101 protein-coding genes, 3 tRNA genes and 2 riboswitches (2 of these 106 running past the window's edge) are annotated in these 115,343 nt (G+C 66.1%); of the genes, 38 read left to right on the top strand and 66 right to left on the bottom strand.

Annotated features, from left to right (window positions below):
- The 5 genes from RCP38_RS03205 to RCP38_RS03185 form a co-directional block, all read right to left on the bottom strand.
- Positions 1–682: the 5' portion of a crotonase/enoyl-CoA hydratase family protein gene (locus RCP38_RS03205; RefSeq protein WP_308475580.1), read on the bottom strand. Its footprint begins 254 nt before the window's first position; only the first 682 of its 936 coding nucleotides appear in the window; the start codon lies at positions 680–682; its stop codon lies beyond the left edge, outside the window.
- Positions 683–723: 41 nt separating this feature from the next.
- Positions 724–2,364, bottom strand: a complete 1,641-nt coding sequence (locus tag RCP38_RS03200) for an acyl-CoA dehydrogenase family protein (RefSeq protein WP_308475579.1) — start codon at positions 2,362–2,364, stop codon at positions 724–726.
- Between the two features lie 399 nt (positions 2,365–2,763).
- On the bottom strand, positions 2,764–3,522 hold the full coding sequence (locus tag RCP38_RS03195; protein WP_308475578.1) for a deoxyribonuclease IV: 759 nt from the start codon (positions 3,520–3,522) through the stop codon (positions 2,764–2,766).
- Between the two features lie 39 nt (positions 3,523–3,561).
- Complete coding sequence (locus tag RCP38_RS03190; protein ID WP_308475577.1) at positions 3,562–5,313, bottom strand: molybdopterin-dependent oxidoreductase; 1,752 nt, start codon at positions 5,311–5,313, stop codon at positions 3,562–3,564.
- Positions 5,314–5,315: 2 nt separating this feature from the next.
- Positions 5,316–6,620, bottom strand: a complete 1,305-nt coding sequence (locus RCP38_RS03185; RefSeq protein WP_308475576.1) for an NAD(P)/FAD-dependent oxidoreductase — start codon at positions 6,618–6,620, stop codon at positions 5,316–5,318.
- Between the two features lie 86 nt (positions 6,621–6,706).
- On the opposite strand from RCP38_RS03185, the gene RCP38_RS03180 reads away from it, so the two are divergent.
- Positions 6,707–7,564: a 3-hydroxyacyl-CoA dehydrogenase gene (locus tag RCP38_RS03180; RefSeq protein WP_308475575.1), complete on the top strand. Its 858-nt coding sequence runs from the start codon at positions 6,707–6,709 to the stop codon at positions 7,562–7,564.
- A gap of 50 nt (positions 7,565–7,614) precedes the next feature.
- Entirely contained in the window at positions 7,615–9,393 is a 1,779-nt protein-coding gene (locus RCP38_RS03175) for an oleate hydratase (protein WP_308475574.1), read from the top strand.
- Between the two features lie 93 nt (positions 9,394–9,486).
- Here RCP38_RS03175 and RCP38_RS03170 read toward each other — a convergent pair whose 3' ends face one another.
- From RCP38_RS03170 to RCP38_RS03155, 4 genes are all read right to left on the bottom strand, one after another.
- Complete coding sequence (locus RCP38_RS03170; RefSeq protein WP_308475573.1) at positions 9,487–13,437, bottom strand: DNA-directed RNA polymerase subunit beta'; 3,951 nt, start codon at positions 13,435–13,437, stop codon at positions 9,487–9,489.
- A gap of 58 nt (positions 13,438–13,495) precedes the next feature.
- The gene (gene rpoB, locus RCP38_RS03165) at positions 13,496–17,026 is read right to left on the bottom strand and encodes a DNA-directed RNA polymerase subunit beta (RefSeq protein ID WP_308475572.1); all 3,531 of its coding nucleotides are present in this window, start codon (positions 17,024–17,026) and stop codon (positions 13,496–13,498) included.
- A gap of 383 nt (positions 17,027–17,409) precedes the next feature.
- Positions 17,410–18,462, bottom strand: coding sequence for an ABC transporter ATP-binding protein (locus tag RCP38_RS03160; protein WP_308475571.1), 1,053 nt, complete (start codon positions 18,460–18,462; stop codon positions 17,410–17,412).
- Between the two features lie 95 nt (positions 18,463–18,557).
- Positions 18,558–20,078 (bottom strand): carotenoid oxygenase family protein, encoded by a 1,521-nt coding sequence (locus RCP38_RS03155; RefSeq protein WP_373692428.1) that lies wholly within the window; start codon positions 20,076–20,078, stop codon positions 18,558–18,560.
- 61 nt (positions 20,079–20,139) lie between these two features.
- On the opposite strand from RCP38_RS03155, the gene RCP38_RS03150 reads away from it, so the two are divergent.
- Positions 20,140–20,841 (top strand): TetR/AcrR family transcriptional regulator, encoded by a 702-nt coding sequence (locus RCP38_RS03150; RefSeq protein WP_308475570.1) that lies wholly within the window; start codon positions 20,140–20,142, stop codon positions 20,839–20,841.
- 50 nt (positions 20,842–20,891) lie between these two features.
- Here the strand turns inward: RCP38_RS03150 and rplL are convergent, their stop codons facing one another.
- The 3 genes from rplL to RCP38_RS03135 all read right to left on the bottom strand — a co-directional run bounded on the left by rplL (position 20,892) and on the right by RCP38_RS03135 (position 22,618).
- The gene (gene rplL / locus RCP38_RS03145; protein WP_308475569.1) at positions 20,892–21,281 is read right to left on the bottom strand and encodes a 50S ribosomal protein L7/L12; all 390 of its coding nucleotides are present in this window, start codon (positions 21,279–21,281) and stop codon (positions 20,892–20,894) included.
- Between the two features lie 55 nt (positions 21,282–21,336).
- Positions 21,337–21,951, bottom strand: a complete 615-nt coding sequence (rplJ, locus tag RCP38_RS03140; protein ID WP_308475568.1) for a 50S ribosomal protein L10 — start codon at positions 21,949–21,951, stop codon at positions 21,337–21,339.
- A gap of 244 nt (positions 21,952–22,195) precedes the next feature.
- Positions 22,196–22,618: an anthrone oxygenase family protein gene (locus RCP38_RS03135; protein WP_308475567.1), complete on the bottom strand. Its 423-nt coding sequence runs from the start codon at positions 22,616–22,618 to the stop codon at positions 22,196–22,198.
- A gap of 80 nt (positions 22,619–22,698) precedes the next feature.
- Between RCP38_RS03135 and RCP38_RS03130 the strand changes: the two genes are divergently transcribed.
- Together RCP38_RS03130 and RCP38_RS03125 are read left to right on the top strand one after the other, a co-directional pair.
- Positions 22,699–23,022, top strand: coding sequence for a winged helix-turn-helix transcriptional regulator (locus RCP38_RS03130; protein WP_308475566.1), 324 nt, complete (start codon positions 22,699–22,701; stop codon positions 23,020–23,022).
- Positions 23,023–23,087: 65 nt separating this feature from the next.
- On the top strand, positions 23,088–24,176 hold the full coding sequence (locus RCP38_RS03125) for an NAD(P)H-dependent amine dehydrogenase family protein (protein WP_308475565.1): 1,089 nt from the start codon (positions 23,088–23,090) through the stop codon (positions 24,174–24,176).
- Positions 24,177–24,223: 47 nt separating this feature from the next.
- Here RCP38_RS03125 and RCP38_RS03120 read toward each other — a convergent pair whose 3' ends face one another.
- Complete coding sequence (locus tag RCP38_RS03120) at positions 24,224–25,138, bottom strand: ROK family protein (RefSeq protein ID WP_308475564.1); 915 nt, start codon at positions 25,136–25,138, stop codon at positions 24,224–24,226.
- Complete coding sequence (locus RCP38_RS03115) at positions 25,138–29,319, bottom strand: glycoside hydrolase family 38 N-terminal domain-containing protein (protein ID WP_308477036.1); 4,182 nt, start codon at positions 29,317–29,319, stop codon at positions 25,138–25,140. Before RCP38_RS03115 ends, RCP38_RS03120 begins: the two co-directional genes overlap by 1 nt.
- Before the next feature lie 137 nt (positions 29,320–29,456).
- On the opposite strand from RCP38_RS03115, the gene RCP38_RS03110 reads away from it, so the two are divergent.
- The 4 genes from RCP38_RS03110 to RCP38_RS03095 all read left to right on the top strand — a co-directional run bounded on the left by RCP38_RS03110 (position 29,457) and on the right by RCP38_RS03095 (position 33,757).
- The gene (locus RCP38_RS03110; RefSeq protein WP_308475563.1) at positions 29,457–30,821 is read left to right on the top strand and encodes an ABC1 kinase family protein; all 1,365 of its coding nucleotides are present in this window, start codon (positions 29,457–29,459) and stop codon (positions 30,819–30,821) included.
- Between the two features lie 2 nt (positions 30,822–30,823).
- The gene (locus RCP38_RS03105; RefSeq protein ID WP_308475562.1) at positions 30,824–31,729 is read left to right on the top strand and encodes an alpha/beta fold hydrolase; all 906 of its coding nucleotides are present in this window, start codon (positions 30,824–30,826) and stop codon (positions 31,727–31,729) included.
- 117 nt (positions 31,730–31,846) lie between these two features.
- Positions 31,847–32,710: a cyclopropane mycolic acid synthase family methyltransferase gene (locus RCP38_RS03100; protein WP_308475560.1), complete on the top strand. Its 864-nt coding sequence runs from the start codon at positions 31,847–31,849 to the stop codon at positions 32,708–32,710.
- 156 nt (positions 32,711–32,866) lie between these two features.
- Complete coding sequence (locus RCP38_RS03095) at positions 32,867–33,757, top strand: cyclopropane mycolic acid synthase family methyltransferase (protein WP_308475558.1); 891 nt, start codon at positions 32,867–32,869, stop codon at positions 33,755–33,757.
- Positions 33,758–33,895: 138 nt separating this feature from the next.
- Here the strand turns inward: RCP38_RS03095 and rplA are convergent, their stop codons facing one another.
- The 11 genes from rplA to RCP38_RS03040 form a co-directional block, all read right to left on the bottom strand.
- Complete coding sequence (gene rplA / locus RCP38_RS03090; RefSeq protein ID WP_308475556.1) at positions 33,896–34,603, bottom strand: 50S ribosomal protein L1; 708 nt, start codon at positions 34,601–34,603, stop codon at positions 33,896–33,898.
- Positions 34,604–34,740: 137 nt separating this feature from the next.
- Positions 34,741–35,169, bottom strand: coding sequence for a 50S ribosomal protein L11 (rplK, locus tag RCP38_RS03085; protein WP_308475554.1), 429 nt, complete (start codon positions 35,167–35,169; stop codon positions 34,741–34,743).
- 25 nt (positions 35,170–35,194) lie between these two features.
- On the bottom strand, positions 35,195–35,896 hold the full coding sequence (gene nusG / locus RCP38_RS03080) for a transcription termination/antitermination protein NusG (RefSeq protein ID WP_373692494.1): 702 nt from the start codon (positions 35,894–35,896) through the stop codon (positions 35,195–35,197).
- A gap of 107 nt (positions 35,897–36,003) precedes the next feature.
- Positions 36,004–36,450, bottom strand: coding sequence for a preprotein translocase subunit SecE (secE, locus tag RCP38_RS03075; RefSeq protein ID WP_308475550.1), 447 nt, complete (start codon positions 36,448–36,450; stop codon positions 36,004–36,006).
- 77 nt (positions 36,451–36,527) lie between these two features.
- Positions 36,528–36,600, bottom strand: a tRNA-Trp gene (locus RCP38_RS03070).
- A 160-nt stretch (positions 36,601–36,760) separates the two neighbouring features.
- On the bottom strand, positions 36,761–37,261 hold the full coding sequence (gene hadC, locus RCP38_RS03065) for a (3R)-hydroxyacyl-ACP dehydratase subunit HadC (RefSeq protein WP_308475547.1): 501 nt from the start codon (positions 37,259–37,261) through the stop codon (positions 36,761–36,763).
- 9 nt (positions 37,262–37,270) lie between these two features.
- On the bottom strand, positions 37,271–37,699 hold the full coding sequence (gene hadB / locus RCP38_RS03060; protein WP_308475545.1) for a (3R)-hydroxyacyl-ACP dehydratase subunit HadB: 429 nt from the start codon (positions 37,697–37,699) through the stop codon (positions 37,271–37,273).
- Positions 37,686–38,162, bottom strand: coding sequence for a (3R)-hydroxyacyl-ACP dehydratase subunit HadA (gene hadA, locus RCP38_RS03055; RefSeq protein WP_308475543.1), 477 nt, complete (start codon positions 38,160–38,162; stop codon positions 37,686–37,688). The genes hadB and hadA overlap by 14 nt, the downstream gene beginning before the upstream one ends.
- 13 nt (positions 38,163–38,175) lie before the next feature.
- On the bottom strand, positions 38,176–38,343 hold the full coding sequence (gene rpmG / locus RCP38_RS03050; protein ID WP_024440978.1) for a 50S ribosomal protein L33: 168 nt from the start codon (positions 38,341–38,343) through the stop codon (positions 38,176–38,178).
- A gap of 37 nt (positions 38,344–38,380) precedes the next feature.
- A tRNA-Met gene (locus RCP38_RS03045) sits at positions 38,381–38,454 on the bottom strand.
- Between the two features lie 39 nt (positions 38,455–38,493).
- Positions 38,494–38,566, bottom strand: a tRNA-Thr gene (locus RCP38_RS03040).
- 120 nt (positions 38,567–38,686) lie between these two features.
- Here RCP38_RS03040 and RCP38_RS03035 point away from each other — a divergent pair.
- Complete coding sequence (locus tag RCP38_RS03035; protein ID WP_308475539.1) at positions 38,687–39,403, top strand: MBL fold metallo-hydrolase; 717 nt, start codon at positions 38,687–38,689, stop codon at positions 39,401–39,403.
- A gap of 11 nt (positions 39,404–39,414) precedes the next feature.
- Complete coding sequence (locus tag RCP38_RS03030; RefSeq protein ID WP_308475538.1) at positions 39,415–40,248, top strand: hypothetical protein; 834 nt, start codon at positions 39,415–39,417, stop codon at positions 40,246–40,248.
- Positions 40,249–40,254: 6 nt separating this feature from the next.
- Here RCP38_RS03030 and RCP38_RS03025 read toward each other — a convergent pair whose 3' ends face one another.
- Genes RCP38_RS03025 through RCP38_RS03015 form a run of 3 tightly spaced genes read right to left on the bottom strand, consistent with a single transcriptional unit; the run spans position 40,255 to position 42,231 of the window.
- The gene (locus RCP38_RS03025; RefSeq protein WP_308475537.1) at positions 40,255–41,310 is read right to left on the bottom strand and encodes a patatin-like phospholipase family protein; all 1,056 of its coding nucleotides are present in this window, start codon (positions 41,308–41,310) and stop codon (positions 40,255–40,257) included.
- Positions 41,311–41,320: 10 nt separating this feature from the next.
- Positions 41,321–41,770, bottom strand: a complete 450-nt coding sequence (cynS, locus tag RCP38_RS03020) for a cyanase (RefSeq protein WP_465270695.1) — start codon at positions 41,768–41,770, stop codon at positions 41,321–41,323.
- Positions 41,771–41,793: 23 nt separating this feature from the next.
- The gene (locus RCP38_RS03015; protein WP_308475535.1) at positions 41,794–42,231 is read right to left on the bottom strand and encodes an SRPBCC family protein; all 438 of its coding nucleotides are present in this window, start codon (positions 42,229–42,231) and stop codon (positions 41,794–41,796) included.
- Between the two features lie 34 nt (positions 42,232–42,265).
- Between RCP38_RS03015 and RCP38_RS03010 the strand changes: the two genes are divergently transcribed.
- The 4 genes from RCP38_RS03010 to RCP38_RS02995 are packed head-to-tail and all read left to right on the top strand — an operon-like array spanning position 42,266 to position 44,807.
- On the top strand, positions 42,266–42,778 hold the full coding sequence (locus RCP38_RS03010) for a redoxin domain-containing protein (RefSeq protein WP_308475533.1): 513 nt from the start codon (positions 42,266–42,268) through the stop codon (positions 42,776–42,778).
- On the top strand, positions 42,775–43,629 hold the full coding sequence (locus tag RCP38_RS03005) for a cytochrome c biogenesis CcdA family protein (RefSeq protein WP_308475532.1): 855 nt from the start codon (positions 42,775–42,777) through the stop codon (positions 43,627–43,629). The genes RCP38_RS03010 and RCP38_RS03005 overlap by 4 nt, the downstream gene beginning before the upstream one ends.
- Positions 43,630–43,681: 52 nt before the next feature.
- Entirely contained in the window at positions 43,682–44,197 is a 516-nt protein-coding gene (locus RCP38_RS03000; protein WP_308475530.1) for a hypothetical protein, read from the top strand.
- Complete coding sequence (locus RCP38_RS02995) at positions 44,190–44,807, top strand: RES family NAD+ phosphorylase (protein ID WP_308475528.1); 618 nt, start codon at positions 44,190–44,192, stop codon at positions 44,805–44,807. Before RCP38_RS03000 ends, RCP38_RS02995 begins: the two co-directional genes overlap by 8 nt.
- 89 nt (positions 44,808–44,896) lie before the next feature.
- Here RCP38_RS02995 and RCP38_RS02990 read toward each other — a convergent pair whose 3' ends face one another.
- Both RCP38_RS02990 and RCP38_RS02985 read right to left on the bottom strand, forming a co-directional pair.
- Positions 44,897–46,006, bottom strand: coding sequence for a 6-phosphofructokinase (locus RCP38_RS02990; protein WP_308475526.1), 1,110 nt, complete (start codon positions 46,004–46,006; stop codon positions 44,897–44,899).
- Positions 46,003–47,169, bottom strand: a complete 1,167-nt coding sequence (locus tag RCP38_RS02985) for a zinc-binding dehydrogenase (protein WP_308475525.1) — start codon at positions 47,167–47,169, stop codon at positions 46,003–46,005. Before RCP38_RS02985 ends, RCP38_RS02990 begins: the two co-directional genes overlap by 4 nt.
- A 53-nt stretch (positions 47,170–47,222) precedes the next feature.
- Between RCP38_RS02985 and recC the strand changes: the two genes are divergently transcribed.
- The 7 genes from recC to RCP38_RS02950 are packed head-to-tail and all read left to right on the top strand — an operon-like array spanning position 47,223 to position 57,533.
- Positions 47,223–50,507 carry an exodeoxyribonuclease V subunit gamma gene (gene recC, locus RCP38_RS02980; protein ID WP_308475523.1) on the top strand — a complete coding sequence of 1,095 codons (3,285 nt, stop codon included), beginning with the start codon at positions 47,223–47,225 and terminating at the stop codon, positions 50,505–50,507.
- Positions 50,504–53,806 carry an exodeoxyribonuclease V subunit beta gene (recB, locus tag RCP38_RS02975; RefSeq protein WP_308475521.1) on the top strand — a complete coding sequence of 1,101 codons (3,303 nt, stop codon included), beginning with the start codon at positions 50,504–50,506 and terminating at the stop codon, positions 53,804–53,806. The genes recC and recB overlap by 4 nt, the downstream gene beginning before the upstream one ends.
- A complete protein-coding gene (gene recD, locus RCP38_RS02970) occupies positions 53,803–55,551 on the top strand; it encodes an exodeoxyribonuclease V subunit alpha (protein ID WP_308475519.1) in 1,749 nt (582 codons plus the stop codon). The genes recB and recD overlap by 4 nt, the downstream gene beginning before the upstream one ends.
- A 51-nt stretch (positions 55,552–55,602) precedes the next feature.
- On the top strand, positions 55,603–55,875 hold the full coding sequence (locus RCP38_RS02965; RefSeq protein WP_308475518.1) for a type II toxin-antitoxin system Phd/YefM family antitoxin: 273 nt from the start codon (positions 55,603–55,605) through the stop codon (positions 55,873–55,875).
- A complete protein-coding gene (locus RCP38_RS02960; protein WP_308475517.1) occupies positions 55,875–56,273 on the top strand; it encodes a type II toxin-antitoxin system VapC family toxin in 399 nt (132 codons plus the stop codon). The genes RCP38_RS02965 and RCP38_RS02960 overlap by 1 nt, the downstream gene beginning before the upstream one ends.
- 38 nt (positions 56,274–56,311) lie before the next feature.
- On the top strand, positions 56,312–56,620 hold the full coding sequence (locus RCP38_RS02955) for a hypothetical protein (RefSeq protein WP_308475515.1): 309 nt from the start codon (positions 56,312–56,314) through the stop codon (positions 56,618–56,620).
- A 46-nt stretch (positions 56,621–56,666) separates the two neighbouring features.
- Positions 56,667–57,533: an NYN domain-containing protein gene (locus tag RCP38_RS02950; RefSeq protein WP_308475513.1), complete on the top strand. Its 867-nt coding sequence runs from the start codon at positions 56,667–56,669 to the stop codon at positions 57,531–57,533.
- On the opposite strand, the gene RCP38_RS02945 is transcribed toward RCP38_RS02950, so the two are convergent.
- Positions 57,530–59,170 (bottom strand): peptide chain release factor 3, encoded by a 1,641-nt coding sequence (locus tag RCP38_RS02945; protein ID WP_308475512.1) that lies wholly within the window; start codon positions 59,168–59,170, stop codon positions 57,530–57,532. The two genes, RCP38_RS02950 and RCP38_RS02945, sit on opposite strands and share 4 nt — an antisense overlap.
- 71 nt (positions 59,171–59,241) lie before the next feature.
- Between RCP38_RS02945 and RCP38_RS02940 the strand changes: the two genes are divergently transcribed.
- Complete coding sequence (locus RCP38_RS02940; RefSeq protein ID WP_308475511.1) at positions 59,242–60,660, top strand: SDR family NAD(P)-dependent oxidoreductase; 1,419 nt, start codon at positions 59,242–59,244, stop codon at positions 60,658–60,660.
- A gap of 12 nt (positions 60,661–60,672) precedes the next feature.
- Here the strand turns inward: RCP38_RS02940 and RCP38_RS02935 are convergent, their stop codons facing one another.
- From RCP38_RS02935 to RCP38_RS02920, 4 genes are read right to left on the bottom strand one after another with little or no spacing between them, the layout of a single operon-like run.
- The gene (locus tag RCP38_RS02935) at positions 60,673–61,509 is read right to left on the bottom strand and encodes an SDR family oxidoreductase (RefSeq protein WP_308475510.1); all 837 of its coding nucleotides are present in this window, start codon (positions 61,507–61,509) and stop codon (positions 60,673–60,675) included.
- On the bottom strand, positions 61,506–61,994 hold the full coding sequence (locus RCP38_RS02930) for a nuclear transport factor 2 family protein (RefSeq protein ID WP_308475509.1): 489 nt from the start codon (positions 61,992–61,994) through the stop codon (positions 61,506–61,508). Before RCP38_RS02930 ends, RCP38_RS02935 begins: the two co-directional genes overlap by 4 nt.
- 55 nt (positions 61,995–62,049) lie before the next feature.
- Complete coding sequence (locus RCP38_RS02925; RefSeq protein ID WP_308475507.1) at positions 62,050–63,693, bottom strand: nuclease-related domain-containing DEAD/DEAH box helicase; 1,644 nt, start codon at positions 63,691–63,693, stop codon at positions 62,050–62,052.
- Positions 63,694–63,744: 51 nt separating this feature from the next.
- Complete coding sequence (locus tag RCP38_RS02920) at positions 63,745–63,879, bottom strand: hypothetical protein (protein WP_308475506.1); 135 nt, start codon at positions 63,877–63,879, stop codon at positions 63,745–63,747.
- 331 nt (positions 63,880–64,210) lie between these two features.
- Here RCP38_RS02920 and RCP38_RS02915 point away from each other — a divergent pair, with 331 nt between their 5' ends.
- From RCP38_RS02915 to RCP38_RS02895, 5 genes are all read left to right on the top strand, one after another.
- Positions 64,211–64,984, top strand: coding sequence for a chymotrypsin family serine protease (locus tag RCP38_RS02915; protein WP_308475505.1), 774 nt, complete (start codon positions 64,211–64,213; stop codon positions 64,982–64,984).
- 117 nt (positions 64,985–65,101) lie between these two features.
- A complete protein-coding gene (locus RCP38_RS02910; protein WP_308475504.1) occupies positions 65,102–65,371 on the top strand; it encodes a sigma factor-like helix-turn-helix DNA-binding protein in 270 nt (89 codons plus the stop codon).
- Positions 65,368–67,008 carry a carotenoid oxygenase family protein gene (locus RCP38_RS02905; RefSeq protein WP_308475502.1) on the top strand — a complete coding sequence of 547 codons (1,641 nt, stop codon included), beginning with the start codon at positions 65,368–65,370 and terminating at the stop codon, positions 67,006–67,008. Before RCP38_RS02910 ends, RCP38_RS02905 begins: the two co-directional genes overlap by 4 nt.
- A gap of 118 nt (positions 67,009–67,126) precedes the next feature.
- A complete protein-coding gene (locus RCP38_RS02900) occupies positions 67,127–67,618 on the top strand; it encodes a sigma-70 family RNA polymerase sigma factor (RefSeq protein ID WP_308477035.1) in 492 nt (163 codons plus the stop codon).
- Positions 67,615–68,328, top strand: coding sequence for an anti-sigma factor family protein (locus tag RCP38_RS02895; RefSeq protein ID WP_308475500.1), 714 nt, complete (start codon positions 67,615–67,617; stop codon positions 68,326–68,328). Before RCP38_RS02900 ends, RCP38_RS02895 begins: the two co-directional genes overlap by 4 nt.
- 4 nt (positions 68,329–68,332) lie before the next feature.
- Here the strand turns inward: RCP38_RS02895 and RCP38_RS02890 are convergent, their stop codons facing one another.
- Together RCP38_RS02890 and RCP38_RS02885 are read right to left on the bottom strand one after the other, a co-directional pair.
- Positions 68,333–69,352, bottom strand: coding sequence for an NAD(P)/FAD-dependent oxidoreductase (locus RCP38_RS02890; RefSeq protein ID WP_308475498.1), 1,020 nt, complete (start codon positions 69,350–69,352; stop codon positions 68,333–68,335).
- Entirely contained in the window at positions 69,349–69,849 is a 501-nt protein-coding gene (locus RCP38_RS02885) for an isoprenylcysteine carboxyl methyltransferase family protein (protein ID WP_308477034.1), read from the bottom strand. Before RCP38_RS02885 ends, RCP38_RS02890 begins: the two co-directional genes overlap by 4 nt.
- Positions 69,850–70,058: 209 nt before the next feature.
- Here RCP38_RS02885 and RCP38_RS02880 point away from each other — a divergent pair, with 209 nt between their 5' ends.
- Entirely contained in the window at positions 70,059–72,395 is a 2,337-nt protein-coding gene (locus RCP38_RS02880) for an MMPL family transporter (RefSeq protein ID WP_308475497.1), read from the top strand.
- A 64-nt stretch (positions 72,396–72,459) separates the two neighbouring features.
- Here the strand turns inward: RCP38_RS02880 and RCP38_RS02875 are convergent, their stop codons facing one another.
- The 3 genes from RCP38_RS02875 to RCP38_RS02865 form a co-directional block, all read right to left on the bottom strand.
- Positions 72,460–72,894, bottom strand: a complete 435-nt coding sequence (locus RCP38_RS02875) for a type II toxin-antitoxin system VapC family toxin (protein ID WP_308475495.1) — start codon at positions 72,892–72,894, stop codon at positions 72,460–72,462.
- Positions 72,891–73,187: a FitA-like ribbon-helix-helix domain-containing protein gene (locus RCP38_RS02870; protein WP_308475494.1), complete on the bottom strand. Its 297-nt coding sequence runs from the start codon at positions 73,185–73,187 to the stop codon at positions 72,891–72,893. The genes RCP38_RS02875 and RCP38_RS02870 overlap by 4 nt, the downstream gene beginning before the upstream one ends.
- Positions 73,188–73,324: 137 nt before the next feature.
- Positions 73,325–73,570: a type II toxin-antitoxin system VapB family antitoxin gene (locus tag RCP38_RS02865; protein ID WP_308475492.1), complete on the bottom strand. Its 246-nt coding sequence runs from the start codon at positions 73,568–73,570 to the stop codon at positions 73,325–73,327.
- Between the two features lie 18 nt (positions 73,571–73,588).
- Between RCP38_RS02865 and RCP38_RS02860 the strand changes: the two genes are divergently transcribed.
- Entirely contained in the window at positions 73,589–73,798 is a 210-nt protein-coding gene (locus RCP38_RS02860; protein ID WP_308475491.1) for a hypothetical protein, read from the top strand.
- 9 nt (positions 73,799–73,807) lie between these two features.
- Here RCP38_RS02860 and RCP38_RS02855 read toward each other — a convergent pair whose 3' ends face one another.
- The 9 genes from RCP38_RS02855 to RCP38_RS02815 form a co-directional block, all read right to left on the bottom strand.
- The gene (locus RCP38_RS02855; protein WP_308475490.1) at positions 73,808–74,698 is read right to left on the bottom strand and encodes a hypothetical protein; all 891 of its coding nucleotides are present in this window, start codon (positions 74,696–74,698) and stop codon (positions 73,808–73,810) included.
- Positions 74,699–74,746: 48 nt separating this feature from the next.
- Entirely contained in the window at positions 74,747–75,400 is a 654-nt protein-coding gene (locus RCP38_RS02850) for a vWA domain-containing protein (RefSeq protein ID WP_308475489.1), read from the bottom strand.
- A 20-nt stretch (positions 75,401–75,420) separates the two neighbouring features.
- Positions 75,421–75,801, bottom strand: coding sequence for a hypothetical protein (locus RCP38_RS02845; protein WP_308475487.1), 381 nt, complete (start codon positions 75,799–75,801; stop codon positions 75,421–75,423).
- A gap of 55 nt (positions 75,802–75,856) precedes the next feature.
- Entirely contained in the window at positions 75,857–77,284 is a 1,428-nt protein-coding gene (locus RCP38_RS02840; RefSeq protein WP_308475486.1) for a protein adenylyltransferase SelO, read from the bottom strand.
- A 20-nt stretch (positions 77,285–77,304) separates the two neighbouring features.
- Entirely contained in the window at positions 77,305–77,736 is a 432-nt protein-coding gene (locus RCP38_RS02835; protein ID WP_308475485.1) for a type II toxin-antitoxin system VapC family toxin, read from the bottom strand.
- Entirely contained in the window at positions 77,733–77,984 is a 252-nt protein-coding gene (locus RCP38_RS02830; protein ID WP_308475483.1) for a ribbon-helix-helix domain-containing protein, read from the bottom strand. Before RCP38_RS02830 ends, RCP38_RS02835 begins: the two co-directional genes overlap by 4 nt.
- 129 nt (positions 77,985–78,113) lie before the next feature.
- Positions 78,114–79,127, bottom strand: coding sequence for a metallophosphoesterase (locus RCP38_RS02825; protein ID WP_308475481.1), 1,014 nt, complete (start codon positions 79,125–79,127; stop codon positions 78,114–78,116).
- A 34-nt stretch (positions 79,128–79,161) separates the two neighbouring features.
- Positions 79,162–79,572: a hypothetical protein gene (locus RCP38_RS02820; protein ID WP_308475479.1), complete on the bottom strand. Its 411-nt coding sequence runs from the start codon at positions 79,570–79,572 to the stop codon at positions 79,162–79,164.
- Complete coding sequence (locus RCP38_RS02815; RefSeq protein ID WP_308475478.1) at positions 79,569–80,870, bottom strand: ADP-ribosylglycohydrolase family protein; 1,302 nt, start codon at positions 80,868–80,870, stop codon at positions 79,569–79,571. The genes RCP38_RS02820 and RCP38_RS02815 overlap by 4 nt, the downstream gene beginning before the upstream one ends.
- Positions 80,871–80,903: 33 nt before the next feature.
- Positions 80,904–81,016: riboswitch (SAM riboswitch) on the bottom strand.
- A 116-nt stretch (positions 81,017–81,132) separates the two neighbouring features.
- A riboswitch (SAM riboswitch) is annotated at positions 81,133–81,247 on the top strand.
- 143 nt (positions 81,248–81,390) lie between these two features.
- Here RCP38_RS02815 and RCP38_RS02810 point away from each other — a divergent pair.
- The 6 genes from RCP38_RS02810 to RCP38_RS02785 all read left to right on the top strand — a co-directional run bounded on the left by RCP38_RS02810 (position 81,391) and on the right by RCP38_RS02785 (position 84,373).
- The gene (locus RCP38_RS02810; RefSeq protein WP_308475476.1) at positions 81,391–81,594 is read left to right on the top strand and encodes a hypothetical protein; all 204 of its coding nucleotides are present in this window, start codon (positions 81,391–81,393) and stop codon (positions 81,592–81,594) included.
- Between the two features lie 22 nt (positions 81,595–81,616).
- A complete protein-coding gene (locus tag RCP38_RS02805; RefSeq protein ID WP_308475475.1) occupies positions 81,617–82,411 on the top strand; it encodes a chymotrypsin family serine protease in 795 nt (264 codons plus the stop codon).
- Between the two features lie 77 nt (positions 82,412–82,488).
- Positions 82,489–82,929: a hypothetical protein gene (locus RCP38_RS02800; protein ID WP_308475473.1), complete on the top strand. Its 441-nt coding sequence runs from the start codon at positions 82,489–82,491 to the stop codon at positions 82,927–82,929.
- 37 nt (positions 82,930–82,966) lie between these two features.
- Positions 82,967–84,001 carry a tetratricopeptide repeat protein gene (locus RCP38_RS02795; RefSeq protein WP_308475472.1) on the top strand — a complete coding sequence of 345 codons (1,035 nt, stop codon included), beginning with the start codon at positions 82,967–82,969 and terminating at the stop codon, positions 83,999–84,001.
- Entirely contained in the window at positions 83,998–84,216 is a 219-nt protein-coding gene (locus RCP38_RS02790) for an IS1096 element passenger TnpR family protein (RefSeq protein ID WP_308475470.1), read from the top strand. Before RCP38_RS02795 ends, RCP38_RS02790 begins: the two co-directional genes overlap by 4 nt.
- Complete coding sequence (locus RCP38_RS02785) at positions 84,209–84,373, top strand: hypothetical protein (RefSeq protein WP_308475469.1); 165 nt, start codon at positions 84,209–84,211, stop codon at positions 84,371–84,373. The genes RCP38_RS02790 and RCP38_RS02785 overlap by 8 nt, the downstream gene beginning before the upstream one ends.
- Positions 84,374–85,589: 1,216 nt before the next feature.
- On the opposite strand, the gene istB is transcribed toward RCP38_RS02785, so the two are convergent.
- Both istB and istA read right to left on the bottom strand, forming a co-directional pair.
- Complete coding sequence (gene istB / locus RCP38_RS02780; RefSeq protein ID WP_308475468.1) at positions 85,590–86,387, bottom strand: IS21-like element helper ATPase IstB; 798 nt, start codon at positions 86,385–86,387, stop codon at positions 85,590–85,592.
- Positions 86,387–87,622, bottom strand: coding sequence for an IS21 family transposase (istA, locus tag RCP38_RS02775; RefSeq protein ID WP_308475466.1), 1,236 nt, complete (start codon positions 87,620–87,622; stop codon positions 86,387–86,389). The genes istB and istA overlap by 1 nt, the downstream gene beginning before the upstream one ends.
- 297 nt (positions 87,623–87,919) lie before the next feature.
- Here istA and RCP38_RS02770 point away from each other — a divergent pair, with 297 nt between their 5' ends.
- Entirely contained in the window at positions 87,920–88,870 is a 951-nt protein-coding gene (locus RCP38_RS02770) for a hypothetical protein (protein ID WP_308475465.1), read from the top strand.
- A gap of 37 nt (positions 88,871–88,907) precedes the next feature.
- Here the strand turns inward: RCP38_RS02770 and RCP38_RS02765 are convergent, their stop codons facing one another.
- The 10 genes from RCP38_RS02765 to RCP38_RS02720 form a co-directional block, all read right to left on the bottom strand.
- The gene (locus RCP38_RS02765; protein WP_308475464.1) at positions 88,908–90,332 is read right to left on the bottom strand and encodes a DNA phosphorothioation-associated putative methyltransferase; all 1,425 of its coding nucleotides are present in this window, start codon (positions 90,330–90,332) and stop codon (positions 88,908–88,910) included.
- 20 nt (positions 90,333–90,352) lie between these two features.
- The gene (locus RCP38_RS02760) at positions 90,353–90,772 is read right to left on the bottom strand and encodes a T3SS (YopN, CesT) and YbjN peptide-binding chaperone 1 (protein WP_308475462.1); all 420 of its coding nucleotides are present in this window, start codon (positions 90,770–90,772) and stop codon (positions 90,353–90,355) included.
- Complete coding sequence (locus RCP38_RS02755) at positions 90,769–91,677, bottom strand: phospholipase D-like domain-containing protein (protein WP_308475460.1); 909 nt, start codon at positions 91,675–91,677, stop codon at positions 90,769–90,771. The genes RCP38_RS02760 and RCP38_RS02755 overlap by 4 nt, the downstream gene beginning before the upstream one ends.
- Positions 91,678–92,260: 583 nt before the next feature.
- A complete protein-coding gene (locus tag RCP38_RS02750; protein ID WP_308475459.1) occupies positions 92,261–94,090 on the bottom strand; it encodes an ATP-binding protein in 1,830 nt (609 codons plus the stop codon).
- Positions 94,087–95,685, bottom strand: a complete 1,599-nt coding sequence (locus RCP38_RS02745; RefSeq protein WP_308475457.1) for a DEAD/DEAH box helicase — start codon at positions 95,683–95,685, stop codon at positions 94,087–94,089. The genes RCP38_RS02750 and RCP38_RS02745 overlap by 4 nt, the downstream gene beginning before the upstream one ends.
- An 88-nt stretch (positions 95,686–95,773) precedes the next feature.
- Positions 95,774–96,622 carry a phosphoadenosine phosphosulfate reductase family protein gene (locus RCP38_RS02740; protein WP_308475455.1) on the bottom strand — a complete coding sequence of 283 codons (849 nt, stop codon included), beginning with the start codon at positions 96,620–96,622 and terminating at the stop codon, positions 95,774–95,776.
- Positions 96,615–99,851: a hypothetical protein gene (locus RCP38_RS02735; RefSeq protein ID WP_308475453.1), complete on the bottom strand. Its 3,237-nt coding sequence runs from the start codon at positions 99,849–99,851 to the stop codon at positions 96,615–96,617. The genes RCP38_RS02740 and RCP38_RS02735 overlap by 8 nt, the downstream gene beginning before the upstream one ends.
- Positions 99,852–100,060: 209 nt before the next feature.
- The gene (locus RCP38_RS02730) at positions 100,061–101,134 is read right to left on the bottom strand and encodes a DUF4007 family protein (RefSeq protein WP_308475452.1); all 1,074 of its coding nucleotides are present in this window, start codon (positions 101,132–101,134) and stop codon (positions 100,061–100,063) included.
- A gap of 10 nt (positions 101,135–101,144) precedes the next feature.
- The gene (locus tag RCP38_RS02725) at positions 101,145–102,290 is read right to left on the bottom strand and encodes a cysteine desulfurase family protein (protein ID WP_308475450.1); all 1,146 of its coding nucleotides are present in this window, start codon (positions 102,288–102,290) and stop codon (positions 101,145–101,147) included.
- Between the two features lie 185 nt (positions 102,291–102,475).
- A complete protein-coding gene (locus RCP38_RS02720) occupies positions 102,476–104,521 on the bottom strand; it encodes a DUF262 domain-containing protein (protein WP_308475449.1) in 2,046 nt (681 codons plus the stop codon).
- Positions 104,522–104,679: 158 nt separating this feature from the next.
- Between RCP38_RS02720 and RCP38_RS02715 the strand changes: the two genes are divergently transcribed.
- Complete coding sequence (locus RCP38_RS02715; RefSeq protein WP_308474565.1) at positions 104,680–105,918, top strand: IS256 family transposase; 1,239 nt, start codon at positions 104,680–104,682, stop codon at positions 105,916–105,918.
- 1,136 nt (positions 105,919–107,054) lie between these two features.
- Here the strand turns inward: RCP38_RS02715 and drmB are convergent.
- The 5 genes from drmB to RCP38_RS02690 form a co-directional block, all read right to left on the bottom strand.
- Complete coding sequence (gene drmB / locus RCP38_RS02710; protein ID WP_308475447.1) at positions 107,055–108,788, bottom strand: DUF1998 domain-containing protein; 1,734 nt, start codon at positions 108,786–108,788, stop codon at positions 107,055–107,057.
- Positions 108,785–111,982 (bottom strand): helicase-related protein, encoded by a 3,198-nt coding sequence (locus tag RCP38_RS02705; protein ID WP_308475446.1) that lies wholly within the window; start codon positions 111,980–111,982, stop codon positions 108,785–108,787. Before RCP38_RS02705 ends, drmB begins: the two co-directional genes overlap by 4 nt.
- Positions 111,982–113,793 (bottom strand): UvrD-helicase domain-containing protein, encoded by a 1,812-nt coding sequence (locus RCP38_RS02700; protein WP_373692493.1) that lies wholly within the window; start codon positions 113,791–113,793, stop codon positions 111,982–111,984. Before RCP38_RS02700 ends, RCP38_RS02705 begins: the two co-directional genes overlap by 1 nt.
- Positions 113,794–114,148: 355 nt before the next feature.
- Positions 114,149–115,291 carry a NaeI family type II restriction endonuclease gene (locus RCP38_RS02695; protein ID WP_308475444.1) on the bottom strand — a complete coding sequence of 381 codons (1,143 nt, stop codon included), beginning with the start codon at positions 115,289–115,291 and terminating at the stop codon, positions 114,149–114,151.
- Positions 115,288–115,343, bottom strand: the end of a protein-coding gene (locus tag RCP38_RS02690; RefSeq protein ID WP_308475442.1) for a DNA cytosine methyltransferase. It continues 1,033 nt past the right edge of the window; only the last 56 of its 1,089 coding nucleotides appear in the window; its start codon lies beyond the right edge, outside the window; its stop codon occupies positions 115,288–115,290. The genes RCP38_RS02695 and RCP38_RS02690 overlap by 4 nt, the downstream gene beginning before the upstream one ends.

Genomic DNA, 115,343 nt, shown 5'->3' with positions numbered 1-115,343 from the left:
CGGTGCGTTCGTCGAGTTCGGCCGGGTCGGGCGCCTCGATCGCCAGGCCCCATTCGGCGGCCTGGGCACCGGTGATGCAGTCCCCGGTGAGCAGCAGTCGCTTGGCGCGCTGGTCGCCGAGCCGGTGCGCCCACAGCCCGGCCGCCGGGATACCCCACACCCGGGTCGGCGGGTAGCCGATCTTGGCATCCGAGGCGGCGATCACCTGGTCGGCGTGCAAGGCGATGTCGGTACCGCCGGCCACGCAGTAGCCGTGGATCTTGACCACCGTCGGTTTGTCGGCGTGCATCAGCGAGGCGAAGCCGCGCACGAAGCGGCTCATCATCTGATAGTCGATCATCGGGTCCCACGGCTGGTCGGGGCGGTGGTTGGCGGCCTGGGTGTTGCCGTCGAGCACGCTGCCGCGGTAGTTCTCTGCGCCCGCGGACGACGAGCCTTCGGCGTATGCGCCCAGGTCGAAGCCGGCGCAGAATCCGGCGCCCCGGCCGGACACCAGGATCACGTGCACGTTCGGGTCCAGATCGGCCCGCTCCACCAGCGCCGACAGCTCCAGGGGCGTGTCGGCGGTGATCGCGTTGCCGTGCTCGGGGCGGTTGAAGGTGATTCGGGCGACCCGGTCGGCGACCTCGTAGGTCATCGTCCGGAGATTGTCGAATTCAACCGGGGCGATGTGGTGTCGCAACGTCTCCCCTACCTTTCGGTCGGCTCCGATAGGCCCGCGGCTCAGCCCTTGACCAGGGCCCGTTCGATGATCGGCCCGAGATCCAGTCCGGCGGGCATGGTGCCGAACGCGCCGCCCCAGCGGCCGCCGAACCGGGTCGCCAGGAACGCCTCGGCGACGGCCGGGTGACCGTGGCGCACCAGCAGGGCGCCCTGCAGCGCCAGGCAGATGTCCTCGGCGATCTTGCGGGCCAGGTAGGGCGCGCCGGCGGCGTCGTCGCCGAGGCCGGCGAGTTGACTCTTCAACGAGGTGACGTGCTGCTCGAGCCGGCGGTCCTGACCGGCCGGGCCGGCCAGCTCGTCGAAGAGCACGGCCACCGAGGCGGGCTGGGTAGCCAGGGCACGCAACGTGTCCAGGGCGCTGACGTTGCCCGAGCCTTCCCAGATGCCCATCAGCGGAGCTTCGCGGTACAGCCGCGGCATCAGGGTGTCCTCGATGTAGCCGTTGCCGCCCAGGCATTCCATCGCCTCGGCCGCGTGTGGGGTCGCCCGCTTGCACACCCAGTACTTGGTGGCGGCCAGGCCGATCCGGCGCAGTAGTCCCTCGCGTTCGTCGCCGCGGACGGCCTTGTCGGTGGCACCGGCCATCCGCATCGTGACCATGGTGGCCGCTTCGGCCTCCACCGCCAGGTCCGCCAGCACGTTGCGCATCAACGGCTGGTCGATCAGGTAGGCGCCGAACGCCTTTCGATGCTGGGCGTGATAGGTGGCGCGGGCTAGGCCCATCCGCATACTGGTGGCGCTACCCAGTGCGCAGTCCAGCCGGGTCAGGTTGACCATCTCGATGATCACCGAGACGCCGCGGCCCTCCTCGCCGACCAGCCATGCCGTCGCGCCGTCGTATTCGACTTCACTGGAGGCGTTGGCGTGGTTGCCGAGCTTGTCCTTGAGACGCTGCAACCGCATCCGGTTGCGGGTGCCGTCCGGCAGCACCCGAGGCAGGAAGAAGCAACTCAGGCCGCCGGGCGCCTGCGCCAGCACCAGGAACACGTCGCTCATCGGCGCGGAGGTGAACCATTTGTGCCCGGTCAGGGTGTAGCTGCCGTCGGCGTTGCGCACCGCCTGGGTGGTGCCGGCGCGCACGTCGGAGCCGCCCTGCTTCTCGGTCATCGACATGCCCGCGGTGATGCCGGCCTTGGCGGTCGGCACGTTGAGCACCGGGTCGTAGACTCGGCTGGTGAGCAGCGGCTCGTAGGTCTCGGCGAGTTCGTCGTTGTAGCGCAGTGCGGGCACGACGGCGTAGGTCATGGAGATCGGGCAGACGTGTCCCGGTTCGGCGGTCCACACCCCGGTGCCGGCGGCGCGCACCACGTGCGCGCCGGGTCGGGGATCGGCCCACGGCGCGGCGTGTAGGCCGTGGGCGATCGCGGCACGCATCAGCTCGTGGTAGGACGGGTCGTACTCGACTTCGTCGATCCGGTTGCCGACGACGTCGTGGGTATGCAGGACCGGCCGGTTCCGATTGGCCAGATCGCCCCAGCGTTGCACCTGTGGCGAACCGGAGAGCGCACCGAGGTCGGTGACCTCGTCGACGCCCCATTCGCCGCCTTCACGAACGAGGGCCTCCATGAGCACCGGCGACGACGCGGGGTTATAGCCTTCCAGGGGAAGTACCTGATTGGTGACGATGTGCGTGTCGGCCATAATCCGACTATTACAGATCATCCACGTATGCACAATGCGTGTAACCGAGGTGTGTCCGGACAGTCAGAAACGGCGGTTACGGCCCGGGGTCGGGAGGTTCCGGGTCGTAACCGCCGTCGTCTGTTCGGCGCCGGCCTAAAGGCTGCTCACTCCCGCCGGGCCACGACGGTTTCGTTCAGAATTGTCGCCCCTCCGACCCCTGAACGTGTGGGCGGCCTCCGCGGTCGCGGCGCCTGAACAAATAGTGCCACAGAACCAACCGATTGTCACCCATTAACTCCAAAAACAGACATAACGAATGTTTCAGGGTCGGTGGCGCGGACACCGGTAGCAGAATCGACGGCCCAGGTCGTTAACTCGGAACGGCTTCACCGCGATGCCGGACGACGGTCGTCTCGGTCAGCCCACCCGCTCCTTCAGGAACGCGATGTCGTCTTTGCGCCCCTCCTCGGAGGTCTCGCAGATCACCGGTGCACCGGCCGCCTTGACCACGGCGACCAGCAGGTCGGGGTCGATCTGTCCGGTGCCGAAGTTGGCGTGACGGTCCCGCCCCGAGCCCGGGGCGTCCTTGGAGTCGTTGCAGTGCACCAGATCGATGCGCCCGGTGATCGCCTTGATCCGCTCGACGGCGTCGGGCAGGGACTCGCCGGCCGCCCAGGTGTGGCAGGTGTCCAGGCAGAACCCGACGCCGGTGTCGCCGATGTGGTCCCACAATCGGGCGATGGTGTCGAAGTGCCGGGCCATCGCGTGGGAGCCGCCGGCGGTGTTCTCCAGATACACCGGCACCGTCGTCTCCAGTCGGTCCAGCGCCTTGCGCCACCGCACGAAGCCCGCCTGCGGGTCGTCGTCATCGGCGGTGACGTGTCCGCCGTGCACGATCACCGCCACCGCGCCGATATCGGCGGCGGCGTCGCAGGTCTGCTGCAGGTTGGTGCGCGACGGGATACGCACCTTGTTGTTGGGCGAGGCGACGTTGATCAGGTACGGCGCGTGGACGTAGATCGGCAGTGTCGCCGCCCGCAGCACTGCGGCGTCCTCACGCGGTTTCGGCGGCTTCCAGCTCTGCGGGTTGCCGAGGAATATCTGTACCGTGTCGGCACCCTCGGCTTCGGCCGCGGCCAACGGATTCTGCGGGCGCACATGGGATCCGATCAACACGGCGGCCAGCCTATCGTCCGCGCACAGCGTGGCGGACGGTCAGATCGGCATCCGATAGCCGAAGAACTCCTGATCCTCGTTGTAGCCGCCGTGGCCCTGACCTATGTGCGCGAATGTCTCCACGAACTCGATCTCGCCGACCCATTTGACCTGTTTGAAACCGAGCTCCACCTCGTTGCGCAATCGCAGTGGGGCGCCGTGGGTCTCGGTCAGCGGTTCACCGTTCATCTCGTAGGCGAGCAACGCCATCGGGTCACGCATGTGTTCGATCCGATGGCAATCGTAGTAGCGACCTTTGCCCGCCTCCGCGCCGTCGGCCAGCGAGTAGAAGACCACCCAGCGCGCCGACGGCAGCGGTCGCACGATATCGAGCAGATCCGACATCCGCACCCCACCCCATTTGGCGATGCCCGACCAGCCCTGGATGCAGTAGTGCTGGGTGATCTGCTCATGCTTGTCCATCGCGAGCAGCTCGGCAAAGCTCAGTTCGATCGGGTTCTCGACCAAACCACCGATCCGCAGGGTGTAATCGCGCCAACCACCGTCCCGCAGCCGGCGGTACTCCGGAGAGGTCGGCAACGCGCCGTTGGTCCAGAAGTACGGCGAGATGTCCTGCTCGGTGTAGGTCGCCCGGGGGTGGATCCATTCCATGAGGCCCTTGATCCACCCAACGGCGCGCCGCCCGACACGCTGCACGAGCCGCGGGTGGCGCAGGGTGAACGGCGAAGCCACCAACCACAGCATGACGATCACCGCCATGACGACGAGATAGATCACCAGCGCCCGGTTGGATTCGGTGTCGGTGCCGAACACGATGTGGTTCAGATTGCCGACGAAGCCGGTGGCATAGACCATCACGGTGTGCATCAGGATGAAGACGATCATCCAGACCAGGACCAGAAAGTGCAGCGACCGCGCGACCTGCCGGTTGGCCGGCCCGCTCGCCAATCCGAACCGCGCCGCGACCGCCGGGGCCTGCAGCATGCCGGTGATGAATGCCAGCGGAGCGAAGACGAACACCGTGAGGAAGTAGGCGATCAGCTGCAGACTGTTGTAGGCCTGGAAGCCGTCGTTGACGGGAAAATCCAGGGAAAGATACTGCACCGCGGTGGACAGCGCATGGGGGATCACGTCCCACGTCTGCGGGACGATGCGGCGCCACTGGCCGGTGGCGAACAACATGATGTAGAAGAACGCCCCGTTGAGCAGCCACAGTCCATCGAAGGTGAAGTGCCACCAGCGGGCCAAACCGATGGTGTGCCGGACACCGGGCAGTCCCACCCAGCCTGGCAGCGACACCGAATCGTCCTTGGCAGTCCACTCTTTCGTCGGATCGGTGGCGTGTAGTCGATCCGGCGGGATGGGGCCGCGCAACCGCAGCCAGGCGGTTCCCGGTGTGCTGCCGGGGTTCAGGTACAGCCGCGGATGATCCGCCAATATCTGCAGGCCGGCCCGAATGATGAACATCATGAAAACGAGGTTGAAAAGATGACTCCAGCGCAGCCAGGCCGGCAGTCCCGGTTCTATCTGCCCGCGGGGAGCCACCGTGCCCGGATAGCGCAGGATGAACTCCTGCATCCAGCCGTACTGCCGCAGATGATGCGCAATGGCAACGCCGAGGACCAGCGTCACCACGGTCAACGGCAGCAGCCACAGCGTGCTGAACCAGCGCCGTCCGATGCGCACCGACGGAACGCTGGCGGGCTGGTCGGGAATGCCGCCGGCCCAGTCACCTATCCGGATGCGTTCGCCCACGACCCATCTCCTATCACGCTGATCGCCACTCGGCATCCCTAGCGATCCGAAACCCCTTGCCCTGACTCACCGGTGCCGACCATGAAAGCCGACCGACTGTTGGTGAGGTAGTCGCGCGACCAGTTGGCAACCGCGTCGGTGCGCTGCGCCCACCTGGGCAACAGGGCGTCGTGGACGGCGAGCCAGCTCGCGAAAGCCAGTGGGCCGTCCAGTTGCTTTCGGCCCGTGCCGAGTTCGGCGACTGCCGCCCCGCGGCCGATCATCGCCATGAATCCTTTGTCGACGTAGTTGAAGGGCGTGCGAGGTTGGCCGTTGAGGTCGGCGACGATGTTCTTGCCCGCCCACTTGCCGGCCTGCATGGCAACCGCGCCGAGCTGTGGCAAGCTCTGCCCGTTTCCGTCGGGGATGTTGGCGGAGTCCCCCAGTGCATAGACACCCTCAGCGTTGGGGACGGTCAGGTCGGGGCTCACATCGAGGCGTCCGCCGCGGCCGGTAGGAAGCCCGGCGGTGCCGATGACCGACTGCGCCTTCAGTCCGCCCGCCCAGATGACGGTATCTGCCATCAGCGTTGATCCATCCGAGAGCACCACATGGTCCTCATGGATCTCGTTGACTCCCGTCTTGAGGTGGAACCGGACACCGAGCTGGTCCAGTTTCTCGTGCGCGTAGGCCTGCGACTTCGCCGAGAACGGCGCCAGCACGGTCGGTCCGAGGTCGACGAGGTGGACCGAGAACTGTTGAGCCACCTGGTCGGAAAAGTAATGCGGTACAACCCTCTTGAGCGCTTCGGCGATGGCGCCCGCAGTCTCGACGCCGGTCGGACCCCCGCCGACCACGACCACGCTGCGGGGCTCGGTGGTCGTGCCGTCGGCGAGTGCAGCGTCTCGATCGTCGAGCTCGGCAACGAGGGCGGACCCCAGCCTGGTGGCGTCATCGAGGGAGTACAGCGGGTAGCTGTATTCGGCGGCGCCCGGCGTGCCGAAGAAGTTGACTTCAGCGCCGGTGGCAAGCACCAGAATCCGGGACGAATAGGCGGTCCCGTCCGCGAGCGTCACCGAGCGATCACGTGCATTCACCGCCGTCACCTCGGCGGTGAGCACACGGACGCTCTTGTGCCGACGGAACAAGGTGCGCAACGGCGCCGCGACGTCGGTGCCCGGAAGTTGCGCCGTGGCAACTTGATACAGCAGCGGCTGGAACTGCTGATAGTTGTTCCGGTCGATCAGCAATGTCCGCACGCCTGCTTTGCCAAGGAATTTCGTGGCGGCCACGCCGGCGAATCCGCCGCCGACGACGATCACATCATAGGTAGTCGATTCGTTTGAGGTTGTTCTGGCCGACACCTAGGACCCCTTTTTGTTGTGCCGGAAAACCGTTTTCGTTGTACCGGACGGTTTGCGGACGCTCCTGTGATTGGATCATCTCTACCATGACGAACGTTAAACACCTCACAGTTCTCGGCACCGGTGTCCTCGGATCGCAGATCGCCTTCCAATCCGCCTACCACGGCAAGACCGTCACCGCCTACGACATCAACGACGATATTCTGGTCAAGGCGAAGGAACGTGCCGCGGAACTGGCGAAGACCTATCTCGCCGAAATTCCCGGCGCCACACAGGAGTCGGTCGACGCCGCGCTCGGCAGGCTGTCGTTCACCTCCGATCTGGCGGTGGCAGCGGGTGAAGCCGACCTGGTCATCGAAGCCGTTCCCGAGGTTGCCAAGATCAAGGAAGACACCTTCGCCAGGCTGAACGACGTAGCACCGTCGGCCACCATCTTCGCCACCAACTCCTCCACGTTGTTGCCCAGTCAGATCGCCCCGTCGAGCGGGCGAGAAGACCGTTTCCTGGCGATGCACTTCGCCAACCGGGTCTGGCAGTTCAACACCTGCGAGATCATGGGCACGCCGAACACCAGCAAGGAAACGTTCGACACCGCGGTGCAGACGGCCACCGAGATCGGCATGGTGCCGATTCCGATGCACAAGGAGAAGGCCGGCTACCTGCTCAACTCGATCCTGGTGCCCTGGTTGGCGGCGGCCGCAGAGCTCGCCGCCGGCGACTATGCCGACCCCCAGGCCGTCGACCAGGTGTGGAAGATCGCGACCGGTTCGCCGCTCGGGCCGTTCCAGATCTACGACATCATCGGGCTCAACACCCCGTACAACATCATGATGTCCGGCGACGCCGACCAGCAGAAGCTCGGGGCGTGGCTCAAGGAGAACTACATCGACAAGGGTCGCCTCGGTCAGTCCAGCGGCCACGGCTTCTACGACTACACGTCGTAGACAGCGCCAGCACGTCCCGAAATATCACCGAACCTCATTTAAGGGGATACATGCGTCACGATGCCGGTAACTACGAAGCATTCGCACGGCCGCGCAAACCAGCCGGGGTCGATGACAAGACCGCATGGTTCGTCGGATCGGGCCTCGCGTCACTGGCCGGGGCTGCCTTCCTGATCCGCGACGGCCAGATGGCCGGCGACAAGATCACGATCTTCGAAGAGCTCGACCTTCCGGGCGGTGCACTCGACGGCATAAAAGAGCCGAAAAAGGGCTTCGTGATCCGCGGTGGGCGCGAGATGGAGAACCACTTCGAGTGTCTCTGGGACCTGTTCCGGTCGATCCCGTCACTGGAGGTCGAGGGGGCGAGCGTCCTCGATGAGTTCTACTGGCTCAACAAAGACGACCCGAACTTCTCGCTGTGCCGCGTCACGGAAAAGCAGGGCCGGGACGCCCACACCGACGGCAAGTTCGATATGGACGACGCCTCGCAGAAAGACCTGGTCAGAGCTTTCCTTGCCACCCGCGAGGAGATGGAGAACGTCAAGATCAACGAGTTCTTCAGCAAAGAGTTCCTGGCGAGCAATTTCTGGCTGTACTGGCGCACCATGTTCGCCTTCGAAGAGTGGCACAGCGCGCTGGAGATGAAGCTGTACCTGCACCGCTTCATCCACCACATCAAAGGCCTGCCCGACCTGTCGACACTGAAGTTCACCAAGTACAACCAATACGAGTCACTGGTGCTGCCGCTCTACACCTGGCTGCTCGACCAGGGCGTGAACTTCCGATTCTCGACGACCGTCACCGACGTTGACTTCGACATCGACGGCACCCGCAAGCGGGCCACCGCCATCCACTGGGTCAGCAACGGCGAGCGGGGGTCCACCCCGCTGTCCGACGACGACCTGCTGTTCATCACGATCGGATCACTCACCGAGAACTCCGACGAGGGCGACCATCACACTCCGGCCAAGACCAACCGCGGGCCCGCCCCGGCCTGGGATCTGTGGCGCACCATCGCCGCGAAGGATCCGGCCTTCGGGCGTCCCGACGTGTTCGCCGGTGACATCGACGCCACCAAGTGGGAGTCGTGCACCGTCACCACCTTGGACGAACGCATCCCGGAGTACATCCGCAAGATCTGCAAGCGCGATCCGTTCAGCGGCAAGGTGGTAACCGGCGGCATCGTCACCGCGCGGGATTCGAGTTGGTTGATGAGTTGGACCGTCAACCGGCAACCGCACTTCAAGCAGCAGCCGAAGGAGCACATCGTCGTCTGGGTGTACGCGCTGATCTCCGATGTTCCCGGTGACTACGTCAAAAAGTCGATCTCCGAGTGCACCGGTGAGGAGATCACCCGCGAGTGGCTGTACCACATGGGCGTACCACCGAATCAGATCGACGAGCTCGCCGCCACCGGCGCCAAGGCGGTCCCGTGCATGATGCCCTACGTCACGGCGTTCTTCATGCCGCGGCAGGCCGGCGATCGTCCCGACGTGGTGCCCGCCGGTTCCGTCAACTTCGCCTTCATCGGCCAGTTCGCCGAAAGTCCCACGCGCGACTGCATCTTCACCACCGAGTACTCGGTGCGCACCCCGATGGAGGCGGTGTACACGCTGCTCGACATCGAGCGCGCCGTCCCCGAGGTGTTCGGTTCGACCTACGACGTCCGGCACCTGCTCAATGCGACATCGCGGCTGCGGGACGGCGCCGAGATCGACTTGCCCGGCCCGCACTTCCTGCGCGAACGCCTGTACAACAAGTTTCAGGACAACGAGGTCGGCAAGCTGCTCGTCGACTACCACCTGATCGGACAACCGACGAAGAAGTAGACCACAGCCACCGACAACAAGTCTCCGCCTCCCGGCGGGAGGCGGAGACGAGAAAAGCCCCGGGGCACACCCCGGGGCTTCTCTCGTCTGTGACTAGCGGTAGTCGCTGTACCCGTAGTCGTCCAGCGGCACCGCGGCACCGGTGGCGGCACCGAAGTCCGGGCTGTAGTACTGATCCTCGTAGGACGGGATCGTGTACGCAGCGGCCCGGGCCTCCTCGGTGGGCTGCACCGCGATGTTGCGGTACCGGTTGATTCCGGTGCCGGCCGGGATCAGCTTGCCGATGATCACGTTCTCCTTCAGGCCCTGCAGCTTGTCGCTGCGGCAGTTGATCGCCGCATCGGTCAGCACGCGGGTGGTCTCCTGGAAGGAGGCCGCCGACAACCACGAGTCGGTGGCCAGCGACGCCTTGGTGATACCCATCAGCACCGGACGGCCCGCCGCGGGCTCGCCGCCCTCGGCGACGACCCGACGGTTCTCGGTCTCGAACTCGGCCCGCTCGGTCAGCGAACCGGGCAGGAACTCCGTGGCACCCGAGTCGATGATGGTCACCCTGCGCAGCATCTGCCGGACGATCACCTCGATGTGCTTGTCGTGGATCGACACACCCTGGGCCCGGTAGACCTGCTGGACCTCGTTGACCAGGTGGATCTGCACCTCGCGGGGGCCCTGCACACGCAGCACCTCGTGCGGGTCCGCCGAGCCCTCCATGAGCTGTTGGCCGACCTCGACGTGGTCACCGTCGGCCAGCAACCGCTCCGAGCCGTCCTCGTGCTTGAACACCCGCAGGCGCTGACGCTTGGGGAGCTTGTCGTAGACCACTTCCTCGCCACCGTCGTCCGGCACGATCGTGATCTTGTAGAACTTCTCGCCCTCTTCGAGCTGCACCCGTCCGGCGACGTCGGCGATCGGCGCCTTGCCGCGCGGGATACGCGCCTCGAACAGCTCCTGCACACGCGGCAGACCGCCGGTGATGTCGTCACCGACACCACCCTGGTGGAAGGTACGCATGGTCAGCTGGGTACCGGGCTCACCGATGGACTGCGCGGCGACGATGCCGACGGCCTCACCGATATCGACCAGCTTGCCGGTGGCCATCGAGCGGCCGTAGCAGGTGGCACACACGCCGGTACCGGTGGCGCAGGTCAGCACCGAACGCACCTTGACCTGCGAGATACCGGCCGCCAGCGCCGCTTCGATCGCCGGGTCGCCCAGGTCGTGGCCACGCTCGACCACGACGTTGCCCTTGGCGTCCGCCGCGTCGACCGCCAACGTACGGGCGTACGCCGAGGTCTCGATGAACGGGTTGCGGATCAGCGATCCGTCGGCCTGGACCTCCGCCAGCTCGACCATGATGCCCCGCTCGGTGCCGCAGTCGTGCTCGCGCACGATCACGTCCTGGCTGACGTCGACCAGACGACGCGTCAGGTAACCCGAGTCAGCGGTACGAAGAGCGGTGTCCGCCAAGCCCTTACGGGCACCGTGGGTGTTGATGAAGTACTCCAGCACGGTCAGGCCCTCACGGAACGAGGACTTGATCGGACGCGGGATGAACTCACCCTTGGGGTTGGTCACCAGACCCTTCATGCCGGCCAGCGTCCGGGTCTGGGTGAAGTTACCCGTCGCACCGGAGTCGACGATCGTGATGATCGGGTTGTCGCTCGGGTAGTGGTCACGCAGCGCCTGACCCACTTCCTCGGTGGCTTCCTTCCAGATCTCCACCAGCGCCTCGTTGCGCTCTTCGCGGTTGAGGGCACCACGCTGGAACTGCTTCTCCAGCTTGTCGGCACGCTCCTCGTAGGAGTCGAGGATCTCCTTCTTGCGCGGCGGCACCAGCACGTCGGCCATCGAGACCGTGACACCCGAACGCGTGGCCCAGTAGAAGCCGGCGTCCTTGAGCTTGTCGACGGTCTGGGCGACCACGATCATCGGGTAGCGCTCGGCCAGGTCGTTGATGATGACGGCCTGAACCTTCTTGTGCATCTGCTTGTTCACGAACGGGTACCCGGTGGGCAGCAGTTCGTTGAACATCACCCGGCCCAGCGTGGTCTCGGCGGTCCAGGCGTTGCCCGGGCGCCAACCGTTCTCGCCGAACAGCTCGGTCTCCAGCTCGGCCGGCGGCCGCAGCTGGTCGACACGCACCTTGATCCGGGCCCGCACACTCAGCGAACCGCGGTCGACGGCCATGATCGCCTCGGCCGGCGAGGAGTACACACCGGTCTCCGCGGAGTCCTTGGTGGCCGGGGTGAACTCGCCTGTGTCACCTTCGATCTCGGTGGTCAGGTAGTACAGACCGGTCACCATGTCCAGACGCGGCATGGCCAGCGGCCGACCCGAAGCCGGCGACAGGATGTTGTTACTCGACAGCATCAGGATGCGGGCCTCGGCCTGCGCCTCGGCGCTCAGCGGTAGGTGCACGGCCATCTGGTCACCGTCGAAGTCGGCGTTGAAGGCCTCACACACCAGCGGGTGCAGCTGAATAGCCTTGCCCTCCACCAGCTGCGGCTCGAAGGCCTGGATACCCAGGCGGTGCAGGGTGGGTGCACGGTTGAGCAGCACCGGGTGCTCGGAGATGACCTCTTCGAGGACGTCCCACACCTGCGGACGCTGCCGCTCCACCATCCGCTTGGCGCTCTTGATGTTCTGCGCGTGGTTCAGGTCGACCAGACGCTTCATCACGAACGGCTTGAACAGCTCCAGCGCCATCAGCTTCGGCAGACCGCACTGGTGCAGCTTGAGCTGCGGGCCGACCACGATGACCGAACGGCCCGAGTAGTCGACACGCTTGCCGAGCAGGTTCTGCCGGAACCGGCCCTGCTTGCCCTTGAGCAGATCCGACAGCGACTTCAGCGGACGGTTGCCCGGACCGGTGACCGGCCGGCCACGACGACCGTTGTCGAACAGCGCGTCGACGGACTCCTGCAGCATCCGCTTCTCGTTGTTGACGATGATCTCGGGGGCGCCGAGGTCGATCAGTCGCTTGAGGCGGTTGTTGCGGTTGATGACCCGGCGGTACAGGTCGTTGAGGTCGCTGGTGGCGAACCGGCCACCGTCGAGCTGCACCATCGGCCGCAGCTCCGGCGGGATCACCGGCACGGCGTCGAGCACCATGCCCATCGGGGAGTTGCCCGACTGCTGGAATGCGGCGACCACCTTGAGACGCTTGAGGGCGCGAAGCTTCTTCTGCCCCTTGCCGTTCTTGATGATGTCGCGCAGCGACTCCGCCTCGGCGTCGATGTCGAAGGTCTCGATCAGCTTCTGGATCGACTCGGCACCCATCGCACCGGTGAAGTACTCGCCGTAGCGGTCCACCAGCTCGCGGTAGACGGTCTCGTCGACGATCAGCTGCTTGGGAGCCAACTTGACGAAGGTGTCCCAGATGTTCTCCAGGCGGTCCAGCTCACGCTGGGCACGGTCACGCAGCTGACGCATCTCGCGCTCGCCGCCGTCGCGAACCTTGCGGCGCACATCGGCTTTCGCACCTTCGGCCTCCAGCTCGGCCAGGTCGGCCTCGAGCTTCTGGGCGCGGGCTTCCAGGTCGGCGTCGCGCTGGTCCTCGACGGCCTTCTTCTCGACGACCATCTCGGCTTCCAGCGTGGACAGCTCGTTGTGGCGCATCTCGGTGTCGACGCTGGTGATCACGTAGGCCGCGAAGTAGATGATCTTCTCGAGGTCCTTGGGCGCCAGGTCGAGCAGGTAGCCCAACCGCGACGGCACACCCTTGAAGTACCAGATGTGCGTGACCGGGGCGGCCAGTTCGATGTGGCCCATCCGCTCACGACGCACCTTGGCCCGGGTCACCTCGACGCCACAGCGCTCACAGATGATGCCCTTGAAGCGCACGCGCTTGTACTTGCCGCAGTAGCACTCCCAGTCGCGAGTCGGTCCGAAGATCTTCTCGCAGAACAGGCCGTCCTTTTCCGGCTTGAGCGTGCGGTAGTTGATGGTTTCCGGCTTCTTGACCTCACCGTAGGACCATTGCCGGATGTCTTCCGCGGTCGCCAGGCCGATGCGGAGCTCATCGAAGAAGTTGACGTCGAGCACGTAACTCCCTTTCCCCTTGCGGGTTTAGTAGCCAATAACTAGTCGAGGGTCAGGACAACTACGCGAGATCCTCGACCGAAGCGGATTCGTTGCGGGACAGGTTGATTCCCAGGTTCGCGGCAGCCCGCTCCAGGTCCTCGTCCTCACCTTCGCGCAGCTCGATCGCCGCACCGTCCTTCGCCAGCACCTCGACGTTGAGGCAGAGCGACTGGAGCTCCTTGAGCAACACCTTGAACGACTCGGGAATACCCGGCTCGGGGATGTTCTCGCCCTTGACGATGGCCTCGTAGACCTTGACGCGCCCGACGGTGTCGTCGGATTTGATCGTCAACAGCTCCTGCAGCGTGTACGCCGCACCGTAGGCCTGCATAGCCCAGCACTCCATCTCACCGAAGCGCTGGCCACCGAACTGCGCCTTACCACCGAGCGGCTGCTGGGTGATCATCGAGTACGGGCCGGTGGAGCGGGCGTGGATCTTGTCGTCCACCAAGTGGTGCAGCTTCAGGATGTACATGTAGCCGACGGTCACCGGGTACGGGAACGGCTCACCGGAGCGACCGTCGAACAGCATCGCCTTGCCGTCGCCGTTGACCATGACCTCGCCGTCGCGGTTGGCCAGCGTCGAGGACAGCAGCCCCTGCAGCTCCTCTTCCTGCGCGCCGTCGAACACCGGGGTCGCGGTGCGGGTGTCCGGGCCGGCCGAGTACAGCTCCTCGGGGAGCTTCTCGGCCCAGTCCGGCACGCCGGCCGCCACATCGATGTTCCAGCCGGTCTTGGCGATCCAGCCCAGGTGGGTCTCCAGGATCTGACCGATGTTCATACGACGCGGCACACCGTGGGTGTTCAAGATGATGTCGACCGGGGTGCCGTCCGGCAGGAACGGCATGTCCTCGACCGGCAGGATCTTGCCGATAACACCCTTGTTGCCGTGCCGGCCGGCCAGCTTGTCACCGTCGGAGATCTTGCGCTTCTGCGCGACGTAGACGCGCACCAGCTCGTTGACCCCGGCGGGCAGCTCGTCGTCGTCTTCGCGGGAGAACACCCGGATGCCGATGACCTTGCCGGACTCGCCGTGCGGCACCTTCAGCGAGGTGTCGCGGACCTCGCGGGCCTTCTCACCGAAGATCGCCCGCAGCAGCCGCTCCTCGGGGGTCAGCTCGGTCTCACCCTTGGGGGTCACCTTGCCGACCAGGATGTCACCGTCGCGGACCTCGGCGCCGATGCGGACGATGCCGCGCTCATCAAGATCGGCGAGGACTTCGTCCGAGACGTTCGGGATGTCCCGGGTGATCTCCTCGGCGCCCAGCTTGGTGTCGCGGGCGTCGATCTCGTGCTCCTCGATGTGGATCGAGGTCAGCACGTCCTCCTCGACCAGCCTGTTGGACAGGATGATCGCGTCCTCGTAGTTGTGACCCTCCCACGGCATGATCGCCACGAGCAGGTTCTTGCCCAGGGCCATCTCACCGTTGTCGGTGCACGGACCGTCGGCGATCACCTGGCCGGCCTCGACACGCTGCCCGGCGTCGACGATCGGACGCTGGTTGGCGCAGGTGCCGTGGTTGGACCGGTTGAACTTGCGCATCCGGTAGGTCTGCCGGGTGCCGTCGTCGGCCATCACCGTGACGTAGTCGGCGGACACCTCTTCGATGACACCGGTCTTGTCGGCGACGATCACGTCGCCGGCGTCGATCGCGGCACGCAGTTCCATGCCGGTACCCACCAGCGGCGCCTCGCTGCGCACCAGCGGAACCGCCTGACGCTGCATGTTGGCACCCATCAGGGCACGGTTGGCGTCGTCGTGCTCGAGGAACGGGATCATGGCCGTGGCCACCGACACCATCTGGCGCGGCGAGACGTCCATGTAGTCGACCTCGGACGACGACACGTACTCGACCTCGCCGCCCTTACGGCGGACCAGCACGCGCTCCTCGGTGAAGCGGCCGTCGGCCTCCAGCGGCGAGTTGGCCTGCGCCACGATGTGGCGGTCCTCCTCGTCGGCGGTCAGGTACTCGATGTCGTCGCTGACCACACCGTCGTTGACCTTGCGGTACGGCGTCTCGATGAACCCGAACGGGTTGACCCGCGCATACACCGACAGCGACCCGATCAGACCGATGTTCGGGCCTTCCGGGGTCTCGATCGGACACATCCGGCCGTAGTGGCTCGGGTGCACGTCACGGACTTCCAGGCCGGCCCGCTCGCGGGACAGACCACCGGGCCCCAGCGCCGACAGACGACGCTTGTGGGTCAGACCCGACAGCGGGTTGTTCTGGTCCATGAACTGGGAGAGCTGGCTGGTGCCGAAGAACTCCTTGATGGCGGCGACCACCGGGCGGATGTTGATCAGGGTCTGCGGCGTGATGGCCTCGACGTCCTGGGTGGTCATCCGCTCGCGGACCACGCGCTCCATCCGGGACAGACCGACCCGGATCTGGTTCTGGATCAGCTCGCCGACGGTACGCAGCCGGCGGTTACCGAAGTGGTCGATGTCGTCGACCTCGACGGGAACCTCGACGCCGCCGGGCACCGTCATGGTGACCGAGACGCCGTCCTGAGCGGCCTGGTGCAGACGCACCAGGTACTCGATGGTGGCCACGATGTCCTCTTCGGTCAGCGTGGTCGGCTGCGACTCACCCGGGTTGGCGGTCAGGCCCAGCTTCTTGTTGATCTTGTAGCGGCCGACCCGCGCCAGGTCGTAGCGCTTCTCCTTGAAGAACAGGTTCTCCAGCAGTGCCTGCGCGGACTCCTTGGTGGGGGGCTCGCCCGGACGCAGCTTGCGGTAGATGTCCAGCAGCGCTTCGTCGGGGCTGGCGGCGTTGTCCTTCTCCAGCGTCGACATCATGATCTCGGAGAAGCCGAACCGCTCGCGGATCTGCTCGGAGGTCCAGCCCAGCGCCTTGAGCAGGATGGTGACCGGCTGGCGGCGCTTACGGTCGATCCGGACGCCGACCAGGTCGCGCTTGTCGACGTCGAACTCCAGCCAGGCACCGCGGCCGGGGATCACCTTGACCGAGTGCAGCGTCTTCTCGGTCGACTTGTCGATGTTGGCGTCGAAGTACACGCCCGGCGAACGCACCAGCTGGGAGACGACGACACGCTCGGTGCCGTTGATGATGAAGGTGCCCTTCTCGGTCATCATCGGGAAGTCACCCATGAACACCGTCTGGCTCTTGATCTCGCCGGTGTTGTTGTTGATGAATTCCGCGGTGACGAACAGCGGCGCCGCATACGTCATGTCCTTGTCGCGGCATTCCTCCACCGCGGCCTTGACGTCGTCGAACCGGGGGTCGGAGAACGACAGCGACATCGAGCCGGAGAAGTCCTCGATCGGGGAGAGCTCCTCGAGCACCTCCTCGAGACCACCCTTGGGCGCGGCACCGGTCTGCTGCGTCATCTTCTCGCGCCATTCCGGCGCCCCGATCAGCCACTGGAACGAGTCGGTCTGCACGTCGAGCAGACCCGGAACCTCGAGGGGTTCACGCAGCTTGGCGAAGGAGACCCGGTTCGGGGCCCCGGGGACGGAACTATTGGGAGAATTCTGGTTCGTCTTGCTCTGGCGGGAGACTGCCAAGATGCGTCCTTCCAGCACCTAATGCGGCCAGCGGATTCCGGTTCTCACCGGGCCCCGTTCGCTGCGAATATCGACCGTTGGTTCGGCTGGCGAACGCTCTGTCCGGTCTCACGCACAGCCAAAACACGGCGTCACAAGCCTGAAACGAGCCAACAAACGCGACTCAAGCTGGTACTGCGGTGTCAGATGCGGGTAAGGGATGGGCAGGAGGAAGCCAGCGCAACGTCCAACAATAGCGCAGGCTCACGCAATCCTCAACTGCCGCGACCGGGGGCCCCTGTCCGATGCCGACCCGGCCTCCGCCGGACTCCCCGCACGTGTGCTGCTGAACAGATTGGACCGTTTACGTCCGTCCGTCAAGAGCTGACACGGCTTGGAACCGGCATCGTCGAGGCGCGGGCTCAGCCCTGGGACGTCGGGAGGGACGCGGTGGGAGCCTCTTCGTCCGCGGGGAACTCGTGCACCGCGTACTTGTGGGTGCCCTCCAGCTCGTCGCGGATGGCGGCCTGGGCGTTGGGCGGCAGGGTGTGCAGGATCTCGCGCACCCGGGCCTGACGCCGACCGACGGCCTTGCGCTCCGGCAGGCCGGGGGTCGCGCTCAGCTGCGGCGGCACGCCCTCGATCTCCTCGACGCCGCCGTCGCTCTGGCCGGCCGCGATCATCGCTTCCTCGGCCGCGGCGGTCGCCTGGTCCTTCTCCTCGGACATGCCGATCGGGCCGATCCGGCGCCCGTTGAGGAACTGGCGCACCACCGGCTCGTCGGAGGTCAGCAGCACCTCGCGCGGCCCGAACATCACCAGCTCCTTGCGGAACAGCATGCCGATGTTGTCCGGCACGGTGCGGGCGATGTTGATGTTGTGCGTCACGATCAGGATGGTGGCGTCGATCTGCGCGTTGATGTCGATCAGCAGCTGGCTCAGGTACGCGGTACGGACCGGGTCCAGACCGGAGTCCGGCTCGTCGCAGAGGATGATCTGCGGGTCGAGGACCAGGGCGCGGGCCAGGCCGGCACGCTTGCGCATACCGCCGGAGATCTCGCCGGGGAACTTGTAGCCGTCGTTGGGCATACCGACCATCTCGAGCTTCTCCATGACGATGTCACGGATTTCCTTCTCGGACTTCTTGGTGTGCTCACGCAGCGGGAAGGCGGTGTTGTCGTAGATGTTCATCGACCCGAACAGGGCGCCGTCCTGGAACAGCACACCGAACAGGGTGCGGATCTCGTAGAGCTCCTTGGCGGAGCACTGCAGGATGTCGGTGCCGTCGATGGTGATCGAGCCGCGCTCGGGGCGCAGCAGGCCGATCAACGACTTCAGGAACACGGATTTACCGGTACCGGAGGGTCCCAGCAGAACGCTGACCTCGCCCTTGGGAATGGTCATGGTGACGTCTTCCCAAATTCGGGCCGCTCCGAACGACTTGGTAAGCCCCTGTACCTCGATGGCGACACCCATTAGTGAGGTCCTTCCGCAACGTCTGGTGATGCCACGACTGGCTTGTGGCTTGGGCCACTGTAGCGCACAGGTGCGATGTGTATCGTCGGTCCGCCTCAGTCGACAGGTGTCCAATTGCCGTGGAAGCCCATCGGAACCCGTTGCGGCAGGTGCACGGTGGCCACCGCCTCACAGGTGGCGGCGTCCAGGATGACCAATTGGCCCTCGTCGTCGCCGCGGTGGTAACCCATCCCGATCAGGATGCCGTCGTCCTCGGCCGGGTCCTCGGTCGGGCCCCCCGGCCTGGGCACGAACGACATCTCCCCCAGCACCAATCGGGGATCCAGCGGTGCGGTGATGCTGGTACCGGTCCGGTAGTCGTGTTTGTAGAGCGCGGTCGACATCGGCGTCCGGTCCCCGCCGACGAAGCCGCCGTTGATGCCGACGGCGTAGCCGAAGCGGTGTTTGGCCCCCAGCAGCGATTCGTTGATCCGGGGGAACTCCTGCGGCCGGTCGTCGCGGCCCTCGGTGCTGACCGCGCCGGTGTCGAGGTTGATCGTCCAGCGGTGCAGTGCCGGCGGGGCGTCGCCGGGACCGCGGCGGTCGGCGTCGAACACCTTGTCGTAACGCACCACGTCGAGTATCAGCAGTTCCTGACCGGTGGGCGAGACCTCGGAGTAGGCGTTGAGCGGATGGAAGACGTAGCAGGGCTCCACGTCGAACCACCGGACCTTCGGCTCCCCTTCCCGCGGCAGCACCCCGATCCGGGCCGGGTAGCCGGGGTTCCAGGCGTAGGGCAGCCCAGCGGCGGGCCGATCGTCGCGGTTGACCATCGCGACGACCGGGTCGGGCACCCGCACCCGTCCCACCAGCCTGCTCAGCACCCGTCCGGCCGGGGCCTTGAGCCAGCGCGGCATGCTCGCCGGCAGGACCTGTGCCGAATCGAAGGTGACCGGCAGGTCGTAGACCACCACGTACTTCTCCGTCAGCGAGAAGTCGTGCATCATCGGCGAGCCGGTGACCTCGATGTCGACGGTGCGCCGGGCCCGCCCGGCGGTGTCGATCACCGAGTACTGCACGGTGTTGCCGCGGGCGAAGGAGTAGGACACCGCGTGCAGCTCGCCGGTGGCGGGGTCGCGGTGCGGGTGCGCGGTGTAGCCGCCGGCCAGGGTGCCGTCGAAGTCGCAGGTACCGACCGTGTCGAGGTCCTCGGTGAGTTCGTAGTTGGCCACCCCGCCCTCGACCAGGGCGAGCGTCTTCCCGGCGTGGCCGAGCACGTTGGTGTTGGGGCCGACGGACTGCATTCCGGCGCGGATGTCGATGCGCTCCGGCCGTGGTTCGCCCAGTGCCGCGCAGACCGCGGGGGTGCGCACCCACCGGTTGCGGTACCAGTGCGCCCGGCCCTGCCCCAGCGCCACGCCGTGCACCATCGGGTCACCGGTGAACCAGTGATAGGTGGCGGGATCGACCGCGGCGACCGGGTTGGGCCCGTTGCGCAGGTAGCGGCCGTCGAGGTAGTCCGGGATCGTGCCGGTGACGCGCAGTTCGGTGACGGTCACCTCGGCGCCGACGGGGGCGAGGACGTCTTCGAGGTACGGGTTCCCCGGCGACGACGCGCGGGTGGTCTCGATGGTCATGCGAACCTCCCATAACGTTGTTATTTCATCGTTATGAGGACAGTACGCCGACTGTGCGACGATGGCAACCGTGACGTCGCAACCCGCGCGGACGGTTCGCGATGATCTGCTGGCCGCGGCACTGGACCTGCTCGACGAGCACGGGCCCGACGCCCTGCAGACCCGCAAGATCGCCGCCGCCGCGAACACCTCGACCATGGCCGTCTACACGCATTTCGGCGGAATGCCGCAGCTGATCGCGGCGGTCACCGACGAGGGCCTGCGGCAGTTCGAGGTGGCGCTGACGCTGACGCCCACCGAGGACCCGGTGGCGGATCTGCTGGCCACCGGGATCGCCTACCGCGATTTCGCGATCAGCCGACCGCACCTGTACCGATTGATGTTCGGCAGCACCAGCGCGCACGGCATCAACGCCCCGGCCCACAACATGCTCACCCTCGGTACCGCCCAGATCGACCTCGAGGTGCCCAGCTTCGCCCACGTGGTGCGCGGCGTACAGCGCGCGATGGCGGCCGGCCGACTCACGGTGACCGACGACGCCGGCGTGGTGGCCGCCGCGGCGCAGTTCTGGACGGTCATGCACGGCTTCATGATGTTGGAGCTGGCCGGGTTCTTCGGCGACGACACCGACAGCCTCACCGCGGCGGCACACGTGCTGAGCCCGATGACCCTGAGCCTGTTGGCCGCACTCGGCGACACCCCGGAGCGGGCCGCGCAGTCGCTGGCCGCGGCGGGCGCCCGGGCCCTACCCGCCCCCGAATAGCAGAAACCCCCGGAACCTCGCGGTTCCGGGGGTTTCGACCGTAAAACGAATTACTTGACGGTGACCGTGGCGCCGGCAGCCTCGAGCTTGGCCTTGGCGTCCTCGGCGGCCTCCTTGGCGACCTTCTCCAGCAGCGGCTTGGGGGCGCTGTCGACCAGGTCCTTGGCTTCCTTGAGGCCCAGGCCGGAGACGATCTCGCGGACCACCTTGATCACGCCGATCTTCTTCTCGCCGGCCGACTCCAGAATGACGTCGAACTCGGACTGCTCCTCGCCGGCCTCAGCGGCGGCGGGGGCGGCACCACCGGCGGCGGCGACGGCGACCGGAGCCGCAGCGGTGACGTCGAAGGTCTCTTCGAACTGCTTCACGAACTCCGAGAGCTCCAGCAGGGTCATCTCTTTGAAGACGTCGAGCAGCTCTTCGGTGGAAATTTTGGCCATGATTTCGGTCCTTTCTGATTCCGGTTAGGGAAGTTGGGTTTGGGGTTGTGCCGGATTATTCGGCGGCGTCGGCCGGAGCTTCGGCAGCTTCGGTCTCGGCGGGAGCCTCGGCCGCGGCCTCGGCGGGAGCTTCGGCCGCGGGGGCCGGTGCGGCCTCGGCGGGCTTCTTCTCCTGCAGGGCAGCCGCCAGGCGAGCCATCTGCGACGCCGGAGCGGCGAACAGACCGGCGGCCTTGGACAGGTTGCCCTTCATGGCACCGGCCAGCTTGGCCAGCAGCACCTCGCGCGACTCCAGGTCGGCGATGCGCTCGACTTCGGCGACGGACAGCGCGCGGCCGTCCATGTAGCCGCCCTTGACGATCAGCGCCTTGTTGTCCTTGGCGAACTTCTTGATGGCCTTGGCCGCGTCGACCGGTTCACCCTTGATGAACGCGATCGCGGTCGGGCCGGCGAAGAGCTCGTCGAGCCCCTCCATGCCGGCTTCCGCAGCCGCCAGTTTGACCAGGGTGTTCTTCGCCACCGCGTAGGTTGCCGAGTCGCCGAGCGAGCGCCGAAGCTCCGCCAGGTTCGCAACCGTCAGACCGCGGTACTCGGTGATCACGGTGGCGGTCGAGCCGTTGAACTGCTCGACGATCTCCGCGACGGCGGCGGTCTTGTCAGCCCGCGCCATGCATACCTCCTCGGTGTGGCTAGTACTTGTCTCAAGCGAGCCACCCGGGAAAAACGAACGCCCCGACGCAGGATGCGGTCGGGGCGGATATGCCGGCTGGGCCGGCGCCTCGTCCTCCTGCGTGGGCCGCCGGGATGTTTCCCGGACCTTCAGCCGATTACTCGGCAACCGACGGTCTTCGGTGGATCGTCACACACCATAGCCCGGCGAGGGCCGATCAGCCAAAACGCGCACCCGCCCCAATTCACCCCATGGCCAGCAGCACCCAGATCACCACCAGCACCGCGGCCCGCAATGCGTGCAGGCGATCCCAGCGTGCCGCGAGGTCCCGGGAGACGTCGCCGGGAGCCGACCATGCCGCGATGCGGTTGTTGATCGGCACCAGCACCGCGACGGTAGTCACGATCACCACCACCAGCAATGCCGCGGCAGCCCCGATGAGCCGACTGCGCGTCGTCACGCCCGCGGCCACCAGCAGCACGAAAGACGCGATGTACCAGAACGGCATCACCTTGCCCAGCAGTCGCGCACTTTCGCTTCGCACGGACCGAAAGCCGTCGTCGGGAAGGCGACCCGTGATCGGGTGCAGCACCGCGGCTACCGCGAACTCCACCCCCACCATCGGGCCCAGGACTGCCATGGCCATCGCCGCGAGATTCGTCACCATGGCGCCACCCTCCGCGCTATGCTGACAAAAAACAAGGTACTGACAACTTTGTCAGCGTACCTGCGGGGCTGGGAGCTGCGATGACGGTGGCAAAAAATGTGGCGAGTGCCTGCCCGATAGATGCCGCGCTCTCGGTGGTCGACGGACGCTGGAAGGGAACGATCCTGTGGCGGCTGAGCGATGGGCCGATGCGCACGGCGGAGCTGCGGCGCAGCATCCCGGGGATCAGTGAGCGGATGCTGATCCGCCATCTGCGCGAGTTGGTCGACGACGGGATCATCGACCGGCACGATGCCGGCACCGTGCCGCCGTGCGTGCACTATTCGATCTCGGCCTACGGCGCGACGCTCGGGCCGGTGCTGCAGGCACTGTGCGACTGGGGCCGCATCCACCTGTCCCGTTGACCGCACACCCCGGGCGGGTCCCTTCAGCTCCCGTGAGCCAACCAATCGCTTGCTAGGCTGCTGTGATGAACGCCACTATTCCGACCCTGGTCTGGGGTACCGGGAACGTCGGACGGCTGGCCATCCGCGCCGTCGCCGCCCATCCCGCACTCGAACTCGCCCACGTCGTCGTCCACGACCCGGCCAAGGTGGGCCGCGATGCCGGCGACCTCGGCGGACTCGGGCGCACAGTCGGAGTGACGGCGACCGACGACGCCGAAGCCGCCCTCGCCGCGGGACCCCGCGCTGTCGTCTATGCCGCCTCCGGCGACATCCGTCCCGACGACGCGCTGGCCGACGTCTGCCGCGCGATCCGCGCCGGCGCCGCCGTCGTCACACCGTCGCTCTACGCCCTCTACGACTACCGCAGCGCCCCACCCGAAATACGCACCCCGGTCGAGCAGGCCATCGCCGACGGCGGCGGGTCGTTGTTCGTCTCCGGCATCGACCCCGGCTGGGGCAACGACATCCTGCCGCTGCTCGTCAGCGGACTGGTCGCCCGCGTCGACGGGATCCGCTGCCAAGAGATCTTCGATTACACGACCTACGACCAGCCGGACTCCGTCCGCCACCTGGTCGGCATGGGACATCCGCTGGATTACCAGCCGCCGATGCTGATGGCGACCGTCCCCGCGATGGTGTGGGGAGGCCAGGTCCGGCTGATCGCCCGCGCGCTGGGCGTCGAACTGGACGACGTACGCGAGCACGTCGAACGCCGCGCCCTCGACACCACCGTCACGACCGCCGCGATGGGCGATTTCGAGGCGGGAACCCAAGGCGCCGTCCGATTCGAGGTCCAGGGCATCGTCGACGGTGAGCCGCGCATCGTCATCGAACACGTCACCCGCATTCACCCGTCCTGCGCGCCCGACTGGCCGCAACCGCCGGCCGGCGACGACGGCGCCCACCGCGTCATCATCGAAGGCAGCCCCCGGTTGCAGGTGACCGTCGAGGCCACCGAGAACGGCAACCGCTCCGAGGGCGGCAACGCCACCGCCGTGGGACGCATCGTCGGCGCCCTCGATTGGCTCGTCGATGCCGATCCCGGCCTGTACGACGCCCTCGACGTCCCGCTGCGCTGGATACCCGGCCGGACCTTCGGGGCCGCGCAGTGAACATCGACATCCCCGGTCGCCCGACGACACCGACCTACTAACCGGCCTCAGCCCAGGGTGGCCAGCACCGCGGCACCCACCAGGCCGGCCTCGCCACCCAACGCGGCGGGCTCCACCCGCAGCCCGGTTAGGAAGTCGATCCGGGCACGTTCGGCCAGCGCGGACCGCAGCGGGGCGAACAGCAGCTCTCCGGACTTCGCAACTCCCCCGCCGATCACCACCCGTTCCAGGTCGCAGACCGCGGCCACCGAGGCGATCATCACCGCCAGTGCGTCGGTGCCCCGGCGAAAGGCCTGCAGCGCCACCGGGTCGCCGGCTTCGGCGGCCTCGGCGAGCAGCTTGGCGTCGGCGTTCGCCCCGGCGGGCGCCCAGCCGTTGGCCAGCGCCCAGCGCACCATCGCCGGGCCGGAGGCGATGGTCTCCACACAACCGCGGCCACCGCATTTGCACCGCTGGCCGTCGGGATCGACGACGACGTGCCCGACGTGGCCGGCGTTGCCGGTGCGGCCGTGCAACGGCTCCCCGTCGAACACCAGTCCCCCGCCGACCCCGGTCGAGACCACCATGCCCAGCATGGCGCGCGTGCCGCGCCCGGCTCCGTACCGGTGTTCCCCGAGTGCCATGCAGACGCCGTCGCCGCCGAGGCGGACCGGTACCCCCGGCACCGCGGCGGCCACCCGCTCGCGCAGCGCGAAACCGCGCCAGCCGGGGATGTTGATCGGGCTGACCGTGCCGGCGTCGACGTCGACGGGCCCCGCCGAGCCGATCCCGACGGCGTCCACCGGGCCGTCGGCGCGCGCCAGCACCTCGTCGATCAACCCGGCCACCACCGCCCACACCACCTCGGCGTCTTGATCACCCCGGGTGGGCCTGGCGGTGGCGTGGCGCAGCGCGCCGTCGGCGTCGACCAGACCGGCGGCGATCTTGGTGCCACCGACATCGAGTGCGAGAACGACCGCCATCAGTCGAGCCCCTCCGTGCCGGGCGCGCGCACCGCCATGCGCACCGCCGTCGAATAGGCCAGCGCGCCGGCCCCACCGACCCGCACCAACGCCCACCAGGTGCCGGGCCGCGCCCACACCGGCGGGGCGATCTCGAAGCTCACCGGGACCCGGCCGCGGGCCGGCACCACCGCGCCCACCGCCGGCGGCCCGGCCCACTCCCAGGTGCCCCACGGGCTGACCAGGTGCGCCTCGACCGCCAGGTCGGCGTGCGCGTCGGTGCCGACGGTGACCGTCAGCCGCGCCGAGCGGCCCGCGGTCACCTCGACCGCCGACGGGTCGTCGAGGTAGAGCAGCCGGTCGTCACCGGGGTCGCCGACGCGCACCACGGCGACGTCTTCGACCGGTTGGCGCCAGGACGGCGGCAGGTCGCCGGTGAGGTCGAGCCGGGCGCGCAGCGGATACAGTCCCGGCGCGGTGCCGGCGGGCACCGTCACCGCCACCGGAACACTCCAGTGATCGCCGGCCGCCAGGCGCACCGGCTGCCGCCCCGGCGTCACCGCCCAGCCGGGCGGGCAGTGCCACGTCACCTCGCCGCACAGTTCGGCGTCGACAGCCGAGCCGGCCACCCCGAGCTGCAGGCTCAGCGACTCGCCCGGTGTGGCGTCGACCCGATGCGGCTGCAGTGTCGGGGTCACCGGCATTCCGCCCAGCGGCGCGGGCCCGCGGTTGTGCAGCCAGTAGCGGGCGTACAGCGGCTGGGCGGCCTCGGCTTCCGGGGCCAGCCCGGCTACCGGGCCGCCGGGCACCACCGGCTCGATGTCCAGCCGCGCGGTGACGGTGGCGACCTCGTAGCCGTGCAGCCGGCCCGGCTGCGGATGCGCCACCGGCTGCTCGAGCAGGTCGGCGCGGCCCGTCACGCGCACCCGGCCCAGGTCGCTGCGCAGGGTGACGGCGGTGTCGGCGCCGTCGGTCTCCACCAGCCGCAGCGTCGCGGTGGTGGGATCGACGGGGGCGGCACTGCCGCTCAGCAACGGGTTACCGGTCGGCTTGAGTGCCCCCAGCCCGACCCCGCCGGCGCTGTCGACCCGCAGCAGCGAACCGCGCGGCGGCAACGGCCCGGCGCCGCCGGTGACCGGGACGGCCCGCAGCGGGTCGGCGAATTCGGCGCTGCGGGCCGGCACGCCCGTCGCGCGCCAGTCGCCGTCGCCGGCCACCAGCGCGTAGTCGAAGGTGTGCGTCCAGTGCATCAGCTGGAAGGCGCTGCCGTCGGGCGCGGTGCGGCGCGGCTGGTCTTCCCAGGCCGCCGAAGGCCAGCTGGTGCAGGACCGCAGCAGCGCGGTGTGCAGTGTGCCCGCGGAATCCACCGCGAAGCTGGGGACGCCGCGGTTGAGCACCGCGACGGTGCGGGCTTCGAACGGCTGCATGCCCGCGGGGGCCTCTTGGTCCACGGTGATCTGCGCGTCGGCCAAATCGTCGACGAGCCGGGCGATCGCGGCGGCCAGTCCGTCGTCGTCGCGGGCGGCGATCACCAGCACCGGCAGGGCGCGCGGCCCGGTCAGGTCCGCGCCGGGAACCCAGACCCGGGTCAGCGGTTGCTCCGCGGGCACCCACAGTCGGGCGTGGCCGTCCCGGTCGATCCGCCGTTGCAGCTCGGCGGCATAGGCGGGATCCGCGGCCGCCAGCACCGCGCGGGTGAAGGCGTTGCGTTCGGGGCCGCCCAGGGTGATGCGGGTGTCGGGCAGGTTGGAGTCGACGGTGAGGTCGCCATAGCGGGGCCCGTCGTCGTGCGTGCAGGTGGCGGTCACGCCGGCACGCACCAACGCGACCATCAACTCGCGCGGCGCGGCCGGCCCGCCGGGGGCGACCACCTCGGCCACCGACATCGCCCGGACACCGTCGCCGACGTCGATCCTCGCGGTCGCGGACAGGCCGAACCAGCGGTGCGCGGGGGTGTCGAGGGTCCACGGATGCTGCGCGGTGTCCACCGATCGGCCGCTGGGCTCGTGCAGCAACGCGAAGCCGCGGCCGATCACGGCGTCGGCGACCTCGGCCACCGGCATGGCGCCGGGTATCGGGCACGGCCAGCGCAGCCGCAGCAGGTGGTCGGCTCCGGTGAACTCGTCGATGACGGTGGAGCAGTCCACCCGGTCCACGCCGTGCCACAGCGTCAGCGTCTGGGTGTAGGCCAGTACGCCGCGGATCCGCCCGGAGACCACCAGTCGCTCACCCAGCGGACCCCGGTAGGCCTGCACGGTCACGCCGGTGGCGACCTCGGAGGTGAACAGGTTGCCGCTGGGCACCAGATGCCACGGCCCTTCGCCGGACTGCGGGTGTTTGGGGTATTCGTCGTAGACGGCCAGCTGGTTGCCCAGGCCGCCGTCGACGATCATCTCCCGCCCGTCGTGCCGCCACGAGGTGATGCCGCCGCCGCGGGCCGGGTCGGCGGTCAACCGATGGTGTTCGTTGCCGATCACGGTGCCCGGTATCGGTTGCCAGCCCGACGCCTCGTCGGTGGGGATCAGCCGGTAGCTCGCCCAGCCCAGGGCGGGTACCCGGGCCGGCCAGCTGACCGTGTGGCCGCCGTGCTCGACGTGGGCGGGCAGTGCGGTGCCGTCGTCGGCCACCACCCGCACCCCGCCCGGCAGCGGCGTGCGCAGCCGCATCGTGACGACGTCGGCGCGGTCGTGGGCCACCGGGTTCCACACCACCGCGCGCGACCCGTCGGCGTCGCCTCCCACCAGTCCCGACAGCACCGTCAGCGCGGTGTCGCGGGCATCGGCGCCCAACTGCCAGGCGTCGCGCCAGCCGGTCAGCAGATCCAGGTAGACCTGATCGGCCTCCGATCCGGTGATGGCGTCGTGGTGGGCGCCGTAGGACAGTTGCGTCCACGCCTTGGCCAGTGCGGCCTGCGGGTAGGCCGCCCCGGTGAGCGCGGCGGCGAACAGCGCGAACCGCTCGGCGCCCAGGACCGCCTGTTCGGCCGCCCGGTTGGCCTGCTTGGTGTCGACGTAGGAGACGTGGCAGCCGGTGTAGATCGGGTTCATGTCGCGGGTCTGCGGCGACGGTGTCGCGCCGCGCCGGTCCAGTTCGGCACGCACCGCGGCGAAGAACTCACTCGGCACCGCGCAGACGAACCGCGGCCAGGTGTAGCGGGCGTTCCAGTCCCGGTGGATCGCGACGATCCACCGGTTCGGCGGGGTGAAGTCGGTGCCCACCGGCAGCAGCACGTTGCGGGTGGCGGCGACCTTCTTCAGGTCGGTGAACAGCCGGTAGACGTCGTCTTCTGCGTCGGCCAGCGTTTCTCGGGCGTCCATCCACCAGCCCGCCGCGTAGTGCGCCGGCATGTAGTGGGTCAGCAGGCCCCGGCCCGACGGCGCGATCCATTCGAACTCCGAGGCGAACTGCATGCGCGTGGGGTCGCCGCCGTCGGCCATCGGCCCCCACTGGTGGAACGGTCCCCGCGCCCAGGCGCTGGCGGACAGTCCGGCGTCGGCGGCCAGCCCGGGGAACTGCGGGTCGTGACCGAAGACGTCGAGCTGCCAGGCCGTCGCCGGATCGGCGCCCATGATGTCGCGCTGGAATCCGATCCCGGCCACCAGGTTGCGGATGGTGGTCTCGGCGTCGGTGAGGTTGGTCTGCGGTTCGTTGTAGCTGCCGCCCATCACCTCGACCCGGCCCTGGGCCATCAGCGCGCGCAGTTCGGCGCGATCGGCCGGATGGGTGTCCCAGTACGGCTTGAGGTAGTCGACCTCGGCGAGGACGAATTTGTACTCGGGGTGCTCGCGGGCCCAGTCCAGGTGGTCGCGCACCAGGTTGAAGCCGTTGGTCTGCCGGCACGCGCCGAGCGGGTTCTCGGTCCACACGCTGGTGTAGTTGGCCTGGGTGTTCCACCAGACCGGGTCGTAATGGAAGTGGCCGATCATGAACATCGTCCAGCCGGGTTCGGCCACGGTGAAGGTGAAGTCGGTGCCGTTGACCCGCGCGGCCCGCTGCGCACCGGGGACCGGGTCGGCGACGGTCACCGGGACCTCGACGGTGCCGCTGCCCGGTGCGGCGAGCACCTCCCCGGCCAGCCCGTCGCCGTCGATGCGGATCGGGGTCGGTTCGGCCGCGTCCCGGTAGGTCACCCGGGCCAGTTGCACGGGCGCATCGGCGGGCCCGACGAACTTCTCGGTCGATTCGGCCTCGAGGATTCGCATGGCGCCACCGTTCATGTCACCAACCTCCCAAACCTCCCCTGGCGAGCGGGCGTGTTTGCTCAGAGACACGCCGCCCCCGGCGTACAACCGCGCACACTCGCGACGAACTTCTGGCACCGATTTGGCAGACTGCAGCCATGAGTTCGACCCCACCCCGCCAGGTGGCCCGGCTCGACCGGGTGCCGTTGCCGGTCGAAGCCGCACGCATCGGCGCCACCGGTTGGCAGCTCACCCGCGCCGTCACCCGGGTCTTCACCCGACTGCTCGGGCCCGGCCAGATCCAGCAGAAGGTGATCCGCGAACTGCCGCAGACCTTCGCCGACCTGGGCCCCACCTACGTCAAGTTCGGCCAGATCATCGCCTCGAGTCCCGGCGCGTTCGGCGAACCGCTGTCCCGGGAGTTCCGCGGACTGCTGGACGCGGTGCCCCCCGCCGACGCCGACGAGGTGCACCAACTGTTCATCGAGGAGCTCGGCGCCGAACCGCAGGAGCTGTTCGCCGAATTCGACGAGACCCCGATCGCGTCGGCCTCGATCGCCCAGGTGCACTTCGCGACGCTGCACAGCGGCGAGGAGGTCGTCGTCAAGATCCAGCGGCCGGGGATCCGCCGCCGGGTCGCCGCCGACCTGCAGATCCTCAAACGGTTCGCGCAGTTGATCGAACTGGCCAAGCTGGGCCGCCGGCTGTCGGCGAGCGACGTGGTCGCCGACTTCGCCGACAACCTGGCCGAGGAGTTGGACTTCCGCATCGAGGCGCAGTCGATGCAGACCTGGGTGTCGCACCTGCACGCCTCCCCGCTGGGACGCAACATCAAGGTCGCCGACGTGCACTGGGACTACACCAGCGAGCGGGTGCTGACCATGGAGCGGGTCTCCGGGGTGCGCATCGACGACGCGCCGGCCATCCGCAAGGCCGGATTCGACGGCACCGAACTGGTCAAGGCGCTGTTGTTCGCCACCTTCGAGGGCGGGCTGCGGCACGGCCTGTTCCACGGCGACCTGCACGCCGGCAACCTGCTCGTCGACGAGCAGGGCCGGGTGGTGTTCCTGGACTTCGGGATCATGGGCCGGATCGACCCGCGGACCCGCTGGCTGCTGCGCGAGCTGGTCTACGCCCTGCTGGTCAAGAAGGACCACGCCGCCGCCGGCAAGATCGTGGTGTTGATGGGCGCGGTGGGCACGGTCAAGCCGGAAGGGCAGGCCGCCAAGGACTTGGAGGCGTTCGCCACCCCGCTGACCATGAAGTCGCTGGGCGACATGTCCTATGCCGAGATCGGCAAGCAGCTCGGGGCGCTGGCCGATGCCTACGACGTCAAGCTCCCCCGTGAGCTGGTGCTGATCGGCAAGCAGTTCCTGTACGTGGAGCGCTACATGAAGCTGCTGGCGCCGAAGTGGCAGATGATGTCCGATCCCGCGCTCACCGGCTACTTCGCCAACTTCATGGTCGACGTCAGCCGTGAGCACAAAGAGCACAACGATCACAACGACGAGCCGGAGGCCTAGCCGTGGACGTGCGCAGCGGTGTCGCCCGCTCGGGAGACCTCGACATCTACTACGAGGACATGGGTGACCCCGCAGATCCTCCGGTGCTGCTGGTGATGGGCCTGGGCGCGCAGCTGCTGCTGTGGCGCACCGGCTTCTGCGAGAAGCTGGTGGAGCAGGGCCTGCGGGTGATCCGCTACGACAACCGCGACGTCGGCCTGTCCAGCAAGCTGGGCCGCGCCCAGGCCGGCGGTGCACTGATTCCCCGGATGGCACGATTCTGGCTGGGCAAGCCCAGCCCGGGCGTCTACACCCTGGAAGACATGGCCGACGACGCCGCCGCCCTGCTGGACCACCTGGATATCGAGCAGACGCACGTGGTGGGTGCCTCGATGGGCGGCATGATCGCGCAGGTGTTCGCGGCACGGTTCGCACCGCGGACACGTTCGCTGGCGGTGATCTTCTCCAGCAACAACCGGCGTTTCCTGCCCCCGCCGTCGCCGCGCGCACTGCTGGCGCTGCTGACCGGGCCGTCGCCGGACTCCCCGCCCGAGGTGATCATCAACAACTCGATGCGGGCCAGCAGGATCATCGGCAGCCCCCGATACCCCACGCCGGAGGACCGGCTGCGGGCCAACATCACCGAGGCCTACGAGCGCAGCTACTACCCGTGGGGCGTCGCCCGGCAGTTCGGCGCGATCCTGGCCAGCGGCAGCCTGGCCGCCTATGACCGGCTGATCACCGCCCCGACCGTGGTCATCCACGGCCTGGCCGACAAATTGATGCGCCCCTCCGGTGGTCGGGCCGTCGCCGACGCCATCGATCGGGCCCGGCTGGTGTTGTTCGAGGGCATGGGCCATGACCTGCCCGAAGAACTTTGGGATCCGCTGATCAGCGAGCTGACCACAACATTTGCCGTCGCCCGGTAGCCCGCCGCGGACGCGAAGGTGTCCCACGCCACACCGTGTTTCTGATATCAGATCCAGCAACGGTAGTCTGAGCACGCCCTCCCCTCATTGAGAACAGATCGCGAGTGAATCAACGCCATGCCCAAACTGGAACCGAAGTACGAAGAACTGCAGTCGATCTACGACATCTCCAACGAGTTCTACGAGCTGTTTCTTGGTCCGACGATGGGCTACACCTGCGGGTTCTACCCCAGCAAGGACACCACCTGCGACGAGGCTCAGATCGCCAAGTTCGACCTGGCGCTCGGCAAACTGGGCTTGGAGCCCGGCATGACCCTGCTCGACGTCGGCTGCGGCTGGGGGGCCTGCATGCAGCGCGCGGTGGAGAAGTACGACGTCAACGTCATCGGCCTGACCCTCAGTGGTGAGCAGCGTCAGTACGCCATCGACAAGCTCGCGAAGGTGGAGACCAACCGCAGCATCGAGGTGCGGCTGCAGGGCTGGGAGGAGTTCACCGACAAGGTCGACCGGATCGTGTCGATCGGCGCGTTCGAGCACTTCGGCCGGGACCGTTGGGCCGACTTCTTCGAGATCACCTACAACGCGCTGCCCGACGACGGCCGGATGCTGCTGCACACCATCACCGCGGTCAGCGGACAGGACGAGGCGCAGGCCAAGGGCATTCCGATGACGATGAGCCTGGCCAAGTTCACCCTGTTCATCATGCGGGAGATCTTCCCCGGCGGGCAGTTGCCGTCGGCGTGGCTGCCCCGCCAGTACGCCGCCCAGGCCGGTTTCACCGTGACCCGCGACGACGAGATCGGGCCGCACTACGCGCGCACCCTGCAGGACTGGGCCGCGATGCTGGCGGCCAACAAGGACCGGGCGATCGAGGTGCAGGGGCAGGAGGCCTACGACCGCTTCGACAAGTACCTGAACGGCTGCGTTGAGCTGTTCGTGAACGGAAACACCAGCGTCCACCAGTACACCTTGCAGAAGTAACCGGGATCGGCCTGCCGTGGGTTCCGGCTGGGCTACATTTCCCGTCAACCGATTCATCTCCGAACCGCTAAGCTGCAACAGTTGACCGGCGTGTCTAAACCCCCGAATAACGTCCGGTCACGCAGCGGGTTTCATCAGGAAGGCAATCAGTCACACATGGTGGACAAAGCGACACGGACCGAAGACATGCGTCCGAAGTTTGAGAACATCCAGGCCCACTACGACCTGTCGGATGATTTCTTCGCGCTGTTCCAAGACCCCACTCGTATGTACAGCTGCGCGTACTTCGAGCCGGCGGGCGTGTCTTTGGAAGAGGCTCAGATCGCCAAGATCGATCTGAACCTGGACAAGCTGGACCTGCGCCCCGGCATGACGCTGCTGGACATCGGCTGCGGCTGGGGCGCGACCATGAAGCGGGCCGTGGAGAAGTACGACGTCAACGTCATCGGCCTGACCCTGTCGAAGAACCAGCACGCCTACTCGCAGAACCTGCTGGACGCCATCGACACCGACCGGTCGCGGCGGGTGCTGCTGCAGGGCTGGGAGCAGTTCCACGAGCCGGTGGACCGGATCGTCTCGATCGAGGCGTTCGAGCACTTCGGTTTCGAGAACTACGACGCCTTCTTCAAGAACTCCTACGACATCATGCCGGCCGACGGCCGGATGGCCATCCAGAGCAGCGTGAGCTACCACCCCTACGAGCTCAACGCCCGCGGCAAGAAGCTGACCTTCGAGACCGCACGCTTCATCAAGTTCATCCTCACCGAGATCTTCCCGGGCGGTCGGCTGCCTTCCACCCAGATGATGGTGGACCACGGCGAGAAGGCCGGATTCACTGTGCCCGAAGCGCTTTCGCTGCGGCCGCACTACATCAAGACGCTCCGGATCTGGGGTGACGCGCTGGAGGCCCACCACGCCGACGCGGTGGCGATCCAGTCCGAAGAGGTCTACGAGCGCTACATGAAGTACCTGCGCGGCTGCGAGTACTACTTCACCGACGAGGTGCTGGACGTCAGCCTGGTGAGCTACGTCAAGCAGGGCGGCTGAGCCTCCCCCTCCCCGCGACTGTGCGGTTTCGTCCGCAACACGCCGCCGGTCGGCGTATGAGACCGCACAGTCGAGGCACCGGACAGCTAGCAGAAAGCCCCCGTCACGCTCAGCGTGACGGGGGCTTTTTGCGGTGTCTTATTCAGCTGTGAAGTTACGGGTGACCGTCGGGTCCACCGGGATGCCGGGGCCGGTGGTGGTCGACACGGTGATCTTCTTCAGGTAGCGGCCCTTCGACGAGGACGGCTTGAGCCGCAGCACCTCGTCGAGCGCGGCGCCGTAGTTCTCCGCCAGCTTGGTCTCTTCGAAGGACGCCTTGCCGATGACGAAGTGCAGGTTGGCCTGCTTGTCGACGCGGAAGTTGATCTTGCCGCCCTTGATGTCGGCGACGGCCTTGGCCACGTCGGGGGTGACGGTGCCGGTCTTCGGGTTGGGCATCAGGCCACGCGGGCCCAGCACGCGGGCGATACGACCCACCTTGGCCATCTGGTCCGGGGTGGCGATCGCGGCGTCGAAGTCGAGGAACCCGCCCTGGATCTTCTCGATCAGGTCGTCGCTGCCGACCACGTCGGCGCCGGCGGCGATGGCGGCTTCGGCCTTCTCACCGACGGCGAACACCGCGACGCGGGCGGTCTTACCGGTGCCGTGCGGCAGGTTGACGGTGCCGCGGACCATCTGGTCGGCCTTACGCGGGTCCACACCGAGCCGGATGGCGACCTCGACGGTTGCGTCCTGCTTGGTCGAGGAGGTCTCCTTGGCCAGCTTGGCGGCCTGCATCGGGCTGTAGAGGTTGTCGCGGTCCACCTTCTCGGCGGCGGCGCGGTAGGCCTTGCTGTTCTTGCTCATTGTGTATCCAATCTCTGATGGTTGGTTGTGGTTTACGGGCCGAAGCCAGCCCTCCCACGGGTTCCTCGCGTTGAGTCTGCGCTCACGGCGGTGCTTACTCGCACTTTTGCGCCGTCAGTGCAGGATCAACGGGGGTCTTACTCGACGGTGATGCCCATGGAGCGGGCGGTACCGGCGATGATCTTGGCGCCGGCCTCGATGTCGTTGGCGTTGAGGTCGGCCTTCTTGGTCTCGGCGATCTCGCGCACCTGGTCCCAGCTCACCTTGGCGACCTTGGTCTTGTGCGGCTCGGCCGAACCCTTGGCGATACCGGCGGCCTTGAGCAGCAGCCGCGCCGCGGGCGGGGTCTTGAGCGCGAAGGTGAAGCTGCGGTCCTCGTAGACGGTGATCTCCACGGGGACGACGTTGCCGCGCTGGCTCTCCGTCGCGGCGTTGTACGCCTTGCAGAACTCCATGATGTTGACGCCGTGCTGACCGAGCGCGGGGCCGACGGGCGGCGCGGGGTTGGCCTGGCCGGCTTCGATCTGAAGCTTGATCAGACCGGCGACCTTCTTCTTCGGGGCCATGAGAGGGTGTTTCCTTTCCTACGTACTAAATCTTGGAGACCTGGGTAAAGGCCAGTTCCACCGGTGTCTCGCGACCGAAGATCGACACCAGCACCTTGAGCTTCTGCTGCTCGGCGTTGACCTCGCTGATCGAGGCGGGCAGCGTGGCGAACGGACCGTCCATGACGGTGACCGACTCGCCGACCTCGTAGTCGACCTCGATGACCGGCCGCTCCAGCCCGCCGTCGTGGGCGGCCGCCGCGGTGGCCGCAGCGCCCTTGGCCTGCTTCTTGGCCGCGCCCTGCGGCAGCAGGAACTTGACCACGTCGTCCAGCGGCAGCGAGGTGGGCCGCGAGGTGGCGCCGACGAACCCGGTCACGCCGGGGGTGTTGCGCACCGCCGACCAGGAGTCGTCGGTGAGGTCCATCCGCACCAGGATGTAGCCCGGCAGCACCTTGCGGTTGACCTGCTTGCGCTGGCCGTTCTTGATCTCGGTGACCTCTTCGGTGGGGACTTCCACCTGGAAGATGTAGTCGCCGACGTCGAGGTTCTGCACGCGGGTCTCGAGGTTGGCTTTCACCTTGTTCTCGTACCCGGCGTAGGAGTGGATGACGTACCAGTCGCCCGGCTTGGAGCGCAGTTCCGCTTTGAGTGCGACCGCGGGGTCGAGCTCCTCCTCGGGTTCTGCCGCGGCCGGCTCAGCGGCCTCCGGAGCCTCAGCGGCGTCGGCGGATTCGGCGGCCTCCACCGCGGAGTCCTCAGCGGAAACGTCGGTGGTGTCCGTCGCGTCGACCGGCTCGCCCGCGGGCGTGTCGCCGTCGAAGGTAGTCACGGTTGTCAGTCCTTCCTATAACTTCACTCGCCGAACACCAGCAGGATCAGCTTGGCGAACCCGAAGTCTGCTCCGGCGACCAAGGCCACCATGAAGACCAGGAACGCCAGCACCACCGCGGTGTAGGTGACCATCTGCTTGCGGTTCGGCCAGATCACCTTGCGAAGTTCGCCGACGACCTGCTTGAGGTAGTTGAGAACGAAGACGAAGGGGTTGCGCGACGGCCCCTCGGACGCCTTCTTGGCCTTCTTCTTGGCCTTGGCGCCGTCTTCGGCGTCCAGTTCGATGGCCGTGGTCTCCACGTCATCGCCGTCGCCGCCTGCACCACGCCGCCTGGAGCGCTTGCCGGTGGGGCGCAGCGGGTCGCCGTCTTGCCGGCTCACCACCGCCGTACGACCAGCGGCACCGGTGGATTCGGCATCGCTGTCGCCGTCGGCTGCGGCGTCGGGACGGTCGAGCTCGTCGGTCACCGCATGCTCCTTCGTTCTTCGCGCTTACCTCGTTGCCGTACCGCGCATGATGTCCAGTGTCCACCATGGCACGTCAGCAGGGGCGACAGGACTTGAACCTGCAACCTGCGGTTTTGGAGACCGCTGCTCTGCCAGTTGAGCTACGCCCCTTCGCGGTTGGCGGAACCAACCGACCGGGTTCGAGTGTTTCACCTGTGTGCCGTCTCCGGCTCACACAATTTGCGCGCCCCCCGTTCGCTCACGGAAAGCGCGCTAATGCTGGGAAAACCCCGAGGTCCGAGTGTACCTCGCCACGACGGCCAGTTACTAATCAGGCTGTTCGGACGACCTGACCGGACTCCGCGTCCCAGCGCAGATTGACCGAATCGTCGCCGTCGTGACCCATCATCGTGGTGAACGCTTCCAGCACGACGTCGCCGTCCTGATTGGTCAAAATGTTGCGGGTCGTGACGATGTCGGCACCGAACCGCTCGTTGACCGAGGCGATCTCCATCCGGGCGTACAGCCGGTCGCCGGCCTTGATCGGCTTGCGGTAGGTGAAGCCCTGGTCCACCTGGACCATCTGCATGGTGGTGTAGCCGGTGTCGACGTGGCGGAAGAAGTCCGACTGCACCAGCTTGGCCAGAATCGCGACGAACGTCGGCGGCGCCAGCAGCGCGTCGTGGCCCAGTTTCGCGGCCTCGGCCTCGTCGTAGTAGGCGGGGTCCTCGGCCTTGATCGACCGGGCGAACTCGCGGATCTTCTCGCGGCCCACCACGAAGGACTCGGGGTAGCGCCAGATCATGCCCCGAATATCGGTTTTGATCGCCATTCCGCGCGCCTAGGCCAGCTTGGCGGACGCGACCGCCCGCCCGAAGATCTTCTTGCCACCGGTGGTGGCGGTGAGCGCGATCGTCACCGTCTTCGTCTCGGCGTCGACGGACTTCACCCGGCCGGTGAAGGTGATCTCGGCGCCCTTGCCGTCGTTGGGCACCGGCACCACCGAGGTGAAACGCACGTTGTACTCGGTTACCGCGCCCGGGTCGCCCACCCAGGAGGTGACGTATCCGCCACCGATCCCCATGGTCAGCATGCCGTGGGCGATGGCGGTGTCCAGACCCACCTGCTGGGCGATCTCGTCGTCCCAGTGGATCGGGTTCAGGTCGCCGGAGACCCCGGCGTAGTTGACCAGGTCCTGACGCGACAGCGGAATGACCCGCTCGGGCAGCTGATCGCCGACCTTGACCGAACTGAACTCACGCAACGCCATCGGTGAAACCCTTGTCTCCCTCGCCGGCGCGGCCCGCCAGCGTCGTGTACGTCCTCTGCACGATGTCACCGGCGTGGTTGGTGACTACCTGCTTGGTCATGATGATGTCGGTGCCGTGCGCACGACGGATCGATTCGACCTCGATGTCGCAGTACAGCCGGTCGCCTTCTTTGATCGGCTGGAGGAACTCCAGTTTCTGATCGACCTGGACGATCTGCGCGTCATCCACCGTGACGCCGCAGTGCTCGAAGAAGCCGGAGATCGCCATGTGCCCGAAGATCGAGATATAGGTCAGCGGGGCCACCAGGCCGTCGTAACCGAGGTCGGCTGCCGCGCGCAGGTCCAGACTGGCCGGATCGACCGCTTTGACCGCGCGCGCGTACTCGCGGATCTTTTCCCGGTCTACCTCGTAGAAGTCGGGATAGCGGTATTTGGCCCCGGCCAGACGATCTGCCAACGACACGGCACGCCCCTGCTTAGCGAGATTCGCGGTGCGACTCGTGCTTGCCGCAGTTGGGGCAGAATTTCTTCAGCTCCAGCCGGTCGGGGTCGTTACGGCGGTTCTTCTTGGTGATGTAGTTGCGGTGCTTGCACACCTCGCAGGCCAAGGTGATCTTGGGCCGCACATCAGTACTGGAGGCCACGTCAGTCGTCCTTCTTCACGTGTCGTATTGCTTGCAGTAGCGGTGGGGAGGCTCGATCTCCCGACCTCACGATTATGAGTCGTGCGCTCTAACCAGCTGAGCTACACCGCCCCGATCGGCGCTAGTCGGCGCACCGACTGGCGTCCACCGAGCCCCCTAACGGAATCGAACCGTTGACCTTTTCCTTACCATGGAAACGCTCTGCCGACTGAGCTAAGGGGGCCTGCGCCTACCGCGACCTTGCCGGTCGCTGTAAGCCTGTAGAAGGTTACAACCTCGCCCGCGTGGTCTCCAAACCGCAATGACAAAGGCCGTCCGAAGTAACTGCTTTAGGCTGGGGGGCGTGCCCGAATCCGATCGGCTGTATTTCCGTCAACTGCTGTCCGGACGCGATTTCGCGACCGGTGACCCGATGGCCGCCCAGATGCGCAATTTCGCCTATCTGATCGGCGACCGCCAGACCGGCGACGCCGTGGTGGTCGACCCGGCCTACGCCGCCGGCGACCTACTCGACGTGCTCGAGGCCGACGGCATGCACCTGTCCGGCGTGCTGGTCACCCATCACCACCCCGACCACGTGGGCGGCAAGATGATGGGCTTCGAGCTCAAAGGCCTGGCCGAGCTACTGGAGCGGACCAGTGTGCCGGTTCACGTGAACACCCATGAAGCGCAATGGGTTTCACGGGTCACGGAGATCCCGATGACGGATCTGACCGCGCACGATCACGGTGATCGCGTCAGCGTCGGCGCCATCGACATCGAGCTGCTGCACACTCCCGGACACACGCCGGGCAGTCAGTGCTTCCTGCTCGACGGCCGGTTGGTCGCCGGCGACACCCTGTTCCTGGAGGGCTGCGGGCGTACCGATTTCCCCGGCGGCGACTCCGACGAGATGTACCGCAGTCTGCAACAGCTCGCCGCCCTGCCCGGTGACCCGACGGTCTTTCCCGGCCACTGGTATTCGGCCGATCCCAGCGCCGCGCTCTCCGAGGTCAAACGGTCCAACTATGTATTCAGCGCCACAAGCCTGGACCGGTGGCGCATGCTGATGGGCGGATGAGGGGATTGCCGATGAGATCAGTGCAGGACCGCTTCTACGACATCACCCACGCCGGGGCGGACGCGTGGCTGGCGTGGGCCGCGTGGCTGGCCATCGTCATCACCGTGCTGGCGCTGATCTACCTGAACCGGCAGCTGCAGCGCGGCCGCCGGGCCGCCGCCGAACAGACCCGCCCGCATGTGGCGATGTTCATGGAGCCGCACGCCGCCGACTGGCACGTCATCGAACTGGTGGTGCGCAACTTCGGTAAGACCGCCGCCTACGACATCCGGTTCGCGTTCACCCAGCCCCCCACCGTCGCCCGCTACGAGACCGCCTCGGACGGCTACGCCGACGTGGTCGCCCTGCAGTTGCCCGAGGAATTGACGGTGCTGGCGCCGAACCAGGAGTGGCGCACGGTGTGGGACTCGGCGATCGACCGGGCCGAACTCGGCGAGGGCATCGAATCGCGGTTCACCGGCACCGTCAGCTACGCCGACAGCCCCGAGCCGCCCAAGGGCTGGTTCGGACGGCGCGGCAAGCAACACCGCTACGAGAACAAGGTGACCCTGGACTGGGGTGACCTGCCGCCGGTCCGGCGCGTGGAGCTGATGACCACCCACGACCTGGCCCGGCGGGAGAAGCAGAAGCTGGAGCTGTTGCGCAGCCTGCTGAGCTATTTCCACTACGCCAGCAAGGAGACCCGCCCGGACGTGTTCCGCGGCGAGATCGAGCGGATCAACAGCGCCGCCCGCGAGATCCAGGACCGGTTGCGCGGCCGCGAACAACTCGACGGCGCCGGCAACACCGACATCACGGTGCGCCTCGGCGACGCCGGCGCCGAACTGGGCAAGCACCGCAGCTGAGCCGGATCAGTCGGTGGCGGGGTCGACGCCCGGGTAGTGCGAGGCGCGGAAATCTTGCAGGTAGGCCGGCCAGTCCCAGGTCTGCAGGAACTCGGTGGCGGCGCGGTAGCCGTTGTCGTAGAGCTCTTCGAGCCGGGCCCGGGAGACCCCGAAGTCGAGCACCCCGACGTCGGTGGGACAGACCTTGATGGCGCGCACCCCGACCCACGGCTGGTTGAGGTAGGTCTGGTCGTGGCCGACCAGCAAGGTGCTGATCAGGTCTTCCAGCAGTCGCGATTGCCCGAACAGGCGTAGCGGCCCCAGCCCCGGGATCATGGCGCCGGCGTCGGCGTCGGACAGTTCCGGCACCACGGTGATCCCGAACGTGGGCCACAGCGGGGCGCGGCCGTCCGGCCGGTCGAAGGTGTCGATCGGGAAGTTCGACAGCACCCCGCCGTCGACCAGGGTGGAGCGCAGGCCGGTGGCGCTGGTCAGCGTCATCGGCCGGTAGAAGAACGGCACCGACATCGACGCCCGCACCGCGTCGGCCACCGACTGTTCGTCGGGGTCCAAACCGTAGACCCTGCGGTAGTCCCAGGGCAGCCGGACCAGTTGCCCGGTGGTCACGTCGGTCACGCTGACCACCGCCCGGTAGCGGCGTTCCGCCAGCAGGTTGTCGCCGTGATAGGCCAGGTCACCCCAGGTCCGGACGCCCAGGTTGCGCAGTTCGCCGCGAATCCAGTCGTGCGCGACGTCACCGCGGTACAGGCCGCTGTCGCGCAGGAATCCCCAGGCCGGACCCACCAGCGGCAGCGGCACCGCGGCGTCGCGCCAGCGGGCCAGCGGCACCGACAGCGCCAGTTCGGCGACCTGCGCCCCGGTCAGCTGGTCGCCCTGGGCGGCGGCCGCCAGGATCGAGCCCACCACCGAACCGCCGGACACCCCGGAGATGCGCTGCATCGAGTAGCCGGCGTCCATCAGCGCGACCACCGCACCCACCAGCCCGATGAATCGGACGCCCCCGCCCGACAGCACCAGATCGGCGGTCGGCGGCTGGGGGTCCGCACCCCGCTCGGCGGTCACCGGATACCGCCTAGTCCGCGGAGTTCCATTCGTAGGGAAGGAATTTCCCGTCGAGGGTGATCACCACGCGGTCACCGCCCGGGTGTGCTTTGCGTTGGAGGTCGACGCTGAAGTTGATCGCGCTCATGATGCCGTCGCCGAACTGCTCGTGGATCAGTTCTTTGAGCGCCGGGCCGTAGACGCCGACCGCTTCGTAGAGCCGGTAGATGGTCGGGTCGGTGGGCGGGGTGGCCGCCGCGCCGCGCATCGGCACCGCCGCCAGCACCGGGACCACCGCCGGGTCCAGGCCCAGCAGGCCGGCCAGGGTCTGGCCCAGTTCGGCGGGAATGGGTTGCTGGCCCAGCAGCGCCGACGTGGTCCACACCACCGGTTTGCCGATCGCGTCGGCCAGTTCCTGCCAGCTCAGGCCCTTGGCGAGGCGGGCGGCGATGATCTGTTCGGTGATCTGGTTGCGGTCCATGCTCTCCAGCATGCCCGCCCGGTTCAGCCGGCGAAATAGCGTTGCAGGTTCTCCCACATCGCGGCGTGTGAGCTGCCGCCGTCGCGCAGCACGGTCTTCATCAACAGTCGCGGGGCGCGGATGTCGACGTGCTCGTGCAGTCGGGTGCCGCCGTCGTGCGGGCGGATCGTCAGGGTGGACCACATCTCGATGCCGGGCCGCTGCAGTGTGTGGGTGCGGATCTCGTCGGGCGCCGGGGTGCTCAGGTCGACCCGGCAGGTGAAGCGGATCGGGATGCCGTACAGCCGCATCCGGTGCGGGGCCAGATAGCGGGTGGCCCCGTCGCGGCCGCCGGGGACGCGGCGCACGTCCACCAGCATGGGGTGCAGGGCTTCGTAGTTGGCCAGGTCGCTCAGCAGTGCCGCGACGGCGTCCGGCGCGGCGGCGATGTCGGCGGTGTGCTCCAGTCGTCCGCGGGCCATAGAGGGACCTTAGCTCGATGGCATACTCCCGGGTATGCCCCATGACTCGACCTCCGGCCGCGGCCGATCGGTCCTGCTGTTCGTGGTGGCGACGGTGCTGATCGGACTGATCTTCGGCTGCGGTTCACCGACCCGGGCCGAGGACGCCCAGCTCGATTTCACCGCGCAGACCCTCGACGGACGGCCGTTCTCCGGGACGAGCCTGCACGGCAGGCCGGCGGTGCTGTGGTTCTGGGCGCCGTTCTGCCCGCTGTGTCAGAAGGATGCGCCGATGGTCGCCCGGCTGGCCGAGACGCACCCGAACGTGACGTTCGTCGGTGTCGGCGCCCAGGATCGGCTCGAGGCGTTGCGCGCCTTTGTCACCCGCTACGGCGTCGACGGGTTCACCGAGTTGGCCGACACCGATGCCGCGGTCTGGGCGAAGTTCGGGGTGACCCGCCAGCCGGCGTACGCCTTCATCAGCCCGGACGGCCGGGTCGAGGTGGTGACGGGCTCGCTGGCCGAAGCCGAACTGAACCGGCGACTGGCCGCACTGCCGGATTCGTGATCGATACCGCCGCACTGGGCTTCGCTCTGGGAGCAGGGCTGGTGGCGGCGTTGAACCCGTGCGGCTTCGCGTTTCTGCCCGGGTATCTGGGGCTGGTGATCGCCGAGAGCAGGGACACGTCACGTCCAGTCGCCCTGGCCCGGGCGGCCGCGGCCACCGTGGTGATGTCGGCCGGATTCCTGACGGTGTTCGGGATCTTCGGGTTGGCCGTCTCCCCGCTGATCGCCTCGGCGCAGCGGTATCTGCCGTTCGGCACCGTGGCGGTCGGGGTGCTGTTGGTGGCGATGGGCCTTTGGCTGTTGTCCGGCCGCGATATCCCGGTGCTGCTGCCGACCGCGGCGAGCGGGACGCCGACGGCACGTCTCGGCTCGATGTACGGGTACGGCGTCGGCTACGCGGTGGCGTCGTTGTCCTGCACGATCGCACCGTTTCTGGCGGTGATCAGCACCACCTTCCGGCAGGGGTCGACGGTGACCGGTGTGCTGGCGTTCGTCGCCTATGCCGCGGGGATGAGCATCACGGTGGGGGCCGCGGCGTCGGCGGTGGCCTTGGCGGGCGCTTCGGCCTCCGCCGCGCTGCGCCGGGTGCTGCCGTATGTGGGCCGCATCGCGGGGCTGATCGTGCTGGTGACCGGGTTGTACGTCGGCTATTACGGGGTCTACGAGATCCGGCTGTACTTCGCCGGGGCCGACCCGCACGATCCGGTGGTCGAGGCCGCCGGGGCGGTGCAGTCGTGGCTGGCCGACGGCGTCGACGCGCTGGGCGCCGGTCCGCTGGCGGGTGCGATCGCGGTGGCCGCGGCGGTCACGGTGGGGTGGCGGGTGCTGGCGCGCCGGCGTGACCGCCCCTGAAATATCTGTTTCGATTGTTTCAACCCGGCGCAACGGCGAGTAACATGGTGCCATGCCCACCGCTGTCGCACCGATCGCCCGCCAGGTCGCCGAACGCGCCCGTGCCGACGCCGGATTCGCCCAGGTCCTCGATGCGCTGCTGGAGGCGCCCACCGCACCGCAGGGCACGTTGGAGCGCATCGCCTCCCACGCACTCAACGATCAGCGCCGCGCCGCGATCATCGACGACTTCGTCGCCGGCGCACTGCCCACCCCGCGGGTGCAGTCCCTGCTGCGGCTCGGCACCCCGCAGGCGGTGCATCGGCTGCGCAGCCGCGGCAAGCTCGTCGGCGCGGCCGTGGGCAATCAGACCTGGTTCCCGGCCTGGCAATTCGACGACGCCCGGGTGCGCGCCGATCTGCCCGAGATCCTGGAACTGCTGGGCCGGTTCACCGGCGACCCGCTGGCCGCCGACCGCATCATGCGGCTCACCCATGACGAGTTGGGTGGCGTCTCGATCGCCGAGGGGCTGCGCCGACCCGAGACCGCACCGGCCGCGCGTCGCCTGCTCGCCGCACTCGGTGCCTGAACTACCGGCCGGCTACCGGGCCGCACTGCCGTCGGCCCGGCCCACCGGACTGCGTCGCCGCCGGGTGACCGCGGGGACGCGTTTGTGGCGGCTGGACGCCGAGCACCCGCGGCAGTGGACCTGGGCCGGGTTCGCCGAACCGCGTTACCGTTTCGATCCGCCGTCGGGGGCGTTCCGGACCCGTTACGCGGCAACCGATCCGGTGGGGGCCTTCCGGGAGCGCTATCGACTGACCGGGCTGATGATCCCGGCCGATCACGCCGGCCACCTGCTGGTGTCGCTGACCGCCGCGCGGCATCTGCGGGTGCTCGACCTGCGCACCGAGCGCAATCTGGACGCCCTGGCCGTCGACGACCAGATCAGCACCGGCCAGCACGACCAGGTGTGGGCGACCTGCCAGCAGTTGGCCGATGCGGTGCACCGTTGGTGGCCCGAGGCCGACGAATGCCCGGATGCGATCGTCTACCGTTCCCGCACCACCCCGGAGAACTCGGCCAACTACGCGTTCTTCGGCATCGACGCGTTCGAGGTGGAGTCCTCGCCGCTGGCCGAGCGCGCCGACGTCACCTCGGATCTGGTGCTGCGCCACGGATTCACGCTGGGGTACTGAGAACTGGCCTCCAACAATCCCGCCAACCCCGTCCGCCCCATCCGGGCATAGGGGTGTGTGCCCGCCGGTTACCCCCGGGGCACCAGCGATCAGCACTCGTCGCCGAACCGGATCCCCACGTCACGGGCGGTCTGGATCGAATCGCAGTCCAGCGGAACGGTTTTCTGCCGCCGGGTGGCGTCGGCCAACGGCACGTAGTCCACCGTCGGCGGGTTGAGCGCCACCATCACCCCCGTGCGCCCTTCACTCAACGCCCGCACCGCGGCCGCACCGAACCGCAGGCCCAGCAACCGGTCCGTCGCCGTCGGCGAACCACCCCGCAACAGGTGCCCGAGCGCCAGCGAACGCGACTCCCGCCCGGTCAGCGCCTCGAGTTCGGCGGCGACCTTGGCCCCCACCCCGCCCAATCGCTCGGCCTGCCCCACCGATTTGCCCGCCACGGTGCGTTCGCCGCCGACCGGCCGGGCGCCCTCGGCGACACAGACGATCGAGTACGTCGAACCGCGTTGTGCGCGTTCGGCGATCAGCTCGGCCACCGGTTCCAGGCGATACGGGATCTCCGGCAGCAGGATGGCGTGCACCCCGGAAGCCATCCCGGCGTGCAGGGCGATCCACCCGGCGTAGCGGCCCATCACCTCCACCACCATGATCCGGCTGTGCGAGGTGGCGGTGGAGAACAGCCGGTCGATGCACTCCGAGGCGAAGTCGACCGCACTGGCGAACCCGAAGGTCGCCACGGTGCATTCCAGATCGTTGTCGATGGTCTTGGGCACCCCGACCAACCGCAGACCGGCTTCGTGCAGATGGTTGCCGATCGTCAGGGAGCCGTCCCCGCCGATGGTGATCAGCGCATCGATGCCGTGCTCGGCGAACCGCTCCAGCAGCTCACCGGTGCGGTCCTGTTCGATCCAGCTGCCGTCGGCCTGCTGTACCGGGTAGGCGATCGGGTTACCGCGGTTGGTGCTGCCCAAGATGGTGCCGCCCTGGTGGATGATCCCGCGGACCCGGTTGCGGGTCAGCTCGATCAGCCCACCGTCGGGATAGTCCCCGCCCCGCAGCAGGCCGTTGTAGCCGTCCCGGATCCCGACGACCTCCCAGCCGCGCTGCTGCGCGGCCAGCGTGGCGGCGTAGATGACGGCATTGAGGCCGGGCGCATCTCCCCCGCCGGTGCTGATCGCGATGCGTTTGATGTCGGTCATCCCTGCACCTCCTGCAGTGGGCTGCGGGGATCGATCAGGATCTTGGCGTGCCTGCCCGCCTCCGCCAGTTCGTCGAAGGCGCCGGCCACCCCGCCCAGGCCGACGCCACCGGTGATCAACGGCGTCACATCGACCTTTCCCTCGGCGATCATGTGCAGGGTGTCGCGGAATTCCATCGGCGTGTAACCCAGGACGAATCGCAGGTCGATCTCCTTGTTGATGGCCATCGCCGGCCGGATCGCGTCGGTGGCCATGCAGACCCCGACCACCACCACCCGGGAGAACAGCGGCGCCCCGGCGACGATCCCGTCGATGATGCCGGGCACCCCGACGCACTCGAAGATCACCGGGTGTTTCGGGGTGGTGGCGCCGGCGGCTTCGGCGGCCCGCCAGACGTGCCACCAGGGCAGCCGCGCCCGGTAGAGCTTCTCCACGGTGCCCACCGCCAGCCCCAGGGCGTCGGACGCCCTCTTGAGGTGGCCGTGTCCGGCGGCCGTGTCGTAGGGCGATTCGACCGCCGGGTCCACCACCACGTCGGCGCCGCAGCGCTGCGCCAGCGCCCGTCGTCCGGCCGAGAAGTCGGCGGCGATCACGGCGCGCACCCCGCGGGCTTTGAGCATGCACACCACCGCCAGGCCGATCGGCCCGCAGCCGATCACGATCGCCACGTCGCGGCGGCCCACCTCGCCGCGGCGCACCGCATGCCAGGCGACCGCCATCGGCTCGGTGAGCGCCGCCGCGTCCGCCGACAGCCCGTTGGGGACCGGCAGCGTCAACGCCTGCTCGACGATCATCTGTTCGGCGTAGCCGCCCGGCGCCGCTTCCGACAGCCCGATGGTGTGCACGTCGTCGCCGCGGCGCAGCAGCGGCACCGCGACCACCCGGGTGCCGGGGCGCGGCGCGTTGCGGGTGCGGGGGCCGTGGTCGAGGACCTCGCCACAGAATTCGTGCCCGAAGATCACCTGTTGATCCGAGCGCATGAAGCCGTCGTATCCGGTGGCCGCGGCGACGTCGGCGGCTTCGTCGCAGTGTTGGCGGGCGTGCAGGTCCGATCCGCAGATCCCGCAGCGCAGCACCTCGATGAGCAGTTGGCCTCGGGCCGGGACCGGGCTGGGCAGGTCGACGACCTCGAGTCGGGCATTACTACAGCTGACCGCTTTCACATCGGCCAGCCTACGAGTCCGCGTTGTCGGTACCGCGGTTTATGGTGAGCCCGATGGGCCTTCACCTGCACCGCGCCGAACGCACCGACACCCTGGTCGCCGGGCTCGGCGCACTGTTGGCCACCCCGCCCGCGGATCCGTTCGACCGGGAGCTGGTGCTGGTTCCGGCCCGCGGGGTGGAGCGCTGGCTGTCGCAGCGCCTGTCGCACGTATTGGGTGCCGGCGCCGGCGGCGACGGGGTGTGCGCCGGGGTGCTGTTCCGTAGCCCGGGGTCGCTGATCGCCGAGATCGCCGGCACCGCGCAGGCCGACCCGTGGTCACCGGACGCCATGGTCTGGCCGCTGCTGGCGGTCATCGACGCCGGCCTCGACGAGCCGTGGTGCGCCACGCTGGCACGGCATCTGGGCCACTTCCACACCGACGACGAGGCGGAGCTGCGCCGCGGCCGCAGGTATGCGGTCGCGCATCGGCTCGCGCGGTTGTTCGCCTCCTACGCGCGGGAGCGGCCCGAGATGCTGGCGGACTGGCTCAACGGCGAGACCGGCGATCTGGACGCCGACCTGTCCTGGCAGCCGCCGTTGTGGCGGGCACTGGTGGCCGCGGCCGGTATCGATCCCCCGCATGTGCGCCACCGCGACACCCTCGCCCGGCTGCGGACCGCCCCCACCGCGACACTGCCGGCGCGGTTGAGCCTGTTCGGGCATACCCGCCTGGCCCGCACCGACATCGAGCTGCTCGGGGCGCTGGGCGTGCACCACGACCTGCACCTGTGGCTGCCGCACCCCTCCGATGCGCTCTGGCAGGCGCTGCGCGGTGTGCACGGCCCGGTCCCGCGCGCCGACGACACCGGCCGCACCGCCGCTCGCCACCCGCTGCTGCACACCCTGGGGCGTGATCTGCGCGAACTGCAGCGCGGCCTGCCCGCCGATCCGGATTCCGACGAATACCTTTCCGCCGCAACGGCTCCGGACACCCTGCTGGGCTGGCTGCAATCGGATATCGCCGCCGACGAGGTGCGCCCGGCCGGGCGGGTACTGGCCGCCGCCGACCGCTCGGTGCAGGTGCACTCCTGCTACGGCCCGGCCCGCCAGGTCGACGTGCTGCGCGAGGTGCTGCTGGGTCTGCTCGCCGACGACCCGACCCTGCAGCCCCGCGACATCCTGGTGATGTGCCCGGATATCGAGGCCTACGCGCCGCTGATCACCGCCGGCTTCGGGCTGGGTGAGCTGGCCGGGGAGAACCACCCGGCGCATCTGCTGCGGGTGCAGTTGGCCGACCGGGCCACCGTCCAGACCAATCCGCTGCTGGGGGTGGCCGCCGCCCTGCTGGACATCGCCGAGAGCCGGGCGACCGCCACCACGGTGCTCGACCTGGCCCAGGCCGTGCCGGTGCGGGCCCGGTTCGCCTTCACCGACGACGACCTGGAGGTCGTCACCGGCTGGGTGCGCGACGCCAACATCCGGTGGAGTTTCGACGCCGAGCATCGGGAGCCCTACGGGCTGGACCGGATTCAGCACAACACCTGGCGGTTCGGCCTGGACCGGATCCTGACCGGGGTGGCGATGTCCGATGATTCCCGGGCCTGGCTGGGCACCGCGCTGCCGCTCGACGACGTCGGCAGCAATCAGGTGGAGTTGGCCGGGCGGCTGGCGGAGTTCGTGGACCGGTTGCAGACCGCCGCGGACCGGCTCACCGGGACACGGCCGCTGTCGGAGTGGTCGGCGGCGCTGCTCGACGGGGTGGCCGCGCTGACCCGGGTCGGCGCCGACGACGGCTGGCAGGCCGGTCAGCTGGAGCGTGAACTCACCGAGGTGCTCGCGCAGGCGGGCGCGCACGCCGATACCGCGCTGCGCTTGTCCGACGTGCGGGCCCTGTTGTCCGGGGATCTGGCCGGCCGGCCCACCCGGGCGAACTTCCGCACCGGCGGTTTGACGGTCTGCACGCTGGTGCCGATGCGTTCGGTGCCGCACCGGGTGATCTGCCTGGTCGGCCTGGACGACGGGGTGTTCCCGCGGACCGACCACGTCAACGGCGACGACGCCCTGGCCCGCCGCCCGCACACCGGGGAACGCGACGTGCGTGCCGAGGACCGTCAACTGCTCCTCGATGCGGTCTGCGCGGCCACCGAGACCCTGGTGATCACGTTCACCGGCTGCGACGAGCTCACCGGCAAGCAGCAGCCGCCGGCGGTGCCGCTGGCCGAGCTGATCGACGCCCTGGACGCCACCGCGGCCACCGCCACCGGCGCACCGGTGCGGGATCACGTCGTGATCGATCATCCGTTGCAGCCGTTCGATATTCGCAATGTGACGCCGGGCGCGCTGGGGACGCCGGGACCGTTCAGCTTCGATCCGACCGCGCAGACCGCGGCCGAGGCCGCCGCCGGGACCCGGCACGCCCCGCCGGCGATGTTCGCCGCCCTGCTGGACCCGCCGACCGGCGACGTGGAACTGATGGACCTGTTGGCCTTCTTCAAGGATCCGATCAAGGGGTTCTTCCGCGCCCTGGATTACACGTTGCCGTGGGACGTCGAGGGTGTCGAGGACGCCATGCCGGTGGAGATCGACGCCCTGCAGACCTGGTCGGTCGGCGACCGGATGCTCACCGACATGCTCGGCGGCATGCACCCCGACGACGCCGCGAACGCCGAGTGGCGCCGCGGCGCACTGCCGCCCGCCCGGCTGGGCATGCGGGCCGCCTGCGAGATCCGCGATCAGGCCCGGGCGCTGGCCGAAGCCGCGATCCCGCACCGCACGGGCGATCCGGCCGCCTACGACATCGACCTGCAACTGGGCGACGGCCGGCGCCTGACCGGCACCGTCTCCGGCGTCTACGGGACCCGTACCGTCTCGGTCACCTATTCCAAGCTGGCCCCCAAACATGTTCTGCAGGACTGGATCACCCTGCTGGCGTTGGCCGCGCAGCATCCCGGGCGGGGCTGGTCGGCGCTGTCCATCGGCAAGGGCGCCCGCAGCCCCATCAGCCAGCGGCTGTTCGCCGCCGACGCCGACCCGGCGGCGGCACTGCGCCAGCTGGTGGCGATCTACGACGCGGGCCGGCGTGAACCGCTGCCGCTGCCGTTGAAGACCAGCTACGCCTGGGCCGACGCCCGCCGCTCCGGTGACGACCCGCTGTGGAAGACCCGCTACGTCTGGACGGGCAGGTTCGGGGAGAACACCGACAAGGCGGTCTGCAAGGTGTGGGGGCCCGACGCCCCACTCGATCGACTGCTGGGCACTCCCCGCGCCGGGGAGGAGATCACCGGGGAGAGCACCCGGTTGGGGGCGCTCGCCCGGCGAGTGTGGTCCCCGCTGCTGGCCGGGGAGGGCACACTGTGACGCAGCCTTTCGACCTGCTCGGGCCGCTGCCCGCCGCCGGGTCCACCACGGTGCTGGAGGCCAGCGCCGGCACCGGCAAGACGTTCACCCTGGCCGCGCTGGCCACCCGCTACCTGGCCGAGGGCCGGGCCCGCCCGGACCAGTTGCTGCTGGTCACGTTCGGCCGGTTGGCCAGCCGGGAACTGCGTGATCGGGTGCGCGCCCAGGTGGCCGGTGCGGCCGCAGCACTGTCGGGGCAGCGTCCGCCGGACAACGACGTGGAGCGGCACCTGTGTGACGGGTCCGCCGACGTCCTGCGGCAGCGCGCGGCCCGGCTTCGCGACGCGCTGGCCGATTTCGATGCCGCGACCATCGTCACCATTCACCAGTTCTGCGCCCTGGTCCTGAAATCCCTCGGGGTGGCCGGCGACACCGACGAGACGCTGACCCTGGTGGAGAGCCTGGCCGACCTGGTCGGCGAGATCGTCGACGACCGTTACCTGCAGCGCTTCGGCCATGACGAGACCCCGCCCCCGTTCAGCCGGGAGGAGGCGCTCAAGCTGGCCAACCGGGTGGTGGAGGAGCCCGCCGCGCAGTTGCGTCCGCTCGACCCGGAGCCGGGCACCGAGGCCGCGGTCCGGCTGGAGTTCGCCGGCGAGGTGCTGGCCGAGTTGGCGCACCGGAAACGCCGCCAGGGCATCCTCGGCTACACCGATCTGTTGACCCTGCTGCGGGATGCTTTGCGGCGCAGCGGCTCCGATGCCGCCGAACGGATGCGCCGGCGCTGGCCGGTGGTGATGGTCGACGAATTCCAGGACACCGACCCGGTGCAGTGGGAGGTCATCGACAGCGCCTTCCGCGGGCATTGCACGCTGGTGCTGATCGGCGACCCCAAGCAGGCCATCTACGGATTCCGCGGCGGCGACATCTACACCTATCTGGCCGCGGCCCGCACCGCCGATGACCGGCGCACCCTGGACACCAACTGGCGCAGCGATTCCGACCTGGTCGACTGCCTGCAGGTGGTGATGGGCGACACCCGGTTGGGCCACCGCGAGATCGTGGTTCCGCAGGTGCAGGCCCATCACCGCGGGCAGCGCCTGGCCGGCGCACCGCACAACGCGCCGTTCCGGCTGCGGGTGGTGGACCGGCCCACGCTGGGCTGCTCGGCGGCCAAAGAGATCCTGATCGATCCGCTGCGCACGCACATCGCCGCCGACCTGGCCGCCGATATCGCCGCCCTGCTCGGTTCCGGCGCCAGCTACGACGGCCGGCCGATCACCGCCGGTGACATCGCGATCCTGGTCGACCGTCACCCCGACGCCCGACTGTGCCGGGATGCGTTGAGCGCACTGGATATTCCGGTGGTCTACACCGGCGACGCCAACGTGTTCGCGACCGGTGCGGCCGCGGACTGGCTGTGTCTGCTGGAGGCGTTCGACGCCCCGCACCGCAGCGGGCTGGTGCGTGCGGCGGCCTGCACCATGTTCTTCGGTGAGACCGCCGAAACACTGGCCGCCGGCGGCGACGCCCTCACCGACCGGGTGGCCCAGACCTTGCGGGAGTGGACCGATCACGCCCGCCAGCACGGCATCGCAGCGGTGTTCGAGGCCGCCAAGCTGGCCGGGATGGGCCGTCGGGTGCTGAGCGGGCGCGGCGGCGAACGGCAGCTGACCGACTGCGCGCATATCGGCCAGCTGCTCAACCGGGCCGCCCACGATGAGCGGCTCGGGCTGCCGGGCCTGCGTGATTGGCTGCGCAAACAGTGCGAGGACCAGACCAGCCGCGCCACCGAGCGCACCCGCCGACTCGACAGCGATACCGGTGCGGTGCAGTTGATGACGGTGTTCATGGCCAAGGGTCTGCAGTTCCCGGTGGTGTATCTGCCGTTTCTGTTCAACCGCAACATCGGCGACCGGGGCGACCTGCTCTATCACGAGCCCGGCGCGGACGGCACCGAGACGCGCTGCCTGTACATCGGCGGCGCTGCGGGCCCGGATCGGGGCCGCGCCAAACAGTTCCACCACGTCGAGGAGACCCTGGATCACCTGCGGATCACCTACGTCGCACTGACCCGGGCGCAGTCGCAGGTGGTGGCCTGGTGGGGTCCGAGCAAAGACGAGGTCAACAGCGGGCTGTCGCGGCTGCTGCGCGGCCGGTCGCACGGCAGTGTCGAGGTGCCGACCAGTTGCCTGCCCAAGCCCAGCGACGACGAGGCGTGGGCGCACTTCGAGGCCTGGCAGGACGTCGGCGGCCCGGTGGTGGAGCACTCGCAGGTGATCGCCCCGACCCCGGTGCCCCGGCCGTCGTCGCCGACGGATCTGGCGGTGCGGCACTTTCACCGCCGGATCGACACCGACTGGCGGCGCACCTCGTATTCGGCGTTGGTCCGGCACGCCCAGGAGGGCACCCCGGCGGGGGTGGGCAGTGAGCCCGAGTCGCACGCCCGCGACGACGAGTCGCAGGACATCACCGTCAGCCAGGCCGCCGTCGGCGTCGGCACGGATCTGCGTTCCCCGATGGCCGATCTGCCCGCCGGCGCGGCCTTCGGCTCGCTGGTGCATGCGGTGCTGGAGACCGCCGATCCGTTCGCCGCGGACCTGGCCGCGGAGTTGGCCGCCCAGGTCCGCGTGCACGAGCCGTGGTGGCCGATCGGCGTCGACGCCGACGTGCTGGCGGCCGCCCTGGTGCCGATGCACGACACACCGTTGGGGCCGTTGGCCGGCGATGTGACGTTGCGTCGGGTCGGGATCGCGGATCGGTTGCGGGAGTTGGATTTCGAGATTCCGCTGGCCGGCGGCGACGGCCCGGACACCGGGCCGCCGGTGCGGGTGGCCGACGTCGGCGCGCTGCTGCGCGCGCACCTCGACGCCGCCGACCCGTTCGCGCCGTATGCTGACCGGCTGCTCTCCGAGGCGCTGGGCGGCCAGCCGTTGCGCGGCTATCTGTCCGGTTCCCTGGATGTGGTGTTGCGACTGCCCGATCGGCGCTATCTGGTGGTCGACTACAAGACGAACAATCTCGGCGAGACGGCGGCCGATTACGGTCCGTCACGGATGGCCGAGGCCATGCTGCATTCGGACTATCCGCTGCAGGCGCTGCTCTACACCGCGGTGCTGCACCGGTTCCTGCGATGGCGCCAGCCCAATTACGACCCGGATCGGCATCTGGGCGGGGTGCTGTATCTGTTCGTGCGCGGCATGTGCGGGCCGGCGACCCCGACGGTCGACGGCACGCCCACCGGGGTGTTCAGCTGGCGGCCGCCGACGGCCCTGGTGGTGGCGTTGTCGGATCTGTTGCATCAGGGGGCGGGCGTATGAGCACCGACGTCATCGATCCGCTGTCGTGCCGGGTGGCACACCGGGCCACCGGCCTGCTGCGGCAGTTCAACGAGGCCGGGGTGCTCGAGTCCGCGGATGTGCATACCGCACAACGGCTCTGCACGCTGGGCGGCGAATCCGACGAGACGGTGGCGCTGGCGGTGGCGTTGACGGTACGCGCGCTGCGCACCGGATCGGTCTGCCTGGAGTTGGCGACGGTGGCCGCCGGCACCGAGCTGCCGGAGTTGCCGTGGCCGGAGCCGACGGCGTGGCTGGCGACGGTGCGCGCGAGTTCCCTGGTGGCCAGGCAGGTGCTGCGCTTCTACGCGGATCGACTGCTCTACCTGGACCGTTATTGGCGGGAGGAGGAGCAGGTCTGCGCCGACCTGCTGGCACTGTCCACCCCGCACGCCGGGCCGGCCGGGCTGGCCGCGGTGGAGCGGCTGTTCCCGCCGGAGTATCACGAACAGCGGGCGGCCGCCGAGATCGCGCTGACACAGGCCGTCACGGTGTTGACCGGTGGTCCGGGCACCGGCAAGACCACCACGGTGGCCCGACTGCTGGCGCTGCTGGCCGACCGGTCCGAGGGGGCCGGACGCCCGCGGCTGCGGATCGCGCTGGCCGCCCCCACCGGCAAGGCCGCGGCACGGCTGACCGAGGCTGTGGCCGGTGAGGTCGGCAGGCTCGACCCGATCGATCAGGCCCGGCTGGCCGGGTTGCAGGCCAGCACCCTGCACACGCTGTTGGGTTCGCGGCCCGGGAATTCGTCGCGGTTCAAGCACAATCGGGCCAATCGGCTGCCGCACGACGTGATCGTCGTCGACGAGACGTCGATGGTGCCGCTGACCATGATGGCCCGGCTGCTGGAGGCGGTCCGGCCGACCGCCCGGCTGATCCTGGTGGGTGACCCCGACCAGTTGGCGTCGGTGGAGGCCGGGGCGGTGCTGGCCGACCTGGTGGAGGGTCTGGCGGCCCGGCCCGGTACCCGGGTGGCGACGCTGTCGACCGCGCACCGCTACAAGAAGTCGATCGGCGAGTTGGCCGCAGCCATCCGGGCCGGGGACGGCGACACCGTCATCGACCTGCTGCGCTCCGGCGACGAACACCGGGAGTGGATCGACGTGACGGGCCCGGCCGCACTGGCCGGGAAGCTGGCCGAGATCGCGGTGCCGCACGCGTTGCGGGTCCGGCAGGCGGCGGTGCTCGGTGATGCCGGCGAGGCGCTGCGCAATCTCGACGAGCACCGGTTGTTGTGTGCGCACCGCGACGGCCAGCACGGGGCGAATCACTGGAACCGTCAGGTGCGCCGCTGGGTGTCCGATCAGACCGGGGATCCGCTGTGGTCGGAGTGGTATGCCGGACGTCCACTGCTGGTCACCGCCAACGATTACGGACTGGGTGTGCGCAACGGCGACACCGGTGTGGTGGTGGCCGACGACGAGGGCCTGCGGGCGGTGATCGCGACCGCGTCGGGCCCGGTGGATTTCGCCACCGGCCGGCTCTCCGACGTCGACAGCATGTACGCGATGACCATCCACAAGAGTCAGGGCAGCGAAGCCGACGTGGTGACGGTGCTGATGCCGCCGGTCGAGTCGCGGTTGCTGACCCGGGAGCTGTTCTACACCGCGGTGACCCGCGCCAAGCATCAGGTGCGGGTGGTCGGCTCCGAGCAGGAGATCCGCGCCGCACTGGATCGGCGGGTGGTGCGGGCCTCGGGGTTGGCGTTGCGACTGCAGGAGGCGTGAGGCCGCGAGCAGCGGACGCTTTGTAGTACAAAACGGTAGTACACTTCAGGGATGGCCGAGGTGCCGATCCGCGAGCTCAATCAGAACACCGCCGGCGTCCTGGCACGCGTCAAGCGGGGAGAAGCCCTCGACATCACCGAGCGGGGAACGGTGATCGCCCGCCTTGTCCCCGCCCAAGACAGTCCACTAACCGAGATGATCACGGCTGGGCTGCTTCATCCGGCGACCGTCAGCGGGCCGGTGCCTCGCCCAACGGGCCCGATTCGCACTGACCACGAGGCAGGGGAACTACTCCGCGAGATGCGGGATGACGAGCGCTACTGATGCTGTATCTGGACACGTCGGCGCTGGTGAAGCTCATCCGGCGTGAGCCGGAAAGTGATTCGCTCGTCGATTGGCTCGCCACACGGGAGCCAACGCCCTGGGTGTCCTCAGCGCTCATCGAGGTCGAACTGCCTCGCGCTATCCGACGGGCGGAACCATCGTTGCTCGTCGACGTCCCGGCAATGCTGGCACGAGTCTCCCGATACGAGGTGAACGAGGTAGTTCGGGCCGCTGCGGCGGCATATCCCGACCCGATGCTGCGTTCACTCCACGCAATCCACCTAGCTACCGCCCGCACGATGTTCGGTGCCGATCTGACCGCGTTTGTCGCCTACGACACCCGACTGCTCGCCGCCGCCGCCGAACTCGGACTGTCGGTCATCGCCCCGGGCCGCTGACGACCGGGCCTGTCAGACCCCCGTCCTACCGTGAGGTCATGAGCAAGAGCAGAGGGTCCCAGGGCGACGGTGCGCTTTTCGCGCTGCTGGTGGTGCTGGCACTGCTGTGGTGGCTGCGCTACCTGATCCTGGCCGCCGCGGCGGTCGCCGCGCTGGTGTTCGCGATCCGCTGGCTCATCCAGGCTTACGCGGCGCATCGTGCCGCCGAACAGGAACGCCACGATGCCCTGCGGCTGCGCGCCGAGGTGCAGAACGCCCAAGTGCTGCGCGGGGATCCGCACGGCTTCTACGGCCAGTACCCGCTGCCGGATCCGGAGTTGATCCCCCGCTGGTACCGGGCCGGGTGAATCCCCCACCCTGTCGCCGCGCCGCCCGGTCGGCCACACTGGACCCATGACGGAATCCGGCGACACCCGCGTCGCGGTCTACCTCGACTTCGACAACATCGTGATCTCCCGCTATGACCAGGTCAACGGCCGCAACTCCTTTCAGAAGGACAAGTCCAAGGGCCTGGCGAAGCAGCCGGAACGCCTGGCCCGGGCCACCGTGGACGTCGGGGCGATCATCGATTTCGCGTCGTCGTTCGGCACCCTGGTCCTCACCCGCGCCTACGCCGATTGGTCGGCGGAGGTCAACACCGGCTACCGCGCGCAACTGGTGGGACGCGCGGTCGACCTGGTGCAGTTGTTCCCGGCGGCCGCCTACGGCAAGAACGGCGCCGATATCCGGCTGGCCGTCGACGCGGTCGAGGACATGTTCCGGCTGCCGGATCTGACCCACGTGGTGATCGTGGCCGGTGACTCCGACTACATCGCCCTGGCCCAACGCTGTAAACGCTTGGGCCGCTACGTCGTCGGGATCGGGGTGGCCGGCTCCACCAGTCGCGCCCTGGCCGCGGCCTGCGACGACTTCGTCAGCTACGACGCGCTGCCCGGGGTGCCGGCCGTCGAGCCCGCCCCGGCCGAAGCCGAACCCAAGCAGCGCAGCCGCCAGGCCAAGGCCGAACCCGAGGAGCCGCAACCGGATCCGCTGGACACCGCGACCGGACTACTCACCCGCGCCCTGCGGATCGGGATGGAGAAGGACGACGGCGAGTGGCTGCACAATTCGGCGGTCAAGGCCCAGATGAAGCGGATGGATCCGTCGTTCAGCGAGAAAGCGCTGGGCTACAAGTCGTTCAGCGATTTCCTGCGGTCGTATTCCGACCTGGTGGAGTTGGACGAGAGTTCGACGACGCGGCTGGTGCGGCTGCGCGGTTAGCCTTCGGCGGCCACCAGGGAGCGCAGCTTCACCTCGGGGTGGTCGCGCACAAAGCCCTGCAGCAGCCATTTGGTGTTGAACAGCACCAGGTGCACCCCGTCGGTGCGGGTCATCACTTCGGCCAGCGCCTGCTTGGCGACGATCTCGGCGCCGTCGGCGTCGACGATCCGCGCCACCTGGTACGGCAGCGGTTCCAGTGAGATCGGGGCACCCATCTCGGTGGCCATCCGATGGGCGGCCACCTCGAACTGCATCGGCCCGACCGCGGCCAGCACCGGGGCCTGCTCGCCGCGCCGGTCGGAGAACAGCACCTGGACCACACCCTCCTGGTCCAGTTGCTCGATGCCGCGGCGGAACTGCTTGTGCTTGCTCGGGTCGGTGTTGCGTGCCACCGAGAAATGCTCGGGCGAGAAGCTGGGGATCGGCGGATACTGCACGGGCACATCGCAATACAGTGTGTCGCCGGGGCGCAGCACGGCGGCGTTGGCCAACCCGATCACATCCCCGGGCCAGGCGGTGTCCAGGGTGGCGCGCTGCTGGCCGAAGACCGACTGGGCGTATTTGGTGACGAACGGTTTGCCGGTGGCGCCGTGCGTCAGCACGTCACCGCGCTCGAAGGTGCCCGAGTACACCCGTGCGAACGCGATCCGGTCGCGGTGGGCGGTGTCCATGCCGGCCTGCACCTTGAACACGAACGCGCTGAACGGCGCATCGGTGGCGCGCCGGGCGCCGTCGACGTCCGTCGCCCCGTTGGGCGGGGGCGCCAGTTCGGCGAGCACGTCGAGCAGCTGGTTCACCCCGAAGTTCAACGCCGCCGAGGTGAACAGCACCGGGGTCGATTCGCAGCCCAGGAAGCCGTCGCGGTCGAAGTCGGAGCCGTCTGCGGACAGCAGTTCGGACTCCTCGACCGCGGTGTCCCAGTCGCTGCCGGCCGCGGCTTGGGCGTCGGCGGCGGCGAAGTGCTGCTCGGGGGCGGCGGTGGCGCCGCCGGCGGTGCGAGTGAACCGGATGAAGTTGCCGGTCCGGCGGTCCAGCACCCCGTCGAATTCCCCGGCGATGCCGACCGGCCAGGTCAGCGGGGTGGGCCGCAACCCGATCCGCTCGGCGATCTCGTCCATCAATTCCAGGGCGTGCCGGCCGGGCCGGTCCCACTTGTTGATCACGGTGATGATCGGGATTCGGCGGTGCCGGCACACCTGGAACAGTTTGAGGGTCTGCGGCTCCAGGCCTTTGGCGGCGTCGATCAGCATCACCGCGGAGTCCACCGCGGTCAGCACCCGGTAGGTGTCCTCGGAGAAGTCGGCGTGGCCGGGGGTGTCGAGCAGGTTGATGACGCAGTCCTGGCCGGCGCTGCTGCGGTAGGGGAACTGCAGTGCGGTCGAGGTGATGGAGATGCCGCGGGCCTTCTCCATCTCCATCCAGTCCGAGACGGTGGCACGCCGGCCGGATTTGCCGTGCACGGCGCCGGCTTCGGTGATGGCCTTGGCATGCAGCACCAACGCCTCGGTCAAGGTGGACTTACCGGCGTCGGGGTGGCTGATGACGGCGAAGGTTCTGCGGCGGGCTGCTTCGGCGGAGATCCGGGCGGCTTGCGGCGCAGTGGCGACCGTCGGGGATTCCACAGCGTTCTCGCTCATTGCGTCAGGCAGTGTATTGGTCGATCTGGGCAGATCGTTAATCGAGCGCTCGGCCCGATACCCTTCCAGACGTGACCGAGATCGACCCGGAAAGACTGGCCACCTGCCTGCAGGTGCTCGCCGAGGTCGACTCGCTGCCCCCGGACCACCCCGACGCGCTGGCGGTGCGCCGGGCCACCGGGCGGATGTTCAAAGCGCTGAAGAAGGCCCGCCGGACCGCTAAACGCGACGCGGTGGCCGCCGCCGACCAGGCCGTCATCGCCGCCACCGCCACCGGGGCGCCGGGCCGGATCGACGACGAGACGCAGGGCATTCCGCTGGTGTCGTCGGCTGTCGGGGCGTCGGCGGGCACCTTGCTGCGCTCGCAGGCCTGCTACATCTGCAAAACCCACTACACGCAGGTCGACGCGTTCTATCACCAGCTCTGCCCGGACTGCGCCGCGATGAGCCGGGCCAAGCGGGACGCCCGCACCGACCTCACCGGCCGTCGTGCCCTGCTGACCGGGGGGCGCGCCAAGATCGGCATGTACATCGCGCTGCGGCTGCTGCGCGACGGCGCCCACACCACCGTCACCACGCGTTTCCCGAACGACGCGGTGCGTCGCTTCGCCGCGATGCCCGACAGCGGCGACTGGCTGCACCGCCTGCAGGTGGTGGGTATCGACCTGCGGGACCCGGCCCAGGTCGTCGCGTTGGCCGACACGGTGGCCGCGCAGGGCCCGCTGGACATTTTGATCAACAACGCCGCCCAGACGGTGCGGCGCGCACCCGGCTCCTATGCCGCCCTGGTCGAGGCCGAACGCACCCCGTCGAACGAGCTGGTGGACGTGATCACCTTCGACCACGTCAGCGACGCCCATCCGGCGGCCCTGGCCGGCAGCCTGGCCGAACACCAGACCCCGCACGCGTTGACCGAGCTGGCGCTGACCGCCCGCAGCGCCTCCCCGCAGCGCATCGCCGCCGGTATCGCCGTGGACGCCGGCGGGCTGCTGCCCGATACCGCGTCGGTGAACAGCTGGACGCAGCGGGTGCACGAGGTGGACGCCCTGGAGCTGCTCGAAGTGCAGCTGTGCAATCAGACCGCACCGTTCATCCTGGTCAGCCGGCTGCGGCCGGCGATGGCGGCGGCCGCGGCCCGGCGTAAGTACGTGGTGAACGTCTCGGCGATGGAGGGCCAGTTCAGCCGCCAGTACAAGGGCCCGGGGCATCCGCACACCAATATGGCCAAGGCCGCGTTGAACATGCTGACCCGCACCAGTGCCGCGGAGATGCTGGAGTCCGACGGGATCCTGATGACCGCGGTGGACACCGGTTGGATCACCGACGAGCGGCCGCATCCCACCAAGCTCCGGTTGGCCGAGGAGGGGTTCCACGCCCCGCTGGATCTGGTCGACGGCGCCGCCCGCGTCTACGACCCGATCGTGCGCGGTGAAGCCGGGGAGGACCTCTACGGCTGTTTCCTCAAGGATTACGCGCCCAGTCCCTGGTAGCGCCCCGGGTCGCTAATACAGCGGGCCGCCGCCGAACAGTTCCCGGTGCGAGTCGGGCTGGTTGCCCGCGATGTCGGTGACGCCGTAATCCAGTGCGGCCTCGGCGGTGATCAGGGTGTGCCCGCTGCGGGCGCCGATGTCGGGGTCGTCGGCCAGCGCGGCGATGACGCGGCCGATGAACTCCGGGGTTTCGGCGTTGGCCAGCGGATAGCCCTGGAAGTTGTCCAGGCCGCGGTCCATGAAGCCCTGCATGACTTCGTTGCGCACCAGCCCGGGCCACAGCGACACCGTGCTCACCCCGGTGCCGGACAGTTCCACGGCCATGTCGGCGGCCATCTTGTCCAGCCCGGCCTTGGACATGCCGTAGAGCACCGAGTGCAGGTGCCCGCGGGTGCCGAACGAGGAGATGTTGGCGATCAGGCCGGTGCCGCGGGGCACCATCAGCTGGGCGGCGTGCACCGCGGCGACGTAGTGGGCGCGCAGGCCGACCCCGATCAGCGGATCCCAGTCCGACAGTGGGCGCTGCCAGAACTTCTCGGTGAATCCGGCGAAGCCTTCGGGCGCGGCCCACACGTTGTTGACCAGTAGGTCGAGCCGGCCGTTCTGCTCGTCGGCGATGCGGGCGAACAGGGCGGCGATCGCGGCGTCGTCGCGGTGGTCGCAGCGCACCGCGATGCCGCACCCGCCGCGTTCGGTGACGCCCGCGGCGGTCTCGTCGAGGGGGCCGCCGGTGCCTACCTCGCCGCGGGCGGTGACGTAGACGGTCCAGCCCGCCGAGCCCAGGGCCAGTGCGATGCCTTTGCCGACGCTGCGGCTGGCGCCGGTGACCAGCGCGATCCGGGTGCTCACTGGCCGACCTCCACCGTCGCGTCGCCGAGGGGGCGGGTGATCGCCCAGAGTTGCCGGAAGTGACTGCGGGCCATCTTCCACCGGCCGTCCTCGATCACGTAGTCGTCGTCGTAGTCACCGGTGAGCAGGCGTTCGGTGCGCTCGATCATGTTGAGCTGCCGGAATTTCAGTGTCCAGCGGCCGGTGGCGGTGCCGGGGCCGGTGAGGGTGATGTCGGGGTGCATGCCGTGGTGCATGTCCAGGATCACCGGTTTGCCGTCGACGGTGTGCAGGGCGATGCGCCGGAACACGGTCGCGAGTTTCTCCGCCTGGTCGGGTCCGCTGAAGCCGCCCAGCGGCCCGTAGTCGATGTCGGCGCCGTGGGCGATGAAGCAGGCGCGGAAGGTTTCGGGATCCTTGGCATCGCAGGCCCGGAAGTAGCGGTGTTTGAGGGCTTTGATCGCTTCGATCTGTTCGAGCGCGGTCAGGCGGTCCTCGAGGGTCATCGCTTGACGATAGTGCGCCGCCGCGGCGCGCCGGGCGGGTGCGTCGGCCGGTGGGTCAGCCGATGCCGAGTTTGTGGGCCAGGTCCGGGCCGCCGACCTCGACGATGAAATCCCGGTCACCGCAGACCACGAGTTGGTCGCGGGCCCGCGACAGCCCGACGTAGAGCCGTTCGCGTGCCCGCTCCACCGGTCCGCTGGCGTCGACGACGAGCACTACGGCTCGGCGTTCCAGTCCTTTGAACCCGAGCACGTGGCCGTAGAAGACCTGCTCGGCGTCCCAGAAGCTGTCCCAGTAGGCCTCGTTGCCCTGCTCCTGGCGGGCTACCTGTTCGGGGTGGCGGCTGCCGGTGGTCAGCAGTGCCACGTCTTCGGGCCGCCAGCCCTCCTCGAGCAGCTGCTCCACCTGGTCGTCGCCGACGTCGGCCGCCGACTCCCGGGTGCACGTCACGAACCGCACTTCGGGTCCGTCGGCGCCCAGGTAGCGGATCGGATGGTCCACCAGCGGCTGGAAGGTGGTCGCGATCTGCCGGGTGTTGCGCAGGTTGCGGTCGAGCACCAGCGGCACCAGCGGCACCGGAGGCGTGCCCTGCCGGTCGAACACCCGCTGCCCTTCGTCGCTGAACACGAACAGCCCGCCGGTCTCGTCGTCGCGCAGCGATGCCAGCACCGGATCCCACCAGGCGTCGGCGAAGTCCTGAGCCTCGTCGATCACCACGGCGTCGAAACGCTGCCCGTCGTCGAGGTGCTGCGCCAGTTCGAGCATCTGCTGCGGAAGCTCTTCTTCCCAGAACCGCACCGAGTCCTGGGACGGCGCCGGCCCGTCGGGTGCTCCCCACACCACGCCCAGGGAGTGGAACTCCCCGACGTAGGCGGGTCGCTGGCGCTGGCTCCACGTCGCGGTGAGCCGTTTGAGGTAGGACGCCAACCCGCGTGAATAACACAGCAGGGCAACGCGTTTGCCTTCATTGGATAGCCGTCTCGCCTGTTCGACGGCCAGGTAGGTCTTGCCGCTTCCGGCGCTGCCGCGCACCTGGACGCGATTGAGCAGCCGGATGGCTTCCAGGATCACCGCCTGCTGTTCGGTGAGGGCGTCGGCGGCACTGTCGTTCGCCAACGCCCGGGCGACCACGTCACGCTGGGGCAATCCGCGGCCGCCGAGGACGGTGCGGAACTGCGCGATGCCCACATCGGTGAGCAGCGGCCGGTCCAGTTCTTGGCGGATCAGCACGTGCCGCAGCCGGGACACCAGTTGCGGCAGCTCGTTGCGATCGACGACCTTCCAGCGCGGACAGTCCGGCAGGTCGAAGTCGTCGGGCAGTTCGGCGTGCGGCAACACCACCACGTGGTCCCAGCGCAGCCGGCCCTGCGTCCAGCGCGGGTCGTGCTCGACGTAGTCCCGCAGCGCGTAGCAGGCCCCGCGGACCTGGCGGACGGGTTCGATGTCGCACTGGCGGTTCCCCCGCAGCTGACGCCACCCGCGACCGTCGTGCCAGACTTCGCCGCCCTTGACCTCGATACAGATGATGCCGGCGCCCTCGATCGCGACGACGAAATCGGCCTCGTGATCTTTGAGATGGTCGGTGACGCGTTGGCCCGACACCACGACGTCGTCGGCTTGGAGCTGGTCGATCAACGCCCGATAGACGTGACGTTCCGATGGGCTGGCGAAGCGGGGCTGCGCGGGAAGCGAGACGGGCACGCCGACGAGACTGCCACGGCGCGCGGCCGCGGGTTCAGTTCGGGACGGCTATCAGCAGAGCCGGCCGGCGAAGAACGCCGCCGACACCAGTCCGACGCACACCGCCACGGTGCCCTGGCCCATCATGCTGGCACCGACGGTCGCAGTGGTTGCGGTGATACCCAAGGCACTCAGAAAGCCAGTCATCGCGGTCAGCTCCTGTGGTCGACGTCACTCACGTTTTTCAACGTGGTGTACACCACATCATAAGTCGACAAGAAAATCCAGTCTCGGCATCGCGCCGAATATCGGCCGTGTCGGTACCCGCCCGTGACCTGCGCGATTACCCAGAAATCCGGCATCGCGCGCGGGCCGCGCCGGCGGCCGGTTCGAGGCTCCCCGCGCCCCTCGCACACACTGCCGACACGGTTTTTTCACGGCCGATACTCAGTTTTTGGCCGTCCGGTGCACTCCGCTACCGGCCGGCGCGGCGACGCGACCCCTGCACGCCCCGGCCGCGCTCGGTACCGTTGCCGAAGTGGCCGCCCTCCGACGACCCCCGCTCCGTTCCCTGCTGATGCGCCTGGCCGTGGTGGCCGCCGCCGCGGTCGTTATCGCCGGCCTGGTGTGGGCCACCCACGCCCCCGCCGTGCGCCAACTGGTCCCGCTGCCCACCGCCGAGGCCATCGGCCCCGGCGTCGGCATCAAGGTCGGCTTCGCCGACGGGTCGGAGACCACCGGCTGCACCGCGGGGTTCCTGGTCCACACCGACACCGGCCAACCGGGCCTGCTGTCGGCCGGGCACTGCAACAAGCCGGGCGGCCCCGGCGCGGTGTCGGTCCGCCACGGCGGCATCTACCCGACGGTGGGCACCTTCACCGAGACCCGTTACAGCGGCAGCGACTGGGACCACGTCGACATCGGTCTCATCACCCTCGACGATCCGGACAAGATCCCGCTGACACCGCAGGTCGACGGGCGTGCGGTGGCCGGACTTGCCGGCCGGGTGGCCATCGGGGACACCCTGTGCCACTTGGGGATCCGCAGCGGGGAACCGGTGTGCGGGCCGGTGACCCGCGGTGACGACAACAAGGTGCGGTTCGCCGCGACCGACAACTGCGGCGATTCCGGCGGCCCGGTGTACCGGGTGCGGCCCGACGGCGCCGTCGACGCCGTCGGGGTGCTGCTGGGGGCCGCCGACGGTGCCGATCCGGCGCAGACCTGCGCAGCGGCCAACGAGTATTCGGTGGCGCAGCTGATCAAACCGTGGCTGACGGCCTGGGAGCTGACGTTGGTCACCGCGGCGCCGTAAAAAACCCGCTACCCCCGCCGCCGCGGGCGCGGCACACTGGAAGCCGGGCCCAGCCCCTCCCCACAACGACGTGAACCGAACGGGCGGCCGCCTCGTATCCCGTCCGGGAGGTTGGGGATGGATTTCGGCAGCAACGCCAGCAGCGGCGGCGGGCCTGCGGGCCGTGCCGGTGACGGAGCCGCACCGAATCGCGCCATGCTGGCCGGCGCGATCGCGCAGCTCACCGTCGACCAGCGCGAGATATTGCGTCGGGCCTATTTCTACCGTTGGAGCACCGAGCGGATCGCCGCCGATCTGGGCATCACCGAATGCAGCGTGAAGACCCACCTGCACAGTGGTCTTCGAGCCGTGTACGCAGCACTGCAAGCAATGGGAGCGGTCCTATGACGACGTCTCATAACGAGTACGCCCTGTGGGATGCCGCCTACGTGCTGGGCGCGCTGTCGGCCGCCGACCATCTCGCGTTCGAGATGCACCTGGGCGAATGCCCGCTGTGCCGCGACGCGGTCTCGGACCTGTCGACGGTGCCCGACGCGCTCGCACTGCTCGATCACGACGACGTGGCCGGCACGGGTGACCGGTGCACCGATCTGGTGGGTGCCACGTCGGCCACCTCGGCCCCGTCGATCGGTGTCGCCGGCTGGGCGCGCGACCTGCCGGGCCCGGCCCGCGGGGGCCGCGCCGCGGTGGCAGTCATTCAGCCGCCGGAGACGGTGATGCCGGTCTTCCGCACCGCCAACTACGCGCCGGTCCCCGACGAATTATCCGCCTTCGACCTTCCGGTGCAGGGCGCGATTCCGGCGGAGTTGAACGGCTGGTATCTGCGCAACGGCCCCAACCCGCGCCGGTCGAACGGGCACTGGTGCACCGGCGACGGCATGGTGCACGGCATCCGGCTGGAGAACGGCCGGGCGGCCTGGTACCGCAACCGCTGGGTGCGCACCGAGGGTTTCGACCGGTCACCGGGGCGGTTCGACGCCGACGGCAACCGGCGCTCCAGCGTCGCCACCACTCACGTCATCCGGCACGCCGGGCGCACCCTGGCGCTGATGGACACCTCGCTGCCCTACGAACTCAGCGACGACCTGGCCACCCTGGGGGTCTATGACTTCGACGGGAAGTTGGCCGACCCGATGTCGGCGCACCCCAAGATCTGCCCGGTCACCGGTGAACTGCATTTCTTCGGCCACGGCGGCCTTGCCGACCCGCACGTCAACTATTACCGGGCCGACGCCGACGGTGTCCTGACGGTGCGGCGCCCCATCGACGTGCCGGGGCTGACGCTGATGCACGACTTCGCGTTGACCGCCGAGCACGTGGTGTTCATGGACCTGCCGCTGGTGTTCGACCCGTGGGTGGCCCGCACCCGGCACAGTGACCGGGATCTGCCCTACCGCTGGGACGACGGCTACGGCGCCCGGCTGGGTGTGCTGCGCCGCGAGGACCCCTACGGTCCGGTGTGCTGGTTCGACATCGACCCCTGCTACGTCTTCCACATCGCCAACGCCTTCGACGTGACCGGCGCCGGCGGGAACAAGATCGTCATGCAGGTGGTGCGGTACCCGGAGATGTGGCGCCACAGCAGCGATTTCGAGACCGAGGCGGCACTGTGGCGCTGGACCATCGACCTGGATTCCGGGGCGGTGACCGAGGATCAGCTCGATGACCGCGGTATCGAGTTCCCCCGCGTCGATGACCGGCTGGTGGGCGCCGACGCCCAGTACGCGGTCGCGGTCTCCGACGACGGCCTGGTGCGCTACGACCTGGCCCGCGGCGGCGCGCAGGTGCACCGGTTCGGTGTCAACGGCGCGGCCGGCACCCCCGATGAGGCGGTGTTCGCGCCGGCGCCCGGCCACACCGACGAGTCGGCGGGCTGGTATCTGAGCTACGTCTACAGCCCGGTGCGGGAATGCAGCGAGCTGGTGATCCTCGACGCCGCGCAGTTCGATGCCGAACCCGTCGCTCGGGTCGGGTTGCCGCGGCGTGTCCCGCACGGCTTCCACGGCAGTTGGATCCCGGACTGAATCCGGCGAGACGTTGCGCATCGACGGTGAACCGGGTGGGTTTCCGCGTCGTGTCCTTGGGCAGGAGGTGATCACCGTGCCTCGGATCGGTATCGCGCCGGATCGCGAAGCCGCCTTGATGAAGGCGCTCTACGACGAGCATGCGGCCATGCTGTGGCGTTACGCGCTGCGCTTGACCGGCGATGCCGGCCGGGCCGAGGACGTCGTTCAGGAGACCCTGTTGCGGGCCTGGCAGCACCCGGAGGTCACCGCCGACGCCGGTCGTTCCCCGCGGGCCTGGCTGTGCACGGTGGCCCGCAACATGATCATCGACGAACATCGCAGCGCCACGTCGCGTCACGTGGTCGCCTCACTGGACACCACCGGCGCACCCGAGCAGTCCACCCGGGACGAGGTGGACACCGCACTGGACCGGATGCTGATCGCCGACGCGATGGCCGGGCTGTCGGCCGAACACCGGGCCGTGATCGAACGGGCCTACTACCGCGGGTGGAGCACCGCCCAGATCGCCCGCGACCTCGAGATCGCCGATGGGACGGTGAAATCCCGCCTGCACTATGCGGTGCGGGCGCTGCGACTCGCCCTGCAGGAGATGGGGGTGACCCGATGACCGCGCCGCGCAAGCACCCGCTTGCCACCACACCGGCCGAGGGCGGTCACCGCTACGCGATGTGGGATGCGGCCTACGTGCTGGGTTCGCTGTCGGCGGCCGACCGCCGCGAATACGAGGACCACCTCGCCGACTGCCCGCAGTGCCGGGCCGCGGTCACCGAGATCAGCGGGGTGCCCGCCCTGCTGTCGCAACTCGACGGTCCCGGCGTGGCCGCGATCGACGACGACGCACCGGCCGCGGCGCCGGATCTGCTGGCGTCGCTGGTGACCGAGGTCCGCCGGCGGCGGCGACGCACCCGGGTGCTGGCCTGGGCACTGGGTGCCGCGGCGGCCGCGGTGCTGGGCATCGGTGTGCTGATCGGGGTCGGCGGTCCGGGCCGCGCACCCGGCCCGGTCCCCGAGGCGCTGCCGATGACGCAGGTCGGCACCACCTCCCTGGCGTCGACGGTGGCGGTGCGCGACGAATCCTGGGGCAGCTACATCGATTTGAGCTGCATCTGCCTGGCCCCGATCGGCGCCCACCACGACACGCTGGCGCTGGTGGTGGTGGGCCGCGACGGCGCCACCACCCGGCTGGCGACCTGGGTCGCCGAACCCGGGCGCACCGCCACCCCCGCGGGCAGCATCTCCACCCCGTCCGATCAGATCGCCGCGGTGCAGATCGTCTCCGCCGACAGCGGCCAGCTGCTGCTGGAGCGCACCCTGTAGACCGTCAGTGCGCCAGCAGATGTACCGCACGGTCGAACACCGCGGGCAGGGCGCACGCGGCGGGAACCACGGCCCGACGGGTCGGGCCCCACGCGCCGGCCAGCACCAGCCCGCGGGTGAGCAACCGGTAGCGGCGCGTGACGGTGCGCCAGGCGCGTTCGTAGGACGCCGGGGCGTCGTCGACGATCGCGCCGATCGCCGCCTCGGCCTGTTTGACGGCCAGGCTGATCCCCTCCCCGGTCAGGGCGTCTTCGTAGCCGGCGGCGTCGCCGACCAGCAGCACCCGGCCGGCCACGCGGCGCTCCACCACCTGCCGCAGCGGGCCGCAGCCGCGGGCCGGCCCGCAGGGCACGGCACCGAGGCGGGCCTGCAACTGCGGGAACCAGTCGAGCTGCGGGCGTCGGGTGGACAGGATCGCCACCCCCACCAAGTCGGGTTCCACCGGTGTCACGTAGGCCTCGCCCCACGGCGACCAGTGCACTTCGACGGATTCCGACCAGGCCGGCAGCCGGTAGTGCCGGCGCAGCCCGTAGCGCCGGGGGGTGCCCGCCGCGCAGCCGATGCCGACCGCGCGTCGCACCGTGGAGTGCAGTCCGTCGGCGGCGATCAGCCAGCGGGCCCGAATGCCGGCGGCGGTGACGCCGTGGGTGTCCTGCTCGACGCGGTCGGCGCGGGTGGCGGTCCAGTCGACGTCGTGGTGTTTGGCCTGATCGGTCAGCGCGGCGTGCAAGGTGGTGCGCCGCACCCCGCGGCCCGGGCCGTCGCGGAACGCCGCGTCGACGCGGCGCGGGCCGTCGCAGTAGGCGATGCCGCGCAGCGGGATTCCGGCCGGGTCCACGCCCAGCGCCAGCAGGGCGGCCAGCCCGCCGGGCATCAGGCCCTCCCCGCAGGCCTTGTCGATGGGGCTGGCCCGCGGATCGGCGATTATCACCGAAAGTCCTTGCCGGCGTGCGTGTAACGCCGCGCCGAGGCCGCCCGGGCCGCCGCCGACCACCAGCAGGTCGGTATCGAAGCCGGCGGTCACCGGTACCCCAGTGCGGCGTTCTCCACCCGGATCCGTTCCCGCAGCACCGCCGCATTGGCCAGGCCGAACCAGAGCGCGGTCAGCCACGCGGTGTGGATCAGGGGCAGCGCCAACCCCTCGAGGACCACGGCCACATAGTTGGGATGCCGCAGCCACCGGTAGGGACCGCCGTGCACCAGCGGCGCGTCGGGCAGCACGATCACCATGGTGTTCCACCGTTTGCCCAGGGTCGCCACGCACCACCAGCGCAGCGCCTGGGCGGCCGCGGCCAGCGCGAGCATCGGCCAGCCCAGCCAGCCGATGAAGGGCCGGTGCAGCAGCGCCACTTCGGCCACACAGCTGACCAGCAGTGCGGTGTGGATGCTGACCATCACCGGGTAGTGCCGGTGGCCAAATTCGGTGCCGCCGTGGGCGAACGCCCAGCGCGCATGGTTTCTGGCCAGCGCCAGTTCGGCGAGCCGTTCGGCGCCCACCACCAGGATCAGCAGGTAGTACACCGCTACCGCCCGCACCGCAGGCGCGCGGCGGTGATCGTCGGGCACCTCGACGTGTTGTCCATATCGAGGGCACGATGCCGCCGCGGCGGCGGTTCAACCCGGCGGTTCGCCGGGCGAATCGGTGAACGTGCGGGCCGTCCGGCTCGTATCTTGTCGTTAGGGGTGCCAACGGCACCTCTGTCTGCTTGTTTCGGCGGAAGGGCATCGACGTGCTCCACCGGATCGCACTGCTCGCGCTGGCCGCCCCACGCCGGGTCCTGGCGGTGGCCGCACTGATCATGGTGGCCGCGGCGGTGTTCGGAATCCCGGTGGCCGACAAGCTGTCCGCGGGCGGTTTCCAGGACCCGAATTCCGAATCCGCCCGGGCGACGCAGTTGCTGACCGAGGAGTTCGGGCAGAGCGACCAGCAGTTGCTGCTGCTGGTGAGTTCCCCCGACGGCGTCGACGGCGAGCGGGCCCGGGCGGTCGGCACCGAACTCACCGAGGCGTTGCAGGCGTCGCCGCACGTCTTCAACGTGACCTCGCCGTGGACCGGCCCGCCGTCGGCCGCCGCCCGGTTGACCAGCCGCGACGGCGTATCGGGGCTGATCGTGGCGAATCTGCGCGGCGGCGAGAACGACGCGCAGAAGTACGCCCGCGACCTGGCCGATCAGCTAGCCGGCGACCGCGACGGGGTGACGGTGCAGGCCGGTGGCGGCGCGATGGTCTACGCCCAGATCAATCAGCAGAACCAGCACGATCTGTTGTTGATGGAGTCGATCGCGATCCCCTTCAGTTTCGTGGTGCTGGTGTGGGTGTTCGGCGGTCTGGTGGCGGCGGCGTTGCCGGTGCTGCTCGGCGGGCTGGCGATCGTCGGGTCGATGGCGGTGTTGCGGCTGATCACGCTGGGCACCGACGTGTCGATCTTCGCGATGAACCTGACCACCGCGATGGGGTTGGCGCTGGCGATCGACTACACGCTGTTGATCATCAACCGCTACCGCGACGAGCTGGCCGAGGGCGCCGCCGGTGATGCGGCGTTGCTGCGGACCATGACCACCGCGGGGCGCACCGTGGCGTTCTCGGCGGTCACCGTGGCGCTGTCGATGGCGGCGATGGCGTTGTTCCCGATGTATTTTCTGAAGTCGTTCGCCTACGCCGGGGTGGCGACGGTGACGTTCGTGGCGCTGGCGGCCATCGTGGTGACGCCGGCGGCCATCGCGTTGTTGGGGCCGCGGCTGGATGCGTGGGATCTGCACCGGCTGATCCGGCGGGTGCTGCGCCGGCCGGAGCCGATGGCGGTGCCGGTCGAGCAGGGATTCTGGTATCGGGCAACGCGATTCGTGTCCCGTCATGCGGTGCCGATCGGGTTGGCGGTGGTGACGCTACTGGTGGCGGCCGGAGTGCCGTTCCTCGGGGTGAAGTGGGGGTTCCCCGATGACCGGGTGCTGCCGACCTCGGCGTCGGCGCATCGGGTCGGCGATGCGCTGCGCGACCGGTTCGCCGACGGCTCCGACCGCGAGGTTCCGATCGTGGTCCGCGACGCCGACCTGGTGGCGCCCGCGGAGGTGGACCGCTATGCCGCGGCGTTGTCCCGGGTGCCGGACGTGTTGTCGGTGTCGGCACCCACCGGAACGTTCGTCGGCGGGGCCCGCGTCGGGGACCCCAGTGCGGCCGCCGGAGTCGCCGACGGCCAGGTGCTGTTGACCGTCTCCAGTTCCGCACCGCTGTTCTCCGAGGCGTCCGACACCCAGCTCGACCGGCTGCACGCGGTGCCGACGCCGGGGCGGCATCCGGTGCTGATGGGCGGGTTGGCGCAGCTCAACCGGGACAGCGTCGACGCGATCATCGATCGGTTGCCGCTGGTGTTGGGGTTGATCGCGGCGATCACGTTCGTGTTGCTGTTCTTGTTGACCGGCAGTGTGGTGATGCCGCTGAAAGCGTTGATCCTCAACGTGTTGTCGTTGTGCGCGGCGTTCGGCGCGCTGGTCTGGATCTTTCAGGACGGGCAGCTGGGGGCTTTCGGGACGACGCCGACCGGGATCCTGGTCGCCAACGTGCCGGTGCTGCTGTTCTGCATCTCGTTCGGCCTGTCGATGGACTACGAGGTGTTCCTGGTGTCCCGGATTCGGGAGTACTGGCTGGCGTCGGGTCGGACCCGCGCCGACAACGACGAGAGCGTGTCACTGGGGGTGGCCCATACCGCGCGGGTGATCACCGCGGCGGCGCTGATCATGTCGATCTCGTTCGCGGCGTTGATCGCCGCGCAGGTGTCGTTCATGCGGATGCTGGGGCTGGGGTTGACGCTGGCGGTGCTGGCCGACGCCACGTTGATCCGGATGGTGTTGGTGCCGGCGTTCATGCATCTGATGGGCCGCTGGAACTGGTGGGCTCCGGCGCCGTTGGCGCGGCTGGCGCAGCGCTTCGAGATCCGGGAGGACGGCGGTGGCGCGTCCGGCCGGCACGCCGCTCCCCCGGGCCGGCCGGCTCCGCAGGTGCCGGCCCGACACGGGGCGCATCGGGCTGCGCGGCACGCCCAGAAGCCGGTGTTCTCCACACCGGAGTGAACTCTGGCGATTCTCCGGCCAGGTGGCTGTGTTCGGTTCGGATAGCGCCGGTGATAGCAGCGGGTCAGAGCGCGAGGAAGCCGAGTTTTTCGGCGACGCGACGCTGCGCGGCGTCCCGCGACGCGAACCCGCGTTGCTCGCCGGGTGCCAGGAGTGGCGGAATCACCAGCGCCGCAACCGCCAGGTGCCAGGCATCCATCGCCCGCAGCGCATGCCTGCGCACGAGTTTCAGGGCGTCGTTCTCCACCAGTTCCTGCGGTGCATCCAGCACAAGGACCGGTCCGGCCAGGTCGGCGTCCAACGCCGCAAGCAGACCTTTTTCGTCGGCGCGACCGGCCCGAGCAGCACGGACCAGGGCGCCGGAGACCTCGATGCGAGTCCAGGTGCCGGTCACCGTAGCGATATCGGGATCGGCAAGTAGCGCCGTGGCCTGCCCATGGCCGTCTTCGTCGGCCAGATAGGCACGCGCCAGCACCGAAGAGTCCAGGTAGGCGATCACAACCGGTCACGCTCGTCGGCCAGCAGTCGGTCGAGCTGGGTTCCGAGACCACGTGTCGATGCGATCGCACGCTGCCTGCGAGCGGCGCTGAGCGGCCTAGCGGTCTGCCCGCGCAAGATTCCCGCGGCCGCCGCAGCGGCCCGGACCTGCGCGCGCCGGTCGCCGGCGTCGGCATCGGCTGCCGCGTCGAGGATCTCGGTGGCCACCGCGTTGAGGCTGCGGCCTTCGCGGGCTGCCCGGGCTACCAGGCGCCGGTGCAGGTCCTCCGGAACCCGCAGCAGAAGCTGCTTCACACTCCAATGATAGCGCTCACCATGTTGTGATATCACTTGTTCATGCCGACCGGGCACGACCGGTGCGCAACGCATCGCAGGCGGCGTCGAAGCGGCGCCGTTCGGCATCGGGCCGCAGACAATCGGGGCGTCGCCGATCACCCGCGCGATCCGCGGTCGTCGTAGAGCAGTGCGCCGTGGTCCAGTTGCTTGGTTTCCTCAGGCATCCGCGCTGCGGCCCGCCGTCCGATGTCGAGGAATCGTACAGCGGCGGAGTCGGCTTGCAGGTGGACCAAGCGCTCCCGTACCGCGGCGGCGACTACCTGCGCGTGCGATTCGCCGGTGATCCTGGCGATCTCTTTGACCGCATCGTGAACCGCCGGATCTTCGATGTTCAACGCCATCATTGGTACCTCTCTGCCTTGACAGAGGTAGCCGTCAATCTGGTCGGCGTAGGCCCCACCGTGCCGGCCGAAGATCTGGAACCGCGTGTCACCGCGCTCGAGGGTCAGGTGCGAGCACACAGCCAGGAAATCGCCGCTGCTCGCGAGCTCGCTGCCTCCGGCCAGCAGCGCATCGCCGAGCTGATCCAGCAGGTGCTCGACGCCCGGGGCGGGCCCGCCCCGGCGTGACGCCGCGTGTCATCGGCCGGCGGCGAGTTTGCGCAGGCCGTTGAAAGCGTTCTGGAACAGCGGGCCGCTGTCGTCCATGGTCAGCATGATGGCACCCATGTCGATGTGCCCGCGGGCGTAGCGCAGCACCTCGGGCAGCTCGTCGATGCGTTCGACGAACTCGTCGATGAAGTTGCGGTAGCCCTCCAGCGGGGCATCGATGACGCGGGCGCAGTCCCGGACCACCTCACTGTGTTGCGCGAGCACGTCGACGCCGCGGCAGCGTTCGGCCAGATCGAGCAGGTTCTCGTGCAGGTCCATCAGCCGGTGTGCGGCATGCACGATCGCGCCCGCGTCGGCGGTATCCCCGTCGTAAGGATCGCCGAACATCCGGACGAACCCGGGGCTGAGCATCAGCTCCTCGATCTGACCGACCAGCACCGCGACCTGTTGCAGGAGATCGGCCAGGTACTGCCCGAGCGCAAATCCGTGGTGGATGCGCGGGCCACGGGTCGCGCAGTAGCCCAATTCCTGGTCGCGCAGCCGGGACTGCACCTGTGCGCGGCGCTGCACCAGCACCGAGACGAACACCGCGTAACGCCAGCAGGCGGGCTTCTCGGCGATCAGGGCCGCCAGGGCCTCGGCGGTATGGGCCACCGCGGCCACTTCGGTCGGTTCGACTGTGGCGGTGACGATCTCGTCGAGTTCGGGCGGTTCGGTGACGTGACGCATCAAAGCCGCACCGCCGGCCCCGTAGACACCCCGGTCATCACCGGTCAGCACCCAGTGATGTTGCTTGTCGGCGCGGTCACGGATCCTTTCGCGGTCCTGCCTGCCGGCCCGCACCACCCGCAGGTCGTGGACCAGCGCAAAGCCTCCGCAGACCAGGATCACCAGCACACACGTGAGCACCGCCTCCATGACCGGGATGCTACGAGCGGGGTCTGACAGCTCAGCTGCGGCCGAAGGTCAGCCGGCGGTGTCGTCGGCCAGCGCGGCGCGTTGCCTGGCGGTGAAGGCACGCATGGACGACGCCGGATCTGCCCGCTTCTCATTGCGATAGTCCCGGATGTTGCCCGACATGGCCTGCATCGCTTCGCGCGACTTGCCCCGCGCGTAGGTGATGGCTTGGCCGTCTTTGACCCCGAGGCCCCGGCCCACTTCGACGGCGTCCTGGTCGGCGCCCATGTAGAGGAACTCCCAACCGTGGTCGTTGGTCTGTTGTTCGACAAGGGCTTTGACGTCGGGACGTCGCCATTCCCCGCTGGCGTTCTCCAGTCCGTCGGTCATGATCGCCACGACGACGGTTCCGGGCCGCTCGGCCGGCGCCAACGCATCGATTTCGGTCGCCGTGTCGGTGATGAGCCTGCCCATCGCGTCCAGCAGGGCCGTGCGGCCGCGCGGGTGCAGTCGCAGCTCCGGCACTTCCTGCAGCGCTACGCCGCGGTAGACGACCTCGTACTCGTGGTCGAACTGCGCCAGGGTCGCGACGCACTGGCCTTCACCGGCGCGTTGCTCGGCGATGAAGGCCTCGAATCCGCCGATGACATCGGACTTGATCGATTGCATCGAGCCCGATCGGTCGAGCAGGAACACCAGCCAGCTGAGGTTCGGGTTCGTCATGGTCGGTCCTTTCGAGGCCACTAAGAGGGGTTGGACTTTCTGCGCGGCTTGAACCGCATCGGCTCGGGTGGGGCCACCGGCGGCAGGGACTTTCCCTCGTACTTGTGCCGGCGGGCACGTTTGACGTCTTCGGCGGTGATGCGACCTTGCCCTGACGCGTAGGGGGCCAGTCGTGCAGTGTTGGCCAGGCGCGGCCCCACCGCGTTTTCGGTGAGGCCGGCACTTTTACCGGCCGCGGCGATCGACAGTTCATCGTCGACGACCGCACTGGCCAGCACTTCATCGAGCAGCCGACCGGTGTCGGTTAGGACAGCCCGAAGGTGTTGTAGCGCTTCGGCTGCGGTGTCGGCCGCCTCGGCCCGGTCGAGGTGTCGACGAATAGGCGTGTAGGGGTTGGACATACACCACCATACCGCAGTTACTGCGGATTCCGCAATAACTGCGGACGATGCCGGGTCAGGTTCCGCAGAAGGTCCGGTAGTGGCCGAACTCCGGCGGAGCCGGGGCGGCATAGTCGGCGAGCCCGTCACGCTCGCAGAACGGCTCGGAGATCGCGTCGAGCAGCTTCTGGGTCGGTTCGAGGTCGCCGTGCGTCGCGGCGGTCAGCGCCTGCTCCACCAGGTGGTTGCGCGGAATGTAGACGGGGTTGACCCGGTCCATCGCCTCGACGTCGGGCCCCATCGCCCGCCAGCGCGCCAGCCAGTCGCCGAACGCGGCGGGCAGCGCTGCGGTGTCGCCGCGACCGGCGCGGGCGAGGTTGCGGAAGAACGAGGTGTAGTCGACGCGGTGTTCGTTCATCAGCGCCAACGCCTGGTCGATCAGCGCGGCCGCCTCCATGCCGGCACTCAGCCCGAACTTCTCCAGCATTCCGGCCGACCACAAACCGTGGTAGCGCGGCATGAATCCTTCGAGCGTGTCCACCGCCATCGTCAGCGCCGTGTCCTCGTCGTCGGAGAACAGTGGCAGCAGGGTTTCGGCGAATCGGGCCAGGTTCCACTGCGCCACCAGCGGTTGGTTGCCGTAGGCGTAGCGCCCGGCGTGGTCGATGGAGCTGAACACCGTCGCCGGGTCGTAGGCCTCCATGAAGGCGCACGGGCCGTAGTCGATGGTCTCCCCGGAGATGGTCATGTTGTCGGTGTTCATCACCCCGTGCACGAATCCGACGTGCATCCACCGGGCGATCAGCGACGCTTGGCCGTCCAGCACCGCCTGGAACAGTGCGAAGTAAGGGTTTTCGGCGTGCTGCGCGTCGGGGTAGTGCCGGTCGATCGCGTGATCGGCCAGGCGGCGCAGCAGTCCCAGGTCGCCGGTGGAGCGGGCCTGTTGGGCGACGAGCTGGAAGCTGCCGACCCGCAGGTGGCTGGCGGCGACGCGGGTCAGCACCGCCCCGGGCAGCGGGGTCTCGCGCTGCACCGGCGCGCCGGTGGCGACGACGGCCAGTGCGCGGGTGGTGGGGATACCGAGGGCGTGCATGGCTTCGCTGATCACGTATTCGCGCAGCATCGGACCGACCGCGGCCAGGCCGTCGCCGCCGCGGGCGAACGGCGTCCGCCCGGAGCCCTTGAGGTGGATGTCGCGGCGGTGGTCGCCGGCGAGTTCACCGAGCAGCAGGGCGCGGCCGTCGCCGAGCACCGGCACGTAGTTGCCGAACTGGTGGCCGGCGTATGCCTGCGCCACCGGGGTGGCGCCGTCGGGGATGTTGTTGCCGGTCAAAAAGTTCAGGCCGTCGGGGGTGTTCAGCCACTGCGGATCCAGACCCAGTTCGATGGCGAGTTCCTCGTTGAGCACCAGCAGTTTCGGGGCCGGCGGGGCGGCAGCCTGCCAGGGCTGGGCGAGCTCGGGCAGTTCGCGGGCGAAGTCGGCCGTCAGGATCGGGGACGCCATCTGCCCAGCCTACGGGGAGTTCATGTAGCGCCCAGTAAACCCGCGACACCTGCCGCGTCCGGCACAATGTGGGCGATCTCCGGAATCTCGCCAAACGCAGCGTCTGCCGAAACCAGGATCGCGCCGGCAGATTCGGTGACTGCGGCGAGGACGGCATCAAAAGCACCGACGCTTGAGATCGGCTCGTAGATGGCAAGTCCTCGCTCAAGGTGATCTGCGGTGACGCTCACCAAGGGCGACAGCACCGCCGCATAACTACGACCAAGCGCTGCAGCATCCCTACGGCCGCGGCGACGAGCTCGAACATGTACGAACTCTTGAATCACCTCAGGCGTAGTACTCGCTTCGATTCGCCCATCAGCGATTGCTGCGATCAGATCACGGCATGGCGCCCGGAACCGGTGCTCTGCACCTTTGGCATACAGCAGCACTGTCGTGTCGAGCAGGATCATCCGCGGCGGCCACGCAACGCTTCAAGTTCGAGCTTCAGCTCAGACGGTTCGGGAAGCTCCATGTCTACGGCACCAAGAATGTGTTGACCTGCCGCTTTGCGGCGATCATTAGCTCCCGCGAGGCTGCGATCAATCGCCTCGCGCACTACCGTCGCAACGGAGACACCTCGCTCACGCGCGGCCGCCGTGATGCGGCGGTGACGCTCATCGTCCAGCAGGATCTGAAGCCGATGCTCCAATATGGACATGCACATACATTAGCATGTGCATGCTATGTCCGGCTGACATCACTCCTGCCTCAGCCGTAGCGTCACAGCGGGCATGTGTTCTGTGGAAATCGGATAGCACCGGTGATATCAGCGTGACCGGATGCGTGGTCAGCGGCCCAATTGCACATAGTTTCCGGGGTTGATCGCGGACTCCCCCGACCACTGGTAGGCAGTCAGGGCGCCACCTTTGTCCTTGTTGACCGCGCTGAAGTCCACGCAGGCGGTGCGCGCGGTCCAGTCGACCAAGTGCTCGGGCTCGCCCGTGCGCCAGTAGTGGCCGTAGAACACCGGGACGGTGCCGGTGTAGACGTAGGACTGGGTGACCCCCTTGGGCTCCGCATCTGGAAGATTCGGGTAGGGATGACCGCAGTGGGCCGATTTCACCGCCCCCATCTCGGCGATCTGACGCAGAGTGCGCGCTTCACTGTCCCACCACCGGATGCGTGCCCGACGGCGAACGTCGCCGCCCTTGTCCACGTAGGGGGGCTGGCCGTGTTCGACCAGGCTGATCTCCGGGCCTTTGAGCAGGTTCTCGATTGCGCGGTACAGCCGATGATCTTCGTCGGTGGCGTCCACCAAGTGTGCGGTCTCGCCGAAGGGCACGTCGGTTCCGCAGTGCTGCAGCACGTCGGTGATCGACTCGTCGTGCCAACAGGCGTGCACCACCCGCAGGCCGGCCAAGTCGAGCCAGAGCGGCATGGTGGCAAACCAGTCCAGGTAGTGACGCTGCTGCTTCGCGGTCAGCTGGTCGAGGAAGGCCCGGTGCTGCCGGGCGTTCTGTTCGGACTTCGGGTGGTCCGGATCATCGTGCGGACGCCGATACTTCCCACTACCTTCCGGCCATTCGGTGTGGTAGGCCAGCGCGTTGAATTCGTGGTTGCCCATGACGATCTGGGCGCTGCCGGCCTCCACCATGGCTTTGGCGATTTCCAGCACGCGCAGCTGTCCGGGGCCGCGGTCGATCAGGTCACCGACGAAGATCACCTGCCGTTCCGGATGCCGGTATTCGCCTGCGCCGGAGGCTTTCCGGTAATCCAGTCGGGTCAGAAGCGCTTCGAGGTCGTCGGCGCAGCCGTGGACGTCGCCGATGATGTCGTAGCCCTGCACGGTGGAATCTGCCACTGAGGACCTCCCTTTCTCCTGCCTCTGGATTGTTTCAGTCGGTACCGACATGTCTTCTGGCCCCGTCGCGGATCTCGCCGCCGGAGGCTTCGTGGCGCCACACTAAGTCGAGTGCGTCAGGCGGCGCGGTACGCGGCCCCAGGTAGTGGCACCGCAGGCATCCAGGACGATCGCCCAGCACGACGCCGGGATGCTGGGACGGCCAGTGCTCCGGATCCGGTCCGTAGACGGATTCGTATGTCAGGCGGTGGTATTCGCGACGATTCCAGTAGCCGCGGGCAACGTTTACCGCGGTCGACGAGAGTTTCCACTGGGTAAAGCCCGTCACCAGTCGCTCGGTACCGGCTTCCCAGCCGAAGATCGCATCCCAGTACGGGCCCCAGGTGTTCGGGGCGTGCTTTGAGAACCGAATGGCGGGTTGCAGTCGCTCTGGTCCTCGGCTCATGCCGCACCCGCCAGGCGATACAGTGCCGCGCGTACCTCGTCGTCCAGATCGACGGGGCGCCGCAACGCCTCGACCACGTCGCGAAGTGCGTCTTCGATCCCGATGCCTCGCCGGCGTGCCCCGTACAACGCGCCGACGGCTACCGCATGGCCGGTGCCGAGCAGTGCGTGCACGAACACGGCCCGGCCGTCGGCCCGAAGGCGTTCGAGGACACGCACCGTATCGAGTAGCCCGAAATCCACGTTGACGGTGTCACCACCGAAATCCGCCGGTCGCACGTCGAGCGTGATGACTCCGTAGCACGGATCGGGGTCACCCGCTTCGGACAAGGTCACCACCACGTCGAGGCCCGGGCGCAGAAGCGATGTCACCCGCGCATACGGGCTGACGCCGCCGATCCAGAGGTCATCGTCGTGGGGATGCCGGCTCCCTTCCAGCTGAACCTTGTTCACCGAGGTGTCGTTCCGCCGCTCGGCTCCCGCCCACCCGATGATCGTGTCGGCCAAGGCGTCCAGGCTGTGGGCACGTATGCCGGGCCAGCCGCGCAGCGTCAGCCGCCAGTCTCCGGGGACCGCCGAGGCACCGTAGACCGCACCGAGCAGACCGCCGATGATCGCGGCCTCCTCAGTCGATGCGCCGTCACGCACCGCCGCCTGCACCGCGTTCCGCAGGTGATCGACGCGGAACACCCCGTTGGCGGGATCATCGTCGGGGATCGGGGTGTGCACGATCGTCGACAACGCGCGCGGCAACGCACCCCGGCTCTCACCGTTCGCGGCGCACGCCGACGGGTCATGGCGTTCGGCTTCATCGAATCGGTTCGACCACAACCGTTGTCGGGATGATTCCAGTAGTTGCAGGCCCGCCCGGATATCGAGTTCTCTGGTCAGAATCGCATGGCGAATCGCGGCGCACCACAGCACCGCGGAGTCGGAGACGTCGGGATCGTGCTGGATCAGTGCGGCAATCGGCCGGACCACGCCGGCAAGTTCGGCGGCGTCGCCGAGGCAAGCCAATGCCGCCGGCGCGGCCGGTATCACCGAAGTGGTCCGATCCCCGCCGCCGGCGGATCCTCGCCACCAATCCCAGCGCGCGGCAATGCGTTCGCGAGTTCCTTTCTCGCGCACGTCCGCGCCAGCCGCTAGCAACTCGGCGACCGGAATCACCCTGGCCGTGCCGCCTGCCCACGCCCCACCGTTCGCGGCGGCCAGCGCCTCGCCTGCTGCGGCGCCGAGCAGGCCGCCGCGGGCGCGGTCACGTCGAATCGTGGTCAAAGGCGTAGATCTGGTGTTGCCCATTGCATTACTCCTGAATGCCCGGGCCTCATCGAAGAGGCGCTCTTGCCGGACACCGGTCGGTGTCGGCCGCTTCGTCATCCGAGCCACCCACGAGCGTGGGGTTGGCGTGCCATCCAGTCGGAGCTTGTCGACGGCAACTCGTGAAGCAGATTCAGTATACCGGAGGCCGCCGACGAGCAGACGACCGGGTCGGATCACCTACTGCCCCAGCCTGATCCGTCGACACCGGAACGTGTCGTACCCCCGATCTATCATGTAAGTGGCTCAAGAGAGGACAGCAGATCGGGTACCTGGCCCGCTGTCACGGCAACCGCGCCCCACCGCACGGTGCCCCAGGGGAAGAGCCGGCACACCGACCGGGTGTGCAAGCGGTGTCCGCCCGAACGTGGCGAAACCAGAACGGCACGACATGCGCAGCGACGGCTGTCTCCCCGCGCCTCCGCCGGCCTCGCCCACTGCGGTAGCGAACCTCCGCCGCCGCTCGCGGCCCGTTGTCCGCTGTTCAGAAAGGAGCAATCACGTGCTGAAGAAACTCCGCGACCGGATCAGCTTCCTGCTGGCCAGATACGCAAACGCGATCATGGGCCTCTACATCGCGATGGCGTGGGTCCACGTGATCGTCTGGAAGGTACTGCTCTCGCTGTGGATCATCATGATCGTGTTACTGGTCCCCATCCTCTGCGTCCAGGTAATCCAAGCGCTGCTCGGCATCAGCGGGATCTGAGCGGGCCGCTACCCTGACGACGGTGACCGGAGGAAGCCGCTGGCAGACCGCCAAGACCGTGGCGTGGCGGATCGGGATCGCCGTGGTGGTGGCCGCGATCTTCGCCGGCCTGGTGCACGTCAATCGCACCCACCCGATGCATTCCCAGGCGACCATCCCCTCGGCGGACGCGATCGGGCCCGGTATCGGCATCAGCGTCGTCTCCGACGGCCAACCGGAGACCAAGATCTGCACCGCCGGGTTCCTGGTGCGCACCCGTGATGACCGGCCCGCGCTGCTGACCGCCGGGCACTGCAACCCCGACGGCGGTGCCGGACAGGTCGACATCCGCCACGGCGGGGTATGGGCGTTTCGCACCATCGGCGCGTTCACCGAGACCGTGCACGACGGCAGCACCTGGGACGACTACGACATCGGGCTGATCAGCATCGACGATCCGGGCAAGATCCCGTTGACCTCGATGGTCGACGGACATCCGGTGGTCGGTGTCGCCGAGCACGTCGACGTCGGTGATGTGCTGTGTCACTACGGGATCCGCAGCGGAGGTCCGGTATGCGGGCCGGTGGTGGCCAGCGAGGCCAACAAGGTCCGCTTCGAGGCCGGCGGCACCTGCGGGGATTCCGGTGGGCCCACCTACCGGCTGCGCGAGGACGGTACCGCCGAGGCGGTCGGCATCTATATCGCGGTCTCCGACGGCACTTACTCGGAACCCAAGTGCGAAGACCCGCACCCGTTCTCGATCGCCCAGACCATTACGCCGTGGTTGGCGGCGTGGGATCTGACGTTGGACACCAGCACCGGGCGGGTATCGGGCTGATAACGTGTCGGCGCCGCCGATAGCGGTGCGGAGATAACGCTCGTAACCTGGGGAGATAACCCTAGGAGGGCAGAACAATGGCTACCTCGGTTCTATCTCCCACCACCGCCGTGCAGGACCGCACCCGGATGTTCGCGCGCGTGCTCGGCCCGTTACTGGTGATCCTCACCGCCTCGGCGATCTTCCGTGCCCCGCAGGTCTGGGAGCGCGCCTCGGAGTCCGGCACCGATCCGTTGTTGCTGTGGGTCGCCGGGGCGTTCACGCTGCTGGCCGGTCTGGTCGTGGTCGCGTTTCACCCGTACTGGCGGGGCCCGGCGGCGCTCTTCGTCTCGGTGACGGGCTGGATCACCGCCCTGAAGGGGTTCGCGTTGAGTGTGTTCCCCGACGCCGGGATGTCGACTGCCAACATCGCCATGCACGCCGAGGGCTGGGCGCGCGCCGCCTACGTGCTGTTCGCCCTGATCGGGCTGTATCTGACCTATGTCGGGTGGGCGCCGCAGCGCGATCAGGGGCGGTAGGCGGCGGCGCCCACCCCCATACGGCAGGATGACGGCCATGGCGAATCCATGGGCGCAGCTGGAACAGGAACTGTTTGACGCGGCGACCGCCGAACCCCGCGACAACCAACGTTTCGTCACCGCCTTGGAACAGGCGGTTCAGGCCTGCCACACCGACAAGCGCGCCGCGAAGCATTTCGAGCTCGGCGAGCTGTACCTGTACCTCAGCGAGGAATACCAGGCGTTGGACCGCTACGACGACGCGCTGGTGGCCGCCGACCGGGCCGTCGAGACCGGGTTGGAACTGACACCCGACGCACGGTGCCTGCGCGCGGAGATCCTGATGCGCACCGGCCGCATCGCCGAAGCCGAGCCGATCTGGGCGGCAGTGCTCGCCGATACCCCCGATGACGTATGGCTGTACAACAATGCCGGGCTGGAGTACGCCGAGACCGGTGACCACGTCACCGCACTGGACTGGTTGACCAAGGGCCTGCAACTGGCGCTGGCCACCGGTGACCCCGAGGGCGCAGCCGACCAGCTGTACGAACTGCGCCAGGAGAGTCTGGAACACCTCGGCCAGTCCGCCGACGAGTTGCAGCAGCAGGCGGAGGAGTTTCTCGACGCGCTCGAGCAGGACCATCCGGAGTGGCCGATGCCGGCGGAGGACTCCCCGATCGACCCGTTCGACAAGATGGTGCTCGCCTGGCTGCCGACCGGCGACTACGACGACGCACTGGCGGCATGGCCGGAGTTTGCGGCCACCGAGTTGATGGCCGAATCGGCGGGGCCGCTACCCCATTCGACGTACTGCGTCGCGCTGCAGCAGCGGCTCGAGGAGCTGTCCGAAGCGGGATTTCCCACCCTGGTGATCGCGCCGGTGTCGGTGGCGGCGTTCACCGCCTGGTGTGCCGAAGCTGACCGGGACCCCGACTCCGCTGAGTCACGTATCGGATACGCCGAGCACCTGGCGATCACCGATGCCGCCTCGCTGATCGCCTGGCCGCCGGGCCGGAACTATCCGTGCTGGTGCGGTTCGGGACGCAAATACAAGAAGTGCTGTGCGGCACCGGGAGCGATGGCTGCAGTGTGATCACCGCTCGGCTGCAGGTGGTGCTGCGCGACGTCGAGCCGAAGGTGCTCCGGGTGTTCGACGTGCCGTCGACGGCCACCTTGCCCGAGCTACACGATCTGCTGCAGGCCGGCATCGGCTGGACGGACTCGCACCTGCACCAATTCGTCACCGCCGACGCCACGTACGGCATGGTGATCCCCGACGAAGAAGGTGTGGCCCGAAGATATGCGTGACGAGGCCGGTGCCCGGCTGGCAGACCTGGCGCCCGGCTTCGAATACCACTATGACTTCGGCGACGGCTGGATCCACGATGTAGAGATTCTGCGCCGCGGCTGCCAGAATGCTGGAATGCAGAAGCGAGTGTCGAGATGCAACGCATTGAGATGTTGAGTCGGTTGATCAAGACAGCCGAAGCGTGCGACACGTTTGGGATGCAAACCTGGTCTGAACGCCAGAAAGAGTGGGGACCTCGCATACCTGGCTCATCGGTCCTCGATGAAGAGTTCCTCACCAAAAAATTGCTGCGCGGCACAGACGCGAACCAGAAAGGAGTCCCGCAGTACCAATTCACCCGCAAGGAGGAAGCGACTACTGGAGCCGACTGGGAATGGTGGATCGGCGGAGGGACGCGGTGGCGATGCCTGCGGTTCCAGGCGAAACCCGAAACCCGAAACGCAGAACGACACTCCACGCTATAGCGAGCTTCTGCATCCTCACTCAACGGGGCAACAGATGAAGAATCTGCTAGCGGAAGCCGCTAAGGGCCATGATGCGTTGGCGCGACCCGGGCACGAAGTGCATCCGTACTACTGCTTTTACAACGGCTGGAACCCACCAGACACGCCGCCATGGCGAGGATCACGATCACATGTTGCACAAGCAAGCCTCGTTCGCTACCTACTTACGGGCAGCGCGCCCCGTTGGTGGTGGGGTTCGCTTCAGAATGGACCGGGCGCATCTCACCTGAGAGGTTGGGGTGCGGCGGTGTTGCACGCAGAGCGCGTGTGCCAGATCCTGTCCAGATCAACAACCAGCACAACTGCTGGCCTTAATGCCGAACCGTACTTCTGCGAATCACTTCCTCTATCAACAATCTTGTTTCGGGATGTGGCGAGCTACTTTCGGTCAACTCACGATCAAAGTGATGGCTGGGGCCGACTTCCCGACTACGCTAGCGACATTCTCATGCTCCGTATGGACCTGGACGAGGACGCTCGGGCTGAAGCAGCTGGTCGCCTTGCTGCGATCGGAGGAGGGGGCGTTGATGAGTCGCGCTTGTCAATCAGCATTCGCGCAGCAGCAGTGATACCGCTCGACGGATTCTCTGCGGACACCGTTGTCGCAGATTCTCCGCTGCTTGGGCAATTGATCTCCCTTGCTTAGGCACCTCCGCCGGCACCAACTCGCCCTCGGCCGGTTGACCCTGATTTAATTCGAAACCATCATGACCACACGCACCAGTCAGGCTGCGTCACAGGAACTGTCACCTATCCGTGCAGCGGACCCGATGTTGCCACGTGCACCGCATCGACGACAGGATTCAGGCTGTCAACGGCAACTGAAAACTGACCAGTTGTCGGCAATCCAAAATTGACCAGCTTGGGGTTCATTGGTCGTCGGCCGTGACGGTGGGGACACGGCCGAGGTCTCGGTCTTTGATGCGGTAGCTGTCTCCTTTGAGGGCGATGACTTCGGCGTGGTGGACGAGGCGGTCGATCATGGCGGCAGCGACGACGTCGTCGCCGAAGACCTCGCCCCAGCGTCCGAAGGGTTTATTGGAGGTGACGATGAGGCTGGCGCGTTCGTAGCGGGAGGACACCAGTTGGAAGAACAGGTTGGCGGCCTCGGGCTCGAACGGGATGTATCCGACTTCGTCGACGACCAGTAGTGGGTAGCGGGCCAGGCGAGCGAGTTCGGCTTGCAGGGTGCCGCCGTGGTGGGCACCGGCTAGGCGATCGACCCATTGCGATGCCGTGGCGAACAGGACCCGGTGACCGGCCTGGCATGCCCGGATCGCGATACCGATCGCCAGATGCGTTTTGCCCGTTCCCGGCGGGCCGAGGAACACCACGTTGTCTTTGGCGACGACGAAGTCCAGGGTGCCCAGATGGGCGATGAGGTCACGTTTGAGGCCTCGAGCGTGGTCGAAGTCGAACTCCTCCAATGATTTCCGCGACGGGAAGCGGGCCGCTCGGATGCGTCCTTCACCGCCATGGGATTCACGAGCAGATACTTCACGCTGCAGACACGCCGCCAGGAACTCCTCGTAGCTCCAGGTCTCGGCTCGGGACCGTTCGGCGAGCCGCTCAACGGCCTCACGCAGGGTCGGCGCTTTCAAGGCCCGGGTAAAAAACGCCAGTTCGGCGGTTACGTCCCGGCTGCTGGTGCCGGCTTTGGCGACCATCACGCCACCGGCCCATCAAGGCCCAGAGCGGCGTCGTAGTCGGTCAGTCGGCGTTGTTCGACCTCGACGTGAGCTGGCACGGCCAGGACATCGAAGCGGCCGCGGCGCAGCAGTTTGGCGGCTTGGAGATGCTCGGGATCGCTGATCGTCTGGTGTTTGGCCCAGATCCGCCCATGGTCGGCGACCAGGGTGCCGGCGCACCAGACGCGGACTCGAGCCAGATCTGCGGTGACCTCGATGCGCCGCCCGACCGCGCCGGGATGCACCGAATAGTCGTTGCCATCCAGGCGGATGTAGTGGTCGCGCGGCAGTCGTGTCGAATTGCGCCATCCCACGCTCGGCCCGACCGGCGGCAACGCCAACATCGCCGCCTTATCCGCATCGATCCGATCGGCCGGGCGGCACTGCAGCACCCGGTGTTGGCGGTGATTGGCTCGCACCAGCCAGTCGGCCAACTGGGCGTTGAAGTCCACCGGTGAGGTGAATACCCGGCCCGGCAGGAATGCGCGTTCGAGGTAGTCGTGAAACCGTTCCACCAGACCCTTGGCTTCAGGGTCAGCCGGCTTACAGATCAGCACCTTGGTCGCCAGCGTGCCACGAAACGCCTGGCATGCCGCGGTCAGTTCAGGTTGTCGTGCCCGCCAGCGCCCGACCGCGCTTTCACCGTCCCATACCAACACCCGCGGCACTGCACCCAGCATCGAAAGATGCTGCCACCAACCGGCATACAGATCCTCTGTGCTGCGTGTAGGGATCAGCAGCGCCGATGCCCACCGCGAATACCCACACACCATCGTCAACACCGGCAGTGCGGTAGCGGTGCGGACCTGACCGTAACCGACCGGCACCTTGATATCGGGAAACCAAAAGTCGCATTGAGCGATCTCACCCGCCACATAGGTCGTGCGTGACGCTGGGTCCGGCGGCAGATACACCGGGCGCAACTCCCGCACCCGCTCACTGAGCGTCCGGATCGAATACGACCACTCGATCCGCTCGGCAATCACCGTCGCCGGCATCCGCGGATAGGCCGCCAACAGCTCACGAATCCTCGGCTCAACCTCATCAACCACCGACCCCGCCGGCGCACGCTGGTATTTCGGCGGACCCTCCGAAGCCAGGGCCGCCTTCACCGTGTTCCGAGAAATCCCCAACACCCGCGCTGCCTCCGAGATCGGCAATCGCTCCGACCGGCGCAACCGCCGGATCTCTGCCCAGTCCTCCACGCTCAACACTCGCTTCCTCCCTTGGCCGATAACCAAGGGTCTCCAGGAAGCTGGTCAACTTTCAGTTGCCGCGCACTGGTCAGTATTCAGTTGCCGTCGACACAGGCCATGTCCGACCCCGAGGTCCTTGGCAGCAATCGAAACGGCCTAGACCCTAAGGCCTTTCATTCCCTTGCCGCGGCCATGCCCAATCACCTCCAATCCCAGGCATTTGCCACTGAGGCTGGCAGCCCAGAGCGCGCGGTCCATGACCGGATCTTTCGTTCAACCACCATCCACCATCAGAACGACTTAGGTGAGTGGACCGTGGCACGACCCACTCGCCCGGACTGGCTGGCCATCTGGACGGCCATGACCGATAGCTTCGGTAGCGCCACTGAGACACCCATCAGCCTTAGCGAAATCGCGTTGCAGATGTCCAGTCAAGCCCTTGACGCAAACCCCGAGGTCCTTCGACTCATCCTGATTGCTGGCCTCCTCACCAGGAGTGACCTAGTCCTATACGAGGACGAGAATCTCATTGACTCCCTTGATGACGGCGCAGCCAGTCGCCTGTCTGAAAACATCACCGCCTTTAGCGTTAAGAATCCGCAGATTCTCTACGGACAAAGAAAAGCACTCTTAGACATCTTGGCACGACGCCTCCAACTAACAATCACGCCTGACTCTTCCGCCTTGATGGAAGTCGTAGCCACCCTCTACCGGAGATTGCTGGCGATGCCAGCCTATACGCTGCAGACTACCAAGTCACTGTCGCGAGATTCACTAGCCGTACGCCAATGCTTCAGGGGCGCATCAGAGCCCGACACACTGCTTTTCGCGACACTCCCTACCGTGCTGATGATTGAACCATTCACGGGATCGGAACGCCTGAACAGCGTCGCAGCTGGTGAATATACCGTCGGAATTTTCAAGGCGATTAATGAATTACAATCTGCCTATCCAAACCTCCTTAACGATATACGTCAACAGCTAGCAAAAGCTGTATCGCTAGGCGTGGTCCCGCTTTCTGAGCTCCGCGCCGATCTAGTCAAACAAGCACGTACTATCGCCACGCAAAATTTAGATGCAGACTTAGCAGCCTTCGTCGGGGCCATCATGTCTTGCGGCGGCGACGAGAAGTGGCTGGAGAAAGTCGCAGGCGTGACATGTGGCGGGCACGCACCAATGACGTGGACAGACGATACTACTGAACGGTTCCGAACGGGGATTGCGCAAGTGGGAGCTAGTTTCCGCGAAGCGCTTCACTCGCGGTAAGCGCAAAGGTATGGATCGATTAGCGCATCTCGCCTTTTCATTTCAATTTGACGACCCGATGACCGCGCAGAGTTACACCGCATCGAGCCAACTCCTCAGCCCAACCGGCTTCCAATCCTATACGTGTGGGATTCTGGTAAAGGCCGGCCCGAACCTCAGCCTGCGTTAGCCGTCGATACTTCTCGATATCGGGATCCTGCGGGGCCAGAAACTCTTCCTTCCGGTGTAAGATCGGCCGGTTATTTCTGTCGCCGAACCGCTGAAGAGCCGACTCCAACGACGACATTTCAACGCCATAAGTCCAGTCAAGCGTCGGGTGTGGATCAACATCGAAATCTGGATACGACGACCAGGAGACACGCCGCCCGCGGTGTTCCAACTTTAGAATATTCCAGCCCTCAGGCCGGCCGGCCGCAACGAAACCGCAATGCTCGTACAGCTTCAGTACGACAGGCATCTCCCGAACGGCGCGCTTATGCACATATAGAGCAGTCGCGGTCATCTTTCCGGGCGAGTTCTGCATAGCTCCTCGGATATATGCATCGTCTCGTATCTTTATTAGAAGTCGGTCGGCCCGTGCGCACGCTTCGCGATAACTACTGAAGCAATGTTTGATATCGGCCTGGACGCCGACCGGTAGCCCCTTCAAGGGGGCGCGACCATTAAATATGGACGTCCCTAGGTATAGTAAAGTGTCTAGCGTCGCCCGTCGGGTTCCCTCGGCAATGCGATCACGTGAGGCCCCTTTGCTGATGACCTCGAGCATTGACCTTCGCGATACCTTGCCGAGCAGTGGCAGAACAGTTGGGGGAATCTCTTCAAATAGCGGCGGTCGGCCGCGCTTCTCAGTGAACGCGATGATCTCTGCAACAGCAGATGCATAATTCTGACTGTCAGCCCATTCGAAACCGGTGATTGCGCCGCGTGCCAAATATGCGAATCGGTCCGAATCGTTGCGGAAGGCATACACGATACCCGGGACCGGTGACACGCACCGCGTACCCGTCGCATCCTCGACTGCTTGTCGGAGTTCAGCGGGACTATAGAGATGCTGGAAGGTGTTGCGAGTACTTACGATTCCATCGGCACTGTGCGTACCATTGAGTGTGGAGAGTTCCCACTTCAGACGAGTCGAGACGATTAGGACCCGCGCCGCTAGGGCCCATGCGGCGTCGAGGGTTGTTCGACGCTCACCGACATCTTCGATAACGTTCAAAACATAATTTAGAAATACAGCCTGCCGTTCAACTAGTGGCGTATCCGCAGCATAGTAGGGATCCCAGCCGATCGCATCTAACCCCATCCGTTGGAGTCGGAATGCATCTTGCCCTCGCCCGCAGCCATAATCGAGCACAGACATGTCCGGACGGACGACCTCATCGAGCAGTGCTTGCCGCACGGGCCTGGATAAGTCGCCGCGGCCTATTGCCGTTCTGTGCCGGGAGCTAGTCCACTCGTCCATTCGCTATCACCACACCACGCCTATTGTTCGAAAGCCCGTCTGCCGCCGAGAATCTCCTGCAAAGAGTCGTCATGGTAGTCCGCGGCCCGCGCAAGCGCGGCGAGTATGGTCATGAGCTCCACCTCTTGGAGGTTATCGCCAAGGAGGAAGTACTCAATACAGACGGCACGCGACTCCGGGTAAAACACCCAGCGACCAAACTGCGTCTCAACATTCAGTCGGTTGACTTCGCGCAACACGCAGTCCTCGTCGGCCCCGACTGAAGTCAAGACACTCGAACTTATCTGAACTACCGCTTGAGACCCCCAACTGCCCACCTCGATAGAAACTCCGGCGCTAGAGAACCGGAGGTACATCACGCCATCCGAGGTCTCGTTCCAACCTAACGAGTTGGCTTCGAGGATCGACGCGACCTGACCGTACAGCTGTTGTTCAGTCATCGCACTCCTGTGGCGGCGAGGCAAACTAGTTCAGTGCGGCGATGAACTGTGTAGGAATACCTCTCGGGAAGAAACTCGAACATCCATCGCATCGCTGTCTGCCAGATCGTCTCCGCTTCGTCCCGATCGTATGACAGAGCCTGCATAATCATGTCCCGCACTTCGCCGAACCGCCGCTGACGCGTCAGGAAGTGATCCAGCCGTTTGAAAAATGCCTGGCCAAGGAGGCGATCTGAGACGAGAGCCTCGAACTGCTGACGAGCCAGTCCAGGCGGGAGGTCTAACACGAGCAAGTCGACACCCGCGGCAGCCGCCGACGTAGACGCCAGCGTGTCGACACCGTCTCGGTACGCTAGGAAGAGATCAGCTGGTATGCGCAAACGGGGAAACCACTCTTCTAGTATCTCAGCCCTAGTAATGAGGGAAGGCCCTTCCGCCGGACAGCGCGGCAAGAGCGCAGCAATCTCCTCAACACGGCGAGCGATATCCTGGGTCGCAGCAACACTTTCCAAGACCAGGCGTTCCTCTAATGACTCGACCGCCTCTCCGTCTACGTGGACTAGCAGCTCTAGATTTGAATTGGCTGCCCATCCGAGCGCAGATGCAGTTAGGTTCGCCGAGCCGACGAAGGTGTCCACCTCGTTCCGATAGAACTTTGCGTGCAATCGGTCATGCAGGTAGACCATTCCCCCGCGACCGCGAACCGCGGGTAGTACCTCCGTATCCGATACCCCAGCTGCAACCTCGTCGGGCCGCCACCTCGTATACAGCGCTATCTGGACGCCCTCAGGGATCGCAGCTAGGACTTCCCGTACGACAGCAGCTTTCGCGAAGGGAGCGCACATCACGAACTCCCGCCGACTGGAGGCGGCGAGATCGAGAACGGCGTCACCCAGGGGCCTCACGCGTCTGGCTCCTGCAAGATTTCGATCGAACGCCTACCCCACATGTGCCGAGCGTCCTCCGCAGCCCGCCGAGTAGCTCCGCCGGGGAGGCTGTCCTCGTATAGCGCCCACGCGCTAAGAAGTACCTCGCACAACTCCTTATATGAAGAGTGCCTGCTGTCGATAAACGGCATTGGCATGCTTGCGAACAACTCATGGGTCGAGTTGAGGGTCATCAGCACCGTATTCCCAGCTGAGCGGACGGTAAAGAATGCATCCGAGTCGAGCGGATGCTGGCTGACCCTGATGGTGACCCCACTCGAAAGGGTCAGTGCCCGCAGCTCCCCAGGGTCGCTCGAAGAGAGCAGACCCGCCCGGCCATCGGGCGCGTCGTGCGATCCCCTACGCAACGCCCGCGTCTTGACAGTCATTAGCGCCCACTTACGCCCGGGTTGCCAGATGAACCGCTCGTGACTCTGCCATAGCAGAGCTTCACAATCGCCGGCGGAGGCCCCAACCCTTTCAGCGATCTCGTCAACCGTTAGAGGCTCGTCCGATTGGTCGAGTGCCAGTGCTATGTCGTCGGCCGTAATCATCGTCGAGCCTATTGTCGACTTCCAAGGAATGCCTCTGCCATGCGTCCCCAGTCGTATCTGACGTTCTGAGTAACACGCCGTTGGTCATTTGGCTGCTCATCTTCGTATCGCGCCCAGGCGAACAGCATCATCTCGAGACCAGATTGGGCAGCTTGTAGCTTCTCCTTCAACTTCTCCGTGTCGTCAGGCAAGCTACTAGGATCACGAGCACCGAGCAGAAGATCATAAGCGGGGTGATCCGTGTTCAGGGTGACGAGAAGGATCCCTCCTCGGGGTTGGACTGAGAAAAATGCTCCGCCTTCAAGGGATGCTACATCGATCCGATATTTCAGTCCCTTGTCTATCGTCTCGGCGGCGAGCACTTCAGCAGACTCACGCGAATGTCCGTGGTGTTCAAGCTGATCAGCAACTTCCGCTATACGTTCGTCGGCTGGCTTGCCCTCGCCTTGATCGCTCTGCCCCTGGTGGCCTTCTTCCTGGCGCCGACGCACGACTTCGCTGGCAGCACTCTCAACGGAGGCCTCTGCATGCCGAGTCCTCCGCCGTTTACCCTCCGCCTGGGTTTTAATCATGTCCCGCATCAATTTGATATTCGTCTGAACACGATGGACAATTTCCAACAAGGGTTCGAGCGGATCCTCATCGTCCCTGAGTGCGGCACGCGCGGCCGACACGCCCCCATGCTCCTTGATGATGGCGCCAGCGTCGATCTTCGCTGCCTCCGCAAAGTTTCGTGCCGATTGCTTGTTGTTGGAGACCCCGAACAATTCATCCAAACCGGGCTCGAACGATACCTCGACTCCCCACCAGCGTTCACGGGGGTCATATGTGGTTGTCCAAGCAGGGTCTAGTTCCAATTCACGGCCTGCGCGTACGACGGATACACCTGCGTTACGGCCTGCATGTTGTCCGTAGGCAAGGTTTCCAGTTGCCTGGCCTCCGCCGCTGTTGCGCGCCGCTTCAGTTGCAATGGACAGCTTCACCGTTACAACGTGATCCTCGCCCTTGGACCGGACTGTAATCGGGATTTCGTTATCTCCAGGGGCAGGGAAGGGGCGAAACATGGGCTCAGCATCGAACGGTGCCGGACAGCTTGTGTTCGCCATCAAATAGAGCGGATCGTTTGGCTTCGCGTACCGCTCCTGTTCGATGCTGCCCGGTTCGTCATACATGAATCTCTTCAAGACGATCGCGACCTTGTCATTTGCGATCCAGTACCGGTACATCCGACCGATCAGCTCTTCCGAATTATCAATCAGGGCCTTTGACGTACGCCAAAGGATCCTGTCGACGTTGCTCCATACGACCAAAGTTCCGCTACGCGATAACTCACGTTGCCCGGCCGCTGTGCACCAGATCCTTGGCAATGCCCTACGCTGCGGCTCCGGGAGATTCCGCATACGCCCAGCGTTGATTTCGGGTAGATCGATATAGCTGTGCAGCGCGTTGTCGGCACCATCGGTCCAGCTCCAGACATCGACACGTTGGCATTGCGATATCGAGGCACTCGGAAGACCCATTCCAAAACGCCCCATGCCTGTTTGTTCTTGCGCATTCAGCCGAGTCCCATTGCCGAATTGAAGTGCGATCCTCAGCGTGTCGGCATCCATGCCGCAACCATCGTCAAGCACCGCCACTTCGTGCAGGCGCTTCCGGGCTCGCTGCTCGACCTGTATTTGACGATCCGCGCAAAGGAGCTGCACGGTCTTTGCGCCAGCCTGTATAGAATTGTCCATCAACTCCGCGATTGCGTAAGCGGCGTTCTTGTAACCGTTGTCGCGCATCGCCTTGACGGCAAGCGCCGTCGGAACAATGTCGAAATCCTTGATATCACTCACCAGACGTCCTCCCAATTGTCAAATGCTTCAGCCATATTGCAAAACCCGGGCAGTCGCGTATCCACAACGGTCGCAACTTGTGCCGTCTTGTTGCCGCCCGCCTTCAGCCCGCGCGTGGCCCGCCCGACCATCTGACTGAAGAGCACCAAGCTCTTTGTCGGCCGCGCAATGACGGCGCCGCTGGTCTGCGGTGCGTCGAACCCAGTGGTCAAAACACCGTAATTGACAATCACTCGCGGCTCATCGCTAGCTGCCCTGTATGAACTAATAATGCGCGCGCGATCACCCTTCGGCGTCTCACCCGTGACCGCATACGCCCAGTAGCCACGCGCACGTAGCACCGTCGCGAGGACCACCGCGTGGTCTTTGGTGGCCGCAAAGACAATCACTCGGTGATGCTTGTGGCACATTGTTTCGGTCTGGTTCAAGATGAGCATGTTCCGCTGCTCATCAGCGGCCAGGGACTGGATAATTCGTTGTGGAATGTCCAGTGCATCAGCGAGTTCCGCAAGATCGGCCGGCGACAGTTCGCTATTCGACGTGTAGTCGAGTTGGACGAAGTCCGTCTCAGCCAGATAGCCTTCGTCGATCAGGTAGCGAACCGGGTTGTCGTAGCCGCGGACTTCCAATGAAACTTTTCTTCGGTAGAAGAAGTCTGCCAGGCGCTCGTCTTCATCGATGTCGTTCCAAGTCCGCCCCGGAGTCGCGGTCAAGCCCAGCAAGGGCGCCGGCCGACCGGCTTCGGTCAAGACCTCGAGGAGCTGCTGGTATGTCGTGGCGATCGCCTGATGCGCCTCGTCCATGACCACGAGACTCGTGTGCCCAGCGATGGCTCCTATATCCACCAATGACCGGCGGGCAGAGGCGAAAGCCTTGCTGAGGCCCGCCACGACGATTCCGTCACGAATAACAGGAAGTCTCAGATCATGTGGCCCCCACCACCGCTGAACATCCACCGGACGATTGCCCTTGGCGGTCCATGCCTTCTTGAATTCCTCGACGGCTTGCTCGCACAGTTCCTCCGAATGTGCCAGCCACACAACAAGCTTCTGCTCTCCCTGATTGAGGAGTGTCGAGATCAGGGACATGGCTGTTCGAGTTTTGCCGGATCCCGTAGGCATGTGGAGCATGACACGGTGGGGCTCGTCTCGCAGGTGGTCCAGTACGCGCCGCGCGGCTAGACGTTGGTGATCGAACAGTGGATAGTCCGGGAGCACGGCTTCAAGGGCGGGCGGAACTATGCGCTCCTCGGATTCGTCACTCACAGAGAAGAAGTCCAGCAATGCTGCGGCCCGCGACGAACCACGGCGGACAGACATGGAAGACAGCGCTACGTATGGATCTCCCTCCAACCGAAGCCGCTGGGCGAGGAGCCGCGCGCTGCCGGGCGGAAGCAACATCAAAAGTTCTGGCCGAATGGCATTGTCGAGAAGCATGTCAGCGGGGCTCCGCAGACCGACCGCGATCTCACCAAGCCGGTCCGGCCTAGCAAGTTGAGGGTCGAGACCGGCGAGTAAATGGACAATCTCACGCCCCACGAGCCGCTGTAAGAGCGGGTCGGCAGCGCGGCTAATCAGATCCTCAAAAGTAGTCATGATCTAGGAATGCAGGCCCCTGGGGCATCGACGTACACCAGCTCACTACGACCACAAATAGACACGCGCAGAACGTTAGGCCACTCGGTCATAGGGCGCACACGGTACATTGCATCGCATCGTCGTCGTCATCGAGTGCCTCACCCAGAATCTCCCAGATCGGGCGGTTCTTCTTCCGCTTCTTCGCCTGCTCCTGCGCTTCGGCATGCCGGGTGAGGATCTCTTCACGACGTGCAGTTAGCTCCAGCAAGGTCTCTCCGCCGGACCATGTGTACTGCCGGCCCTTCATCGCAAACTCACCGAACGAAGCATCGCCATCGGCCCCAGCGTCCTGGCGAACCTTCGCTTCGATAGCGACTGCCCGCTGGAACAGCTCCGGGTGCTTCTCCGCAAGACCGACCCACTCAGCTTTGCGCTGGAAGAAGCAGAAGTAGCATCCGGAGCGCGTGCGCCATTCGTAGTACGAAGGCAGGCCAATGCCCGCTTCGTCGAGGATTCGCATGACGCCATCGTGGTCGATGGCATCTTCGATAAAGGGGAACACCGCACTGATGTTCGGCTTGGTGCTGACATAGCCTTTGCGGTTGGATTCGTCCGCCCGGATCGCCACGTACGAAATTACCTGGTCGTCGCCAACCCATTCTTCCAACGGTTCGATCTTCATCTTCTTTGTGCACCAGCGCATCTGGGGCGAGGGAAGAGTGCCACGGTAGACGTCAAACCAATGGTCGAAACCCTTTTTTGCGTTCAACCGGGCAATCGGCTTGCCAAGCGCCGTTTCAAGACGATCGAGGTATTCGTATGTCTCCGGCAGCTCGGCGCCGGTATCACAGAAGAAGTATTCCAGGTCGGGCACGCGGTGGCGAAGATACACCGCCAGCGCGCTGGAATCCTTGCCCCCACTGATGCCACAAATGTGGCGGACGCCTTCAGCCATAGCGTTGGTCCTCCTTGCCGAACGTGTTTGTCATCAGCGCTGGCTGCGCCGACTCGTGTTCTATCGCCAACCTTGCCATGAGCATCCGACAAGCCGCCGATCGCGAGCCCGCGGTTCCCTCTAACACCTCAAGGATTCGGTCGAAGTGCGGGTCGACGACTTCTTTCTCCTGGTCTGTCAGGGAGAGGAGCTCGATGGACTCCGTACCGTCTGGCCTCGTGAGAGTCATTCGACTGGTCGAATACCCCTGCTTCAGATTCCCTGCAAGCCGTTCATGAAGAAGAGCGACCGTTCGGCGTAGCGCTCCGCCAAGCTCTGCAACTCGGAGAGGGAATTGGCCGGTAATGTCGTCGGTCCATACCCGGGGGGCGCGGCCTTCGCTCACCACCATCGCGACGTTTTCCAGCCAAGCCCGGTCGTCGAGTTGCCGGCCCAACGCTCCAACGAATGCCCTCAATCGGGGTTCAAGAACCTGCCCGTCCAGGCGTGTCGCGTCAGCTTCTAGTGCATTCTTGAGTTCAGGAAGCTGTCTACCGGTTGTTGCTGTCGCCTGCGCAAGGTGGTGTTGAATGAACTCCAACAGCCGCGGATAGCACTCCCGAAGTTCTACGATCACACCCGCAAGCTGCTCCGCGTAACGTTCTGCCGCAGCCCGGTTTACCCGACGGCCACCATCGAACGGTTCAAGCCCGAAGACCGTGGGTAGGGTCTCAAACAACAGGACATCAGGTTCTGCTGCTTGGTGGAACGCCGCACGGGTCAGTACCGCTTCTTCAGATAGGTCGCTGGTTGTCTTCTGCGCGTACGGCGGCAAGATCCTCAACTCGCGGTAAAGCGCCGTTGCAACATTCAGAAACGTCGGTGCGCCCGCATGAGCGGGATTTTGGATACCCAATCGGGCAACTAGGCTACTGATAACCGCTGAACGTTCTTGGCCGCGTGTTTGGGTGTTCTTGATTGAGAAATGGCCGAGATTCTTTGTTAGACGCTCCGCAACTGCATCGTCGATCGCTAGGACAAGACTGCCGTGTTCGTACAGTGCAATCTCATCGCTTCTGGCTACGAGACCCGCAACCAGCAACAGCGGGACGATGCCGTCTTTGAGCCCGATCGGCGGTTGCGTTAAGCGTGCGCTGACGATCGTGAGGTTCGTTCGCGAACCTACTGCATCATCGAATGCCGTATTCAATGCGCGCCAGGTGGGTTTCCAGCTTCGTTCCGTCGGAGAGCTCAAAACCCACTTCCCGGATTCAGCTCTACGGTGCAAGCCTGTCTTCCTGAAGACGGCCTCATATACAGCCCGATCCGGGCCGTAGCCGGTAATGGCAAACGCCTCGGAATCGCGGTGCGAAAGAAGCGCATCCGTCAGGAAGCGACGGGCTTTTGCTCCCTGGCTGGTTAGCTCGCGGCGGGCAATCATCTCATTAGCGATACACGGCGTGTCCGGATATGCCTGGTCAGCAACCTCGGATAGTACGGCTGACAGACCATGTCTCGCGTCGAGAGTTTGACCTGAACCGGCAACCAGCCACTCCGCACTGGAATCCCAGGCCTGAGCGATGGCCGTCTGGAGTCGCTGTTGGGCGCCGGACGACCTCTCGACGAGTTCGCGTCGGGCAACCCAATCCGCGCTTTCATCTTCGGCGCTTCGGAGTGCTGAGCTCAGGGCCGCTGCCTCGATTGCAGCCTCGCGCACTACTGATACGTCTTCGGGGATGACGTAGACGGCCGGCCGTCCGTCCGAAAGGGGCTCGACAGCAATGGTTTCGACAGCCGGTTGGGTGCAATAAAACACCACGCCGTCCCATGCGCGATCAACCGGATCGTCAACACTGGGAGTCGCTGCTACGAAGCGTCGCCCGAATATCCTCAGGACACCCGTTCGCTGGCTGTGTCTACCGGCAACAAGTGGTTCGAGAGTGACTGCGTCGCTGAGGAGGTCGACAAGGCTGGCGCCCTCGTAGTTATGCCGGGCGTTGTCGATGACCCGACGCATGTTGTAGTCGGACCCCTGCCAAATCCGGTACTCGTCGGAGAAGGCTCGGTACGTAATAATTCCCGTATCGACGAGGGACGTCAGGAGCTGGTCTACGTCGAGTGAATCCTCTGAATCGGTGGCTAGCGCCAACTCAAGTAGCGGACGGGACGCTCGGATACGGCCGCCATTTGAGACGAGATTGAGCAACCCGATCGTCTTCAAAGCCCGCAATTGCTCGTCAGTCAGCCCTGCGCTATCGCGGATCCGTGTCTCGATTTCCATCCATCGGCTGACGCCGTCGGCGACTCCGATCATGCTGCTCCAGGACTCCAGAAAGTAGTCATAGAGACGGTCGACGCCGACAAGCGGAATCGGCGATTTCCGGTCCCATCGAGTGCGCGCGAGGTACTGGGGTAGCGCCGCAGGTTCGGGGCCGGTCATGAAGGTAAACAATGTACGTTCGTTCTGCCCGTAGCGGCTGCAGAGTTCGGGTAGCACAGCGAGGGCGAGCGGATGTAGCGGTATCGCCGCCGCAGCGTCTTCCGCAATATCCCGCAGGCCTTGCGCCTCAAGGAGATCCCGATGCTTGTTGAGCCATCGTGTTGCCGCTTCTCGCAGCGCGGGGTGTTGATCCAGCGCTGCAGCAATGAGACGACGAGATTGAGCCGGCGTCTCGACGTAGGGGATGTCCTGGAATCGGCCTTGGACCTTTGACCACTCTCGCCGCCGAGCGGTTGAGCTCTCTTGGATGTACTCGTCAAAAGACAGATGTTGCATGGTGATGACGACCAACGGCGCCGCGTCGGCGCCCTGCGTCATCTCTGCCAGCTCTTGCAACAGGAAAGGGTCACCTTCGGAACCTGACATAGCGAAGTGTTCGAGGTTTTTCCCAAACTCATCGATCACGAGCAGAACCGGCTGGACCTTGGTTACACGCTTAAAGGCACGCAACAGCTCCGCCGAGGAGGGAGCCGACTTTGCTCGACGGTAAGACTCCGGTACCAGAGTTTGGTCGGCGCCGATCTGCCGACTAACACCGGCATATAGCGCACGGGCGATCGTTGCCCCAACCGGTTCTTTTCGTGCGGTCGCATAGGCACGGATGAAACCGGCGCTCGTGGCGTTCAGCTTCCGGATCCCACCACGCAAGTCTGAATCGGTGGACTTGTCAATGTCTTCCAGGACCGCGTGAGCCGCTTTGAAGTCCGCAGTCGATGACGCATCCAGCAGGCCATCGAGGAAAACCGCCAACGACGATTTCCCTCCACCATGTGGGCCCGTAATCGAAAAGGTCCGGCCGGCGGAGGGGTCCGCGAGACCTGCAGCGATGCGGGCAATGACATCGAGGGCTCGTCCTGTGGGGATGTAACCGTCGATCGCAGATCCCCCGTGATCGCGCTCGACGTTCGCAGACCGACTGAACCGGCTTCGTGTCTTAACGAAGTCTGCGAGTACCGTCGTCATGCTGCGCCACCATTCTGCTGTTCCCTCTTCCGACCCGCTCTTCGAACTCTGCGCTCAACTTCTGAGTCCGTCAGCTGGGGCTCGATCGCTGCGGTACCAACTAGTGCAAACTCGGCGACCTCCGGCAGCTCAACGCCCCGTTGTGTAAGGCGTGCGGCGAGCAGTTCGAACGCCACATCGCCCGGGGGAGCACTAATCGCGAGCTGGCGGGAACCCGCTGGCCTCGCGAGCCTAAGGTGGCCTACGCCCGCGGCTGATTCTTCAACCGCAGCAGCGATATCGTCCTCGGTTACCTTGAAAATCCGGCCAGGGCTTCCCGGATCTGAAGCAAGTCGGTTGAGGGACACTGTCTTGCTGCCGTCGACCTCGCGGGCTAGGTAGTCGAGGCACGCGTAGGTGATAGCCGTTGCCGTCAGCATCGGCTTGGGCCCCCTGACGATTCGGAAGACATTCTTCTTGCCACCCGGAGACGGTCGGATCAGCCCGAGCTCACGAAAGGGCGAATCGAGGAGATCATCGAGTGTCTGTCGCCGTTCGGTCTCCCGCCGGGAGTACATCCGAAGGAGGCAGTCCACGTCCTTTTGCACGCTGCTTCGTTGTGGCTGTGCCCAAGTCGTAGAGGCAATCTCATCGACGCAGTACTGAGTCAGATCCTCATCGCTAAATTCCAGCGCACCGAGATCGTTAAACACTAACCGCCAGACCGGCAGTATCGTCCGGGCCGACACCGCATGCCAGTGCAGCATCCAGAGGGTAGTCGGATCCTCTAGATAGGGATCAAAGCCATCTTGATCGTCGAGGAGCGCCGAGCCAATGCGCGTCGGTACATAGACCGAGATTCTGGGACGGTCGGGGTGAGGACGTCTGGTTACCATCTTCGTCGCAAGGGTCCAGAACCGGATCGCCTCGACCATGTTCTTGCCGACCCCCAACTCCACCGGGGCTAGCTTCTCGTTGAAGACGTTCGGGTCACGAGCCGCAGCGTCGTACCCCTTCTTTATCCACCCGAACCGCGGGTGAAAGGTCTGATGATTCGCGAACATCGGAGTCGCGGCCTGTTCGAGTGTCACTGTCGTCCCCCTAAGCAGCTGTCAGCTCGCGAACGCGGACGACCGCGCTGACAATGGCATCGGCTGCGATGCGAATCTCATCCCTGGTGGTAGGCCGACCCAGTGAAATGCGAAGCGACTCAGATGCTTCAGTGGCACTTCGGCCCATGGCTAGTAGAACGTGCGATGGCGTCGACACCGCCGACTGGCAAGCGCTGCCGGCAGAAACTTGGATGGTTGGCATCGATGCCATCACGGCTTCAGCGTCGGCGCCAATGAACCTGAGATTCAGAGTGTTCGTCAGACGATCCGCGCCATCGCCATTCATTTCAATCCCAGGAAGGCGCTCCTTCAAGGTCACAAGGAATTCATTTGCCAACACAGCTATCCGGTCCGAATCTTTCTTCTGCTCAGTCATGGCTAGTTCAGCAGCTAGACCGAAACCCACGATCGATGGGGTATTGTGCGTGCCACCTCGCAGGCCCCGTTCTTGCCCGCCGCCAGCAGATAGCGGGGTCAACACCTTCTGGATGTGGCGACTTGCAATGAGCGCACCAGCACCCTTCGGGCCGTAGATCTTGTGACTACTGAAAACCATTAGGTCAGCGAGGTTCGCCACTGGTTGCAACTCCGATTTTCCGACGAACTGAGTTGCGTCGACAAATACCAGAGCGCCTACCCGTTGTGCGGTCGCAGCGGCCCCTTCGACGGGCGAAAGAACTCCCGTCTCGTTGTTCGCGGCCATGATCGCAACCACGGACACCGAGTCGTCAACGAGTGAATCCAGGTGCATTAAATCAATACGACCTGCTGAGTCCACCCGAACCTTGCGCACCTCACCTCCGGAGAGGTGCGCTCCCAACTCCGCCGCCGCCAAAACCGCCTTATGCTCAACCGCGGAGACCACGACGTTCGGGCGGTGGCAAGCTCCGAGCGTGGCACCAACTAGTCCGAGAACAGCAGCCTCGGTGGCGCCACTCGTGAAGACCACGTCCTGCACTGGTCGCTGCAGTAAGGAACCGACTCGGATCCTGGCTACTTCAATGAGTTCGCCCGCAGATTGCCCAGCACGGTGTTGTGCACTGGCAGGATTCCCATACTCCGACAACACCTCAGCCACCGTCGGCAGAACCCGGTGGTCCACGGGGGTCGATGCGTTATAGTCGAGGTAGACCATCCACTTAATCCTAATCGTCTTACAGCCGTGGCCGTGTCGCCACGCAGAGCTGCCTACGTGTGGACTATCGCACTACCGTCCGACAGGAACTCGGCCACATCACCGGCAGCTCACCGCCGATCAGTTGCCCGAGTCTCGATGGAGCGCCTACGATTCCCCGACGTTCGCAACACTGCGACATATTTCTAGTATTTTCGCAGCGCCCCCAATTCACTAAGAGCACTACTGCGAATAAGCTGCAGTCGATTCTTAAGCGCCACCTCCAACGAATCTGAAAATTCGTCCTTGCCCATCGCGGGAATACTCATCATGTGGTCGGCCTGCGCTATATCGGATACATCTTTAATATACTGGACAATTGGCAGAGATCCGATTCTCCGGTTCGCTGATCGACTAACATAGGTGCGATTCAGCGGGCTATTGAGCAATGGCCCGATACCCTCCTTGCCCTTCCTAAGAGTTCGAGTCGATTCATTAATCGTTTTTGCGTTAGCCAACGGCACGATATGGTGATCTTCAAGATCATCCGCGCCCCACGCGGTCAATCTAGGCGTATAATTGGAATCCTCCTCCGATGGCAGAAAATCGCGTGGACAGCGACTCAAAACATACTGCAACAGATACGTATCGACATCGGTTGAAACACCGGAATCTTCCGCTTTTCTGAGTAATGTCTCCTCGTCGGAATAACGCGGATCGGACAGAACAAGTTTAAAGCGGTTCGCGAAAGGATCCTCGATCCCATCATCCAGCCACCGCAAGAGTTTTTTCGCATCACTAATGGCGTTTTCGTTCTGACGAACAGTGTACGTACCCGTTAGTACCGATGACCAGTACCAATACTCGATACGGTCAAGTCGGTCGCGGTCCTTAAAGGCATCGTCAGACGCCAAACATAACGAAATAGGAAGGACTAGCAGCTTATTTCGAAGATCACCCTCCCTCCGAATCCCGCACCGAAATTGCAGGAAAGCCCAGGCGCGCAGAACCGCGCGACCCGCGGATTCCCAGTACTGAAGCACAGCATCGGGCTTCATAGCCAAAATCGCATTCCGTTTAATTGCATCCACATTTAGCGCATCGATACCTTCAGTCAGTCGGGATTGCAACGACATGACGTTGAGAAACGCGTTTTTGAACTGAATTGATAATTCATCTTTATCTATAGCTATCCCGCCGGCCGGATCTATCGACCACGCCGCGGGGTTGGCGCCCGGATTATCTCCCCATAGTTCATGTAATTCGAATTTTTCGTCAATGACAAGTTTTGCCAACGTGTCAGCAAGGCTCTTGGCGAGATCACCCTTGGCCGCTTTCGCGGTTATTAAATCAAACGTCGCCAATGGCGTACCACCCTTGTTCATTTCCTCAAAGATCACGACAGCACGATCCAACTGATCAGCGCCAATCTCCACGTAGGGAAGACTGTAGTTTGCACGACTTCCGATAAACTGAGATAGTGATTCCACCCAACTTGCCGCAAGGCTATGCAATGCTCCCACAAGATCGTTTTCAGCTGGCACGTCCGGCAGAAATGGCTGAACTCTTCGCAACGCCGCCAACAGCGATTCTCCGTATTCACCATCTCTTATTTGCGCTTCAATTTCCGCCCGACGCTGGTCCGCAAGTTGCTGCAAAACCAGACGATGGAGCGGCTGAGCCGCCCCCGGCAAGAAGGGCGCCGCTACCTCCCACAACGGGACAAGGCCCTTGGCGCTGGCGGCAGCAACTTGTGCCAGGCGCTGCGCGTGTGTCGATGGATTGCTCGGGTGATACCACGGCACAGGTCCGGTCTTGTTGATACGCAACTCGATCAATCTATCCCGAAGAGAATCTGGATCCACTGGAAGCTGGGTGAAATTAAGGCTGCGATAGCCAAAATAATCCTCGTCATCACCTTGCGGGAGAATCTGTATCGCCCAACGGTAACGAAGACGCCAATACCACTGGTCGATAGATTTCGTTCCCCAGGGTTGCGCACCCAACGGATCAGCGAATACTTGATGCAAGGTTGAAAGTCGTTGCTGACCATCCAGAACGAAAGTGTACTCGCTATCACTTCGGAGTTGTTCTACTTCCTTACTCCCCAGCCCCCTTGCGGGGAAAGTATCTCCACTTCCGCGCGCAAATAAAAGCGATCCCGATGGGACATCTAAGAGCACCGACGTAGCCAGCCCTCGTTGCTGATCAATAGACCATACGAACTGGCGTTGAAAACTTGGCAGACGCACGGCGCCCGGGTAAGTCCCCTGGGGTGGTGGGGTTTCGGTCCTGCGGTTGACCGGGGCGGACTGGCTCTGGTGTGTCGTTGGGGGCTTTGGGGTGGGTCATCGCGTAGTGGTCAGTGAGTTACCGACCAAAGTGACTCAAGCAAAGGACACACGACGCGATGACCCAGGATCATTCTGCCTTGCTCGCCCAGCTCGACGCGCTTACCGCCGCTGATTCCGGTGCGGTGTTCGCGGAGCTGATTCGTGCCGGGCTGCAGGCGCTGATTGAGGCCGAAGCCACCGAGAAGATCGGCGCCGGCCGCTACCAGCGCAGCAGTGACCGCCAAACCCACCGCAACGGGCACCGGCCCAAGGCACTGTCGACGACCTCCGGTGACATCGAAGTGCAGATCCCCAAGCTGCGGGCCGGATCGTTTTTCCCGTCTCTGCTGGAGCGTCGGCGTCGCATCGACAAGGCCCTGCACGCGGTGATCATGGAGGCCTACGTGCACGGGGTTTCGACCCGCAACGTCGATGACCTCGTCGGTGCTCTCGGGGTCGACTCGGGCATCTCCAAATCGGAAGTTTCGCGCATCTGCGCAGGTCTGGATCGCGAGATCGAGGCGTTTCGCACCCGCAGCCTGACCCACACGACGTTCCCGTACGTGTTCTGCGATGCCACGTTCTGCAAAGTCCGTGTCGGTGCCCACGTGGTCTCCCAAGCCCTGGTGGTGGCCACCGGGGTCTCTATCGATGGCACCCGCGAAGTCCTCGGGACCGCCGTCGGTGACAGTGAATCGTTCGAGTTCTGGCGTGAGTTTTTGGCCTCGCTCAAAGCCCGCGGTCTCGCCGGGGTGCACTTGGTGATCTCCGATGCCCACGCCGGCCTCAAGGCGGCGGTCGCCCAGCAGTTCAGCGGATCAGCCTGGCAACGCTGCCGGGTGCACTTCATGCGTAACCTGCACGGCGCCGTGGCCGCCAAGCATGCCCCGGCGGTGACCGCGGCGGTCAAGACGATCTTCGCCCACACCGACCCCGCCGATGTTGCCGCGCAATGGGATCAGGTCGCCGCCTCGCTTAAGTCGGCGTTTCCCAAGGTCACTGTCATGATGGATGGCGCCAAGACCGATGTGCTGGCCTTCACGGCGTTTCCGAAAGCGCACTGGCAGAAGATCTGGTCGAACAACCCGATTGAGCGGCTCAACAAGGAGATCAAACGCCGCGCCGATGTCGTGGAGATCTTCCCCAACCCGGCCGCGTTCCTGCGCCTGGCCACTGCCGTGGTCATCGAAGCCCACGACGAATGGCAGGTCACCCGCCGCTACCTATCCGAGGTCTCCATGGCCGAGTTGCGCAAAGTCATCGCCGCCAAACAGCTAGCGGCCGAACCACTAGCCGACCAACGCCAAATCGCCTAGCATTCACCGCGACTCGTTGATCACCACGCGTGACTCACGCCGATCCGAAGTCCACCATCCCAAGGGGCACTATCCGGCGCCCTGACGATTTTCCATAAATAATTTCGACAGCGTTGTCGAAGAATATTGTGGCGACATCTGCAATCCTCCGATAATCGAAAATCTAGTTTTACCCAGTCACTGCACGCATCAGCATACCAAATTGCAACCAGGTAGTTCGTCCATCCGACGGACACGACGCTGGATCTGCCGGCTAGCCTTGCCAAATGCGTGCTTGAATTCGGTAGAGAAACCCAGATCCGGCACCGCACGAGAATAACGCGCGCCCTTCCATTGCTTCCCGGTCCACGTGGGGTGAGGGGCCCCATTCAGTGGTCCAATCGTTATGCCCCCGGGGTTGACGCCAATGCTGTTAACAGAGAATCCCGCCTGCCGGCAATGTGTCGGTGGACGATGCGCAGAGTGCGGATGAATAGCATCCGTACTGGGCCAAGTCCGTCGGGGTCGGTGACCTCGACCATCAACGCTCGAATCGAGTAATGCGTGAGCCGTAGGGCCCAGATTTCTTGGCGCGCCATCTCGGGGGTGTGTGCGCGCAGAACTCGGCAGCTGCCACGTTGTCAGGTTTCGATCTCTGCCAGGCTGAATTCCAGTTCACAGTGTTGGCGGTAGTCCGCTGCCAGTGCTGCTACTGCGGCCTGTTCGGGGTCGCGGTTGGCGATTGGCTTATGGACCGCCCCGGACTCTCTGCCGTATACGGGTTGGCGCTCTCGGTTGCGGGCGTCGTAGTGGGCATGCTCGTACTCGACTGGGCAACCATGCCAAGTGTTGAGCGCAGCAGTTGGTTGTTGTACCACTCGCCCCAGGTCGCTATCGCGTACTCGACGTCAGCGAGGGTCCGGAACGGGCCGGGTTGGAATACGGTGGTGCGGATGCACTCGGCCTTCAGCCGTTTGATCTCCTCGTTCTCATCGCCAGTGACACCCAGTTTGGCCTGAGCCTGGACCACCCAGCGCGGCACCGACTCCTTGCCTACGCCGAGTTGGGGTGCCACTGCCTCGGCGGCTGCGGTCAACGCGGAAGCACTTAAGTTAGCGGCATCGGCATCAAACTCAGGGAGGTTTCATATCGCCCCACTAGTCGATCAGTCCGTCGATGAACTCGCCGAACAGGCCATCGCGCTCGTCGTGGTCGTACGCGCCGAACAGCAGGGCTCGGTCCAGAAACGAGTTGTTCATCTCACAGGAGGTCTCGGGCGCGAGGACACATGCATGACATGCCGCGAGGTTCAGAGCATCCGTGCCAGATCCCTGCGATTCGATGCACACCGGATCCGACGAACACCACGAAAGTCGTTGTAGGCCTTCGATCAACGCACCGCGCAAGTGCTCGCTTTCGGCCATCGCCGCAACTCCCCCCAAACTACCGGCCGAATCAGAGCTGGCCGTATAGACAAGAAGCCCGGCCATGGTCTCGTCGACGAACAAGCGCTCACGCAATGCCGCCGCCGGATACCCTGCGTCCAAAGACAACTGGTCGATAATCACGTGCGACAGGGTATGGATGGCGACCTTGACGATGTCCACCGGAGCCGGCAGTCGCCCGTACTCCGCAGCGGCCCGGTCCGCGGCTTTCTGAAGCGTCCGCTGCCGGCTCCTGGCGAATTCCCGACCCGCCCATTCATCCAGAAACGGCCGGTCGAACGCGAGAAAGACACCTTCGCCGATGACCTCGATCGCCGGCAGCCAATGGAGTCGACTCGGTGCCAGCGGGCAGAGCTTCTGTCCCGGCCCCGAAGGATCCGGAGCCCCGTCCAGACGGGTGAACCCTTGCAAAGCCCGGACTTCGCGAAGACGAGTCACCTTCCTTACGTGCGTGATATACGACTCGAAGCCATCGGGAACGCCTCGCTGCAAAGCTGCGAAGTCCGAGCCGGGGCCCTCGTCTTCACGACCTTCGACCAAGGCTTTGTACTCGTCCAACCTCAGCTTTGCCTCGGAAATCTCTTCGGCCGCTTGCTCTTCACCGCGACGTCGCTCGATCTCACGTTTGATCTGATCCGCGCTGAATCGCCCCTTCGACATCTTTGCGAGCCCAACGGGCAACCCGGCCGAGTCGTCTTCCATTCCCTCGACCATGGCCCAGTACTTACCGACGAACTTCGCCAGTGCCTGTGAATACGGCGGTATCGATATCGCCGATCGAACCGCGGGGAACCACACATTCGATGCACCGCGCTGAACCACCTGCGGTATCTGGTCGCACTCTTCATGTGTATCCAAACCCAACCAGGGCCGCAGGCCACGACACTTGCCGAAATCCTTCAACGATGCGGCGCCGATAGCACCTTCCAACGAAATGTCGTCGACACCGCAAGTGCAGGTCAATGTCAGATCCCCCAGGGAGGACGTCCGACCCAGGACGGTGAGTTTCATTTCGTGGACGTCGCTCTTGATCTTGTCCCGCTGGCTACTGTGTAACCACTGATAGACCGGAAACTCACTCAGGTGGCCGTTGCGGCAGGCGGCGATCAGCCGGAACGGGCTGAGATCGGTGTTGTCGACTTTGCATTTGGCGACGTTTTTGTCTTTGGACAGGTCGGAGAGCGCACCGATCCGACGGCAGCTTGGGCAGACCTGTGTGTACGGATATCGGATAACCGGGACGTCACGCCTGCCTCCCGCGGGAGGTGCCTTCAGCTCCGATACACCCAACGCCCTGGCAAGCCGTGGCTCGCTGACCGGTTCGGCACGCTTTTCGTCCCATTCGTGCAGGCCCGCAATCATGTAGCTTGTCGATTCGGACGGGAAGAGTCCACCCACCCCGTAGGTGCTGAGTAGCTGGCTACGTCGGGCCTTAGCGCCGGTCATCGTGGCACCCTTCTAGCTGGAATCTGGAACAGCGCGCTCTCGGCATCCACGTCCCTCATGCTCTGCAATGTCGGCCAGGGCGTCTCGAGCGTCGAGTACTCGGACGGATCGAGGGTCGTCATCGCCACGTCGGCGGGGATCAACAGCGAATCGCTGTAGTCGTTGCTGCTATCGCGATAGCGCATGTCGGTGTTCGCGTCGGCCTCCCTGGTCCACACCTCGACAAGAGCGCTTAGCTGGCGAGCGGTCTCCTCCGCCTCGTCTTCGGCGACGGCCTCGGCCCTACGCGCCAGCAATTCGGCCATCTGATTAAGCCGGTCCCGTAAATCTGCGGCACGGTTCGCAGAGGTGTCCCCGGACAAATCGTCGATAAGAAGCCGCGCGAGTGATACGAGAACGCCGTGCAGGGCACGGTCTCTGGCACGAGCGGCAAACGGAGTGGCGCTCGTAGCCTCGACCGCTCGATACAGCGCCTGATGGTAGGGCACGAAATTCTCATAGTGGGAACGATCTCGAGACCGTGCCGAATTGAAGATCGTCACGACCAGACCGGGGTGTTGCCGGCCGACCCGGCTCGTCGCCTGAATGTATTCGGCACTGGACTGAGGCTGACCCATGACCGTCATCAGACCGAGGCGATCGATATCGACGCCCACGGAGATCATGTTCGTCGCCAGAACGACATCGTTGGCTTCCTTCGAAGGGAACGATCTCTCCAAACTTTTGAGATAGCGCGGAATATCCGCGGAGGCCACACGGCTGGTCAATTCTATCGGCGACCGCAGCTCACGCGGCTCCGCTTGTTTGCGCCCGGCCACTAGTTTCAAGCGATCACGGACGTCACCTTCGACCTGAAGGTTGGCGCTTCCAAGCACTCGGAGGCTGTTGAAATAGCCGAGTAACGTCCAGTAGGGATCCCGAACAGCGGGGTCTCCCGGCAAATCGCGAACCGCTTGCAATACAGCCGCATACACGCGAACCATCAAGGTTGCATGGCTCGTACCGGGCGCCATGATTCCGACGTATTCGCGTGTTCCGAGCGAGTCTCGCGGTGCGGGCTCGGCGAAAAACGAGTCGTCCGGGTCTATCCCCATCGGCGGAAACTGCTCTGCGAGTCGATTGAATACCGCTTGGATCTGTCGGTCGGCGCGACGAATCGTGGCGGTCGATGCGATGATCTTCGGACGCCCGCGGATCGTTCCATCGGGTTCTATCCCGAGGCTGCAAGCGGCGTCTACGGCGGTCTCGTAGAGCCCGACGACCGATCCCAACGGCCCCGAGATCAAATGGAGCTCGTCTTGGATTATCAGCGAAGGCGGCGAACCGCTCCCATCACAGGCGAACAAAGTGCGCACATCGTCTCGCCATGCCATCTGCGCGAATTTGTCTACCGTGCCGAGAATCAGTTCGGGGCGTACTCGATAGATGTCCTCATCGACCACGTACGCGGGAAGTCCATCACGAAAATCGCAGGATTCATTCCCGCACGCGATCCGGAGTCTTTCATTCGGCGGCTTCAGAACCGAGTAGTGCGAGTCACCCAAATAGTCACCGCACCAGGGACACTGAGTCAGTTGAACCGGATTCTTTTCGTTGAGCTCTCTACCCGATGCAAGGTCACGCAACGACTTCCTCGCCTCAACGAGGCTGTTCGGTGTCGCTGCTCGCCCTACCCAGAGTCCTATCGAAAAGCCTTCCGCACCCAGGTCGGTTTCACATCGCCGTAGCATTTCAAGTGAGCACATAAGCATAGTCGCACGCTCGAACTGCTGAATCGTCAAGAGCCGCAACGTATAGCGCATTATCACTGCGACGCCCGTCGCCGACGAGTCGCACAACCTCCGGTACAGAACGGTAAAGGCGACAAGACCCAGATACGCTTCCGTCTTCCCACCACCGGTCGGGAACCAAAGCAGATCGGCAATGTCCCGATCTTCATGGTCGACATCCACGATTCCGGGGAGGTTCAGCAGGACGTAGGCAATCTGGAAGGGGCGCCACGCCTGTTGGACGCCGTCGCCGACAGTTCCGGTCGCGCCCTTTCGCACCCAGTCCTGACGCGCTCGCTGCGTCTGCATCGCCGTATTGGCCAGCCGAAACGCCCTTCCGACGGTTGGGTCACCTATCAGCAGATCGATACCGCGCTGAATACGGACGGCGGTAGCTCGCGCCCTCGCAAGGTGTTCGTCGGCAACACCGCGTAGTTCGTCGTCGACGTCGGCTTCACCTTTGGCCACTCGGTCGGCCAGAGCATCGATCCACGCTCGATACTCCGCGACCAGCGCACCCAGGACATCGGCGAGCTGTTCGTCAGAGGCACCGGCCAGAAACGACATCCGCAGATCGATTTCATCGCCGACTTTCCTCGGCCGGGCACGATGCACCTCTTGTCGGGGCACTGCGGTGGTTTGCACCCACTCGACCCGACCGAGCCCGTTCCCCCGATCCCACGTGGCGGCACAGCCGTGCCCGACGGCGAAGACACGCGCTTTCCGATACAAGAGTGCCGCGGATCTCAGATCGGGATCTGAGCTGAGGGCCCCATACGAACTTCGGTCGACTATCGCCGACTCCGGTGAGGTGATCTTGATTCCCGTTTGGAACCACGCGTAAGAATCCCGTAGATCCTTCTTACCGGGCACCTGGGTGTTTCGAAGAGCGACCGAGATGGTGACGATGTTATCGCGCGGAGAACGCGTGTAGACGAAGAGCTGCAGGCCGGGAACGACTTCGAGTTTTTTGGGGCCGGCGTCGGTAACCGACAAGGTGACCGGCTCTACATCCACGGCGTCTCGTAGCCATGACTTCGGTTTTGCCGGACCTCGGCTCCTCGATTGCGCACCGGAATCGTTTTCATCCGAATTCGGTGTGTACCTGGCAGCCTGTACATCGACCGTGATCAGCGTCGCCGCGGACAGGTCGACGGAGAAGGTGATCCCCATCGACGTGGGGTAGCGAACGAGCGCCTGGGCGATAGGGACGTCTTCGCCGCCGTCCTCCTCGGCTTCCCCGCTGTCGGGGTCCGGCAGCTCCTGCACCGCGTTATCGGCCGGCCAGAGAACTCCCGCAACATACCGGTCCAGAGGAAGGTCGGTGATCACTTCGTCGGCACCGTCGGCGGGGCCCACCAGATCCTTGATCAACTCGTCGATGATTGCGTCGCGGAATTCGTATTGCGCATCGAGTTTCGTCACTATCTACCCTTAACGTTGGACCAGTCCGGCGATGCCAGGCCTGCAGCTCGAGCAACCAGCCAGAATCCGGCGGTCCCCAGCCCAGCGCGTTCGGAGCACCTCGGATCTCCCGCAACGGTTTCGATCGATACCAAAGTCAAGCCATCGACAACTCTGGGATACCCCTTCCGGCACCCGAATGCCTGCACGAACTCGTCGTTGAAATGGTCGTTTGTCCGACCGACCAAACGACCGTCGTCGGTAACCAATAGGTACGCAGGCCTGCCGCCCGTGCTGGTCGCCTCGTCCAGGTGTAACTGCAGGCGAGCCCCGACAAGGTTGTCAGAGGCCAGTACAGACTGCACATCTCGGGGATCGATCCCCTCCGTGGAGACCGGAGCATCGGTCTCCACATCGCCGTATTGAAATTCCATGGATTGAGTCCACAAACGTTTCGTCTTCCAGTTCTTTTTCCGGCGGTAGAAGCGGCCCCTATATTCAGCGATGCTCGCCTTCGGTCTTCCGTATTCGCATATCACGATCGTCTCTCGAGCACGACTCAGCGCCACATAATCGCGACGTACGCGCGTCCAAGAATCTTCATCGTCCGGTTCCCACGTCGGTTTGACGACAAATACCCGATCGAATTCCAGACCCTTCGCGCGGTGAATGGTCGACACGATCACCGCACTGTGATCGGGTTCGGTCAACGGGAGCGGTATCGCCCCGGCTCGGATACGTTTATGAACCCTGACCAGGTCCAATGCATCGAAGTCGCCGGCGCGGCCTTCGAGAGCCTTTAGTTCGTTCCACTTCCCGTCGCGAGCCGTTTCGTCGAGAATCGTTTCGAGCGCCGCTTCGATTTCGGACCGTCGCTCCTTGGGCCCGGGCAATGGTCCGAGGGCCTCGGCAATCCATCGAGCAGCACCGAAATCCTGCGCATGTCGTCGAACTGCATGAGGGACCTTCTTCCAGCGTAAGAATCGGGAAACCCGTAGCGCGTCGGCGTTCGTCGCGCAGAGGATCGCGGTCGTTTTTCCCTCACAGGGAACCAGGTTGTGCCATTTTCCGATGTGTCCCAGATGGTCCAGCCCACCTACGGCCTCGTCAAGAAACGATTCCGCGACATACCCCTCCTCGTTTTCCCACAATTCCCACAGATCGTTGCCGAGCTCGACGATGTTCCTCGGGTCGTCGCCTTGGGCGCGATAATTCCGTCCGAGTCCAGCCGTCTCACAGTTGAACACATCTTTGAGCGCCTCGAAAAAATCGTCTGAGGTGGTGTCGCTGAGCGATTCCTCCAGCACGAAGTCATACACGCCCTGCAGGGGGTCGCCCAGCGCGGTGATACCCGCATTTTTATCGAGCCGTTCCAGCAGCGCGAGAACAAAATCCGCTCTATCGCCCACAAGGTCTTGCACCTCGTCGATTACGACATGCTGTAGCGACGCGACGACGTCCGGCACTTCGTCGGATTCGACAAGAACCTTGGTCGCACGACGTATGCGCGCATCGAAACTTCCCGCGGGCTCGATGTCCGCCTCTAGCAGAAGATAATTCGCGAATGAGTCGAATGTCCGGACATTGGGACAGGCAACGTCCCTGAGCGTCAGTCGAGATTTGACCGCTGACACGGCGGCCCTCGAAAAACTCAGCACGAGTATTTCTTCCGACGCAGACAAATCATAGTCCTTCACGAGCGAATCGATCCGGCTCGCGACGACTTCAGTCTTGCCCTGACCGGCTCCAGCGATCACCAGTAGACGTGCGTCGACACTCGCCTCAACGACCGCCACCTGATGCTCGTTCAATTGGAATGCGTCACTCGCCATCACCGCGCGACCCCACGTGACCGGGATTGTTGCGACGCGCCGAAGCCTGCCCGGCTTACGGCCGACCGGCATCTTGGCGAGAGTCGGCCGCCATGCCAGTCGGCCGTCGCTACGCGCTTGGTATGGAGGCATTTCGTGGCGCGCCACGCACTACACCACGTCCCTGCGATGGCTACGCCATCTATCACTCGAATCCCCGATCTACTTCTCCGTTAGCTTCCCAAACTTACCAACGATGTCGGACAGAAGTTCACCTGCGGACGAGATGCCCAATGCGACCGCCGGCGCGAAACTCCTGGCACACGTGATATTGCACTACCCGGCAACGACTTCACCAAAGGATTCCGACGCAGGCCTATTTGAAATAGCGGTAGTCCATCCGCAAATTTTCCACTGGATCGTCATCGCGAGCCCGTGCCCAGCGTCGCCCGTGCATTTCGAAGAACGGGCGACCGTCCGTCTCCGTCACCGGAGCGATCCGCACTGCGATCCACTCCCCCTTGATCGGCACCGGTAGCCCCAGCGCAGCGGCGATCGCGGGGTGGGCGTCTTGGTGACCCAGAATCAAGACCCCCTCCCGTCGGAGGACAGTCCGTGCGTCCCGTACGCGCTTAGGGGCATCGTCCTGCTGCGCCACGGTAAGAACGGTGCGCCGGCCCACGATCTGTCCCTGGATCGCCCGGAACAGTTGGTCCACCCGCTTCTGCCCGGACAGTTCCGGTGACAGAATGCGCTCACGCGCGTCGGGCGCCATCTGCAGGAGGAGATTGCGCGGAAGATCTGTCTGCAGGCCGCCCCACAACCAATAGACGGCGCCCGCCGACGATTCGGCGAGACGACGCTTGTTGTCACGGTTGTATCCGCGGACGGTGTTGCCGTCTTTGTCGAGTCTCCACCACAGTGACTCGTCGGTGATTCGAATCAATCCTGCAGCCCAGCGACTTGTCGTGTCGTCGAACCACGTCAGCAGAGCAGCCTGATTCGCCTTGCCCTGACGGCCGTCGTGGTCGTCGCACAGATACATCTCCATGGGGATTTCCCAATGACCGAGATCCTTGGAAAACTTGCAATCGATATCGTGACCCGCGATCTTCCAGTCCAGGTCGTCGCCGCCGGCGAACTCGAATTCTTTGGTCAGATTCACCTCGACCGCGGTTCCGAGGTACGTCTTCTCGGTCTTCGACAGATGTTGATAGGCCCAGCGGCCCGTACGTTGCCCATCGAGCAGTTCGTCGAGGGAGTCCCGTAGCGCCCACCTGAACCGTTCGCGGGCATCGGGCTCTTGTTCGAACCAGTCGACGAAGACTTTCAGGGAGGGGGGTACGTGCTGATCCAAACCACTCTCGAGGAACCATGCGCCCGGCATCTTCCCCATCGGTTCGGTCGGAGCCGGATAGGTACGGAAAGTGTTGCGCCGACGTCGTATTGCCTGTGCACGGGAGTCCTGTGCCACTGCCGTCGGCTCGGCTCCGATCAGCAGGTCGGTCGAACCGATCACAGGTGCGCGCGTAGGTGCTCGGCTATTGCTCGAGCAAGACCGACGGGAACTG

Origin of the sequence: Mycolicibacter sp. MU0083 (assembly GCF_963378075.1) — a bacterium.
GTDB lineage: Bacteria > Actinomycetota > Actinomycetes > Mycobacteriales > Mycobacteriaceae > Mycobacterium > Mycobacterium kokjensenii.
Note: the sequence above shows the minus strand (reverse complement) of the source record. Positions and strands in the feature narration are given on the sequence as shown.

Excerpts from the sequence above, each read along its gene's own strand:
- rplA (WP_308475556.1), bottom strand. The coding sequence starts at position 34,603 with ATGAGCAAGAACAGCAAGGCCTACCGCGCCGCCGCCGAGAAGGTGGAC.
- hadC (WP_308475547.1), bottom strand. The coding sequence starts at position 37,261 with ATGGCGATCAAAACCGATATTCGGGGCATGATCTGGCGCTACCCCGAG.
- RCP38_RS03000 (WP_308475530.1), top strand. The coding sequence starts at position 43,682 with ATGCCCACCGCTGTCGCACCGATCGCCCGCCAGGTCGCCGAACGCGCC.
- RCP38_RS02895 (WP_308475500.1), top strand. The coding sequence starts at position 67,615 with ATGACCGCGCCGCGCAAGCACCCGCTTGCCACCACACCGGCCGAGGGC.
- RCP38_RS02845 (WP_308475487.1), bottom strand. The coding sequence starts at position 75,801 with ATGTCCAACCCCTACACGCCTATTCGTCGACACCTCGACCGGGCCGAG.
- rplK (WP_308475554.1), bottom strand. The coding sequence starts at position 35,169 with ATGGCCCCGAAGAAGAAGGTCGCCGGTCTGATCAAGCTTCAGATCGAA.
- RCP38_RS03110 (WP_308475563.1), top strand. The coding sequence starts at position 29,457 with ATGAGTTCGACCCCACCCCGCCAGGTGGCCCGGCTCGACCGGGTGCCG.
- RCP38_RS02910 (WP_308475504.1), top strand. The coding sequence starts at position 65,102 with ATGGATTTCGGCAGCAACGCCAGCAGCGGCGGCGGGCCTGCGGGCCGT.
- RCP38_RS03135 (WP_308475567.1), bottom strand. The coding sequence starts at position 22,618 with ATGGTGACGAATCTCGCGGCGATGGCCATGGCAGTCCTGGGCCCGATG.
- RCP38_RS02965 (WP_308475518.1), top strand. The coding sequence starts at position 55,603 with ATGGCCGAGGTGCCGATCCGCGAGCTCAATCAGAACACCGCCGGCGTC.
- drmB (WP_308475447.1), bottom strand. The coding sequence starts at position 108,788 with ATGACCGGCGCTAAGGCCCGACGTAGCCAGCTACTCAGCACCTACGGG.
- RCP38_RS02945 (WP_308475512.1), bottom strand. The coding sequence starts at position 59,170 with ATGAGCGAGAACGCTGTGGAATCCCCGACGGTCGCCACTGCGCCGCAA.
- RCP38_RS03190 (WP_308475577.1), bottom strand. The coding sequence starts at position 5,313 with ATGCCGAGTGGCGATCAGCGTGATAGGAGATGGGTCGTGGGCGAACGC.
- RCP38_RS03125 (WP_308475565.1), top strand. The coding sequence starts at position 23,088 with ATGAACGCCACTATTCCGACCCTGGTCTGGGGTACCGGGAACGTCGGA.
- RCP38_RS02930 (WP_308475509.1), bottom strand. The coding sequence starts at position 61,994 with ATGACCCTCGAGGACCGCCTGACCGCGCTCGAACAGATCGAAGCGATC.
- RCP38_RS02850 (WP_308475489.1), bottom strand. The coding sequence starts at position 75,400 with ATGACGAACCCGAACCTCAGCTGGCTGGTGTTCCTGCTCGACCGATCG.
- RCP38_RS02905 (WP_308475502.1), top strand. The coding sequence starts at position 65,368 with ATGACGACGTCTCATAACGAGTACGCCCTGTGGGATGCCGCCTACGTG.
- RCP38_RS03160 (WP_308475571.1), bottom strand. The coding sequence starts at position 18,462 with ATGGGTGTCGCCATCGAGGTACAGGGGCTTACCAAGTCGTTCGGAGCG.
- RCP38_RS02785 (WP_308475469.1), top strand. The coding sequence starts at position 84,209 with ATGCGTGACGAGGCCGGTGCCCGGCTGGCAGACCTGGCGCCCGGCTTC.
- RCP38_RS02800 (WP_308475473.1), top strand. The coding sequence starts at position 82,489 with ATGGCTACCTCGGTTCTATCTCCCACCACCGCCGTGCAGGACCGCACC.
- RCP38_RS03120 (WP_308475564.1), bottom strand. The coding sequence starts at position 25,138 with ATGGCGGTCGTTCTCGCACTCGATGTCGGTGGCACCAAGATCGCCGCC.
- RCP38_RS02900 (WP_308477035.1), top strand. The coding sequence starts at position 67,127 with ATGAAGGCGCTCTACGACGAGCATGCGGCCATGCTGTGGCGTTACGCG.
- recC (WP_308475523.1), top strand. The coding sequence starts at position 47,223 with ATGGGCCTTCACCTGCACCGCGCCGAACGCACCGACACCCTGGTCGCC.
- RCP38_RS03015 (WP_308475535.1), bottom strand. The coding sequence starts at position 42,231 with ATGGCCCGCGGACGACTGGAGCACACCGCCGACATCGCCGCCGCGCCG.
- RCP38_RS02760 (WP_308475462.1), bottom strand. The coding sequence starts at position 90,772 with ATGACTGAACAACAGCTGTACGGTCAGGTCGCGTCGATCCTCGAAGCC.
- recD (WP_308475519.1), top strand. The coding sequence starts at position 53,803 with ATGAGCACCGACGTCATCGATCCGCTGTCGTGCCGGGTGGCACACCGG.
- RCP38_RS02820 (WP_308475479.1), bottom strand. The coding sequence starts at position 79,572 with ATGAGCCGAGGACCAGAGCGACTGCAACCCGCCATTCGGTTCTCAAAG.
- cynS (WP_465270695.1), bottom strand. The coding sequence starts at position 41,770 with ATGGACCGCAACCAGATCACCGAACAGATCATCGCCGCCCGCCTCGCC.
- RCP38_RS03200 (WP_308475579.1), bottom strand. The coding sequence starts at position 2,364 with ATGGCCGACACGCACATCGTCACCAATCAGGTACTTCCCCTGGAAGGC.
- RCP38_RS02765 (WP_308475464.1), bottom strand. The coding sequence starts at position 90,332 with ATGGACGAGTGGACTAGCTCCCGGCACAGAACGGCAATAGGCCGCGGC.
- RCP38_RS03095 (WP_308475558.1), top strand. The coding sequence starts at position 32,867 with ATGGTGGACAAAGCGACACGGACCGAAGACATGCGTCCGAAGTTTGAG.
- RCP38_RS02740 (WP_308475455.1), bottom strand. The coding sequence starts at position 96,622 with ATGGCTGAAGGCGTCCGCCACATTTGTGGCATCAGTGGGGGCAAGGAT.
- RCP38_RS03175 (WP_308475574.1), top strand. The coding sequence starts at position 7,615 with ATGCGTCACGATGCCGGTAACTACGAAGCATTCGCACGGCCGCGCAAA.
- RCP38_RS02725 (WP_308475450.1), bottom strand. The coding sequence starts at position 102,290 with ATGGTCTACCTCGACTATAACGCATCGACCCCCGTGGACCACCGGGTT.
- hadB (WP_308475545.1), bottom strand. The coding sequence starts at position 37,699 with ATGGCGTTGCGTGAGTTCAGTTCGGTCAAGGTCGGCGATCAGCTGCCC.
- istB (WP_308475468.1), bottom strand. The coding sequence starts at position 86,387 with ATGGTCGCCAAAGCCGGCACCAGCAGCCGGGACGTAACCGCCGAACTG.
- RCP38_RS03115 (WP_308477036.1), bottom strand. The coding sequence starts at position 29,319 with ATGCGAATCCTCGAGGCCGAATCGACCGAGAAGTTCGTCGGGCCCGCC.
- RCP38_RS03010 (WP_308475533.1), top strand. The coding sequence starts at position 42,266 with ATGCCCCATGACTCGACCTCCGGCCGCGGCCGATCGGTCCTGCTGTTC.
- RCP38_RS02950 (WP_308475513.1), top strand. The coding sequence starts at position 56,667 with ATGACGGAATCCGGCGACACCCGCGTCGCGGTCTACCTCGACTTCGAC.
- RCP38_RS03155 (WP_373692428.1), bottom strand. The coding sequence starts at position 20,078 with ATGACCATCGAGACCACCCGCGCGTCGTCGCCGGGGAACCCGTACCTC.
- RCP38_RS02865 (WP_308475492.1), bottom strand. The coding sequence starts at position 73,570 with ATGGCGTTGAACATCGAAGATCCGGCGGTTCACGATGCGGTCAAAGAG.
- RCP38_RS02835 (WP_308475485.1), bottom strand. The coding sequence starts at position 77,736 with ATGATCCTGCTCGACACGACAGTGCTGCTGTATGCCAAAGGTGCAGAG.
- RCP38_RS02855 (WP_308475490.1), bottom strand. The coding sequence starts at position 74,698 with ATGGAGGCGGTGCTCACGTGTGTGCTGGTGATCCTGGTCTGCGGAGGC.
- rplL (WP_308475569.1), bottom strand. The coding sequence starts at position 21,281 with ATGGCCAAAATTTCCACCGAAGAGCTGCTCGACGTCTTCAAAGAGATG.
- RCP38_RS02990 (WP_308475526.1), bottom strand. The coding sequence starts at position 46,006 with ATGACCGACATCAAACGCATCGCGATCAGCACCGGCGGGGGAGATGCG.
- RCP38_RS03030 (WP_308475538.1), top strand. The coding sequence starts at position 39,415 with ATGAGATCAGTGCAGGACCGCTTCTACGACATCACCCACGCCGGGGCG.
- RCP38_RS02920 (WP_308475506.1), bottom strand. The coding sequence starts at position 63,879 with ATGACTGGCTTTCTGAGTGCCTTGGGTATCACCGCAACCACTGCGACC.
- RCP38_RS02700 (WP_373692493.1), bottom strand. The coding sequence starts at position 113,793 with ATGGCGAGTGACGCATTCCAATTGAACGAGCATCAGGTGGCGGTCGTT.
- RCP38_RS02745 (WP_308475457.1), bottom strand. The coding sequence starts at position 95,685 with ATGACTACTTTTGAGGATCTGATTAGCCGCGCTGCCGACCCGCTCTTA.
- RCP38_RS02955 (WP_308475515.1), top strand. The coding sequence starts at position 56,312 with ATGAGCAAGAGCAGAGGGTCCCAGGGCGACGGTGCGCTTTTCGCGCTG.
- RCP38_RS02795 (WP_308475472.1), top strand. The coding sequence starts at position 82,967 with ATGGCGAATCCATGGGCGCAGCTGGAACAGGAACTGTTTGACGCGGCG.
- rplJ (WP_308475568.1), bottom strand. The coding sequence starts at position 21,951 with ATGGCGCGGGCTGACAAGACCGCCGCCGTCGCGGAGATCGTCGAGCAG.
- RCP38_RS03100 (WP_308475560.1), top strand. The coding sequence starts at position 31,847 with ATGCCCAAACTGGAACCGAAGTACGAAGAACTGCAGTCGATCTACGAC.
- RCP38_RS02715 (WP_308474565.1), top strand. The coding sequence starts at position 104,680 with ATGACCCAGGATCATTCTGCCTTGCTCGCCCAGCTCGACGCGCTTACC.
- RCP38_RS03180 (WP_308475575.1), top strand. The coding sequence starts at position 6,707 with ATGACGAACGTTAAACACCTCACAGTTCTCGGCACCGGTGTCCTCGGA.
- RCP38_RS03130 (WP_308475566.1), top strand. The coding sequence starts at position 22,699 with ATGACGGTGGCAAAAAATGTGGCGAGTGCCTGCCCGATAGATGCCGCG.
- RCP38_RS02815 (WP_308475478.1), bottom strand. The coding sequence starts at position 80,870 with ATGGGCAACACCAGATCTACGCCTTTGACCACGATTCGACGTGACCGC.
- RCP38_RS03150 (WP_308475570.1), top strand. The coding sequence starts at position 20,140 with ATGGCAACCGTGACGTCGCAACCCGCGCGGACGGTTCGCGATGATCTG.
- RCP38_RS02960 (WP_308475517.1), top strand. The coding sequence starts at position 55,875 with ATGCTGTATCTGGACACGTCGGCGCTGGTGAAGCTCATCCGGCGTGAG.
- RCP38_RS02830 (WP_308475483.1), bottom strand. The coding sequence starts at position 77,984 with ATGTCCATATTGGAGCATCGGCTTCAGATCCTGCTGGACGATGAGCGT.
- RCP38_RS02840 (WP_308475486.1), bottom strand. The coding sequence starts at position 77,284 with ATGGCGTCCCCGATCCTGACGGCCGACTTCGCCCGCGAACTGCCCGAG.